Source organism: Tychonema sp. LEGE 07196 (assembly GCF_963890365.1).
Lineage (GTDB): Bacteria > Cyanobacteriota > Cyanobacteriia > Cyanobacteriales > Microcoleaceae > Microcoleus.
The window spans coordinates 1-115,343 of record NZ_CAWPRX010000168.1; the positions used below are offsets into that span (position 1 = coordinate 1).

At 45.3% G+C, this 115,343-nt stretch carries 94 protein-coding genes and 2 pseudogenes (1 of these 96 running past the window's edge); 57 read left to right on the forward strand and 39 right to left on the reverse strand.

What is annotated here, in order from left to right; all coding sequences use genetic code 11:
• Positions 1–558 precede the first annotated feature (558 nt).
• The 3 genes from AACV78_RS19385 to AACV78_RS19395 form a co-directional block, all read right to left on the reverse strand.
• Positions 559–1,692: an adenylate/guanylate cyclase domain-containing protein gene (locus AACV78_RS19385; protein ID WP_194012043.1), complete on the reverse strand. Its 1,134-nt coding sequence runs from the start codon at positions 1,690–1,692 to the stop codon at positions 559–561.
• A gap of 36 nt (positions 1,693–1,728) precedes the next feature.
• Positions 1,729–4,800, reverse strand: a complete 3,072-nt coding sequence (locus tag AACV78_RS19390; RefSeq protein ID WP_194012042.1) for an ATP-binding protein — start codon at positions 4,798–4,800, stop codon at positions 1,729–1,731.
• A 145-nt stretch (positions 4,801–4,945) separates the two neighbouring features.
• A complete protein-coding gene (locus tag AACV78_RS19395; RefSeq protein WP_228041966.1) occupies positions 4,946–6,475 on the reverse strand; it encodes a sensor histidine kinase in 1,530 nt (509 codons plus the stop codon).
• 722 nt (positions 6,476–7,197) lie between these two features.
• On the opposite strand from AACV78_RS19395, the gene AACV78_RS19400 reads away from it, so the two are divergent.
• The 6 genes and pseudogenes from AACV78_RS19400 to AACV78_RS19425 all read left to right on the forward strand — a co-directional run bounded on the left by AACV78_RS19400 (position 7,198) and on the right by AACV78_RS19425 (position 19,474).
• Entirely contained in the window at positions 7,198–8,520 is a 1,323-nt protein-coding gene (locus tag AACV78_RS19400; RefSeq protein WP_194012040.1) for an AAA-like domain-containing protein, read from the forward strand.
• A gap of 1,011 nt (positions 8,521–9,531) precedes the next feature.
• Positions 9,532–13,068 (forward strand): WD40 domain-containing protein, encoded by a 3,537-nt coding sequence (locus tag AACV78_RS19405; RefSeq protein ID WP_194012038.1) that lies wholly within the window; start codon positions 9,532–9,534, stop codon positions 13,066–13,068.
• A 27-nt stretch (positions 13,069–13,095) separates the two neighbouring features.
• On the forward strand, positions 13,096–16,692 hold the full coding sequence (locus AACV78_RS19410) for an AAA-like domain-containing protein (RefSeq protein WP_194012037.1): 3,597 nt from the start codon (positions 13,096–13,098) through the stop codon (positions 16,690–16,692).
• 2 nt (positions 16,693–16,694) lie between these two features.
• Positions 16,695–17,663: pseudogene (locus tag AACV78_RS19415) on the forward strand (AAA-like domain-containing protein); the annotation flags it as partial.
• 84 nt (positions 17,664–17,747) lie between these two features.
• The gene (locus AACV78_RS19420; RefSeq protein ID WP_339383737.1) at positions 17,748–18,377 is read left to right on the forward strand and encodes an aminotransferase class V-fold PLP-dependent enzyme; all 630 of its coding nucleotides are present in this window, start codon (positions 17,748–17,750) and stop codon (positions 18,375–18,377) included.
• Between the two features lie 524 nt (positions 18,378–18,901).
• Entirely contained in the window at positions 18,902–19,474 is a 573-nt protein-coding gene (locus AACV78_RS19425; protein WP_194012667.1) for a hypothetical protein, read from the forward strand.
• Here AACV78_RS19425 and AACV78_RS19430 read toward each other — a convergent pair.
• From AACV78_RS19430 to AACV78_RS19445, 4 genes are all read right to left on the reverse strand, one after another.
• Positions 19,423–19,809, reverse strand: coding sequence for a DUF433 domain-containing protein (locus AACV78_RS19430; protein WP_228041967.1), 387 nt, complete (start codon positions 19,807–19,809; stop codon positions 19,423–19,425). The two genes, AACV78_RS19425 and AACV78_RS19430, sit on opposite strands and share 52 nt — an antisense overlap.
• 4 nt (positions 19,810–19,813) lie before the next feature.
• Positions 19,814–20,158 (reverse strand): endoribonuclease MazF, encoded by a 345-nt coding sequence (gene mazF / locus AACV78_RS19435; RefSeq protein ID WP_339383726.1) that lies wholly within the window; start codon positions 20,156–20,158, stop codon positions 19,814–19,816.
• Positions 20,155–20,397, reverse strand: coding sequence for an AbrB/MazE/SpoVT family DNA-binding domain-containing protein (locus tag AACV78_RS19440; RefSeq protein ID WP_194012669.1), 243 nt, complete (start codon positions 20,395–20,397; stop codon positions 20,155–20,157). The genes mazF and AACV78_RS19440 overlap by 4 nt, the downstream gene beginning before the upstream one ends.
• A 282-nt stretch (positions 20,398–20,679) precedes the next feature.
• Positions 20,680–21,873, reverse strand: coding sequence for a ferrochelatase (locus AACV78_RS19445; protein WP_194012670.1), 1,194 nt, complete (start codon positions 21,871–21,873; stop codon positions 20,680–20,682).
• Between the two features lie 338 nt (positions 21,874–22,211).
• Between AACV78_RS19445 and AACV78_RS19450 the strand changes: the two genes are divergently transcribed.
• The 4 genes from AACV78_RS19450 (at position 22,212) to AACV78_RS19465 (ending at position 26,095) form a co-directional block, all read left to right on the forward strand.
• Entirely contained in the window at positions 22,212–22,817 is a 606-nt protein-coding gene (locus AACV78_RS19450) for a hypothetical protein (protein ID WP_194012671.1), read from the forward strand.
• Positions 22,810–23,535 carry a DUF3120 domain-containing protein gene (locus AACV78_RS19455; protein ID WP_194012672.1) on the forward strand — a complete coding sequence of 242 codons (726 nt, stop codon included), beginning with the start codon at positions 22,810–22,812 and terminating at the stop codon, positions 23,533–23,535. The genes AACV78_RS19450 and AACV78_RS19455 overlap by 8 nt, the downstream gene beginning before the upstream one ends.
• Positions 23,536–24,025: 490 nt before the next feature.
• Positions 24,026–24,874, forward strand: coding sequence for an alpha/beta fold hydrolase (locus AACV78_RS19460; RefSeq protein WP_194012673.1), 849 nt, complete (start codon positions 24,026–24,028; stop codon positions 24,872–24,874).
• Positions 24,875–24,982: 108 nt separating this feature from the next.
• A complete protein-coding gene (locus AACV78_RS19465; protein ID WP_194012674.1) occupies positions 24,983–26,095 on the forward strand; it encodes a pentapeptide repeat-containing protein in 1,113 nt (370 codons plus the stop codon).
• A 227-nt stretch (positions 26,096–26,322) separates the two neighbouring features.
• Here the strand turns inward: AACV78_RS19465 and AACV78_RS19470 are convergent, their stop codons facing one another.
• Both AACV78_RS19470 and ggt read right to left on the reverse strand, forming a co-directional pair.
• On the reverse strand, positions 26,323–27,180 hold the full coding sequence (locus tag AACV78_RS19470; protein WP_194012675.1) for a choice-of-anchor L family PEP-CTERM protein: 858 nt from the start codon (positions 27,178–27,180) through the stop codon (positions 26,323–26,325).
• Between the two features lie 406 nt (positions 27,181–27,586).
• Positions 27,587–29,314, reverse strand: a complete 1,728-nt coding sequence (ggt, locus tag AACV78_RS19475; RefSeq protein WP_194011017.1) for a gamma-glutamyltransferase — start codon at positions 29,312–29,314, stop codon at positions 27,587–27,589.
• 848 nt (positions 29,315–30,162) lie between these two features.
• Between ggt and AACV78_RS19480 the strand changes: the two genes are divergently transcribed.
• The 7 genes from AACV78_RS19480 to AACV78_RS19510 all read left to right on the forward strand — a co-directional run bounded on the left by AACV78_RS19480 (position 30,163) and on the right by AACV78_RS19510 (position 41,681).
• Positions 30,163–31,194, forward strand: a complete 1,032-nt coding sequence (locus tag AACV78_RS19480; protein WP_228041968.1) for a glycosyltransferase family 2 protein — start codon at positions 30,163–30,165, stop codon at positions 31,192–31,194.
• 249 nt (positions 31,195–31,443) lie between these two features.
• The gene (locus AACV78_RS19485; protein WP_194011022.1) at positions 31,444–32,220 is read left to right on the forward strand and encodes a DUF1350 family protein; all 777 of its coding nucleotides are present in this window, start codon (positions 31,444–31,446) and stop codon (positions 32,218–32,220) included.
• A gap of 327 nt (positions 32,221–32,547) precedes the next feature.
• Complete coding sequence (locus tag AACV78_RS19490) at positions 32,548–33,738, forward strand: RNA polymerase sigma factor (RefSeq protein ID WP_194011016.1); 1,191 nt, start codon at positions 32,548–32,550, stop codon at positions 33,736–33,738.
• A gap of 529 nt (positions 33,739–34,267) precedes the next feature.
• Complete coding sequence (locus tag AACV78_RS19495; protein ID WP_228041969.1) at positions 34,268–34,684, forward strand: hypothetical protein; 417 nt, start codon at positions 34,268–34,270, stop codon at positions 34,682–34,684.
• Between the two features lie 184 nt (positions 34,685–34,868).
• Positions 34,869–37,076 (forward strand): DUF4347 domain-containing protein, encoded by a 2,208-nt coding sequence (locus tag AACV78_RS19500; protein WP_194074263.1) that lies wholly within the window; start codon positions 34,869–34,871, stop codon positions 37,074–37,076.
• Positions 37,077–37,213: 137 nt separating this feature from the next.
• Positions 37,214–38,812: a calcium-binding protein gene (locus AACV78_RS19505; RefSeq protein ID WP_194011014.1), complete on the forward strand. Its 1,599-nt coding sequence runs from the start codon at positions 37,214–37,216 to the stop codon at positions 38,810–38,812.
• Between the two features lie 370 nt (positions 38,813–39,182).
• Entirely contained in the window at positions 39,183–41,681 is a 2,499-nt protein-coding gene (locus tag AACV78_RS19510) for a hypothetical protein (protein ID WP_194011013.1), read from the forward strand.
• 337 nt (positions 41,682–42,018) lie between these two features.
• Here the strand turns inward: AACV78_RS19510 and AACV78_RS19515 are convergent, their stop codons facing one another.
• Positions 42,019–42,489, reverse strand: a complete 471-nt coding sequence (locus AACV78_RS19515; protein ID WP_194011012.1) for an ATP-binding protein — start codon at positions 42,487–42,489, stop codon at positions 42,019–42,021.
• A gap of 528 nt (positions 42,490–43,017) precedes the next feature.
• Between AACV78_RS19515 and AACV78_RS19520 the strand changes: the two genes are divergently transcribed.
• The gene (locus AACV78_RS19520) at positions 43,018–44,154 is read left to right on the forward strand and encodes a PP2C family protein-serine/threonine phosphatase (RefSeq protein ID WP_194011011.1); all 1,137 of its coding nucleotides are present in this window, start codon (positions 43,018–43,020) and stop codon (positions 44,152–44,154) included.
• A 56-nt stretch (positions 44,155–44,210) separates the two neighbouring features.
• Here AACV78_RS19520 and AACV78_RS19525 read toward each other — a convergent pair whose 3' ends face one another.
• Positions 44,211–44,537: an STAS domain-containing protein gene (locus AACV78_RS19525; RefSeq protein ID WP_194011010.1), complete on the reverse strand. Its 327-nt coding sequence runs from the start codon at positions 44,535–44,537 to the stop codon at positions 44,211–44,213.
• 119 nt (positions 44,538–44,656) lie between these two features.
• Between AACV78_RS19525 and AACV78_RS19530 the strand changes: the two genes are divergently transcribed.
• Positions 44,657–44,782: a hypothetical protein gene (locus tag AACV78_RS19530; RefSeq protein WP_255512984.1), complete on the forward strand. Its 126-nt coding sequence runs from the start codon at positions 44,657–44,659 to the stop codon at positions 44,780–44,782.
• Here the strand turns inward: AACV78_RS19530 and AACV78_RS19535 are convergent.
• From AACV78_RS19535 to AACV78_RS19555, 5 genes are all read right to left on the reverse strand, one after another.
• Positions 44,755–45,342: a helix-turn-helix domain-containing protein gene (locus AACV78_RS19535; protein WP_194011020.1), complete on the reverse strand. Its 588-nt coding sequence runs from the start codon at positions 45,340–45,342 to the stop codon at positions 44,755–44,757. The genes AACV78_RS19530 and AACV78_RS19535 overlap by 28 nt on opposite strands.
• 164 nt (positions 45,343–45,506) lie before the next feature.
• On the reverse strand, positions 45,507–46,058 hold the full coding sequence (dps, locus tag AACV78_RS19540; RefSeq protein ID WP_194011009.1) for a DNA starvation/stationary phase protection protein Dps: 552 nt from the start codon (positions 46,056–46,058) through the stop codon (positions 45,507–45,509).
• A gap of 95 nt (positions 46,059–46,153) precedes the next feature.
• Complete coding sequence (locus AACV78_RS19545; RefSeq protein WP_194011008.1) at positions 46,154–46,414, reverse strand: ParB N-terminal domain-containing protein; 261 nt, start codon at positions 46,412–46,414, stop codon at positions 46,154–46,156.
• A gap of 152 nt (positions 46,415–46,566) precedes the next feature.
• The gene (locus AACV78_RS19550; RefSeq protein ID WP_228041970.1) at positions 46,567–47,865 is read right to left on the reverse strand and encodes a glycosyltransferase family 1 protein; all 1,299 of its coding nucleotides are present in this window, start codon (positions 47,863–47,865) and stop codon (positions 46,567–46,569) included.
• Positions 47,866–48,749: 884 nt separating this feature from the next.
• Positions 48,750–49,787, reverse strand: coding sequence for an aldo/keto reductase (locus AACV78_RS19555; protein ID WP_194011007.1), 1,038 nt, complete (start codon positions 49,785–49,787; stop codon positions 48,750–48,752).
• A gap of 493 nt (positions 49,788–50,280) precedes the next feature.
• Between AACV78_RS19555 and AACV78_RS19560 the strand changes: the two genes are divergently transcribed.
• On the forward strand, positions 50,281–50,682 hold the full coding sequence (locus AACV78_RS19560) for a fasciclin domain-containing protein (protein ID WP_194011006.1): 402 nt from the start codon (positions 50,281–50,283) through the stop codon (positions 50,680–50,682).
• Between the two features lie 176 nt (positions 50,683–50,858).
• Here the strand turns inward: AACV78_RS19560 and AACV78_RS19565 are convergent, their stop codons facing one another.
• The gene (locus AACV78_RS19565) at positions 50,859–51,041 is read right to left on the reverse strand and encodes a hypothetical protein (protein WP_194011005.1); all 183 of its coding nucleotides are present in this window, start codon (positions 51,039–51,041) and stop codon (positions 50,859–50,861) included.
• 125 nt (positions 51,042–51,166) lie between these two features.
• Here AACV78_RS19565 and AACV78_RS19570 point away from each other — a divergent pair, with 125 nt between their 5' ends.
• From AACV78_RS19570 to AACV78_RS19600, 7 genes are all read left to right on the forward strand, one after another.
• Positions 51,167–52,300, forward strand: coding sequence for a glycosyltransferase (locus AACV78_RS19570; protein ID WP_228041971.1), 1,134 nt, complete (start codon positions 51,167–51,169; stop codon positions 52,298–52,300).
• 124 nt (positions 52,301–52,424) lie between these two features.
• Complete coding sequence (locus AACV78_RS19575; protein WP_194011004.1) at positions 52,425–53,558, forward strand: CobW family GTP-binding protein; 1,134 nt, start codon at positions 52,425–52,427, stop codon at positions 53,556–53,558.
• Positions 53,559–53,740: 182 nt separating this feature from the next.
• Entirely contained in the window at positions 53,741–54,205 is a 465-nt protein-coding gene (gene dtd, locus AACV78_RS19580) for a D-aminoacyl-tRNA deacylase (protein WP_194011003.1), read from the forward strand.
• 535 nt (positions 54,206–54,740) lie between these two features.
• A complete protein-coding gene (locus tag AACV78_RS19585) occupies positions 54,741–55,979 on the forward strand; it encodes a HetZ-related protein (protein WP_194011002.1) in 1,239 nt (412 codons plus the stop codon).
• A 1,054-nt stretch (positions 55,980–57,033) separates the two neighbouring features.
• Entirely contained in the window at positions 57,034–59,427 is a 2,394-nt protein-coding gene (locus AACV78_RS19590; protein ID WP_194010239.1) for a bifunctional serine/threonine-protein kinase/ABC transporter substrate-binding protein, read from the forward strand.
• Between the two features lie 894 nt (positions 59,428–60,321).
• The gene (locus AACV78_RS19595; RefSeq protein WP_194010238.1) at positions 60,322–61,044 is read left to right on the forward strand and encodes a PHP domain-containing protein; all 723 of its coding nucleotides are present in this window, start codon (positions 60,322–60,324) and stop codon (positions 61,042–61,044) included.
• Between the two features lie 19 nt (positions 61,045–61,063).
• Positions 61,064–61,195, forward strand: coding sequence for a hypothetical protein (locus tag AACV78_RS19600; protein WP_255512960.1), 132 nt, complete (start codon positions 61,064–61,066; stop codon positions 61,193–61,195).
• Between the two features lie 94 nt (positions 61,196–61,289).
• Here AACV78_RS19600 and AACV78_RS19605 read toward each other — a convergent pair whose 3' ends face one another.
• From AACV78_RS19605 to AACV78_RS19615, 3 genes are all read right to left on the reverse strand, one after another.
• Positions 61,290–62,456: a CO2 hydration protein gene (locus AACV78_RS19605; protein WP_194010237.1), complete on the reverse strand. Its 1,167-nt coding sequence runs from the start codon at positions 62,454–62,456 to the stop codon at positions 61,290–61,292.
• 135 nt (positions 62,457–62,591) lie between these two features.
• Entirely contained in the window at positions 62,592–64,106 is a 1,515-nt protein-coding gene (locus tag AACV78_RS19610; protein WP_194010236.1) for an NADH-quinone oxidoreductase subunit M, read from the reverse strand.
• 419 nt (positions 64,107–64,525) lie between these two features.
• A complete protein-coding gene (locus AACV78_RS19615; RefSeq protein WP_194010234.1) occupies positions 64,526–66,400 on the reverse strand; it encodes an NAD(P)H-quinone oxidoreductase subunit F in 1,875 nt (624 codons plus the stop codon).
• A gap of 625 nt (positions 66,401–67,025) precedes the next feature.
• On the opposite strand from AACV78_RS19615, the gene AACV78_RS19620 reads away from it, so the two are divergent.
• The 7 genes from AACV78_RS19620 (at position 67,026) to AACV78_RS19650 (ending at position 74,147) form a co-directional block, all read left to right on the forward strand.
• Positions 67,026–67,337 carry a carbon dioxide-concentrating mechanism protein CcmK gene (locus tag AACV78_RS19620; protein ID WP_006635059.1) on the forward strand — a complete coding sequence of 104 codons (312 nt, stop codon included), beginning with the start codon at positions 67,026–67,028 and terminating at the stop codon, positions 67,335–67,337.
• A gap of 108 nt (positions 67,338–67,445) precedes the next feature.
• Positions 67,446–67,787, forward strand: coding sequence for a carbon dioxide-concentrating mechanism protein CcmK (locus tag AACV78_RS19625; RefSeq protein ID WP_006635058.1), 342 nt, complete (start codon positions 67,446–67,448; stop codon positions 67,785–67,787).
• Between the two features lie 426 nt (positions 67,788–68,213).
• Positions 68,214–68,516 (forward strand): beta-carboxysome shell vertex protein CcmL, encoded by a 303-nt coding sequence (locus AACV78_RS19630; protein ID WP_194010233.1) that lies wholly within the window; start codon positions 68,214–68,216, stop codon positions 68,514–68,516.
• Positions 68,517–68,645: 129 nt separating this feature from the next.
• Positions 68,646–70,301 (forward strand): beta-carboxysome scaffolding protein CcmM, encoded by a 1,656-nt coding sequence (locus AACV78_RS19635; RefSeq protein WP_194010232.1) that lies wholly within the window; start codon positions 68,646–68,648, stop codon positions 70,299–70,301.
• Positions 70,302–70,689: 388 nt separating this feature from the next.
• Complete coding sequence (locus tag AACV78_RS19640; RefSeq protein WP_194010231.1) at positions 70,690–71,361, forward strand: beta-carboxysome scaffolding protein CcmN; 672 nt, start codon at positions 70,690–70,692, stop codon at positions 71,359–71,361.
• A gap of 333 nt (positions 71,362–71,694) precedes the next feature.
• Complete coding sequence (locus AACV78_RS19645; protein ID WP_194010230.1) at positions 71,695–72,468, forward strand: beta-carboxysome assembly protein CcmO; 774 nt, start codon at positions 71,695–71,697, stop codon at positions 72,466–72,468.
• A gap of 638 nt (positions 72,469–73,106) precedes the next feature.
• Complete coding sequence (locus AACV78_RS19650; protein ID WP_194010229.1) at positions 73,107–74,147, forward strand: tetratricopeptide repeat protein; 1,041 nt, start codon at positions 73,107–73,109, stop codon at positions 74,145–74,147.
• Positions 74,148–74,550: 403 nt separating this feature from the next.
• Here AACV78_RS19650 and hemL read toward each other — a convergent pair whose 3' ends face one another.
• A complete protein-coding gene (gene hemL / locus AACV78_RS19655) occupies positions 74,551–75,852 on the reverse strand; it encodes a glutamate-1-semialdehyde 2,1-aminomutase (protein ID WP_194010228.1) in 1,302 nt (433 codons plus the stop codon).
• Positions 75,853–76,255: 403 nt separating this feature from the next.
• On the opposite strand from hemL, the gene hisIE reads away from it, so the two are divergent.
• Positions 76,256–76,906 carry a bifunctional phosphoribosyl-AMP cyclohydrolase/phosphoribosyl-ATP diphosphatase HisIE gene (hisIE, locus tag AACV78_RS19660; RefSeq protein ID WP_194010227.1) on the forward strand — a complete coding sequence of 217 codons (651 nt, stop codon included), beginning with the start codon at positions 76,256–76,258 and terminating at the stop codon, positions 76,904–76,906.
• Positions 76,907–77,000: 94 nt separating this feature from the next.
• On the opposite strand, the gene AACV78_RS19665 is transcribed toward hisIE, so the two are convergent.
• A complete protein-coding gene (locus AACV78_RS19665; RefSeq protein WP_194010226.1) occupies positions 77,001–79,160 on the reverse strand; it encodes an iron uptake porin in 2,160 nt (719 codons plus the stop codon).
• A 422-nt stretch (positions 79,161–79,582) separates the two neighbouring features.
• Positions 79,583–80,869, reverse strand: coding sequence for an MFS transporter (locus AACV78_RS19670; RefSeq protein ID WP_194010225.1), 1,287 nt, complete (start codon positions 80,867–80,869; stop codon positions 79,583–79,585).
• A gap of 358 nt (positions 80,870–81,227) precedes the next feature.
• Here AACV78_RS19670 and AACV78_RS19675 point away from each other — a divergent pair, with 358 nt between their 5' ends.
• Positions 81,228–81,734 (forward strand): DUF4149 domain-containing protein, encoded by a 507-nt coding sequence (locus tag AACV78_RS19675; protein ID WP_194010224.1) that lies wholly within the window; start codon positions 81,228–81,230, stop codon positions 81,732–81,734.
• 325 nt (positions 81,735–82,059) lie between these two features.
• On the opposite strand, the gene AACV78_RS19680 is transcribed toward AACV78_RS19675, so the two are convergent.
• The 4 genes from AACV78_RS19680 to upp all read right to left on the reverse strand — a co-directional run bounded on the left by AACV78_RS19680 (position 82,060) and on the right by upp (position 84,349).
• Complete coding sequence (locus AACV78_RS19680; RefSeq protein WP_194010222.1) at positions 82,060–82,353, reverse strand: TMEM165/GDT1 family protein; 294 nt, start codon at positions 82,351–82,353, stop codon at positions 82,060–82,062.
• A 13-nt stretch (positions 82,354–82,366) separates the two neighbouring features.
• Complete coding sequence (locus AACV78_RS19685; RefSeq protein ID WP_194010221.1) at positions 82,367–82,681, reverse strand: hypothetical protein; 315 nt, start codon at positions 82,679–82,681, stop codon at positions 82,367–82,369.
• 78 nt (positions 82,682–82,759) lie between these two features.
• Positions 82,760–83,227 carry a TMEM165/GDT1 family protein gene (locus AACV78_RS19690; RefSeq protein ID WP_339383732.1) on the reverse strand — a complete coding sequence of 156 codons (468 nt, stop codon included), beginning with the start codon at positions 83,225–83,227 and terminating at the stop codon, positions 82,760–82,762.
• 471 nt (positions 83,228–83,698) lie between these two features.
• A complete protein-coding gene (gene upp, locus AACV78_RS19695) occupies positions 83,699–84,349 on the reverse strand; it encodes a uracil phosphoribosyltransferase (RefSeq protein WP_194010240.1) in 651 nt (216 codons plus the stop codon).
• Between the two features lie 298 nt (positions 84,350–84,647).
• Between upp and AACV78_RS19700 the strand changes: the two genes are divergently transcribed.
• Positions 84,648–84,950 carry a hypothetical protein gene (locus tag AACV78_RS19700; RefSeq protein WP_228041972.1) on the forward strand — a complete coding sequence of 101 codons (303 nt, stop codon included), beginning with the start codon at positions 84,648–84,650 and terminating at the stop codon, positions 84,948–84,950.
• 115 nt (positions 84,951–85,065) lie between these two features.
• A complete protein-coding gene (gene crtH / locus AACV78_RS19705; protein WP_194010220.1) occupies positions 85,066–86,610 on the forward strand; it encodes a carotenoid isomerase in 1,545 nt (514 codons plus the stop codon).
• 182 nt (positions 86,611–86,792) lie between these two features.
• Here crtH and AACV78_RS19710 read toward each other — a convergent pair whose 3' ends face one another.
• The 3 genes from AACV78_RS19710 to AACV78_RS19720 all read right to left on the reverse strand — a co-directional run bounded on the left by AACV78_RS19710 (position 86,793) and on the right by AACV78_RS19720 (position 88,126).
• Positions 86,793–87,095, reverse strand: coding sequence for a type II toxin-antitoxin system RelE family toxin (locus tag AACV78_RS19710; protein WP_194010219.1), 303 nt, complete (start codon positions 87,093–87,095; stop codon positions 86,793–86,795).
• Positions 87,096–87,254: 159 nt separating this feature from the next.
• Positions 87,255–87,518, reverse strand: coding sequence for a type II toxin-antitoxin system Phd/YefM family antitoxin (locus AACV78_RS19715; RefSeq protein ID WP_194010218.1), 264 nt, complete (start codon positions 87,516–87,518; stop codon positions 87,255–87,257).
• Between the two features lie 167 nt (positions 87,519–87,685).
• A complete protein-coding gene (locus AACV78_RS19720) occupies positions 87,686–88,126 on the reverse strand; it encodes a pentapeptide repeat-containing protein (RefSeq protein WP_194010217.1) in 441 nt (146 codons plus the stop codon).
• A gap of 530 nt (positions 88,127–88,656) precedes the next feature.
• Between AACV78_RS19720 and AACV78_RS19725 the strand changes: the two genes are divergently transcribed.
• Entirely contained in the window at positions 88,657–92,022 is a 3,366-nt protein-coding gene (locus tag AACV78_RS19725; protein WP_194010216.1) for an EAL domain-containing protein, read from the forward strand.
• Positions 92,023–92,232: 210 nt separating this feature from the next.
• Here AACV78_RS19725 and AACV78_RS19730 read toward each other — a convergent pair whose 3' ends face one another.
• From AACV78_RS19730 to AACV78_RS19740, 3 genes are all read right to left on the reverse strand, one after another.
• On the reverse strand, positions 92,233–92,517 hold the full coding sequence (locus tag AACV78_RS19730) for a hypothetical protein (RefSeq protein WP_194010215.1): 285 nt from the start codon (positions 92,515–92,517) through the stop codon (positions 92,233–92,235).
• Between the two features lie 3 nt (positions 92,518–92,520).
• The gene (gene sipA / locus AACV78_RS19735) at positions 92,521–92,742 is read right to left on the reverse strand and encodes a regulatory protein SipA (protein ID WP_194010214.1); all 222 of its coding nucleotides are present in this window, start codon (positions 92,740–92,742) and stop codon (positions 92,521–92,523) included.
• A gap of 135 nt (positions 92,743–92,877) precedes the next feature.
• A complete protein-coding gene (locus tag AACV78_RS19740; protein ID WP_194010213.1) occupies positions 92,878–93,303 on the reverse strand; it encodes an NUDIX domain-containing protein in 426 nt (141 codons plus the stop codon).
• A 200-nt stretch (positions 93,304–93,503) separates the two neighbouring features.
• Here AACV78_RS19740 and rbfA point away from each other — a divergent pair, with 200 nt between their 5' ends.
• The 3 genes from rbfA (at position 93,504) to AACV78_RS19755 (ending at position 96,281) form a co-directional block, all read left to right on the forward strand.
• On the forward strand, positions 93,504–93,944 hold the full coding sequence (gene rbfA / locus AACV78_RS19745) for a 30S ribosome-binding factor RbfA (RefSeq protein WP_194010212.1): 441 nt from the start codon (positions 93,504–93,506) through the stop codon (positions 93,942–93,944).
• Positions 93,945–94,014: 70 nt separating this feature from the next.
• A complete protein-coding gene (locus AACV78_RS19750; protein ID WP_194074264.1) occupies positions 94,015–95,691 on the forward strand; it encodes a glycoside hydrolase family 3 protein in 1,677 nt (558 codons plus the stop codon).
• 356 nt (positions 95,692–96,047) lie between these two features.
• Entirely contained in the window at positions 96,048–96,281 is a 234-nt protein-coding gene (locus AACV78_RS19755; RefSeq protein WP_228041973.1) for a DUF4327 family protein, read from the forward strand.
• A gap of 72 nt (positions 96,282–96,353) precedes the next feature.
• Here AACV78_RS19755 and AACV78_RS19760 read toward each other — a convergent pair whose 3' ends face one another.
• Complete coding sequence (locus AACV78_RS19760; protein WP_194013038.1) at positions 96,354–96,758, reverse strand: hypothetical protein; 405 nt, start codon at positions 96,756–96,758, stop codon at positions 96,354–96,356.
• A 5-nt stretch (positions 96,759–96,763) separates the two neighbouring features.
• Between AACV78_RS19760 and AACV78_RS19765 the strand changes: the two genes are divergently transcribed.
• Positions 96,764–96,943, forward strand: coding sequence for a hypothetical protein (locus tag AACV78_RS19765; RefSeq protein WP_194013039.1), 180 nt, complete (start codon positions 96,764–96,766; stop codon positions 96,941–96,943).
• A gap of 305 nt (positions 96,944–97,248) precedes the next feature.
• Here the strand turns inward: AACV78_RS19765 and AACV78_RS19770 are convergent, their stop codons facing one another.
• Together AACV78_RS19770 and AACV78_RS19775 are read right to left on the reverse strand one after the other, a co-directional pair.
• Complete coding sequence (locus AACV78_RS19770; protein ID WP_194013040.1) at positions 97,249–98,382, reverse strand: ABC transporter ATP-binding protein; 1,134 nt, start codon at positions 98,380–98,382, stop codon at positions 97,249–97,251.
• A gap of 41 nt (positions 98,383–98,423) precedes the next feature.
• A complete protein-coding gene (locus AACV78_RS19775) occupies positions 98,424–98,999 on the reverse strand; it encodes an HD domain-containing protein (RefSeq protein WP_194013041.1) in 576 nt (191 codons plus the stop codon).
• Between the two features lie 182 nt (positions 99,000–99,181).
• Here AACV78_RS19775 and AACV78_RS19780 point away from each other — a divergent pair, with 182 nt between their 5' ends.
• The 8 genes and pseudogenes from AACV78_RS19780 (at position 99,182) to AACV78_RS19815 (ending at position 109,986) form a co-directional block, all read left to right on the forward strand.
• Complete coding sequence (locus tag AACV78_RS19780; protein ID WP_339383738.1) at positions 99,182–99,652, forward strand: Uma2 family endonuclease; 471 nt, start codon at positions 99,182–99,184, stop codon at positions 99,650–99,652.
• Between the two features lie 191 nt (positions 99,653–99,843).
• Positions 99,844–102,648, forward strand: a complete 2,805-nt coding sequence (locus AACV78_RS19785) for a hybrid sensor histidine kinase/response regulator (protein ID WP_194010332.1) — start codon at positions 99,844–99,846, stop codon at positions 102,646–102,648.
• Positions 102,641–103,978, forward strand: coding sequence for a sensor histidine kinase (locus tag AACV78_RS19790; protein WP_194010333.1), 1,338 nt, complete (start codon positions 102,641–102,643; stop codon positions 103,976–103,978). The genes AACV78_RS19785 and AACV78_RS19790 overlap by 8 nt, the downstream gene beginning before the upstream one ends.
• A gap of 80 nt (positions 103,979–104,058) precedes the next feature.
• On the forward strand, positions 104,059–106,299 hold the full coding sequence (locus AACV78_RS19795) for an ATP-binding protein (RefSeq protein WP_194010334.1): 2,241 nt from the start codon (positions 104,059–104,061) through the stop codon (positions 106,297–106,299).
• A gap of 403 nt (positions 106,300–106,702) precedes the next feature.
• A pseudogene (locus AACV78_RS19800) lies at positions 106,703–106,978 on the forward strand (FAD-dependent thymidylate synthase); the annotation flags it as partial.
• Positions 106,979–106,984: 6 nt separating this feature from the next.
• Positions 106,985–108,787, forward strand: a complete 1,803-nt coding sequence (locus AACV78_RS19805) for an FAD-dependent thymidylate synthase (RefSeq protein ID WP_339383739.1) — start codon at positions 106,985–106,987, stop codon at positions 108,785–108,787.
• 156 nt (positions 108,788–108,943) lie between these two features.
• The gene (gene dut / locus AACV78_RS19810) at positions 108,944–109,372 is read left to right on the forward strand and encodes a dUTP diphosphatase (RefSeq protein WP_194010336.1); all 429 of its coding nucleotides are present in this window, start codon (positions 108,944–108,946) and stop codon (positions 109,370–109,372) included.
• 44 nt (positions 109,373–109,416) lie between these two features.
• Entirely contained in the window at positions 109,417–109,986 is a 570-nt protein-coding gene (locus AACV78_RS19815) for a deoxycytidylate deaminase (RefSeq protein WP_194010337.1), read from the forward strand.
• A gap of 108 nt (positions 109,987–110,094) precedes the next feature.
• On the opposite strand, the gene AACV78_RS19820 is transcribed toward AACV78_RS19815, so the two are convergent.
• From AACV78_RS19820 to AACV78_RS19830, 3 genes are all read right to left on the reverse strand, one after another.
• Positions 110,095–110,613: a salt stress protein, Slr1339 family gene (locus tag AACV78_RS19820; protein WP_194010338.1), complete on the reverse strand. Its 519-nt coding sequence runs from the start codon at positions 110,611–110,613 to the stop codon at positions 110,095–110,097.
• A gap of 73 nt (positions 110,614–110,686) precedes the next feature.
• On the reverse strand, positions 110,687–111,292 hold the full coding sequence (locus AACV78_RS19825; RefSeq protein WP_194010339.1) for a vWA domain-containing protein: 606 nt from the start codon (positions 111,290–111,292) through the stop codon (positions 110,687–110,689).
• A gap of 118 nt (positions 111,293–111,410) precedes the next feature.
• On the reverse strand, positions 111,411–111,887 hold the full coding sequence (locus AACV78_RS19830) for an NAD(P)H-quinone oxidoreductase subunit N (protein ID WP_194010340.1): 477 nt from the start codon (positions 111,885–111,887) through the stop codon (positions 111,411–111,413).
• 9 nt (positions 111,888–111,896) lie between these two features.
• Here AACV78_RS19830 and AACV78_RS19835 point away from each other — a divergent pair, with 9 nt between their 5' ends.
• The 6 genes from AACV78_RS19835 to rpsS form a co-directional block, all read left to right on the forward strand.
• Positions 111,897–112,142, forward strand: coding sequence for a hypothetical protein (locus AACV78_RS19835; protein WP_194010341.1), 246 nt, complete (start codon positions 111,897–111,899; stop codon positions 112,140–112,142).
• A 297-nt stretch (positions 112,143–112,439) separates the two neighbouring features.
• Complete coding sequence (gene rplC / locus AACV78_RS19840) at positions 112,440–113,075, forward strand: 50S ribosomal protein L3 (protein WP_194010342.1); 636 nt, start codon at positions 112,440–112,442, stop codon at positions 113,073–113,075.
• A gap of 175 nt (positions 113,076–113,250) precedes the next feature.
• Entirely contained in the window at positions 113,251–113,883 is a 633-nt protein-coding gene (gene rplD, locus AACV78_RS19845; RefSeq protein WP_194010343.1) for a 50S ribosomal protein L4, read from the forward strand.
• Positions 113,876–114,184 carry a 50S ribosomal protein L23 gene (locus tag AACV78_RS19850; RefSeq protein WP_194010344.1) on the forward strand — a complete coding sequence of 103 codons (309 nt, stop codon included), beginning with the start codon at positions 113,876–113,878 and terminating at the stop codon, positions 114,182–114,184. Before rplD ends, AACV78_RS19850 begins: the two co-directional genes overlap by 8 nt.
• Before the next feature lie 163 nt (positions 114,185–114,347).
• The gene (gene rplB / locus AACV78_RS19855; RefSeq protein ID WP_194010345.1) at positions 114,348–115,211 is read left to right on the forward strand and encodes a 50S ribosomal protein L2; all 864 of its coding nucleotides are present in this window, start codon (positions 114,348–114,350) and stop codon (positions 115,209–115,211) included.
• A gap of 131 nt (positions 115,212–115,342) precedes the next feature.
• On the forward strand, position 115,343 holds a 1-nt sliver of the coding sequence (gene rpsS / locus AACV78_RS19860) for a 30S ribosomal protein S19 (RefSeq protein WP_194010346.1). Its footprint extends 272 nt past the window's final position; just 1 of its 273 coding nucleotides falls inside the window; only part of the start codon is in view: it crosses the right edge, with 1 base visible at position 115,343; its stop codon lies off the right edge, out of view.

The following is a 115,343-nucleotide window of genomic DNA, read 5'->3' on the forward strand; positions in this document are numbered from 1 at the left end:
GAAGTCCCGAACAATTTTTTTTCAATAATAAAGGAACAAATGGAGTCATATTTTAATTGGGTCAACAGGTAAAAAATGAGTAAAATTACTCATTGACAATAGTGCTTTTAGCTTAACTTGTGAGTAATGACCTTATACCATTTTTCTAAAGATATGGTATAGATGAAGTTTTAGCCCCCCCAAAGCATCGGGGGGGGTTGGGGGGGTAATGTCTAGCGCTACTTTATGAAATTGGTATTACTTATTGTGGTAAATCGATCCGACACTATCTGAGAATTCAGTCGATTTTAGATTGAATAATTTTAGTCAACGTAGGGTGCGTCGCCAAGAACAACTCTCGCCCCGCAACTAAAATTAAACGAGTGACGCACCCTACAACTGATAACTTAAGTAAATCGTATTGTGCTATAACGGTTTTCAAGCGTGGTGAGGTATGCCCAATGCCCTGCGCGGGCCAATGCCCAATGCCCTGCGCGGGCCAATGCCCAATGCCCAATCCCGGATAGTACCTCATATGAGAGCTCGAAAGACTATATAACTTAGCAATGAGTTTTAACTCTATTTTTTAGCCTTTAGCCAATAAACAATTAACTCTCCTTTACCTTTAACCGCGATCGCGCCTCTTTCCTCCAATACATACCGCTCTTTTAACTGCTCGCAAACAGCAGAAGTCACTTGAATATATCCCGGTAATCCTTGACATTCCATGCGAGAAGCAACATTAACAGTATCTCCCCACAAGTCATAAATAAATTTTTTAGTGCCAATCACCCCAGCAACTACTGGGCCTGTATTAATGCCAATCCGAATTTGGATGGGTTCGCCCGTGTCGGTTTTAAAATCTGCGATCGCATCCTGCATATCCAACGCCATATTTGCGATCGCCCCTACATGATCTGCCATCGGCACAGGTAAACCCCCCGCCACCATATAAGCATCCCCAATTGTTTTAATTTTTTCCAAACCGTGTTTTTCAGTTAGTTCGTCAAACTTTGAAAAAATTTTATTGAGAAACCTTACCAATTCTAGCGGTGAAATGCTGGCAGCAAGAGACGTAAAATCGACAATATCTGCAAAAAGAACTGTTGCTGACTCAAACCTTTCAGCAGCAGAACCCTCGCCTTTTTTTAAATTTTCAACAATCGCAGCCGGTAAAATATTCAGCAATAAATGATCCGATTTGTTTTGAGCCAGCCGTAAAGCTAGCTCAACATTCTGCCGGTCTTTAATTTCCTTTTGCAATCGATCGACCAACTCTTGTAGTTGTTTAGTTTGGTGTTGGAGTAGTCGTTGCTGATTTTGAATTATTAATTGATTTGCCACACGTGCTAATACTTCTTTACCTTGAAAAGGTTTAGTAATATAATCAACAGCTCCCACATCAAAGGCTTTCACCTTATCTGAAGCGTCATCTAAGGCGCTTAAAAAAATCACGGGAATCGAACTGGTTTTTGGTGAAGCTTTCAAGTTTGCACACACCTCATATCCATTCATTTCTGGCATCATCACATCCAGCAGAACTAGAGTCGGCGGAAACTCCTGCACCGTCGCCAGAGCTCTTTTTCCGTTCAACGCTTTGCGAACCTGATAGCCTTGCTCCGTTAGGATTGTAGATAAAAGCCGCACGTTATCTGGTTTATCATCAACTACTAAAATGGTGGCTGGAATTGTAGGAGACTGATTGCTGTTCATGCGATCGCTAACCGTATTTTTTCAAAATCCAATATATTAAGAGTCACAGGCCTTAATGGCAGACTTCGCTAACTCAATAATATCATCAAACAGGAAATCACGTGCTAAATCAGTTAAAACCTTTGCAGAGGCAGCAAACTCTACAGGCATCCCCTCAATCAACCGAAGAATCTTATCATCGTAGCATTCATGAGCAGCATCATAGATATTATCCAGCCACTCACTAGGCATTTGAGCGAGTTGTAATCCTACGGATTCATTGCTGCCAACCCCACTCAATTCGCTTTCGTTTTCAAGATTATTATCAACAGATTCATCGTAAATATAGCGAAGTTCTAAGTATTTCTCTATGATAGCAAACAAGATTTTAGCCTCAAACGGTTTACGCATAAAATCGTCGCATCCCGCTGCTAAAATAGTTTTTCTTTCCTCTTCAAAAGCGCTAGCTGTGAGAGCGACAATCACCGTTTCTTTTCCGAGAGGATGAGATTTAATTTGTCTGGTTGCTTCATAACCATTCATTACAGGCATCTGCATATCCATCCAAATCAGGTGCGGTTGCCAATCTTCCCATACCTTAATAGCTTCTTGACCATTTTTAGCTTCTCGCACGAGGAAGCCTAGCGGTGACAATAATCTATCTATCACTAGACAATTATCCGCACGATCGTCAACCACCAAAATCCGGTACTCTGGTTGATCTGGTGCTAAACCAATGACTTTTTTATGCGGTTTAAGCATTTGAATTTCGGTGGCATCGGCAAGACCCAGTTGAATATCAAATGAAAACGTACTTCCAAAATCAGGTGTACTGCTGACAACAATATCCCCTCCCATCATTTGGACAAATTTGCGACTAATTGGTAAGCCTAGTCCGCTTCCCTGTTCGGATTTATAACCTGCTTTTGTTTGCTCGAATGGTAGAAATAACTTATTCATTTCTTCTGCAGCAATGCCGGGGCCAGTATCTTGAATTTCAAACTGAAGGTGTAAAGATACCGGGCGAATAGAATTCGCCTTTGCACAATCACAAATCGCAGGGGCAGACTTTTCACATCCCCTGTCGGCGGCTTTTCTTTCCGTGTTTTTTAACTCTACATTTTCAGTAGCCAAATTTTCTTCTACCTTGTTTTTCATTCGCAAGGTAACGCTACCCGTCTCTGTAAACTTAATGGCATTTCCGACAAGATTAATCAAAATCTGGCGCAATTTACCCTCATCTCCATTAACAAAGTACGGTACATTTTGGGCTATTTCAAATTTTAGCTGCAATCTCTTAGATTTAGCTTTCAGTCGAAACATTTCTTCTAGGGTTTCTAGCAGGCGAATTAAATTAAAACTGCTTTCATTAAGTTGAATTCTGCCTGCTTCAATTTTGGACATTTCCAAAATATCATTAATTAGCGAAAGCAAATGTTCCCCGGCGCGATTAATAATTCCTAAGTGTTGTTGGTGTTCGTTGTTTAGGGATGAATCGCGTACCATCACCTGACTAAATCCCAGAATAGCATTCAGGGGAGTACGCAATTCGTGACTCATAGAAGAAAGAAATTCACTTTTGGCGACGTTGGCGGCATCAGCCACTCTGACAGCTTTTTGCAGCGCTGCTTCTGCCAACTTGCGATCGGCAATTTCTGTTTTCGCTTGTTCAAATAGCGTACATTGCTGGATGGCAATTGCTAGCTGTACGGAAATTTGTTTGAGAGATTCTATCTCAGAAGAGTTCCACTGTTTTTGACTGCGGCAGTGATGAGCAATTAGTAAGCCCCATAAATTTTGTCCTTGCAAAATGGGAACTACGAGGTTAGCTTTAATTTGAAACTGGCTGAGTAAATTAATGTGGCACTCTGAAATAGCAGCCGTATAAATATTGTCGATCGCGCGAATGTGTCCCTGTTCGTAAACAGCAACGTAGTCTGTCCGAAAACAAGGATCGTTAATGTCAATTCCTTGAATCGGCATCACACCCATCGCTACCGATTCGACAGCTATAAATCCGCTCCAATCTGGGTTGAATCGGTAAATAACCGTCCGATCAGTTGACAAGAACTCGCGAACTTCTTCAACAGCCACTGTCAGAACTTCTTCTAGGTTAAGAGAAGAGCGAATCCGCTCTTGAATGGAATTCACCAGCCGCTCTCTTTTTAGTTGCTGTAGCAAAGCTGCTTCTGCCTGTTTGCGGTCGGTAATATCTACTCCATAACCAACACACTCCACAGGTATGCCAGCAGCATCTTTGACCAACTTAACCTCATCGTGAATCCAGCGATAACTACCATCTTTGTGCAGTTCGCGGTATTCGTAGGAAATCAATTCTTTTTGCAATATCTGAGCGAAGGCAGTATCTATAATCTCTCGATCCTCGGGGTGAACGAGGCTGTGCCAATCCAGGGAACCATCCACAAATTGTCGCGCTTCGTAGCCCATCATTGAAACAATGTTCTCGCTGACAAATGTTACGTCATAATTCCCCCCTAATTTGCAGCTAAAAATAACTGCCGGAGTAGTAGCCAACAAATATTGCAAGCGTTCGGTAACAGAGCGCAATTTTAACTCTGCTTGCTGGCGATCGCGAGCTTCCCTTTCCAAGGAAGTGTTGGTTTCTGTCAACTGTGCGGTACGCTCTTGCACTTTAATTTCTAAATCTTCATAGGCGCAGCGCAGAGCTAATTCTGCATTTTCACGCACCGCGATTTCCCGCTGTAATTTGATATTAATCTCTTCTAATTCTTGAGGACTTTTTAATGATAAAAACTGCGGAATTAGCCCGAACAGTGTTCCGGCAGTGTAGCAGGAAACGAGGCCAGTCACTCCTTTTTCAATCCCGGACAGCCAATAAGCGGAATGCCACAGCGTCCAAATGTCTATCAAGTGACCCGTACCGCAAAGAACAATAAATGTACTAAATAAAGCAAATATTCCTGAGAACGGAATGTCGCGTCGCTTCAGAATAAAATAAATCAGCATCGCCGGAATTGAATAGTAGGCGATCGCGATTAAAAAGTCGCCGGTTACGTGCAGCCACACCAAAGGCGTTTGCCACAGATAGCAGTGACCGTGCGGCATATACTGAGTTGGAGAAAAGATGTTTTTGACTATTTCCCACATGATTTTTACAGGCAAATTATATTAAGTGCAACACTCTTCTGGTTCTTGTGAGGTGGGTTTTTATAGCCAGCCCTGTCTCTAGGTTGGGGCTGGTTATAATCAACCGCCCTACAAGTTGATTTACAAAAACGGGATGAATCAACATTTACAGCTTTACCAAAACTTTTTCAGCAAAAGTTGCTGGCTGAGGTTGGGATCTTAAGGGAATTTTAATAATAAACTCAGTACCCATCCCAACCTCGGAAGTGCAGCGCAAATAACCTTCATGGCTTTGAATAATTTGATAAGAAATTGCCAAACCCAGACCTGTACCATAACCGATAGGTTTAGTCGTATAAAATGGATCGTAAATTTTAGCGATCGCCTCAGCATCTATGCCGCTGCCATTATCAGCAATGTGAATCTGCACCCACTTGCCGTCAACTACAAGCGTGCGGATGCGAATTGTTAGCCGTTTGCAATGGGCATATTGCAAGCGATCGGGTAAATTTTTCCCCCAACAGTCTTTTTTGACCGAATGCTTCTGCACCGCCATCTGTTCTAAAGCATCAATCGCATTAGAACAAATATTCATAAATACTTGGTTGAGCTGTCCGGCGTAGCATTCCAAATCTGGCAAATTTCCATAGTCTTTAATCACTTGGATAGCCGGACGGTATGGCTGTTCTTTCAGGCGGTGCTGCAAAAGCATTAAAGTGCTGTCGATACCTTCATGAATATTTACCTTTTTCATATCGGCTTCGTCTAAGCGGGAGAAGGTGCGTAAAGATTTAACGATATCTTTGATGCGCTCAGCTCCAACTTTAATCGAACTAAAAATTTTTTGCAAGTCTTCTAAAATAAAGTCGAGTTCGATGCTGTTAATCTTGTCTGCAATTTCCGGTGGAGGAGTAGGGTAATAAGCTTGATAAAACTTAATCAATCCCAAAAGCTCTTGAATGTATTCCCGGGCAGGAATCAGATTACCATAGATGAAGTTAACAGGGTTGTTGATTTCGTGAGCAATGCCAGCTACCATTTGCCCCAAAGAAGACATTTTTTCAGTTTGCACGAGTTGGGTTTGGGCATTTGTGAGTTGTTGTAGAGTGTTTTCGAGCTGCTGAGTTTGTTTTAACAGTTGAGCTTCAGAATGTCGCAATGAAGTTTCAGCCAAGGAGCGATCGCGATTTTCCTGTTGCAAAAGCTCGTTAGCAACCTTTAAAGCTTGCGTCCTTTCAATAACTCGCTTTTCCAACTCCAGCATTAATTGAGAGAGTTCTTCCTGAGCTTGCTTGCGATCGCCAATCTCATTTTGTAAAGCCAAATTTGCCGCCGCCAATCGATCGGGACTGGGGATAGCCAAGATTTTTGGGATTAGTTCCACCAGCACTGCTGCTGTGGATAGCGAAACTAGCGCCGTAATCGCTTTCAGAAAACCAGAGAACCAATAATTAGGATGCCACAGCGTCCATATTTCCATAACGTGGGTAATGCCGCAGCAGACAATAAAAGAGCCAAACAACATGAAAATCCAGTCAAAAGGCACATCTTTTCGCTTCTTGACAATATAAATCAGCGTGATGGGTATCGCAAAATAAGCGCAAGCAATCAAAGCATCAGACAAAATGTGCAGCCCCACCAATCCAGGCTTCCACAAATAGCAATGACCGTGAGGAATAAAATAGTTAGAAAACATTTTATGAACCATTTGTGTGAAATAAACTAGGTTATTTGCTAGCCAATTTTGGGAAAAGGATATTGCCGGACGATTTCCCAACCATCCTGCAACCAAAAGTAAAATTAGACTTTTGGACTGAACACTTGTGATGAGTCGATGCAGCGATTTGAAACTACTTTTAATTAAATTAACATCAATCTATTAATATAGAGCGATGTCAACTGTCACATTCTTACTTTTAGCTTCACGACGAACTGTGACACCTACATGACATTTTGGCCAATTGCTTTGGAAAAACTCAGCGCTGCTACCTGAAAGCTAACCCCGCCAGCGCCTCTTGAAATTGGGTTGCGGCACTCAGCCACCACTCATTCGATTTTAGATTTTAGATTTTAGATTTTGGATTGACCCCGCGGATCGAGGATCGGGCTTGAGGATTTGAGATTCCAGATGCTCCCGATTGATTCCACGGATCGAGCACTTGGCGGGTACCACCTTTGAAATTCGCTTGTCATACAACGGGGCTAGCACAAAATTTAACGGATGTCACGGATTTAACTCGCCAAAAATAACCCTTCTCAAAAACCTGTAGATTCGGGTTGACTCTTCATTAGTGTCACATTTAGCCGCCAGGGACTTAAGTCGCTGCTGAAGGTTTAACTTTAAATTGATGCCAACTCAGCTTTAAATTACATCACAAGTGATAATATCAACTATAAACTTACCGGCAATTGCCAATTATGACCATAGATGAGGTACTACAGCTAACTCGTGCGCGATCGCAAAAAGATTTACATCCCGTACAAGAAATCCTACTCCGCCAAGTTTGGGAAGGAAAGACTTATACAAGCATCGCATCTGCCTCTCATTACGGAGAGCATTACCTGAGAAACATCGCCTCTGGCTTGTGGCAATCTCTCTCTGAAATCTTCCACATACCTATTAGTAAATCCAATTTTCGCTCCTCTATAGAATCGCGTTCCTTAACCGCAGAGGAAGCAGAATTAATTGAAAAATTCACCCGCAGCCAATGCCTAGCAACACCTTTAGAATATCCCGGCTCTCCCGTACCCCTCGGTTCGCCATTTTATATCAATCACCCGCTAATTGAAGAACTAGCCTATCAAGAAATTGCCAAGCCAGGGAGTGTTCTGCGGATAAAAGCTCCCAGGAAGATGGGTAAAAGTTCACTTTTGCTGCGAATTTTAGACCGCGCTAATTCTCTTGGCTACCGAACTGTAAGTTTGGATTTTCAGCAAGCTGAGGAAGCGGTTTTAGACAACCTCGATAAATTTTTACGGTGGTTTTGTGCCAACATCAGCAGGCATCTAGATTTGCCACCTTTATTAGATGATTTTTGGGATGAAGATATGGGCAGCAAAGTAAGCTGTACCATTTATTTGCAGCAATATATATTAACTGAAATAAATCGCCCTTTAGTCTTAGCTTTAAATGAAGTCAATAGAATTTTTGAGTATCCCAAAATTGCCAGAGAATTCTTGCCGCTGCTGCGAAGCTGGCATGAAGAAGCAAAACGGAATAAAACCTTGGAAAAACTGCGGTTGATTGTCCTTCATTCCACAGAAATTTATATTCCTTTAAAGCTCACTGAATCACCTTTTAATGTCGGTTTGCCGCTGCAATTGCCCTATTTTACAGAAGAGCAGATACTTGCTTTAGCGCAGCGTTACGGACTCGATTGGACAGATAGCCCCGATGCCGAGCGGCTGATGGCAATGGTGGGGGGACATCCTTATCTAGTCCGGCTCGCTTTTTACCATCTCTATCAAAAGGCTGTAACGCTAGATATGCTTTTGCAAGAAGCTCCCACCATAGGAGGAATTTATAAAGATTACTTGCGGAATTTTTGGGTAACATTGCAAGCAGATACCGAACTCGCAATTGCCCTGAAACAAGTGGTAAAATCTGAGCGCGGTCTGGAATTAGAGCCAGTAGTAGCTTGCAAATTAGTGAGTATGGGGCTAATTCATATCGATAACAACCGCTGTACGCTGAGCTGCGAGTTGTACCGCCTGTATTTTGGTTCGCCAAACTTTATTTAGTGATTGCCTACCGTAAAAACCTGTGCTGCTGTTAAGTTTAAATCGGGGAACGCGAGGGATTGCACCACATCATCACCTCTATAAAACCCATTTGATATCTATTCTGCGTAAATCTCAGAAACCGGGTTTCTCTCTATATTTCTCGTCACCCAAAAACTCCAAGAATACCCGGTTTCTCGCCCCTTGCGTAAATCTCAGAAACCGGGTTTCTCTCTATATTTCTCGTCACCCAAAAACTCGTAGAAACCCGGTTTCTCGCCCCTTGCGTAAATCTCAGAAACCGGGTTTCTCTCTATATTTCTCGTCACCCAACCCAAAACTCCAAGAATACCCGGTTTCTCGCCCCTTGCGTAAATCTCAGAAACCGGGTTTCTCTCTATATTTCTCGTCACCCAAAAACTCGTAGAAACCCGGTTTCGATATCTATTCTGCGTAAATCTCAGAAACCGGGTTTCTCTCTATATTTCTCGTCACCCAAAAACTCGTAGAAACCCGGTTTCGATATCTATTCTGCGTAAATCTCAGAAACCGGGTTTCTCTCTATATTTCTCGTCACCCAACCAAAAACTCCAAGAATACCCGGTTTCTCGCCATGAGCGTAAATCTCAGAAACCAGTTTTTCTCTATATTTCTCGTCACCCAACCCAAAAACTCCAAGAATACCCGGTTTCTCGCCATGAGCGTAAATCTCAGAAACCGGGTTTCTCTCTATGTTTCTCGTCACCCAACCAAAAACTCAAAGATGTCAAATGGCTTCTATAGCAATCCTCGCATCAGTTGTGTAATTGTTGTAGGGGGAATCCCCCCGTGGTTTCGCCGATAGATAAGGGGTAGGCACGGGGGTACTACCCCTACATATTTTTCTTGAGATTGCTATATTATCAAAGCAAATGCTGTAGAAATCTGAATGTTACCGAGGGATTATAATCAAGTAGGAATGCTGACAAAAACCACACTCAAACTGCCTTTTTTTTTAGTAAATTTTCACCTTTTAACTAACTAATAGATGACATGACCGAGGTAACATACCAAATCGGCGGCAGTCTTGCCAGTGATGCCCCTACATACGTAGTGCGGCAAGCAGATGACCAACTCTATCAAGCCTTGAAAAACGGCGAGTTTTGTTACGTCCTCAACTCCCGTCAAATGGGCAAATCTTCGCTGCTGGTACGCACCTTCCATCGACTGCAAGCAGAAGGATTTCAATGCAGTACGATCGACATGACGCGCATCGGTACCGAAAATATCACGCCTTTACAGTGGTATAAAGGAATCGTTGGCGATTTGTGGCGCAGCTTCAATCTCTTAGGAAAAGTGAATTTAAAAACTTGGTGGAAAGAAGAAGAAGTTTCCTTTTTGCAAAGATTGAGCTATTTTATTGAAGACATTTTGTTAGCTAAGTTTCCTGAAGACAAAATTTTTATATTTGTCGATGAAATTGATAGCATTCTGGGATTGGATTTTGCCGTCGATGATTTTTTTGCTTTAATTAGGTATTGTTACAACCAAAGAGCCATCAATCCCGAATACAACCGGATTACCTTCGCCATTTTCGGAGTAGCCACACCCAGCGATTTAATCGCCGATAAAAATCGAACTCCTTTTAATATCGGACGAGCGATCGATTTGCAGGGATTTCAATTGGAGGAAGCACAGCCACTAGCGAAAGGATTAAAAAATGTAATAACCAATCCGCCAGCAGTTATCAAAGAAATCATAGCTTGGACTGGAGGACAGCCATTTTTAACTCAAAAAATATGTGAATTGGTGGTAAGAACTGCTAGAGAATCCCGCAGCGGCGATTTAAAAATACCACCGGGAACAGAGGGATTTTTTGTGGAATCGTTGGTGCGGGATAAAATCATCGATAAATGGGAATCGCAAGACGAGCCGGAGCATTTCAAAACTATACGCGATCGCCTCCTCCGTGACGAACAACGCGCCGGCAGATTGCTCGGCATTTACCAGCAAATATTGCAAAGCGCAGGGGCGGTGGATGGTGCGTGCGGGCCCGTCGCCTCCGATGATAGTCGCGAACAAATCGAACTTATTTTAAGTGGATTGGTAGAAAAAAAGCACAATTTTCTGCAAGTTAAAAACCGAATTTATCAAGAAGTATTCGATTTCAATTGGGTAGAAAAAAAATTAATATCTCTGCGTCCTTACTCGCAAAACTTCGATGCGTGGTTGGCGGCAAAACAACAAGATAAATCGCGGCTATTGCGCGGAAAAGCATTGATTGACGCTCAAAATTGGGCGCGAGGCAAAAGTTTAAGCGACCTAGATTATCAGTTTTTATCCCAAAGTGAAAAATTAGACCGAATCGAGGTGCAACAATCACTAGAATCAGCACGACTAACAGAAGTTGAAGCGCGACTGCTCGAACAGAAAAAAAATGCCAGACGACAAAAATACTTTATAGTGACACTGAGTATGGCATTAATCTTAGCTGTAGCATTGGGAGCGATCGCCTTTTCACAATATCATCAAGCCACTCAAAGCCAACGCAACGAAAAAATTGGTAAAATTCAAAGCATAACACGGTATTCCGAAGCCCTATTTGCCTTAGATAAGCGGTTAGATGCCTTAATAGAAGCCCTCAAAGCCCGAAAAGAACTACAACTATTAAACGGCACAGATCGCCCGACAAATGGCATGGTTGAATCGGCGCTACGTCGGGCAATTTATGGAGCAATTGAATACAACCGTTTTTCAGGCAATAGTGGTTGGATCAATGCCTTAGCCATTAGTCCTGACGATGAGATTATCGCTGTGGGGACAAGCGACGGAGACGTGCAAATTTGGCATCAAGATGGCAGATTAATTCGCACCTTCAAAGCACATATAGCACCCGTTATCGGAGTTGCCATCAGTCCCGATCGCCAGCTTATCGTTTCGGGGAGTGGAGACTTAACAATCAAACTCTGGCAGCTTAACAGTAGCACAGATAAAGCAGCACTACCTCTACACACTCTCACAGGACATAAAGCTCCAATTTACAGCGTCAAGTTTAGCCCAGATGGAGAATTAATTGTCTCAGCTTCCCAAGACAGTACGGTGAAACTTTGGCGGCGCAATGGCACGTTGTTCAAGACACTAACAGGGCATCTTGGCGTAGTCAGAAAAGCAGTTTTTAGCCCAGATGGAGAGTTAATTGCCTCCGCTTCTGAAGATAGCACGGTGAAAATCTGGCGGCGCGATGGCACTTTGTACAAAACGCTTTCACAAAATCAATCTCCAGTCTTATCCATTGCCTTTAGTCCTAATAGTAATACCATTGCTGCCGGCACTGGAGACGGTACTATTAAACTCTGGCACCGTGACGGCACTTTGTTAAGGACAATTGCCGCCCATGACGCGGGAATTCAGGCATTAGCTTTTAGCCCCGATGGAGAAACGATCGCCTCTGGTTCTGATAACCAAATACTCAAACTCTGGAACATTGACGGCACCTTACTCACCACAATCAAAGCACATAACAGCGCAATTAGCGATCTTTCATTTAGTCACAATGGCGAATATCTCGCATCGACTTCTTTTGATGGCACTGTTAAACTCTGGAAATTTAGTAACTCCTTGCTGACAATTCTGCGGAGACATACTGCTGGCATTTGGGGAGTCGCTTTAAGCAAGAATCAACAGTTAGTTGTTTCATCAAGCGGAAACGAGGTTCTTCTTTGGCACAGAGACGGTAAGTTACTGAGGCGATTTGAGGGGCCTAACTCTGCGTTTAGTGGTGTTGCCATCAGCCCCGATAGTAAAATTATTGCTGTAGCTAGTGCGGACAAAGCCGTTAAACTTTGGAGTGCTGATGGTACTTTATTGAAAACTCTCCCAGGAGGAGTGGATATGAGGAGAATCGTTTTTAGTCCTGACGGCAAAATCATTGCTTCTTCCAGTGGTGATAGAACAGTCAAACTTTGGCGGTTAGACGGAACCGAATTGACTGCTCTGAGAGGACACAAAGCTGGGGTGTGGGGGGTAGCTTTTAATCCTGACGGGGAGATTATTGCCTCAACAAGTGGAGACAAGACCGTTAAGCTTTGGCGGCTGAATGGTAAGTTAATTAAGACCCTTCAAGGTCACAGCAGTTTAGTTTTTGGTGTAGCTTTCAGCCCGGACGGAGAGGTAATTGTTTCGGCGAGTGATGACAAAACGGCTAAACTTTGGAGTCGTGATGGTAAGTTGCTACACACTCTCAAGGGACATACCTCTGGAATTTGGAGTGTGGCTTTTAGTCCTGACAATAAAACGATCGCGACAGGGGGTAGTGACGGTACGATCAAACTCTGGCAACGTGACGGTACTGAGATTACAACCCTGATGGGACATAGCGCACGGGTGGGGTCTTTAGCTTTTAGTTCTGACGGCAAAACTCTTGCTTCTGGTTCTGAGGACAAAACGGTAATTCTGTGGAATTTAGAGCGGAGTGTAGAGTTAGATCGGGTACTAGCGTCTGGTTGCGATCGCGTGCGGGATTATCTGCGAACAAATGTTGATGCGAAGGAGGAGGACAGACATTTGTGCGATCGAGTGGGCGATCGCTAAAGTCTCAAAAACCATGAACTCAAAACCATGAACAATTACCAATATCAAATCGGTGGCAGTCTCGCCAGTGATTCACCCACTTATGCCAAACGAAAAGCAGATGACCAACTCTATCAAGCCTTAAAAAACGGCGAGTTTTGTTACGTCCTCAACTCCCGTCAAATGGGCAAATCTTCGCTGCTGGTACGCACCTTCCATCGACTGCAAGCAGAAGGATTTCAATGCAGTACGATCGACATGACGCGCATCGGCACCGAAAATATCACGCCTTTACAGTGGTATAAAGGAATCGTTGGCGATTTGTGGCGCAGCTTCAATCTCTTAGGAAAAGTGAATTTAAAAACTTGGTGGCAAGAAGAAGAAGTTTCCTTTTTGCAAAGATTGAGCTATTTTATTGAAGACATTTTGTTAGCTAAGTTTCCTGAAGACAAAATTTTTATATTTGTCGATGAAATTGATAGCATTCTGGGATTGGATTTTGCCGTCGATGATTTTTTTGCTTTAATTAGGTATTGTTACAACCAAAGAGCCATCAATCCCGAATACAACCGGATTACCTTCGCCATTTTCGGAGTAGCCACACCCAGCGATTTAATCGCCGATAAAAATCGAACTCCTTTTAATATCGGACGAGCGATCGATTTGCAGGGATTTCAATTGGAGGAAGCACAGCCACTAGCGAAAGGATTAAAAAATGTAATAACCAATCCGCCAGCAGTTATCAAAGAAATCATAGCTTGGACTGGAGGACAGCCATTTTTAACTCAAAAAATATGTGAATTGGTGGTAAGAAGTGCTAGAGAATCCCGCAGCGGCGATTTAAAAATACCACCGGGAACAGAGGGATTTTTTGTGGAATCGTTGGTGCGGGATAAAATCATTGATAAATGGGAATCGCAAGACGAGCCGGAGCATTTCAAAACTATACGCGATCGCATTTTGCGAAACGAACAACGCGCAGGCAGATTGCTCGGCATTTACCAGCAAATCTTACAAGGTGTGGAAGTGCCAACAGATGACAGCCGAGAGCAAATCGAACTGCTACTATCGGGATTAGTCGAAAAAAAAGCAGGATTGCTGATAGTTAAAAACCGGATTTATCAAGAAGTATTCAACTTCTACTGGCTAGAAAAAAAATTAATATCGCTGCGTCCTTACTCCCAAGCATTCGATGCTTGGATCGCTGCCAAACAAACAGATTACTCCCGACTGTTGCGCGGACAAGCTTTGAAAGATGCTCAAAGTTGGGCGCAGGGAAAAAGTTTGAGCGATTTGGATTATCACTTTTTAGCTGCTAGCGAAGAAATAGACAGGCGAGAAGTTCAACAAGCTTTAGAAGCCGAACGCAGCAAGGAAGTGGAAGCGCGACTCAGCGTCGAGAAAAAAAATGCCAGACGGCAAAAGTGGTTTATTGCTGCACTCTCTTTGGCATTAGCGATCGCCCTCTTTCTCGGAACAGCAGCATTCTGGCAATATCGAAGAGCTACCATAAGTGAAATAGAAGCGATCGCCACATCCTCCGAAGCCCTCTTCACCTTAGAGCAAAAATTAGACAGCCTCATTGCCGCCATCAAAGCCAAGCGCAAACTGCAACAACTCGGTGGGGCAAATCCCGAACTAGAAAATCGCGTGCAATTATTACTAGAGCAGGCCGTTTATGGAGCGTCGGAGTTCAACCGCTTGTCAGGACATCAGGCGACACTGTATAGATTAGCAATCAGTCCCGACGCTGGAACCATTGCCTCTGCAAGTACAGATAACGAGGTCAAACTCTGGCAGCGAGATGGCACCCTGATTACGACTCTTCCCCACAACGGTATAGTGTGGAGGATGGCTTTTAGCCCCGACAGCAAACTCCTCGCTTGCGCCAGTGGAGAGGGCAAAGTTAAAGTTTGGCAGCAACAGGGAACGTCTTGGCAGAGCCCGAAACTCCTGCACAGCCTTGAGGGACACAGCACCGAGTTTAACGGTGTGGCGTTCAGTCCAGATGGCGAGACTTTAGCTGCATCCGGTGAGAATAACACCGTTAAACTCTGGAACAAAAACGGCAATTTATTAACCATTCTCGATCGCACCGATGCGGTGAGGAGCCTGAGCTTTAGCCCCGACGGGGAAATGCTCGTTAGCGGAAGTGCGGAGGGGACGATTCGATTGTGGAAAAAAGACGGCTTATTCTGGGACACAGTAAAGTTACTGCGAACGTTTCAAGGGCACAGCGCTGCCATTTGGGAGGTCGAGTTCAGTCCTGACGGCGAGATATTTGCCTCCGCCAGCATGGATAAGACTGTTAAACTTTGGCGCTCCCATACCCCGTCAGACGAAGAGTTACAGCCCCTGCGAATCCTTAAGGGTCACGCATCGGGCGTTGAGAGTGTAGATTTCAGTCCTGACGGTGAGATTGTCGCCACAGCCAGCGGCGATCGCACAATCAAATTTTGGAGCAAAGACGGCAAAGATATCAGAACTTTTGCAGGACATCGCGGTGCCGTATGGAATATCGATTTCAGTCGTGACGGCAAATCAATTGCTTCGCTGGGTATAGGAAATGCTGTCAAACTTTGGCAGCCAAAAAACATTTTTTTCTGGCCCCTGCTAGGTCACGACGCTGCTGTTTATAGAGCTGCTTTCGCTCCTGACGGTAAAATCGTCGCCACTGCCAGTACAGACGGCACGGTGAAACTTTGGCGCGTCGATGGGGCAGGCACGGGGGCACTGCCCCTACGGACGCTTAAGGAGGGTACAGGGGGGCTTTGGGATGTGGCATTCAGTCCTGACGGTAAACTCATTGCTTCAGGGGGCGAAAAAACAGTTAAACTCTGGCACAAGGATGGCAGATTTCTGAGAGAAATCAACGCCCACAAAGGTGTAGTTTACGGAATTGCTTGGAGTCCTGACGGTAAAATTATTGCCTCCGCAAGCTCAGACGGCACGGTAAAACTCTGGCAGCCAGACGGCGTGTTAGTGCGAGTTCTGAAGCTAGATGGCAGCGGCTTCTGGAGTGTGGCCTTTAGCCCTGATGGAAAAGCTTTAGCCGCCGTCGGTAGCAGCGGTACTCTCGCTATCTGGAAGCCCGATGGCACTTTGTTGCAGGCGATTGATGCCCATCAGGCTATGATTATGGGGGTCAGTTTCAGTCCCGATGGCAAGACAATCGCCTCAGCCAGTACAGATGGCACCGCCAAACTTTGGAAATTAGAGTCCTCAGACACCTCAGTTCCTCACAAAACAATGCTCCTGCGAACGCTTAAAGGTCACACACAGGCAGTGCAGGGAGTTTCCTTTAGCCCGGATGGTGAAATCGTTGCTACGGCAAGTCTGGATAACACGGTGAAACTCTGGAATAAAAACGGCAGGGCAGGCACGGGGGCACTGCCCCTACGGACGCTCACGGGACATAGAGGTTTGGTGACAAAAGTTTCCTTTAGTTCCGACGGCACTTTCCTTGCCTCCGCCAGCCACGACCAAACGGCGATTTTGTGGAATGTGAAGCGAATTCTCAATACAGATCCGCTGGCTTTTGGTTGCGACTGGGTGCGGGATTATTTGCGAACAAATGCTGATGTGAAGGAAGAGGACAGACATTTGTGCGACTATTTCTCCCCAGGAGTTCATAGGAGGGAATAATTATGAGTAAACTCGAATATCAAGTCGGCGGAAGTCTTGCCACCAATGCCGGAACCTATGTGATGCGAAAAGCAGATTCGCAACTCTACGAAGCTTTAATAGCCGGTGAGTTTTGTTACGTCCTAAACTCCAGACAAATGGGAAAATCTTCCCTATTAGTCCGCACCCTACACCGACTAAAATCGCAAGGCTATCAATGCACTACCCTCGATTTAACCCGCACTGGCAGCGAAAATATTACCCCTTTGCAGTGGTATAAAGGAGTCGCCGCCGAACTGTGGCGCGGCTTCAATCTTTTAGGGAAAATCAATTTAAAAACTTGGTGGCGAGATGAAGAAGAAGTTTCCCTGCTGCAAAGATTGAGTCATTTTATAGAAAATATCCTGCTCGTTCAATTCCCCCAAGATAAAATTTTTATCTTTGTCGATGAAATAGATAGTATTTTAGGCTTAGATTTTCCCGTTGATGACTTTTTTGCCTTAATTCGGTTTTGCTACAACCAACGCGCCCTTAATCCAGAGTATAATCGCCTTACCTTTGCCATTTTTGGAGTCGCTACCCCTAGCGACTTAATTGCTGACAAAAATCGGACTCCATTTAATATTGGAACGGCAATTGATTTGCCAGGATTTACCTTTGAGGAAGCGCAGCCTTTACTGGCGGGATTAGAAACAAGTGTAAACAATGCAGTGCCTGTTTTAAAAGAAATCTTAAATTGGACTGGCGGGCAACCTTTTCTTACGCAAAAGCTTTGCAACATAGTAGCGAATATTAGTCAAGAGAATGATAGCCAAATTTTAACTATTCCCCCAGGAACGGAGGCATTTTGGGTGGAAAATTTAGTGCGATCGCGCATCATCGACCACTGGCCAGCCTGCGACGAACCAGAGCATTTGAAAACAATCCGCGATCGCATCCTTCGCAACGAACAAAAAACCAGTAGATTGCTCGGAATTTACCAGCAAATCTTACAATCAGAACCCCCCCTAACCCCCCCTTGGCAAGGGGGGGGACAAGAGGATTTATCCCTAATTCAAGGGGGGTTACAAGAGGAATTGCCTGCCAAGAATAAAAAAGTTAGAGTATTAGTTGATGCGGCTCAATCTGTGGGGGTTTTGCCTTTGAATTTGATTGACTCTGGGGTTGACTTTTATGCTTTTACTGGTCACAAATGGTGGGGCGGCCCGGAAGGTTTGGGGGGACTTTATGTGAGTGCTGAAGCTTTGGCAGATTTGCATCCGGTGTTTATCGGTTGGCGGGGAATTGTGACGGATGCTAATGCTAAAGTCCTTGGGTGGAAGTCTGGATCGCAGCGCTATGAAATTGCGACTTCGGCTTATCCTTTGTATGCGGGTTTGCGGAGTGCGATCGCCCTGCAACATGAATGGGGTACGATCGAGAAAAGGTATGCAGAAATTTGCCGTTTGAGTAAGTATCTCTGGGAATGTTTGTCGGAACTTCCCGATGTAGAATGTTTGCGAAAATCTGCGCCGGAAGCTGGTTTGGTTTCGTTTAGATTAACTAACGGGATGCCGCACAAGCAGTTAGTTGATTTGTTGGAGAAACAGGGAATTATGGTGCGGACAATTCTTTCTCCTGATTGCGTGCGGGCTTGCGTTCACTATTTTACCACGGAGGTGGAGATTGATACGTTGGTTGGGGCGATCGCAACTCAAGTAGTATAGGCCGGGCGAGTTTATTTATAGTCTTGGACGCACGGGTAGTCAGAAACCGGATTTTTGCAAGAATACTTGGTTACAGCTACAGAAACGGCCAAAAACCCGGTTTCTTTGGTTTGGATGTGTAAGTCGCGTTAAATTTAGTTAAACAAGGAGAAAGTTCTGTCAACAAACAGCGAGTATTACATACCAGAATTCTCTCTGACACAACAAACAATAAAGGGAGAGGATATCCCCTTACCAGATCCGCTAGCAGAAGGAAGACCCCATACAACACTTGGAAGAAGAGATGGAAGTAATAATATTTGTTACCGCCAGTCAGCAACCTTTCCTTCATCAACTTGGCCGAAAGCTAATGGCTATGATGTGCCTTGGGGTAGAGTCGATTGGACGGATCACGATCGCCCATCCGATCATCCCAACCCCCATATCCACGAATTCCGCTACAATTGGGAACAGAAAAGATGGGAATCTGGATTGCAACAATTTTGGTGGTATCGCAGAGATGTTGATTAACTAAAGGAGAAATTATGGATGCCTGTTTTGAAATATTACTTTCGACAAGACAGACTCTTGAGTATTTAGAATGTCATCAGGAAACTTTTACTTGGGGTGATGTAGAATATCCCCAAGGTGAAAAATATTACCTTTGGGGCAAATATATAAAATTAGTAGAGCGGGAAATTCCGCCCCATATAATCAAGCGCTTACCCCCCGCTTATGGAAGTATGCAATGGCTGAATTTTTCCGTGCAAGGGAAAGCATTAGACTTGTTAGAATCCGAGGTGAATGGTTCAGAGATAGATTGGGAAGGCAAAAGTTTTGATGATTTTCTCAAGTTTATTTTGACTGAGCAATCTCAATGGGTTGTGGTATTTGAATGGCACTGCGATCGCATAGATAGTCTATATCAGCAGAATGTTAGTGAGTGTATTGGTCAGATTAAAAATAACTTGAAATGGGACAATAATAGAGAGGGATTTATTGTACTATCTGTACCGGAAAATGAGGTTGACTCATCTGCGATCGCGGGCGAACTTTCTGAACAAGATCAATTTGTTACTTCATTCCCCACAGCAACTCCACTATCAATCTCATTATGAAGATTCTCAGGCGCGATCGCTTCAACCAACTCCTCAAGGGAATACCGCCGACGAGTTACGGGTTCGATAATTTTCTTAGCGTCAATACAGGCATCTATTTCCTGAGAGTGGGCTGCATAAAAAGCGAGAACATCGTTCACTTGAGCTTCACTTAAATCATACTCAGCGGCAATTTGGTTTGGCGAAAAACCCCATTTCTGGGCTGCAATAACTACTGTTTGCACGCGCAAGCGAGTGCCGCGCAAAACGGGGACGAATTCGTCGCTAGCGCCCCGCACATAGGTAATTTCAGGAAAAGCGCGATCGTCTGATTTATCCAGCCCCGTTAACTTCATGCTTTTACAATAACAACGGGTCTATTTTAGCTTGTACCTCTTCAATTACATCTTGAGATACAGACTCAACCAATCGAATACCGCGAGCTTTCCAGTCTAAACACTTAATTTGATCTGCAAGAATTACCCCCTGAACTTTCAATCCAGCCGGTAGGATAACTTCAAAAGGATATCTTTTTTGTTGTTTTGTAATAGGCATGAATAGAGCTAAGGAGCTTTTCTCGTTGTATGAACGAGGCGACAGCACAAAAGCAGGTCTAAGTCCTTTTTGCTCGTGTCCCTTAGTTGGATCAAAGTCTAAATAAACGATATCGCCTCGACTCGGAACGTAGGGATTTGATTGTGTCACCAAACTTCGTTCCCCACAGCAACTCCAGTATCAACCTCAGTATGAACATTCTCTGGCGTAATTGCCTCAATTAGCTCCTCAAGCGAATACCGCCGACGAGTAATAGGCTCGATCGTCAGTTTGCCATCTATCAAGACAAGCTGCACTTGGGAACCCTCAGCCAAATTAATCTCTTTAGCTAAATTCTGTGGAATCCGAATAGCAAGACTGTTTCCCCACTTTGCGATCGTCGCAACCATAGCCTGAACCTCTAGCTAGTGATAGAACTCTGAGTAATTTACCCTTTTTAAAGAAATGTATATACAGCGTATCTACAGTGTAGCGACTAAGCGGACGTTTGACAAGCAAAATTTGATAAATCAAGTAAATCGCCCTTTCAGCCAAAAACACCAAAGGTCGATCGCCCTTTTCACCTAAATCAATCTCGATTTACCCACTCAAACAAAAAAAAACCGGGTTTTTACTTAATCTGTCGTCTTCAACGCAGTATTCTCGCAAAAACCCGGTTTCTCAGATCCTAATTAATGAGAATGGCCGTGATCGTGAGAATGTCCGTGCCCGTGAGAATGGCCGCCATGAGAATGGCCGCGATCTCCATGAGAATGACTGTGCTCGCCGCGTGCAACCAAACTCGGATTAACAGCAACCGCAGTCTCACTCAACAACGCTTCAATCTGCGGATTTGCCCACTCCGCCGCCATTTTCAAGAACTCAGGACGATCGTTCACGCAAGGCAATTTGCGGTAAGTTACTCCTTGACGCTGTTTCTGCAAAGACTCAATAACATGGTCAACATCTAACAAAGTTTCGTGATTTTCTGTCGCAAATCCGATCGGCATAAACACGATCGCAGTTGCACCCAAATCAATCAAATTCTTCGCAGCCAACGTCGCATCCGGCTGAGTCCACTCAATCAGCGGCGTGTCATGGTTCAGCCAACCCACCGAAATCAAAGGATAGCGATACATCAAACGTTCCCGCACGCGATCGTACAAAGCCTGACTTTCCACAATACCCGAAGTAAAACCCTTCGCCTTGTGCGGACAACCGTGATTCATCAGCACAATCCCAATCTGAGAAGGCAAATGCGCCACAGCCAAATCGTTCTTAATTTCCTCTTCCACCATATCAGCCATTAGCTGAATGTAAGCCGGTTCATCGTAAAAAGAAGGAATGTAGCGCTGTCCTTTTACCCAATGTTCGCCGCCATCAGTGGTTTTGACTAAAGCATTATTCACCTGTTCCACTGCAATGCCGCTAGTGAAAATAGAATCAACTACCAACAGCGGATAAATCAGGATTTTATCAAATCCTTCCGATTTAATTTCGGCAATTACTTGTTCCGGCAAAAACGGCGCGCAAAAGTTAAAAGCTTTGAAAACTTTTACTTTATCGCCCCATTTTTCCTGCAAATTCTTTTCAATTCCGGCGCGCTGCTGTTCAAAAATAGCATTGTGCGGCGAAACAAATTGACCGTGTTGGTGACTCCACTCGTGCAAGTCAAAAATTGCTAAAATCTTCGCCAGCGGCGGATAAATCCAAGTCGGTACCGGCGCGAATTTGGCGGTAAGTAAATTTAAAGCTTGTTCGTTGTAGTTGGCAAAATCGTCGTAGCTTTCGACTTCGCCGTAACCCATCAGCAAGACTGCAACGCGATCGTTACTTGCGGGTGCAGCAGATGTTTTTAACTCAATTTTTTCGGGAGAAGCAACCACTTTGTATTCCTCAATTTGAATTTTTTTAAGAGTCGCAGCAAGGATGAACCAGAATTGCGAAAAAAATCTGGTTTCTCGGCTGCCCGGATATCCCCATTATCCCGTAGTCCGCCAGGGGTTTCGGCTAGCGTTAAGTTTTATGTTTTCTTAAGACTTCCTCACCTTGCCTCCAGTTTCGGTGTTTCGGAGCGTTCCCAGCGTTTATTGTGGGGGGATACTCTTCAAACTCGACTCTGTTATTAGTTTAACATCCTATCCCCCTGGATAGCATATAATTAGTTAGGGTGTACAATTAAGTAAAGTTATGTTAAGCTGATAATTAATATTATTGAAGCAAGATGAGACTGGTAATTTGTCCGGGAGTTCACGACCCAAAACTAACCGATCGCTTCCTAGCGGGACTTTCGGAGGTGTGGGAACCAGACAATCTTCGGCAAAATACCCAAACATCTTACCCTGTCAAGATTTTTCCCGCTCATAAACACCCGCCTTTTTCAGCGCTTGACATATTTCACTTTTTATGCAGTCAAGAGTTGACCGGAGAAAGTTTAGTATTTGTGAGCTTTTCGGCAGGAGTAGCCGGGGCGATCGGGGCCGCATGGATGTGGCAGCAACTAGGCGGCCAAGTCGGGGCATTTTTTGCCCTAGACGGCTGGGGAGTACCCCTAGGGGGCAATTTTCCCATCCACAGGCTCAGCCACGATCGCTTCACGCACTGGAGTTCAGCCATTCTCGGCAGCGGTGGAGACAGCTTTTATGCAGATCCAGCGTTAGCGAAGCCCTCAAAGAGGATCGCACATTTAGATTTATGGCAAGATCCCCAAACCGCCAAAGGCTGGCACATCAGCCACACAGCCGCCGGCACTGAGACAGCCGCACCCACAACTGCAGCAAAATTTTTAGTCCACCTATTGAAACAGTACGGAGTCCAATCAGTTGTTTAATTTTAATTTAGTATCATCGGCGATCGCACCTATTGTCACGGTTTCTAGTCTAGAAAATCCTCTTTCTTCAGACAGAAAAAACAGCATCAAACAGTGGCTAATATTTTGTGCCTCAGCATTTTTAGTCTCAATTCCCGTCTTCGTGCAAGCACCCTTAGTTCGCTTGTATCCCACCATCAGCTTGCTTTCCACAATTCCCTGGTTCGTCCTCAGTTTAGTGCTAATTTTTCGCCCCAAAACCCAACTCTGGGGAGATTTATTATTAGGATTTGCCGGATGTTGGCTGGCTGGTTCCATCTATTGGGGCTGGTTTAGATGGGAACCTATTTTACATCTACCTATAGAAGCAATTGGGTTGCCTTTTGCTATTTGGTGCTTGAACAAATCTTGGGGAAAAGTTGGCAGCTATTTTTACTTGGGTTCGCTATTTGGTACTGCAATTACTGATTTATATTTTTATTTGACTGGGTTGATGCCTTACTGGCGGAAAGTTATGTACGCAGAACCGGAATTCGCTATGCCGATTTTTCAAAGTGCGATCGGGCAAATTGACACTCCTTGGGGCATAGGCTGCGCTCTACTTTTAATTGCTGTATTGCTAACCGTGGGTTTGTTGAGTTTGCGCGACGCACAATTGCACTGGCGCGCCTTCAGCGGTGCTGTTTTGAGCACGCTTTTGGTAGATGGTTTGTTTTGGCTGGCTGCTTCTGCTGTTTGAGATTTTTGACCGCAGATTTGGGCGGATTGACGCTGATTTTTTGATAGTTCGTTTGTCTGGTTTGTCTATTAATTTTGACTTGAGATTTTTGGGGATTTTTGACCGCAGATGTTGGTGGATCGATATCGTGTCCGGTCGATTCACAACAAACCGATGTTGACTGTTCGCTCGATCTAAGTCACAGTTTGATCGGGATTGCTTGGATTCCCGATTAACCGCTGATTTTTACAGTCCACCAGCCAATCTAACTGCTTCTAATTTATTGATTTTTTTGACAGTAAATTTTCTTTTAATCTTTTCCTGCTTGCATGATATGAGTTATGCTCGCCTCAGAGGCGATCGCCCGATCGCTCCTAAAGCAATCTTTAAGTGATTTGTAGGACTACTCGCTACCAGGCAAAAAGGTCGGCAGAACGTCTGGATATGCCCTGTCAGGCAGAACGATGAGTTAAAATCTAAAATCTAAAATCTAAAATCTAAAATTAAGCTCATGGCTTTCATTTCAATTGGCGGTGTAGAACATTATTACGAGTGGATAACCGCAGACAACAGCGCCCAACCCAGCGGCAAACCAGTAATGGTATTTCTCCACGGTTGGGCCGGCTCGGCGCGCTACTGGGAAAGCACGGCGCGGGCTATGGCTGATGATTTTGATTGTTTGCTGTACGATATGAGAGGTTTTGGTCGATCGCCCTTGCCGCCATCACCACCTGAGTCTAGCTACGAACTCGAAACCTACGCCCGCGACTTAGCCGAATTATTAGAAGCTTTGAATTTACCCCGCGTCTTTCTCAACGCTCACTCTACAGGTGCATCGGTTGCGACTTTATTTCTCAACCTTTATCCCGAAAAAGTAGAAAAAGCAATTCTTACTTGCAGCGGGATTTTTGAATACGACGAGAAAGCCTTTACAACTTTTCATAAATTCGGCGGTTATGTCGTGAAATTTCGGCCGTCTTGGCTGGCTTCTATCCCGTTTGCCGATCGCATCTTTATGGCCCGGTTTTTGCGCCAATCTCTCCCTACAGAGGTCAGTCTGGCGTTTCTCAAGGATTTTTTAATGGCAGACGAAGAAGCTGCTATTGGTACAATGGTGACGGCCGTCAGCAAAAGAGCTGCCGAGGAAATGCCCGAAGAATTCGCACGGTTGAGCGTTCCCACGCTGCTTGTAGCCGGAGAATTCGATCAAATTATTCCCGCCGTCATGGGAGAACAAGCAGCCTCCCTCAGCAAAAAAGTAGAATTTGTTATAATTCCCAATACGGCTCATTTTCCGATGTTGGAGGATGCCGCAACATATTTGCAGCGAATCCGAGACTTTTTGCCTGCAGCGGTTTAGTTTAGTTGTTGTTGGTTTAATGTACGATCGGAAAAGCCAGCTTTTAACGCTGTCTTTATTCCGATCTTAATTTTTAATTCGTAATTTCTTAAAGCGAAAGGTGGTAATATGAGCGACCTCGACCAATACTATAAAGTCCTGGATCTGCTGCCGGGAGCTTCCCGAGAAGAAATTACGCAAGCCTACAAGGATTTAGCGTTCATTTGGCATCCAGATCGCATCCCCAAAGACAATCCCAGATTATTGCAGAAAGCGGAAGAAAAGATTAAGCAAATTAATCAAGCTCGCGAACAATTGCGATCGATTCAGGTAAGAGGTCAGAATCAGAACGCTCAGCACAAAAATACTCAGTACAAACAACCTCAGCAACAAAATACCCAATACAAACAAACTCAGCAGCAATACACCCAGCAGCCATACACCCAGCAGCCATACACCCAGCAAAAACAAACTCAGCAACAAAATACCCAGCAGCAATACACCCAGCAAAAACAAGCTCAGCAACAAAACACCCAGCGAAAACAAACTCAGCAACAAAGCACCCAGCAACAAAACACCCAGCAACAAAACACTCAGTATCAAAACACTCAGTACAGAAATACTCAGCAACAAAACACTCAGTATCAAAACACTCAGTATCAAAACACTCAGCCACAAAATACTCAGCCGTCACAAGCAAAGCCAAAAGAATCCCGCTACTATCCCGAACCCTCTTCAGGAAATTATGCTGGCAATTATGCTGAAAAATATGCTGAAAAATATGCTCCCAATCCTACAGGGCCCTATTCTGAGGCTTCCCGCTACCAATCGCCACCGCCACAGCCATCTCAACCTTACCGCCCTGCTGCGCCGCAAGCTCCCGATTTGAGCGGTTCTAACTTTAAAGGAGCTTCCTTGAAAGAAAAAGATTTTTCAGGGAGAAACTTGAGCAATGCAAACCTGAGCGAAGCTGACTTAAGCGATACTTTTCTGCACAATATCAACCTTACAGGTGCGAATTTGCAAAAAGCTAACTTGTTTAGAGCAAACTTGTTAGGGGCTTGTTTGATCAATGCTAATTTGAGAGAAACTAATTTAATCGGAGCAGATTTGAGCGGTGCAGACTTGAGCGGTGCGGATTTAACGGGTGCTAAAATCGGTTATGGCGATCGGGTAATGGTCAAACTTACGGGAGCTAGATTAACAGGTGCAATATTACCCGACGGTAGTGTTCATAGCTGAATGATTGAGTTTTGCAAAAATCTTAATTTTAGCAAATTTCCGCTCCAAACTTATATTATGCTCCTTAGAACAACAGCAATAAAATGAGTTAGTAGCGCGGACTTCAGTCCGTTCTTAAATTGCGGACTTTAGTACGCAACTAAGCGATATTTACTTATCGCAGTCAATCCACCGGACATCAGATAAAACCCCGTTACTGGCTCCATCGAGGTCGATCGAATTTAATACTAATTCTTCCGCCCGCGCAACTTTCGTCCAGCCGCCAGCATCGCGCCTCCCGCCATCAAACCCGCCACAGTCATCGGTTCGGGAACTGGCTGCGCTGGAACCGTCCCCACAGAACCGCCTTTAATAAATACAGCAGAATCTAAATTACCGTCACCCACATCTTTAATGCGGATACTCAAAACATTCGTCTGATTTTGCTTGAGCAAACCCTCAAAACCTAAAACTTTAGTAAAACCATCCAGCCTAACAATATTAGCAGCAACACCTGTCAAACTTGGGTTGTCAATATAGTCTGGGTGATCTTGAGAGCGATTATACGGATCGGGAACAAGATTATTAATTGTCACTATTTGCCCGTCGCTCAATTTGGCTAAATTAGTGCCGTTTAGCAGCAGTTCAAAATCGTCATTAAATTCAGAGCCGCCAAACTCAGGAAACTCCTCAGAAGCAAATACATATTGAAAAACCAACTTTTCAACAGTGCTATTAGCAAAAAAACTGAGGTTGAGCTGAGTCAAATCTCCCTCTTCGCCCTTTGGCCCAAAGTCCGTGTTTAAATCGCTGCTGTTGGTGATTACGTTATCTTTCTGATTCTGACCCGGTATATTTGTGACTTTACCGGTGCTGAGAACAACACCTGATGTCAAACCAAAGGGGTCATTCATAAAAGTACCAAAAGCAGCAGAATTCCCGCTAATTGAAACTGAAAAATCACTCAGTCCGGCTGTATTATTTCCCAATAATTTGTTTTTCAAAGTCTCAGTGTTGTTAGTTGCTCCTACCGAAAATGCCATTGCTGGGGCGGCCAACAAGCTCAGAGCAGCAGTTAATGTAGCCAGTTTGTTAAGATTTATCATAGTTTTTGTGTGATAATTGTTAAGCTGATTCATTACGTAACTTCATTTTCACATTATATAAGTATCAATGTCTAGGGCCTTTACAATGACTTCACATCTCCGTATATTTACGGTTTTTGTGGAAAATTATATGGATATTTTTTGGTGGTTAGTCAGTCAATAAACCTCATACCAATGGAATAAAGTAGTGCTAGATATTACCCCCCCAACCCCCCCGAACTCGCGGGGGGGCTAAGACTTCATCTATAGCACATAGGTCAGAAAAATGGTATCAGTGCAAAAATATTGAGTCCGAAATACACGCAGACAAACGAATAATGTCTAGACTTACACACTGGATACCAATTAAAACGAGTTTTTATACGGTTGGCGATCGCCACAATTACTAATGACAGATCGTGGATGACTAAAACCCTTTTGCTTCTCCTTCCCCGCGCGGATCGGCAGCCCCTTCCAACCAACCATCAGGCGTAAGGACGATCGCATTAGCATTTCCCCAGCCGTCACGTTCCACAATCTGGTGTCCCCGGCGGCGCAACTCCGATAGCGTCGCAGCATCAAAACCTCCGCGTTCCACCATCAGGCGATCGGGCAGCCACTGGTGGTGAATTCTCGGTGCAGATACAGCCTCGCCGACATTCATATCGTAAACCAACACGTTCAGCACAATTTGCAAAACCGTGGTGATAATCGTGCTACCTCCGGGGGCACCGGCAGCGAGGCGAAATTTGCCATTTTCTGTGACAATCACCGGTGTCATGCTGGATAAAGGAGTTTTTCCAGGGGCGATCGAATTTGCCTCACCGCCCACCAAACCAGACGACAAATTCGGCACTCCCGGCGCAGCGGCAAAATCGTCCATCTCGTTGTTGAGCAAAATTCCCGTACCCGCCGCCACCACCGCAGCCCCAAAACCGCCATTCACCGTAAACGTCAAACTCACCACATTCCGATCCGAGTCAACTACCGTCAGGTGAGTAGTTTCCGGCGACTCGCGCACAAAACGGCTCAAAGTTTTAGCATCAACAGCTTTTACCTCCGTCGAGGGTTTGGCTGTTGTCATGTCGATTTGCGATCGGCGAAATTTGCCATAATTCTTGCTAGTCAAAGCTTTAACCGGTACGCTGACAAAATCCGGATCGCCCAAATACTCAGCCCTGTCAGCATAAGCAATTCGCATCGACTCCGCCAGTAAATGTAGCGTATCTGGACTTTTCCTCCCCAACCTTTTGAGATCGGTATCTCCGAGGATATTTAAGATTTGCAACAAATGAACGCCGCCGGAAGAAGGAGGCGACATCGCACAAATTTGGTAAGCGCGAAAGTTACCGCAAACCGGATTGCGCCAAATCGGCGTATAGTTTTTCAAATCTTCGAGAGTCATGATGCCGCCGTTTTTAGCCATGTCGCTGGCGATCGCCCGCGCAATATCCCCGCGATAAAAACTTTGCGGGTTTTGAGAAATTTGCCGCAAAGTCCGCGCCAAATCCCGCTGCACCAAAAGTTCTCCCGGTTGGTATAAAATGCCGCCGCGAGTAAAAACATCCCGTGCCGCCCGGTTTTTTTCGATCGCATCCACTCGCCCCCCAACAGCCTTTGTGAAGCGCGAACTCACCGGAAAGCCATTTTCCGCAAGGGCGATCGCCGGAGCCACCACCCGCGCCCAAGGCAACTTCCCGTACTCGCGGTGCACCGTATAAAGTCCAGCCACCGTACCCGGAATACCCGCAGCCAAATGCCCGTCCCGACTCGCCCTAGGGCGCACCTTGCCTTGCTTGTCGAGGTACATATCCCGCCCCGCCCGTTTCGGAGCTCGTTCCCGGAAATCCAGCGCTTGCACAGTCCCCGTTTCTGCCCGCCGCAGCAGCAAAAAACCCCCGCCCCCGATACCCGCCGAAAAAGGTTCCACCACCGAAATCGCCAAAGCCGTAGCAGCCGCCGCATCCACCGCATTGCCTCCCTCTTGCAACACCCTCAACCCCGCAGCACTCGCCAGAGGGTGAGCCGAAACAGCCATACCCTGTTTGCTGCGCTGCTGCAACTTTGGCTGTAGTTGCTGCTGGCAACCGCCGAACAGCAAAACCGTTAGGAAACAAGTATAAATTCGCACTTTACCGCTTAACTTAAAAAACATTCGCCCCCCCCATTCTTCAGTTGATTTTACAGCATAATTTGAATAACATCATCCTAAAGATATAGATTAAATCTCAATTAAAATACAATAATTAATAGCTACAAAGTTACTATTTCAATTAGTCCAATAGTTTAATTACAATACTCCCGACACTTTTTGATGGGGCGACCAAAACCCGCATTCTACCGTTAATATTTCACAGAATGGAGAATATCCCACCCTAATTATGCCGATTGTCGTTACCTAAATCTCCTAAAAACCCTCACCGCGATACCGCTCTTAGAATAAATTCCCTGACTGAGAGCGGTATCGCGCGCGTGAGGGTTTCACCAGAAACGGGCAATAACAATAATTCTACCGTTGGCGATTAAAAGCTGTCCCGACTATTATGATATCAAAAGTTAATTCAATGAATTTAATCTAAAAGAATTAACAAGGTTATATAATGGTGGAACTAGAGTCTTGTTAACAGTGCGTACAAAATACGATAGCACAAAAATAGCATGGGAGCATTTCCGACTTTAAAAAAGCATTTTTTTAAGACTTACGAGCGTTAAAGTAAAACACAGATACTCCTAATAGCATCCTATTTCTGTGCCTCCCTAAACGCGAGGCGGTGGAAAGAAGCTGGAACGATCGAAACTATAACAACAGTCTGGCTGGAAAGTCAACAGCTCAAATAAAGCCTTGGAAATCGCACTCGATCGCACTTCCTGGCTTTCAAAGCCTGCAATTTGCAGTTTACGTATAAAACTCCTACTTTCTAAGTATTTTCATGGAATCTTCATTCCTAAGTTGCGAAAACCATACTTAAGAAAATAACTACCAAACTCTAGCTAATTAAGTTTATGAACAACGAAAAAGTCAGTATAATTATTCCTGCATTTAATGCAGCAGACACTCTAACCGAAACAGTTGTTTCCGCAGTCAACGGTACTCACAAGCATTTAGAAATTTTAATTATTGATGACTTCTCTACTGACGCTACTGCCCAAATTGCTGCTAAACTGGCAGAACAAGATTCGAGAATTCAATTTTTCCAAAATTCCGAAAATTACGGGGTTTCTAAGGCTAGAAATTTAATGATACATCGAGCAACGGGCAAGTATGTAGCGTTTCTCGACAGCGACGATACCTGGGAAGCAAACAAGCTAGAAGTTTGTTTAAAAATGCTCGAAGACAATCCCGAAGTCAAAGCTGTGGCTCATGCTTTGCGATATTTAGACAAGCACGGCAACAAGTTGGGCTATATTGCCACCTATCCTACAACTAAAGCAGAAATGCAGGCGATTAAGGAGACAGGTGAAAGTCCTTGGGTTTTTCCGTCTTCTGTGGTAGTCGATCGCTCTATTCTACTCCAAGAAGGTGGCTTTGCAGAAGATTGGCAGGTAGGAGAAGATACAGAATTATTTACCAAAATTGCTCAAAAGCACGGCTTGTTAGCAACCAAGACACCTTTAGGAAATTATCGAATTAGAGGGAACTCTCTGACAGACAAACACTGGCTGAAAAAGCGCATAGCTGCTGATTGTGTCAAGGAAAACCAACTGCGACGCTTGCGGGGAGAACAAGAGTTATCGCTCAACGAGTACGAACAGGTATGTTTTGATAATTTGCCACGGTTGAAAAAATTTAACAAATTTCGAGAACTTTTAGCACTGCACTACATGAGAAAGCTGGGACAAAGCTGGTTAAATCGGGAAGTGTTGCAGACTCTAATGTACGGCATTGCTACCACAGTGTTGTCTCCGAAAGGTGCTGTGAACAAATGGAAATGGATAAAGGCTCACGATCCGTTGGGCGATTTAACTGTAGAAGACACAAGTGATTCGGTAGAATTGAACTCTCAGCAATCGTCCCAAATCGGCGGGAAATCCTAGAGGAGATTGTGTCCGGTCAATTGACCGCAATAAGATTGGTTCGCGCCGGCCTAATGCGAGTCCGCTTTGATTCTGCAGACGGTCGTCCGCACTACGAACCTTTTTTTTTGTTACGATCGTAGACCGGACATGATATCAAACCCCTTTTTTAGGCAGAAAGTTAAAAGCAAAGATTTAGAAAAAATTCTGTTTTGTACTTTCTGCTTTTCAGAGGACGATCGCCTTTTTAGTTTAAACTTGATGAAATTTATGGACTGGCAAGAAGTTTCCGGCAACTGGGTATTAATTCCTTCTAAACCGATCGCGATCGTGCACTTTCTCGGCGGTGCATTTGTGGCGAGTGCGCCGCAACTAACCTATCGCTGGCTGTTAGAGGCTTTGGGAAATCAGGGATATGTTGTAGTAGCAACGCCGTTTGTCAATACTTTGGATCATATTGCGATCGCCCGCGATGTCCTCAACAAATTTGAAAATGCCCTCGATCGCCTGCGGGCCACTAAATTGCTCAAATCGTCCTATCTCCCCATCTACGGGATAGGGCACAGCATGGGATGCAAACTGCACTTGCTGATCGGTTCCGTGTTTGATGTAGAAAGGGCCGGCAATATTCTGATTTCTTTCAACAATTATGCAGCCTCCGAAGCCATTCCCATCGTCGAGCAAATTTCCCCCGTCTTTAAAGTAGAGTTTACCCCTTCCCCGCAAGACACCAATCGCCTCGTCCAAGATAGCTATCAAATCCGGCGCAATCTTTTAGTCAAATTTAACGGCGACAACATCGACCAAACCCTGCTGTTAACAAATCTGCTCAAACCCAGATTTCCCGACATGATTACAGTTCAAACCCTCGCCGGCAACCATCAAACGCCCTTGGGTCAAGATGTTAGCTGGCCTGTGGGTCAAATTTTTACACCCTTCGACGCGATCGGACAATGGGTCAAACAAGAAGTGTATCGGGAATTAAATCAATTAAAACGGACAATTCTGCTGTGGCTTAATCCTTTGTCAAAGGATTTTAAATCTTAAAGTTCCGATTTTAGCTGCGTGAAATTAAATTTATAAATTACCAATAAACTCTATCTGTAGTGCTTGGGTTTCCTATTGCCGCTACCAATAGCGTTAAAAATCCCTTTGCGTAAGTCCTAACACTGCCGGAGGGATGTTTGATCTGTGCACTGGTAGCGAAAAAGATCCTACTTTTCCGACTTTTCCGACTTTAAAGATCCGACTTTTCCGACTTTACTTCAGCCTGAGTGGTGAGTCAACATAGCGATAGGTGCATCTGAGACTAGGTAAATTACCGCCTAAATTAATCGCAAGTTGTTTGTCCACCTAGAGTTTCAGGCTCCACAGATGTTAAGTTGTAGTTCTGCACCAATCCCTTGCTCATGCACTCCAGATATAGATTCAGCTTTTTGGAAATTGTGGCAAGATAATCAAGATTACCTTTACCGTTGCTGTCGCAAGTGGATGGGAAATCCAACCGATGCCGAAGATGCCCTCAGTCGGGCGATGCTCAAAGCTTGGGAGAAAGCAAGAGATGGTAAAGGTGATATCAAAAACTTCAAGGCTTGGTTAACCAAACTGACTTATAACCTGTGCGCCGATATCCATCGAGAGCGCAACAGAAGTGCAGTAGGAGTTGACAGTTTAGACACCATTGCTCTAGGAAACGAAACCGAATTAATTAGCCAAGAAGAAACACCAGTTCGCGCTGCTATGGAGCGCGAACTCGAATTATTTTTTAGCGCCGCAATAGATGAGTTGCCAGATAGATTGCGCGAGACTTTTATTCTCCATTTTGAATCAGGGCTATCTTATCAAGATATTGCCGAACAGCTTGGTATATCCTACGATAACGTCCGCAAGCGGATTTCCCAGGCGCGGGGAATTTTGCGCCAGCGGTTCAATGAAAATTTCGGGGAAGATGGGACTGACTCTGATTTTTCTAATCCTAAGTCGAGGGTTTCTCCTCAGTCTGCAAAAGGGAAAAAGTCTCAGAATATTGTTGAAAAAAAAATTGTTAAAGAGGAGATAGAAACAAGAGAAATTCTTGGTGACGGAGTTCAAGAGCCGGTTTTAGTGAATGCTCAATCTGATGGGGAGATAGGAGAAATAGAAATTGTTGCTGGTGACGGAGTTCCACAAGCGGCGGCGTGTGTTTTGCATCTAGGCGCGAAAGATTATTCGCCCCTGCAGATATTGGCAAATAGTCTGGGGAATGACAGCGAAAAAGCGATCGCGCCTAACGCCAACAGCCGATTGCTTTCTGAGTCTTGGGAAAGCCAAAAAGCTCTTGCTGTGGGGGCAGCATTAATGGTGCCCCCACGCCAAGCTGTTGTACTACCAGCGAGTGCAATCCGCTGTATTCCCAGTTTCTCAACGCCAGAAAACCCATACTTGCCCGAAATGCGATCGCGCCAAATGCGATCGCGCCAGGGTGCCCGAGGCATATCGCGCAACGGTGCGTCTTGTGTATCGCCTTTTCTACTGTACAGGAGGATGTGGGCAGACAGTGGCGGTGGCTTGCTTTCTTCCATCTGAAAAATAGGCAGGCAGAAAATCGCTTTAAATCAGTTTTTACAGCCGATTGCTTTCTGAGTCTTGGGAAGCCAAAAGCTATTGGCGTGCAGGTGGCATTAATGCTGGCGCGAGCTGCAATCCCCTATATTCCCGCTTTCTCTATGACCCAGCCCAAAAACGGATACCGTGCCACGTACTCCTGTCGTGGAAAAATAAAAATTTTAGACCCTAGTTCAAGCTCCCAGATTTATCTGTGGGGTAAATCTAAAATCTAAAATCTAAAATCTAAAATCGATTGACTGGCGCTGGGCGCGATATGGCCCTAGGCGAAATTTGGCATGGAAAAAATTCGGCATCCTTTGTTTCGTCAATCTAGATTTTCAGGAAGAGATCGACTGCGTAGCAGGAATTGGTCAAATCCTCCCTCGAACCCCGTCATCCCCCAAAGGGTATAGATGTTATCTATCTAAAGACTGAATTATTCACAAATCGCCTTCGGGAAACGTCTAACTAATAGAAGAAAAAAAACCAACCCTGGAGTTGAAAAATTATGATTCGTCGTATTGCTTTCGTTAGTGGTCTCGTTATTCTCAATGCTTTTGGTTTCGCTACCGTAGCCCGTGCCGGTGAAGGTGGTATAGCAGGTTCCGCGGCTTTCACCGTTAACAACAGTCTGGTTACAGGTGTCGCTGTCTCGGCTGCTGTCGGTAAAGAAAACGCTTCTGCTGCTGCTTTCAACTACAATGCTGCTGGAGTGGGCAATGCTTTACAGAACTCAGCTTGGGCTCTGGGTAGTGCAGGGATACAGGCTTTTCAGACTGTCGGCAATCCGACTGGTTTCGACGTTACGCCCGTTGCTGACGCCGGAAAAACTGTCGGACAAATCAATACCTTTAGTGCTGGAACTGTCACCGTGCAGCTTGGTACCGGTACTGGCAATGCTGTTGTTAAGTCTCCCACTCCCTAGAACGGTTGTGAAAGGTTAGCTAGCTAGCTAACCTCGCCCATCAATCAATTTTATGTGCGTTCAAATATCAGATCGGGATCTCAGCGACCCTCCAGCCAGTTAGTCAGCCGAGATCCTTATTAATAGGGTGCTTTTATCCGCAATACCTTCTGATGAATAACAGGACATTCCCCAGATGAAACCCATGCTAAATACTTCAAAAACTCTCTATCCAGCCACCTCAATTGTTTTTATCGATGCCGGAGTCGAAAACGCCGAGCTGCTCATTGAGGGTGTCATTCCCACTACTGAAGTCTTTGTCCTAGATGGGACGGCCGATGGCATCGAACAAATTAGCCTGGTTTTACAACACCGTCAGAATATCGATACAGTTCATATTATTTCTCACGGTTCCCCAGGTTGCTTGTATTTGGGAAATAGCCAACTAAGTTTAGATACCCTAATCCACTACGCCCCGCAACTGCAACAGTGGGATGTTGCTAACCTCGTCCTCTATGGTTGCAACGTTGCAGCCGGAGATGCAGGAGAAGAATTTATTACTAAGTTACACACTCTGACGGGGGCAGAAATTGGCGCTTCTAAGACTCTGACAGGGAGTGCTGCCAAGGGTGGAAACTGGGAGTTAGAGGTAACAACAAATAAAGCAGTTGCTACCTTAGCCTTTAAAGCAGCAGCACTAGAGAACTATCCGGGAATTTTGGTGTCCTTTGTTCCAGGAGAAACCTTTGGAGATCCGTCTAATGGTGTAAGTTTAGGGGATGTAAATGGAGATGGACGCCTCGATGCTGTTACTGTTGGTGGTCAGGAAAGAGATCAAGTTTGGTTAAGACAAGTTGATGGTACTTTCTCCCGAGGAAATTCCTTTGAATCTAGGTCTCTGGGTGTAAGTTTAGGGGATGTAAATGGAGATGGACGCCTCGATGCTGTTACTGTTGGTTGGGAGGGGAATCAAGTTTGGTTAGGAAAAGGTGATGGTACTTTCTCCCCAGGAAATCCATTTGGATATGCGTCTCAGGGTGTAAGTTTAGGGGATGTAAATGGAGATGGAGTCCTTGATGCTGTTACTGCTGGTGGGTGGGGGGATCGAGTTTGGTTAGGAAAAGGTGATGGTACTTTCTCCCCAGGAAATCCATTGGAATCGGGGTCTCAGGGTGTAAGTTTAGGGGATGTAAATGGAGATAAATTCCTCGATGCTTTTACTGTTGGTGGTGAGGGGAATCAAGTTTGGTTAGGAAAAGGTGATGGTACTTTCTCCCCAGGAAATCCATTTGGAGATCGGTCTCAGGGTGTAAGTTTAGGGGATGTAAATGGAGATGGACGCCTCGATGCTGTTACTGTTGGTGGTGAGGAAAGAGATCAAGTTTGGTTAGGAAAAGGTGATGGTACTTTCTCCCTAGAAAATTCATTGGGATCGGTGTCTAATGGTGTAAGTTTAGGGGATGTAAATGGAGATGGACGCCTCGATGCTGTTACTGTTAAGCGTTGGTACATGAATCAAGTTTGGTTAAATGTTCCTTCTAATAGCGCTCCTACCGATATCAGTCTCGACAAGACCAGCATCCCTGAAAACGTACTCCCTAACACCCCTGTTGGAACTTTCAGCACCACCGACCCCGATGAGGGCGATAAATTTACTTACAGCTTGGTAGAAGGCTACAAAGATAACAATGCCTTTATCATTGACGGCGACCAACTGAAAATCACGGCTTCCCCCGACTATGAAACGAAGTCCAGTTACAGTATCCGTGTTCGTACTACCGATGCTGGAAAACTGCCTTACGAGAAGGACTTGGTGGTCAACATTAATGATATCGATGAGACGATCGACAAGACGATCTCCGGTACACCCAATAACGACATTCTGCGCGGTACTGCGGCTGGTGACAAAATAGACGGTTTAGCAGGTAGCGATCGCCTTTACGGTGATGCCGGAAACGATACCATCAATGGCGGCGACGGCGACGATATTGCCTACGGTGGCAATGATAACGATTTGTTGCGGGGTGGTAATGGTAGCGATCGGCTTTACGGTGATGCGGGTAATGACGAACTCCTCGGTGGTGACGGTGATGACATTCTCTATGGGGGTGATGGAAATGATATCCTCAATGGCGGTGCAGGGAGCGATCGGCTTTACGGTGATGCAGGGATTGATACCTTTGTCCTGGCATCGGGAATGGGTCTGGATTCCATCTACAATTTCCAAGATGGCATAGACATAATGAAATTAGATGGAGGTTTAACTTTCGGCGATTTAAACATTGTCTCAAGTGGCACTAATACCCTAATTAAAGTATTAGCGACGGGAGTCCCCCTCGCTTCTTTACAGAATATAAATTCAGGGTTAATTGGGGCGGCTGATTTTGTTTCTGGTGTGCCTGTGGATAGTTAATTGTATCAATTCTGAACCGATGGCTTTACCCTCGATTTAGTAGAAGAAAGCGCCACTGCACCCAGCAATCGCTGCACAGGAGGGTAAACCATTTCTTGAAAAAACTATCAATTCCTATTATTATATAGGATAAAAAAATGCCAGCAATTAATTTAACTGCAACTACTTATACTCAAAACTTTAACACCTTAGCGAATAGCGGTTCTACTAGCAATAGTATGCCCACGGGGTGGGAGTTTTTGGAATCTGGACTCAGTGCCAATACAACCTATGGTATTAATGATGGAACATCAGGTACAGGAAATACCTACAGCTATGGAACGGGAATTAATACCGAAAGATCCTTGGGTGGGTTACGAAGTAATGCCCTAACACCCACATTTGGAGTCGGTTTTACTAACAATACAGGAAGTACAATTGCTTCATTAAGCCTAAATTATTTTGGCGAACAATGGCGATTAGGTAATGCAAATCGAACGGATCGGTTGGATTTTCAATACAGTTTGGATGCAACTTCTGTACCAACTGGGAATTGGACAGATTTTGATTCCCTGGACTTTAGTTCCTTGGTGACCACTGGGTCAGTCCGATCTCTGGACGGCAATGCCGCAGCCAACCGTACCAACCTTACAGGAACAATCTCTGGACTTAATATTGCCAATGGCCAAACATTCTATTTGCGCTGGCAAGATTTTGATGCTAGTGGTGCAGATGATGGTCTAGCCATCGATGATTTTTCACTCACCCCTAATATTGCCCCCACCAACCTCAGCCTCAGCACTAGCAGCATTAATGAAAATGTTGCAGCTAACAGCACTGTCGGAAATTTCAGTAGCACTGATGCCAACACAGGTGATACCTTTACTTACAGTTTAGTGGCAGGCACGGGAGATACCGATAATAGTGCTTTCTCTATTGTCAGCAACCAACTGCAAATCAATGCTTCCCCCGACTTTGAAACTAAGTCCAGTTACAGTATCCGGGTTCGGACTACTGATTCCACAGGACTGACTTATGAGAAGCCGTTGACGGTTAATATTAATGATATCGATGAGACGATCGACAAGACGATCTCCGGTACACCCAATAACGACATTCTGCGGGGTACTGCGGCTGATGACCAAATCGACGGTTTAGCAGGTAGCGATCGCCTTTACGGTGATGCTGGAAACGATACCATCAATGGTCGTGACGGCGACGATATTGTCTACGGTGGCAATGATAACGATTTGTTGCGGGGAGGCAAGGGCAGCGATCGCCTTTACGGTGATGCGGGTAATGACGAACTCCTCGGCGATGCGGGTGATGACATTCTCTATGGGGGTGATGGAAATGATATCCTCAATGGCGGTGCAGGGAGCGATCGCCTTTACGGTGATGCCGGTAACGACGAACTCCTCGGTGGTGACGGTGATGACATTCTCTATGGGGGTGATGGAAATGATATCCTCAATGGCGGTGCAGGGAGCGATCGGCTTTACGGTGATGCAGGGATTGATACCTTTGTCCTGGCATCGGGAATGGGTCTGGATTCCATCTACAATTTCCAAGATGGCATAGACATAATTAAATTAGATGGAGGTTTAACTTTCGGCGCTTTACAGATTGCCCAAAGTGGCACTTCCACCTTAATTAAAATTGCATCAACCGGAGAAACCCTCGCTTCTTTAATTAACACGAATTCCTCCTTAATTGGGGCGGCTGATTTTAGCGGTAGCCCGATTGATGTCACATAGTCTCAACTCTGAAATTCTCAGGTGCGTTAACTTCCGTTAGCGCACCTGTGATTTTAATTTTATAATTATATGAATTCTAAAAAGTCATGCAACAGTATCTGTAGGTGCGTCGCCATCAAAAATCTTAAATAATATCCACAATCTTTGAGCGACGCACCTTACAAAATAGTTCAGTCATGCTTAGGTTGGGTTGAGAAACGAACCCTCCGTTTCACTCCGCCCAACATTTTCGCTACAATTTTTGTTAACAGAATCTTATTAATGTATAAAGTATTAAAGCCAGAGATTTAATTGTTATTAAATCATCAGGATTTCAGGGTTTAATTACCGTATTAAATGATATATTTAATCCCTAATTTCCGCGCTTCTAATGATAATTAACTTACTCAAATTTCTCGCCAACCCTACTGCGATACTCTCCACAGCTTACAATTATAGTATTGTCGGTTTGACTCTCCTGAGCATCGCTTGCTCAACCCCAGCCACAGCACAAACTCGCTCCGATTTACTCGACCCATCCAATCAACTCGATTCTGCTGCTGCGAGTGTTTCCGACCTTCCAGAAACCAGCCCTTTATCAGAAACACCAAACTCGTCTACTTATCCTACAAACCTCGAACCCTCATCCCCAAATTTAGCCTCTGAACCTGAACCAACAAAACCCCCATCAACTAATACTCCTAACGGATTGCCCGAAGCTTCTGCGCCATCTACTAACCCCGATTATATTATTCCACCTCCAAGCGCTCCAAGTGTTTCCAACCTTCCAGAAGCCAGCCCTTTATCAGAAACACCAAACTGGTCTACTTATGCTACAGACTTGGAACCCTCATCCCCAAACTTAGCCTCTGAACCTGAACCCACAAAACCTCCATCAACTAATACTCCTAACGGATTACCCCAGCCTTCTGCGCCATCTACTGACCCCGATTACATTATTCCACCTCGCATCGCTCCCGACGAAAAAATTAGCCCATTCACGACAAATTTACCTCTCAATGACATTCCCATCAGCCATCTAACTGAATGGGAGTTTAGTGGTTTCAAGACTTTTGCTGACACCACAAACAGCGATATTTTTTTAAATGGCACTCTCAAACTTAAAAGTCGAGTAACGGAAAGCTTAAGCCGAACTAATATTTATAGAGTGGATCAAAAAGCCACTTATTTGCAACTGCGGACTGTTCCCCTGGAACGAACAATTACAACCACAACTACCGCACCCCAAACCATGACGGGGTTAGAAATTCAAATGAGTTTAACGGGGGCTTGTATTTTTCCCAATACTCCCAGTGACCAACAATGTACTTATACCCCAGGTTTAGTTATCGATCGCAATAGTATAGATCCAGAGTTTTTCGTACCTACCCGCGTCTTTCAAACGTCTCAAGTTGGGGAGGTTCTCAAACCGGAAACTTTGGCTTTTATGCAGCTTCCCGGCTTTCAAGGAGGAACCAGCAGTCAACCGATTGGTGTCGATTTTTATTTTCCCAATTCGGGTGCTTATCCGGGAAACAGCCAATCCCAAAAAACAAAAGTTGATAGAAAGGAAGAAGTTGACTATACGATTGCAGGTACTGTTTCCCGAGTTCGTCAAGTTGTTAAAGCCAACGATCGAGAAGCCGTTTTAGGGCGGACTATTCGAGGATTTACTCTCTTTGTTGATGATGAAAATCGCTGGCTCAATACGGCAATTCAAGCGGGGGCGCAATTTTTACCCGATGTCATTCCCGACCTAGAAGGCAGTAAAAATCCCGTTAATACTAATATCAACCGCAACTTATTTTTAGCCGCCAATAATACTCGTTTACCCAGCAGTAGTTTTACGATATATTCTGCCGGACTCGGACGGGCAGCAAGTTTAACGCCTAATGTCACCAGCATAAATCAAGTTCCTAAAGCGAATTATAACAGCCTTTGGCTCGGTCTTTCTCCCGTGATCGATCGCAATATTGAAGAGGGTCGAACCTTTTACGATCCAACAGGCCCACAAATCACCCTTGTGGATGCTGGTGGAGAAGGTGGAGCAAATACCAATGTAGAGTTATTTTCTGCGATCAATCAAAATCAGTATTCTACTGCCAATTTGCAGAATTTTTATGCTCAAGTTTATTTAGGTTTTTTACAGCAAGATGTCAACTTTGTTAGAGAAAGTATCTATCGGGAAAAAAGCTCTTACTATCCTCATCTCAGCTTTACCGGAAACTGGACGGGAGGCGAAGATATCCTGCGATACTATACTGGTGCGATTGCTTCGGAAAAGCCCAAACTCTACGTCGGTGCTGATTACACGAGAAATACGCTAAACAATTGGAGTTTTCGCGGCGGTGCGATTGGTTATCTCAACCCCGATCGCGATTATTACAGCCAAATTTGGGGTAGTGCAGCCAAAACCTTTCGATTCAGCAGGCGGGCAAATTTAACCTTATCAACCGGCTTCAATTATGCTCTCGATCGAGAAACCAGAATAGGTGATTTAGTTAGTATTTCACCAGCTAGTGAAGTTGTCCTTAGCGCTCGCGTAAATTGGGGAATTGTTTCTCTTGGTTTGACCAACTATTTTGGTAATATCCTGCCCAATTCCTACGACGAGCGCTTACTGGCTGAGTTAACCATCCGTCCTCTAAGCACTCTCACTCTGTCTGGTTATATCGCCCCCATCGATAAAAACTCCACTCGCTCTCTCTACGGTGCGAGTGTAAGTTGGCAACTGGAAAATAAGTATAACAGTCCCACCCTATCCCTCAATTGGCAAAATAACCAATATGATTATGGTGATGATGTTTTCGGGAATCGTTTATTATTGAATGATAATGTTTTTACGATTCTTTTTCGCATTGGTTCTCCAGCTAATCCGCTCTCTCGTTAATGTTACCCAGATTAGAAGCAAACTAATCTGGGTAAGATAAAAAATCAGACTTCTGACTCATCCCCGCGTGCGCCGCGTTTGAGAAAATCTAAGCCAATAGACATTCTCACCGAGATTACCTCCTTTGCCAATTAACGGGCTTCCGACGGCAGTGCGATAATGTTTTAAATAAGTACGGAAGAACCAGAAATACTGATGCTATGGGAATTGCCAGTATCTAGGGCGGTGCAGTCACATCAAAACATCATAAGCTGCTACGCCACTTAACAGTCACGCACGGTTCTTAAGGAAGGGTTGAGGGCTACCCTCAACCCCTTACCGGCTAAAAATATCAGTGTTATTTTCGATCGTCGATACAGGGCGAATAATTTTTGACGATCGACAAACAGTTCCGTCCATCAGCCATTCTCTTGTAACTGAGACTGTCTGCGATGTCTTTCATCAACTTTAGGCCCCGCCCCCCCGAAGCTTCACAATCGATTTTATCCGACATATCTTTAATTTTTTGCTCTAAATCAAACGCAGCGCCCGAATCCCAAATCTCGATCTCTAAAGATTCACTGCACACCGCCACCTGAATCTCCACCGGCAAATCCGGCGGTTTACCCTCGTGGGCGTGACGCACCGCATTTGTAAAACCCTCAGCCAAAGCTAATTGACAGCGTATCCACACACTTGTGGGAATTCGCGGGTCATATAATTGTGCAAACCACGATAAAACTTTTTCTAAAGCACTCAGACCAGTATTGACTTGAAGATCCGCTTTCTTTAGGACTTGCAACTGTTCGGAACCTTTGAATTCAATCACGCTCTGCCACTGAAATTATAGTTCCATAAAATATAGACAAATATGGTATTGCCTGTACTTTACGTTTTTAACTTTTTTCCCAAAAGGCGGACAACTGCTAGCGCCACGATCGCCCATCGCAGTAATTCACCAGCCCAGTCATTTTCCACGTTGTCAACTCTTTTGCCCTGTAAAATTAGGCAAATTTGAATGGGAGTTCGATCGTACTAGCTTTTGCTGCTAGGAAAATAAATGTCAAATCGAGTAATTAGCTCTTCATTATACCAGAAGTGTCACCCGGATGTCAATTCACGCCCGCCGCCCAAAAAAGTCTATAAAAGTTTATATTTTGAGTATAAACTGGGTAAGTTCGACTTCGCCAAAATTTTGCTCAAATTTAAAGGTAAATTGAACTTGATGGCTGGCAGGCAAAAGCATTTACCTGGAAAGCGATGTTATTAGACTATACTCAATCTCAGACTACCGCGCTGACAGAATATATTTTTAATGACCCCCAGACCTTGAAAGACTTGTAGTACCTGAGTGCCCATGTTTCAAATTCTGGTTATTGACGATGATACTGCTGTTCAAGAACTGCTGAGGAGAACCCTGAAAAAACAGGGTTACGAAGTGACAGTAGCAAGTAATGGCGAAGACGGTGTAGCCCAAGCGCAAAAAATACGTCCGGCGCTGATCATTTGCGATTGGATCATGCCGCGCTTGACCGGCATTGATGTTTGCCTTCGAGTTAAGGCAGATCCGGATCTGTCAACTACACAATTCTTTTTGTTGACTTCTTTGGGTTCGATCGCTGATCGAGTCAAAGGGCTCGACGCAGGTGCCGACGATTTTATCTCCAAGCCGATCGAACTTAACGAGTTGCAGGCGAGAGTACGCGCCGGATTGCGGCTGCACCAACTCGGCCGAGACTTGAAAATTGCGATGCAAAACCTGGAAGCCGAGTTAGCCGAGGCAGCCGAGTACGTGCAATCGCTGCTGCCAGATCCGATGACGGAACCTGTCAGCATCGAGGCAAAATTCATTCCCTCCCGGCAGTTGGGGGGAGATTGCTTCGACTACAACTGGCTGGATGCCGATTCTTTGGCGATTTACTTGCTAGACGTAGCCGGTCACGGTTTGCGGGCGGCGCTGCCTTCTGTCGCCGTGCTGAATTTGTTGCGATCGCGCGCGCTGCCCAACATTGACTACTACAAACCCAGCGACGTTTTGCGCGCCCTCAACACCACCTTCCAGATGAGCTACCAAAATGACAAGTATTTCACCATCTGGTACGGCGTTTACAACCGCATTTCTCGCCAGCTAGTTTACGCCAGCGCCGGCCATCCCCCGGCAGTGTTGATTTCCCAGTCACCGACAAGCACGGCTAAAATCCAGCGATTAAAAACCCCCGGAATGCCCGTCGGGATGTTCCCCGATGCCCCCTATGTCGATAATTGTTGCGATGTGGAGGCTTTTAGCACTCTGTACATCTTTAGCGACGGGGTATACGAGATCCACCAACCTGACGGCAATATCTGGGGGCTTGACCCATTCATCGACCTGCTAGCAGCTTACAACGATGCAAGTGCCGACCAGTTAGAGCAAGTCTTGAAATACACTCAAAAGTTGAACGCTAAAGCAGTTTTTGATGATGATTGGTCTTTACTCAAGGTAAACTTTGGCTAGCTGAGTTATGGCATCACATCTGCGACCAAATAGCCAGAATACAGCAGCCACTGGATTTAGTTAGTTGAGAGAATTTTGCTATTAAAAGCATCGCGGGTGGAAAATATCTCGAAAACTCGATCCATGCTGGTGAGTTCAAATAAGATGCGGATTTGCTCGTTGATAGAACAGACAACTAATTGACTTCCAGCGGCCCGGACTGTTTTGAGCGCCAAGACTAAAGCGCCCAAACCAGAACTATCCATAAATGTCACATCTTGGAAGTCGATCAATACCACATCGGCTCCCGCTTCCACTAGGTCACTAATCTCTTGGCGGAATTGACTTGCCTTGGTGCCGTCTAAAATGCCAGAGGGTTGAATAATTTTAACTACAGGACTCATATTTTGCGGTGGGAATGTCAGAATTTCTAGCCAGACTAGGGTTAGTATAGCTGCGAGATGGACTCCGATCCAAATAACAGAGGGAAAAAGCGCCAGAACCCCGCAGCGCCCCAAGGGTTTTGAGTGCCAGAGATGGCGATCGGACTATCGGCGCACAGGGGGCGAGTTATTTTTGGACTGGAAAATCTTTATTGTACCGAATGCCTTGGGCGATCGCTCAAACCAAGCTAACTTTGGCGCGGTAGAGGAGTTTGTCGCCTTGTTTGTAGCCTGTGTAGCGAACTTTAACTAATTCTCCCGGCTCGGCTTTTCCTTCGATGAGCTGGTGCTGTTGCGGGTTGTAGGGAAGTTCGGCTCCGACTGGGGCGATCGACTCTATGCCCCAATGCTTCAATAACTGCTCGACTGGCCGCAACAACGGCAGCAGTTTCTGGGCCCGCAAGTTGTGATTTTCCTCAGCCTTGCTCGCCGCAGTCGGCCACTGCAACATCCAAGATTCTAAAATTTGCACGCTAGAGAGCTGAAATTCCTGCAGCAAAGATTCTCGCTGCTGTTCGATGGTAGCTTGCAGGCGCTGATATTCTTGCTCTAGGGCACTCGGCGGCGCAGGTTCTAACTCTACAAGCTCGGGGGCAAAGGTTGCGAGCAGTTCATTTAAGGAAATTTCCAAAGCTTGACTGATTTTGAGCAGGATGTCGGCTCGGGTTTTGAAAGCTAAGCCGCGACGCAGGCGGCTTAGCTGAATTTCGGGAACTCCTGCTTTTTGGCTGAGTTCTCGATCGCTCGAAAGCCCCGCTTCTTGCATCAGACGCTGCAGTTGAGGAGCATAATCAGGAATATTAGCTGCCACGAAAAAGTCATCCAAATTGATAAATGGACATATTCTCGATCGTAAACTGTCGCGAGTCTTAAGGACAATACATCTTTGGGGCCTACTGGTAAAAGTGCCGGCCCCACAACGCCAATTGGCTATCTTGCGGCCACTTTTTCGGGTGCGACTGTTGTTCCTGTTGTCGCAGATCCTTGCAAGTGGGCTTCTAGGAACCACAAGCGCTTGTCAATTACTCGGGAAATTTCGGTGTACAAGTCGGAGGTGTCAGCATCGCCGAGTTCCGCTGTGAAGTCGATCGCCGCGCGTAGGTGTTTGGCGTAGGGTGCATAGCGATCGGCCAAAGCAGTCACGAACTGTTTGCCCTCTACAATGTCGAAAGGAAATTCTGGCAGGATCGAATCGGCGGCGGCGCTGCGGGCTGTTCCTACAGCCAAACCGCCCAAAGCTGTGATTCGTTCGGCCACCATATCAATATATTCTTCAAGTTCTCCCGCCATTTCATCGAAGAGCAAGTGCAACTGATAGAAGTCCATGCCTTTGACGTTCCAGTGAGCTTGCTTGACTTGAGTTTTTAAGTCCAGAGTCGTAGCCAGCGTCCCGTTGAGCTGCCCGACTACTTGAGTGCGGGTGCCGGCTGACATATCGATCCGCGTCGGGTAAAGATGTTGTTTGTGGTTGTTGGCAGTCATAAATTTGTACCTTGTTATTAGTGATTGTCGATCGAATATCTGAGAAAGGTTTGGGCGATCGAACCAAAGCCTGTCGTCAATTGCTGTTGAGAGGCTCAGGCCAAGTGCATCTGCAACACGGTACGGGGAGCTCGGCGGACTTTGCAGCGGATGGTTTCTAAACCGAGACGCTGGCAAGCTTCGTACCGGTGGCAGCCGGAAAATCCGTAATACTGACCCTCTACTTCTAGCACATCGATGGGTTCGTTTAAACCTACCTCGCGGATAGATTCCATCAGGGCGGCTACTTTCGTTTGGTCGTTGACTCGCGGCAAGGGGCGGCGAATCTGGTTGAGGGGTATTTCTGCAATCCTCATGGCGGCTGTCTGTTTTACTCTTATTTAAATCATACTCGTAATGACTTCGACTTGGCAAGCAAATGTCAGGGAATATTTAGATTGGGGGAGGTGCGATCGATCTTGCGACTGCACTAAGAGTTTGATTTATGGTTTTTGATATTTCAATTTTCCTAATTTAAAACTTTTATCCAGCCTTCGGATGTCTGCTTTTTGCCTGCGATCGCACTTTCGAGCAACCCTAGCATTTCGCCCCAGGTATTGTCCCAATAACTATCTGCCAGAAAAGCATCTACTTCGCTCAGCCACTTAGTGCGATCGGCCAAACTTTCGCTCATGATTTCTTCCGCAGCAGCAACAAATTCTGCAACATTGCTCGCAATCCGAACCAAACCTTTTTCTCCGTAGGGCTGCACCACGTCGCGAATCGAAGTAGAAATCACAGGTTTGCCGGCTGCCAGGTATTCTGAAGTTTTAGTGTGACTAATAAATTTAGTCGATTCGTTAATCGCAAACGGCAGTATTGCTATATCCCATCCTGCAATGTAGGCTGGCAGTTCTTGATAGGATTTGCCGCCGAGATAGTGTATATTTGGGTTGGTTGGTAAAGTTGTCTGGTCGATTTTTACCACTGGCCCAATTATCACTAAATGCCAGTCAGGCCTCGCTTCAGCAATCCCGCCCAGCAGTTCGATATCCATGCGCTCGTCTATAGGGCCAAAAAAACCCAAACGCGGGTGAGGAATGTCTTTTTGATCCGCAGGTGTTTCCGAAAGATTCCGGGCGTTAGTAAAGTGTTCTTTTTCAATGCTGCTGGGGAAAGGATGAATGTTTGCGTGCTGGTGCTGTTTCGCTTTGTAGAGGCTGTGTCCGCCTGTAAATACGATGCTGGCGCGCTTTAAGAGTTGAGTTTCATTTGCTTTGAAATCGGGGTGCGCGCCGTGAAATGCTGACAGTTCGTCGATGCAGTCGTAGACTACAGCTAGCGGCTTTAAGTGGTTTGTGAAAGAGACAGCCATTGGTGTGTAATACCAGAGGATGTAGTTGTTAATTTCTGCTGCTTGAAAGAAATCATCTAGCATGGCTTGCTGAGCAGTTTGTGCTGTTTCTTTGCTAATTTCTTCGTTCAGGTGCGGTACTATTACCCAGACTCCGCTGGCGTGGATGCTGACATCAAGCCGCCAATCTCCTGTCGCGTTCAAAATCGGTTCTTCTACAAAGAATACGCGACGATTTTTGGCGCAGCGACTTAAAAGATGTTGCGGAGATTGATAGACGGAATTCCACCGTAAATGAGACAGACAAACTATATCCGGTACATCTAAAACAGCAGCTTTTGATAAGTTGGCGCGCCAGGCGCTGGATGGAGCGAATTGAGAGGGCGATTTTGCGGGATCTATAGAGGTAAATCGAATCTCCCACCCTCGACCTTTATGATTATAATTATTCTTTACTGAGTTTTCTGGGGACATAATTAGCCTCAAAAATTTTTTAATTAAAATTGGCACCTAAAATATCCTTCTCAGCATTGTATTACTGAAAGTTGTCAGCGTTAATCTGAGAATTTTTATTGATGAGGAGCCAGCCTCACATTCACAGTCGATCTAGCAACTGCTATAGCGCAAAAAAGACACGCTTATCTACTTTTTTCCGAAGTGAAACTTGGAGATAAGTTAATATTGTTAGACTTGCTATTATTGCTCAATCTAGCTCAGTTTTTATGCCATTACTTCTATCTGAAGGATGACTTCGTTCTCAGGAGACGCTTTGTTTGGATGCTTGGTTCAAAAGCCGTTAAAATGCCGATCGACCTTTTAAAAAGACTTAACTGGCAGGTAGGGGGTTACACCATTTGAGATTTTAGATGGCAGAATTGAAGATTTGGGAATGGCTGATGAATTAAGGGTTTGAAGCTTGTCTATTATATATTTTTTGGAGATCGGTATTAAGACCGATCGACTTTTAGTCTTTTATTTTGTATGATAGAAAAAAAATGCGATCTAATTTTTGTTGCCATTTGATTTTCCAAAGTTCACCTCTTTTAAACTTATTCGATCACTGCTAAGTAATATTTGTATCCTCATCTATATAAAGATAGACCTAAATTTCTAACTTGCGATAGATTCATAAATAACAGTTTATGAAGCCGGGTTTAACCGACATCTTATACCCGATCGACAATATCGCGGAAACCAGGTAAGAGCGATGAGAAGCCTAGGATTTTATGGTGATGATATTGGTGCTGGGGTACGAGGTTAAAGTCACGCGAGGCGAGAAAGTACCAATCTCAATTATTCTTCTGAGGGCGGGTTCGCACATATCCGCGTTAACCCGCCACTAGAAGATAGCAGCAACTTTAAAGTCGGCGGCTGTCTATTTTCGCGATTCCCCCTCCAAATCCAAAATCTTGCACCATCGAACTCTTTAAGAAATCGTGGGGAAAACCCAATTCAATTGCACTTGCTTTGTCTAACTGCTGCATTTGTTCGGGAGTTAATTGAAACTCTAAACAAGCGAGATTTTCCTGAAGTTGCGAGAGTTTGCGGGAACCCACAATCGGAATAACTTTGACTGACTGTTGCCGCAGCCAATTCAGGGCTACTTGAGAGGCTGGTTTGCCAATTTCGGCTGCTATGGAGCTAACTTCGCGAGCAATATTGAGGTTTCGTTCGCTAATTTTTCCCGATTCAGGTGAATCAAGCCGTTTAGTTTCGCTGGCGGTTTCTGAAGTGTTGTATTTTCCTGTTAGCAAGCCGCCTGCTAGGGGACTCCAAGCTGTCACGCCAATGTTTAAGGCTTTTGCCATCGGGAGCAAATCCCGTTCTGGTGTTCGCTCTTTTAAAGAATACTCGATTTGTAGGCCGATAAATGGTGTCCAACCGCGCAGTTGGGCGATCGTATTTGCTTGAGAAACAATCCAAGCGGGTGTATCGGAAATACCGATATAAAGAACTTTGCCGGCGCGAACCAAATCGTCAAAGGCGCGCATTACTTCTTCGACTGGTGTGGTAAAATCCCAAGCGTGCAGCCACAGCAAATCTATATATTCAATTTGCAGTCGCTTCAAACTTGCTTCTACTGCTTGCACCATATTTTTGCGGTGGTTGCCGAAACCGTTGATTTCGCCATTTTTCATGTTGAGGCTGTACTTAGTGGCAACTACCCATTTTTCGCGATCGGCTGCGATGAAATCGCCGACATATTTTTCGCTTGTACCGTTGGTGTAGAAATTCGCCGTATCAATGAAATTGCCGCCTGCTGCTGCAAATGCGTCGAACATTTTGCGGCTTTCTTCGTAGGAACCGCCCGAACCCCACTCTTCGCCAAAAGTCATGGTTCCGAGGCAGATTTCTGAAACGCGAAGTCCGCTGTTACCTAGTAATTTGTATCTCATGTCGGCTTTTTTTAGCTAGCTAATTGCTTTTAACAGTTTAGATCGGGATTTGCTCAACTGTTGCCATTAGTCTGCGGTGGCTGGCTTTGAGGGTGGGTTAGGGCTGTGCTGGATATTGAATGTTTTGTTAAGTCAAAATGCCGATCGGCAGGATCTTAGTTTTGCTTTTGTAGTGCTGTCCCCGCTTGCTAAATATTTAACTTGCGCGCTCTACGTTAGTTCGCACTATCACAAAAAAAGTGCTTTTGACTTTCAACACGGCGCTGGGGCGAGCCTCTTACCTATGTATTTATAATCACATCGCTAATTTAAAATACAGTAAATTACTAAAAATATTATCTACCTTTAGATAGGTATTTTGCGAAAATATTTAAATAAAAAAAATGCTATATTAATCATCAGCAAATCTGATTGAGATCGAGAAAAATTAGGTAGCTAAATTAACTTTTTAGCGCTATATTGATATACAGAATACAAAACCTAGGTGACTCACTTGGCTGATATCGTTGATACCGCCGTTGCGGCCGGCTCTTTTACAACTCTAGTTGCTGCCGTTAAAGCTGCTGGTTTAGTAGATACTCTCAAAGGCCCTGGCCCTTTCACAGTTTTCGCTCCTACAGACGAAGCTTTTGCTAAGCTTCCTGCAGGTACTGTAGATTCATTGCTTAAGGACATTCCTAAGCTCAAAAAAATCTTGACTTATCATGTCGTTTCTGGAAAAGTTATGGCTGCTGATGCGGCTAAGCTGAAATCTGCGAAGACAGTTGAAGGCTCAGAAATTAAAATTGATGCTTCCAATGGTGTCAAAATCAATGATTCTACCGTTACCAAAGCAGACGTTGCTGCTGATAATGGTGTCATTCACATCATCGATGCAGTGTTGCTTCCTGCGTAAGCACAGATTTAGATAACTCGATATTATCTTGAGGGCGGTGGCTAAAAACAGCCACCGCCCTATTTTAGTTGAAGTTTAAATATTTTACGCAGATTAATAATTAAAACTATTGTAGAGCAGGGGGAATGGACCGATCGCACTGGCGAAAGTCTGCCCCAATTTTTTCGCGGCTGGGTTTACTGGGAAAACAGGTGACAAGCCAACAAGTGCCGTTGTACTCTGGAGTTGATTGCGGGCTCGCGGGTAGGTGCGGTGCCGCCGCACCCAAAAATTCTCCCATAAACCGGGTCGATCGGGGCTTGTCCTAAATAAGATACAATAAGAAACACAATAAAAGTGCGATCGACATTATTTGACATTCAAGCTATGCAATCTACAACTCAGTCCGAACAATCGCTTACATGGTTGCGTTTTGCAGCGTTTAATTAATTAAGAACTAACAAGTAACAAATAAAGGCGTATAATTGTTGAAGGCTGGCGCTTTTTGCCACACTCCTACGCGATCGCCAATCAATTTCAGCTACTAGAAATGCTGAAATATCCCAACTTAGAAATTTTCCACAAAGATATCCCCTATCTAGACGAAAACTGGCAGCCAGCAACCGGTTTGTTAGACGCAACTGCTGAAGCAGCAATAAAAAATATTCCTCACCCTTCCCTGTCTCTAGAAGCAGACGCTACGTTACGGATATCAGTACCTTACAATTTTGCACCCTCAAATACAAAACGGACGTGCTTGTTTGCCACAACAGAATGGGGAATTCTGCACAACGAAAACTTTAGAATAACGGGCGCAGCTTCCCTCTCCGAAGGACACAGCAACTCCGATCTAATTATTATTACGCCTTCCCATTGGTCGAAAACCGGATTTATCCGCAGCGGTGCGAATCCCGATCGCACAATTGTCATACCTTGCGGCATCGATCCGAATATATACAAACCTTTAACAAAATCGGAACGCGAAGCTTTGCGAAAACAGCTAGGATGGGAGGGATTTGTATTTTTGAATGTCGGTGCAGGATCTCCAAATAAAGGCATCGATTTATTGTTAAAAGCTTTCTCCGTTGTAGTTGAAAGTCATCCCGAAGCTAGATTAGTATTGAAAGGAGAAGAATCAATATATGAGTCGGATTCTCTGATTGCTCAAAACATAGACGAACTGACATTTGACGAAGCAGAAAAAGTTTTACCGCGCATGGCTTACATAGGAGAAACACTGTCTTTTGAAAAAATGGCTCAACTTTATCAAGCCGCCGATGCCTACGTATCTCTTTATTTAGCAGAAGGGTTCAATTTACCAGCACTAGAAGCAATTGCTTGTGGCTTGCCGCTAATCTGCACTAAAGGCGGCCCGACGGATGATTTTACAACTCCAGATTTTGCTTGGCACGTCGAAAGCACGTTTCAAGAAGGTACTTCTAATGGTATGCCGATATTTCGCCTGATGCCAGATTTAGAACATTCGATCGCCTTAATGAAAAATATTATAGAACAGCCGGATTTGTGCGATCGCTCTCGCGAAGCAGGCCCCAATTTTGTAGCGGCTGGGTTTACCTGGAAACACGTTGCCGACCAACTCCTAGAGGTACTTTTGCCAAGTATTCGATCGCCAAATTAAACAGGGTGCGATCGAACACTTAGCAATTTCCGATAATTAGCGCTTGCAGGGCGCTGTTCGGAATTAATATAAGATACAATAGGACAACAAGTTTAAGCTTCAGACGTTATTTGACATTCAAGCTATGCAATCTACAACTCAGTCCGAGACAGAGCAAGCGATGGACGCTCCCAAACACGGCTTGCCCGTTACCATCATTACAGGATTTCTCGGTAGCGGCAAAACAACCCTGCTCAACCACATCCTGACCAACCAGCAAGGTTTGAAAACAGCAGTTTTAGTCAATGAATTTGGCGAAATCGGCATCGACAACGAACTGATTGTCACCACCGACGACAACATGGTTGAGCTGAACAACGGCTGCATTTGCTGCACAATTAATGAAGACTTGGTAAATGCAGTTTACAAAGTTTTAGAACGTCAAGAAAACCTCGATTATCTAGTAGTAGAAACAACCGGACTCGCCGACCCCCTGCCAGTTGCTCTAACTTTTTTAAGCACAGAACTGCGCGACCTGACCCGTCTAGATTCGATAGTGACAGTAGTAGACGCAGCTAACTACAGCTTAGATTTGTTTAACTCAGAAGCAGCTTACAGTCAAATAGCTTACGGCGATATAATTATCCTCAACAAAACAGATTTGGTTGAAGAAGCAGATTTAGATTTGTTGGAAGTTAAGATTCGCGATATCAAAGAAGGTGCTCGAATTTTGCGAACAGTAAAATCGCAAGTTCCCCTACCGCTAGTCCTCAGCGTCGGGTTGTTTGAGTCGGACAAATATTTCCAATCTGAGGAAACTGCTAGCAGTCACGAACATCACGACCACGGCCATCACGACCACGGCCATCACGACCATCACGACCATCACGACCATCACGACCACGGCCACGAACATCACGACCACGACCATCACGACCACTCCGACCATTTAGAAAATGACGGATTTACCTCAATTTCTTTCCAAAGCGACAAGCCGTTTTCTCTGAGAAAATTTCAATATTTCTTAGACAACCAACTGCCAACAAACGTGTTTCGCGCCAAAGGGATTATGTGGTTTGAAGAAAGTCCCAAACGGCATATTTTCCATTTGAGTGGCAAGCGATTTTCGATGGACGACGACGAGTGGAAAGGCGACGATCGCAAAAACCAGCTTGTTTTGATCGGTCAGGGTTTGGATACCGAGACTTTGCGATCGCAAATCGAAAACTGTCTATGTATGCCTGCACCCAATCGCGGCAAAGGTTTTGGGAAAAACTAAAGCTTGAAAATTAACCAGGGAGACTTGGCTGCGATCGCCAATGTCTAACAGTTCGATCGTTCGGACTTTAGTCCTCAGAATTGTGCGGACTAAAGTCCGAACGATCGAACCAATGTTAATTCGCTTGTACTCAAGAAACGTTTTGATTTTTACACTTAATTGTCAACTGTCGGCTGCTATAAATGCGAGTAATCATCCAGCGAGTCAAATCGTCTCAAGTCCAAATTAACGGTGAAATTGTCGGCAAAATAGGCTGCGGACTCAACTTGCTTGTAGCTATTGCAGACACCGACACCGAAGCAGAACTCGACTGGATGGCTCGCAAATGCCTGGAACTGCGTTTGTTTCCCGACTCGGCCAGCGAGGGCGGCCGCTGGGACAAGTCCGTACAAGACATCGGCGGCGAGTTGCTGGTGGTCAGTCAGTTTACACTGTACGGGGACTGCCGCAAAGGTCGGCGACCTTCCTTTGACCGATCTGCCGCTCCTGAACGAGCCGAAATTTTTTATGATAAATTTGTCGAAAAATTGCGCCAGAGCGGCTTAAAAGTCGAAAAAGGCGTGTTTGGAGCCATGATGCAAGTCTTAATAGAGAATGACGGGCCTGTGACTTTGGTATTAGAGAGAGAATCGGCGTCAATAGTTTGACAGGCCTCTCTGTACTTCTCTTCCTTCGTGTCCTTTGCGTCTTCGCGGTTCGTTCCCAAAAATCCCTTGCGCCTTTTTCAACCAAATTTCTAAATTCACCGGGTTTCCTAGCTTCTGTGGCGTAGGTTTTGAAGATAGTGAAGTTCGCTACACTCTGCCAACTCTCGATTCCACAATCTCCAACGCCGAAAACCCCCTCAAAAGGCCAGTTGGTAAATTGTCCACTCAGAGGCCCCAGAACACCGTTCATCTTTGTCGCGATCGCCCTACCGGAATTACAGCTCAGAATGCTTGTACAGTAAGGCTTTAAGGACAAAAAAAACAATCTTTCACAGCCAGCGCTTAGAATCAGATTCAGCAGCCAAAAACTGTTGCATCAGAGAGTGGAACACTGGCATCACTGCGATTATCTCTACTTCCCTATATTCAATGTATAGAGAGTTGAATCAGCACAGCAAGCGAAACCGCCAGCAACTGCCGCCTTGCTCTCTGACAAATGTCCTCGCACGCTGTGCGCTACCACGAGATAAACGCCATGACTGTCAAAACTGCCACCAACGCCGTCAACTGCAACACCGCTTCTGGCCTCAACTTCATTCCTGCAGCAGCAGGCGCACAAACCGCCGAAATCAATACTGCTCCCAGCATCGATGTTCTGGCTTTGGCTGAATTCGCCCTGAAAGAATTGCAAGCCTCCATGAAAGCTCCCAGCCGCAGCGCTCAAGCAGTGGCGATGCGGATTGCTAAGGAAGTTGAACGGATTTGCCAAAAAAGCGATCGCATCCAAGTTTCCGGCGAAGTTGAAGCTTGGCAAATCACCTTGGCCGAACACCGCTTGCAAAAAACTCTGCAATTCTACCGCCTCGGTTCCAAACAAGGCCGCGTCGAACTGCACTCTCACCTGGCGGCGATGATTTACCGCCATGTTGCATCTTTCCGCTCGAACTTGAACTTCCAAGCTCGTTACAACATGATTGAAGACTTTTTGCAAGGCTTTTACATCGAAGCTTTGCGAGCTTTCCGCCGCGAACACCAACTCGATCTCAACTACACTCCCCGCACGCAAATTGAATTGGCTGAGTACATGGCTTTTACCGAACACTACGCCAAACGCCAAATCGGTTTGCCCGGCCGCAACCGCCAACGCCTGATCGTGCTTCGCGCTCAAGGATTTGCCAAGGGCCAGCCTCCCGAAACTGCGATCGACATTGAAATGGCTGTAGAGTCTGGCAAGGGAGAAGATGCCGAAATGTACAGCCGCTCTCCGGCGCTGCAACAAGTACGCGAACAAATGGTTTCGGAAACTGTCGATCCGGCTGATGCTGTGCTGCGCGATCGAGTAGTCGCTGAATTGATCGCTTATCTGGAAGCTCAAAATCAGCCCGAATGCGTGAACTACTTAATGTTGAAATTGCAAGACCTTTCGGCTTCGGAAATCGATCGCGTTCTCGGTTTGTCTTCCCGCCAGCGCGACTACTTGCAACAGCGGTTTAAGTACCACGTCGAAAAATTTGCCCGCACTCAAAACTGGAAACTCGTACACGAATGGCTGGGTGCTGATGTGGATCAAAAGCTGGGAATGACTTCCGACAAATGGGAAGCATTTCGCGCAGGGCTGTCTCCCCAAATGCAGGAATTGTTGGAAATGAAGCAGAATCAAGAAAGCGACAAGGCGATCGCCACAGCACTCAACTGCACTCCCAAACAAGTCCAAAAACGCTGGGCACAACTGTTGGAGCTGGCAAGCCAGACTCGCAACAGCAACCAAGCTTAACGGGTGATGCAAAATGAATGCAACTGTTTTCTGGAGACTGGAAAATGCGATCGGGTGCGGCATCTGCACGGGAACGCCCGCCCCGCTTTCCGCTCTCAAAACTCCAACTGGGAATGCTGGATTATAACAGCTTTTGAGCTAATTAAATATATTAAAAAAGCACTAATTTTTCTTAATATTTATGATTCCCAGGAATAACCTGGGATTTTTTTTATTAGGAATTGGTAAGATGCTCGTTATTAAAAACGACATTAAATCCTCTCTTCATGGAATAGTAAATTAACTGTTATACCATTTTTTTAAAGATGTGGTATAGATGAAGTTTTAGCTCCCCCCCGAAATCGCGGGGGGGTTGGGGGGGGTGATATCTAGCGCTACTTTATGAAATTGGTATTAACAGCCAACAGCCAACAGCCAACAGTCAACAGTCAACAGTCAACATCATTCCAATGCTACCGCATTTGATATCATATCCTGTCGATTGACCGCAACCAGCAAGGTTAATGCGAACTTGCATACGCTCCAATTTGCGAACCAATTCGACAACGGTCAATTTATCGGACACGATATCAATTATCTAAATATTTGCTACAAATGGCAGAAACTCCCCGATTTATTGCTTTCTATGACCTATTAAAAAGCTTGTAATTTTCGAGTTTTTAAACTTTTCATTTACCTGAGACTCCTGCTTTTTTTCCAGCCTAGGTAAGCGAGTTTCCATTCACTTAACAAATAACTAAACAAACCAAGAAATTAGTCATTTTTAACCGACTTAAGCTATTAGTCATGGAATACATTCCTTGGCGGTATCGTGCGTCACGCGAGGGCTTTTAGGAGATGCGGGTAATCACAAGCTTTCAAAAGGGAGGGGGAACAACACTTGATTTTAAGTCCCCCTTGTTAAAGGCGATTTAGGGGACTATCCAATATCTAGGATTATTTTTTATATTTGAGATAAGTTGCAACCGCTAAATCCCATCCATGAAGTAGTGAATCCAGATTTTGTATTATAATCAACATCAACGGTCGAAGCCCAAGAGGAACTATAAAATTTATGTGTCTCAATCCCGGAGATATACTGGCTGAACGCTACAGAATTATTGCTCAATTAGGACAGGGAGGATTTGCTAGAACCTACAAGGCTCAAGATATAGAAAAATCCGAAAATCCTCCCTGCGCGATTAAGGAAATTCCTTTTCCTGAAGGCGACGAGCTCCGGGTATTGGAAAAATGCCGGGAGCGATTTCAAAGGGAAGTTAGGGCTTTGCAGACTCTCGGAAATCACTCGCGCATTCCCAAATTGTTCGATCGCTTTGAAGAAAAAAAACATTTTTATATCGTTCAAGAATATATTGAAGGAACACCCCTAAGTCAGGAATTTTTGCCTGCAGGTCAGCAGTGGACGGAATCACAGACGATCGCCTTTTTACGAGAAATTCTAGAAATTTTAAATTTTGTACACCAAGCAAATGTTATTCACCGCGATCTTACACCGGCTAACTTAATTCGGCGCTCCAAGGATGGTAAAATTGTTTTGATAGATTTTGGGGCTGTTAAAGAAATCAGCACCTTTACGGCTAACTCTACGGGTGAAATATTAACATCGCAGGCGATCGGTACAATCGGTTATATGCCGGCGGAACAATACAATCCGAGGTCTGTCCCGCAACCTTATAACGATATTTACGCCCTAGGAATCATTGTGATTCAAGCCCTCACCGGTAAGCTTCCTACGAATCTCCCGCAAGACCCCCAAACTTGTGAAATTGTCTGGGATTACTCGACGCACAATAAACAGATTTTACAAGTTAGCGACAGTCTAAAAAATATTGTTAGTAAGATGGTGCGTTTCCATTTTATTGAACGCTACCAATCTGTTACTGAGGTGTTAGAAGACTTGGATGCGATCGCACCGCCGCCTGTACGCAAAATTGCTCCTCAAAAGCGATCGCGCTTTCCCTGGCCGCTGTTAGGCTTTGCTGGAATTGCGATCGGATTGGCGATCGTACTTTTCATCCCCAAAATTTTGCCGCGACAAACGCTTCCAGCAGATGGTGTAAGTTCTGGCGAAAAACTCCTAGTCCAAACCTCCGCCCTGTGGTCAAAACAAAGGGGAATTAATGAATTTGCCGACTCAAATTATCCCGAAGCTTTAAAATTGCTCAAACAGTCCTGGCGAGATGACCGCAGAGACCCCGAAACTTTAATTTACATCAACAATGCTCTGCTAAAAGCCATCAATGCAGAATATTACACGATCGCGATCGTTGTCCCCATCCGCAGAAATCTAGATGGCAGCATTCAGAACGCCAACTTAGCAGAAGAACTGCTGCGAGGTATCGCTCAAGCTCAAACCGAAGTGAATTTAGGTATCCTCCCTGCAACTGACACCAATCGAGATTTTCCAGGTCAAAGCTTTCTGCAACCACAAGCTATTAGAAAAAAAGGTCTAAAAGTCATCATTGCTGATGACGGAAATATCAAATCCTACGCCAAACAAACGGCAAATTACCTAGTCGCTCAGCCAGATATTCTCGCAGTCATCGGACACTACACCAGCGACATGACCGTAGAAACAGTAGATATTTACAATCGAAATAAACTCGTCGCAATTTCTCCGGGAAGCACCACAGAAGAACTGACGCGCAAACCTCGAAAATATTTCTTTCGGACGGCTCCGACAACTAGCATCGAAGCTGAAGCTTTGGTCAATCAACTATTGAAAGTAGGGCAAAAACGAGTTGCCGCTTTTTACAATCCCAACAGTCCCTTCAGCGCTTCTTTGTGGGAAGAATTTAAAAAGCAATTTGAATCCCGAGGAGGAACGACTTTTAGGAGCAGTAATTATTACGATTTATCTAAAGAGAATTTTAACGCCAAAGCTGCGCTCGCAGAAGTTGAAAAATTTCCCAAAACCGCCTTACTTCTAGTTCCCGACGGTCAAGTCACTAATTCGCTGGAAAATGCGATCGAAATGATTAAAGCTAACGGCGATCGCAATTGGATTGTCGGGCCTTGGACGCTGTACGAGGAGAGAACGCTAAAACTAGCAACACAACTAAAGTCTGTTAAAAAACTCGGTGTATCTGTATTTTGGCATCCCTTAATCAGTTTTGATAAAAAATTTCCGGTAAACGCACAAAAATTGTGGGGAGGCCCGATCAATACTCGCTCTGCCTTAACCTACGATGCGGCTAAAACGCTGATTAAAGCCATAGAAATGCAGCCGGAACCCAGCCGCGAAGGAATGCAAAAAACTATGGCCGATCCTAACTTTAAAGCCGAGGGAGCTACGGGTATAATTGAATTTGACTCGAAGACTGGAAATCGGAAAAACTCTCCTAAAGCATTGGCGCATATTGTACCCTGTGCTAAAAAACAATTTGGCCTTACCTTTGTACCGATCGAATTTCCCACAGCCGCAGCAGCAGGTTTAAAGTGCGATTGAATTGATTGATAAACAAGAATTCATGAGTCATCTGTCATTAGTCAGATCATTTCCGGTCGATTATTATAACAAAAATGGTTCGTTCATTAGTAGTGCGGACTTTAGTCTGCGCTACGAACTAATCTGCCATCGGTCAATCTACCGAACATGATATTATTAGTATTCCTAGGGTGTACCGTCATTGTTTTATCCGAATTTAAATCTACATTTTTACAGATTTGCACCTTATATATAGCCTTTTTAAAGTTGATTGAGCGAGCCTAAAAAAGCCGGATGGCTCGAGGGCGATCGCTCTTGAGCAGCGACCCTACAGTCCGCATTTTTATTGTACTTGTTTTACCTAAAATTTGCTTTATACCAAGTGCAAACATTCCTCCGTTTCACTGCGGCGAATACTTGTTTGTTAAGCGATTTTCGCTTGCGAATCTGTCAGAGTGTTGCTTTTTATGCTGCGTAGTTTTCTTTGTGCGACGCGCCCTAGGAATAATGTTGCTCTGATATAATAGTTGGGGAATGGTTAAATAAAAAGTTGTTTATTAAACTGGCGATGGTACAGGTGCGTCGTTCATATCGTTTGCGGTTGCATCGTCAGGTGATTTAACCGCAGAGAACACAGAGGACACAGAGAGAGAGAATAGAGATATGAATACAGGACGATGTTACCGGATTTGATATCACTCGAAACAGTCGATTTTTATTGATGAATTTTCCATCGCGACGCACCCTAGGGTTACTAATTTATTTCTGCTTTACCCTAATTTATTCGTGCTTTTCGCACAAAAGTTCTCAGCCATCAAGGTCAAGCCCCCTTAGCCAAGCACAAATTTTTAAGCCCGCAAATTTTCAATAAATTAGATATATTAAACAAAGCTAGTCTTTTTTATACTAACGCTTATGACGGTCAATCTCGCTTCCTCACCAAGTTCTAGTCTCAAACCAGAAGCCCAGAATATCTCGGCCCTCAAACAAGTCTTGCAGACAATAAATGCCGATAGCTGTCCGGGTTCCTACAACTTCCACCTCCACACAGTTAACTCCGACGGGCGATCGCAGTCAGAGAAAGTGATGGAACAAGCAATAGCCATAGGCCTCAAAGGCTTAGCTATTACTGACCACCACAGCACCAAAGGCTACGCTCAAGCTCAAATATGGCTGGATAATTGGAAATTAAAGCATCCCGACAAAATTAGCGCTGCGCCGACTCTTTGGACAGGGGCTGAAATTAATGCTGAATTGCTCAACAACGACGTACACATTCTCGCTTACGCCTTCGATCCAGAACATCCCAGTCTCACACCTTACTTGCGAGGGGATAGAGGTACGGTCGGCCACGCTTGTTATTCCGCAGCCAGGGTAATTGAAGCTATTCAGGAAGCAGGAGGTTTAGCAGTTCTAGCACATCCTTGCCGGTATCGATCGACCGCCGATCAACTCATCCCAGAAGCAGCCCGTTTCGGCATTGACGGCGTAGAAACTTACTATGCTTACGGGAATCCCTGTCCTTGGAAACCGAGTCCCAAACAAACTGCTTTAGTCAAAGATTTAGCAGAAACTTACGGTTTGTTGGGAACTTGCGGCACCGACTCTCATGGTCTGAGTCTTTTAGTCCGAATCTAGTAGTTGGGGGAATTGGGAATTGGGAATTGGGAATTGGGAATTGGGAATTGGGATTGGGAATTGGGATTGGGAATTGGGATTGGAATTGGGAATTGGGATTGGGAATTGGGAATTGGGAATTGGGAATTGGGAATTGGGAATTGTTAACTAATGATTAATGACTAATGACTGATGACTAATGACTGATGACTAATGACTAATGACTAATGACTAATGACTAATGACTGATGACTGATGACTAATGACTAACGTTCTGGGAACAACTGACAGGATCTGTTAGTTGGCTGATTTGCCCAATCCAAACGAGAATTGCCAAATCGATCCATCCAAGCTTCCAAATAAGCCCGATTAGCCTTTTTTTCCTCTGGATCTGAGGTATTCATGGGATGAGGTGCTAAACCCAAAATAGTCGAAGTCGTCACGCAAAACATCGACTTCTGAAAACTTTGGCAAATTTGCACGCGCACATCATCTTCGCCGCGACAACTACTGCGGTAAATTTCTTGCAAATAATCCGGCAGAAAATGCCGCATATCTTGCATCAATTGAGTGGGCGGAATGCCTGCGCCTCCAATCGGCAAAGGATCAGCAAATAAGGCCCCGTAGCCAAAATCTTTTTGTTCTTCGGGGATTTGATGTGCTTGGGCGTTGTATGAAACTACTCCAAAAAATGCAGTACCTCGAAAGAAAATTGCCTCTACATAAGGGACTGCTACATCTGCTAAAAATGTCAAACCTGCCGAGGCTGGAATGATATCGTAGTCTCGATCGCCAATCTTGACGCTGTAGGTGATTGGTAGACTGGCGGCACCGACCAAGCCTGCTAAGATAAAATCAACTACGTCAGCGATCGACTTAATTTCACCTGCTTCGTAGCGATCGGACAAATCGATAAATAAATCGCTCATTACCCGCCAAAACTGACCCAGCCCGGTGTAGTAAGCCAGCATCCGCACTTGTTCCGGCAAAAAATTAGGGAAGACTTTGTGCAGTCCCTGCATGAAAAAATTGCCTTTTAACTTAGCTGCGATCGCCTTTTCGACCAAACTGCTAAATTCCGGGGAATCCAAATAACTGTCCAAACCCCCGCCGCCGTGCCAAAGCATGGTTCTCATCACATACTCAGCATACTCAAAATTAATGCGGTCGTGCCACAAATAGCGGATTAATTTCGGTCGAGTCACTTCTCCGTTAAAATATTTAAAAAACGGAAAAAGCACTAAGAATTGTTTTTCAGCGATGTAGTTAAGATTGAGGGAGTAGGCATCTAGAACCACACCGTAACTTTTGAGAATGCCGACTACTTCTACTACATTTTCCGTTGATTCTGGAAGCAAAGCTTTGCCTGATTCCAAGATGTCAATGTAGGCGGATAGAGGATGGGCAGAGGGTTTTAATACGGTAGTTGTCATTAGATTTCAACCTTCATTGAATAACTGTTTTATGACCGATAAATTCAAAATCCATAGAAAGGTTTGATTGTTTGGACTTCAGTCTTCAGAATTTGAATAGGACTGAAGTCCAAACAATCAAACCTATGGAAGTTTTCACTCCAAGTTGTGAGCAACTTGTTGAACTTGTGCGGGCACAGCCGATACTAAGCCGATCGCAGTTTTCTCGCTTAAAGCTACTAAAACTCCAGGCTGTACTCCCATAATGGCGATAATTACTGCTAAAACCAGCGAAGGAATGCGATCGCGCCAGCGGACTTGTGGCAAATTCACCACTAAATCGGAAAGGCGGCCGAAAAAGGCGCGGTTGACCATAATTAAAAAGTAAACTGAAGTCAAACCAGTGCCGATCATGCAGAGCACAGTTTGCACTGGAAACACTGGTAAACTACCCCGAAAAATCAAAAATTCAGCAATAAATCCCGATAACCCCGGAATGCCGGCACTTCCCATCACGCCGAGGATCATTAAACTACCAATCATCGGTAAACCGCGATCGGGATTGAACAAACCTTTGAGCACGTCGATGTTGCGGCTTCCAGATTTTTTGTAAACAATACCGACACTCAAAAATAGCAGCCCTGAAATTAAACCGTGGCTAACCATTTGCAAAACAGTTCCGATCGTACTAATCTCTGTAGCTGCGGCGCTAGCTAACAAAATGTAGCCCATATGAGCGATAGAACTGTAAGCTACAATTTTTTTCATATCTTTTTGGGCGATCGCGCAACTCGCCCCGTAAATCACGCTTACCACCGCCCAACTCGCCAACCAAGGCGCAGCCACCGCCCACGCATCGGGGAACAAACCCAAACCAAAGCGCAGCATCCCGTAGGTGCCCAACTTCAACAGCACCCCCGCTAACAGCACAGAAACAGGAGTCGAAGCCTCTACGTGAGCATCCGGCAGCCAAGTATGAAAAGGTACTAAAGGAATCTTAATTCCAAAAGCTAGCAACACCCCAGACAGCAACACAAGTTGCCTCACCAAAGGTAAAGGCAATCCACCTTGTAAATGCGATGCACCCGCTGCACCAACCATATCGAAACTAGAAGCACCGCTGAGCCAAACTACTCCCAAGAAAGAAGCCAGCAACACCATGCCAGAAAATGCAGTATAGATTAAAAACTTAGTAGCAGCATAACCCCGGCGCTCGCCGCCCCAAATCGCAATCAACAAGTAAAGCGGAATCAATTCTACCTCAAAAAACAGGAAAAATAGCAGCAAGTTTTGAGATAAAAAAGCTCCCGTGACTCCCCCACTAATTAACAGCATCAAAGAATAATAAAGTCGAGGTCTGCGAATCGAATCATCCGTAGCGTAAATAGCGACCCCTGTCAGTAGAGTATTTAAAATCACCAAAGGCAGAGACAAACCATCAACGCCGAGATTGTAATTCAATCCCAAAGTATCTAGCCAAGGAACAAATTCCGAAAACTGCAACTGACTCGTACTGATATCAAACTGAGCAGCTACAATCACCGAGAGAATAAAAGTCACGCCCGCAATGACGAGAGAGGCATTCCGAACTACTTTAGAACTCACCGCACTGGGCCAGAACCCAATCAGAGCGGCGGTCAACATTGGTATCCAGATTAAAGCACTGAGCATCAATTCAAACTTCCCTTGTTACGCAGCTTTAGAGAACTATATTTAACATTAACGCAAAGACACTGAAAAAAAAACTATCGGTCAATTTTCTTGTTAACATAGATGCCAATGACTCTGGAATCGTCCTCTAACCTGAAGTATTAGCGATCGATAAGATTTGCCAATTAAATGGGATCATCTCATTTTTGCAAAAAATATCTTTTCTTGGAGTGCGAGCCTCTCCGAAGAGCGAGGTGTATAATACTCGCTCTTCGGGGACGATCGCACTACGACACAATTTCAATACCCAAACTTTTACCCGATGGGAAAATTCCGCTTGCACAATTGTGATTGACATTAAATAAAATTAGAAAAAAAGCAGACAAACTCAAAACAATTCATCTGCATTTATCCTCGTAAATTCCCCTTTCATTTGCGGTTCAAAAAAGCCAAATAATTAGCCCTATCAACACAGCAACCCCACTCGCAATAGTCAACACATAAAACTGCGACTGACCTGTTCCGCTGTACTTCAACCCTTCGCCGCTGAAAATTGTGGCAAAACCGAACAAATTCACCACCCCGTCTACTACGTACTTGTCAGTCCAAGCACTGATTTGAGCAATAGAAGCCACGGCCCAAACCACAGTCAAGCGGTAAACTCGATCGATATAAAAGTCGTAAGCAAACAAATCCTGCACCTCCGGCAACGGCAGCCGTACTGGTCTAGGTAAAACTCCGTACCAATAAATCGCCACCCCAATCGCAACGCCAATAAAGCCAGATAACATCAAAAGCGGAACATTTAGAGTCTTCAACAGCAAATTTAAAGTATCAAAATCCCCGGTTTTCGCCCAAGGCCCAGTCCAACTAATTAACAGTTGCCACCGCTGCAAAATCCAAGGTACCAACAGCCCGATCACGGTCAAAATTACCATCGGTAATGCCATAGTCCAACCGACTTCCGGAGCTCTGCGAGTTTTCGGCTGCGGTTTTCCTGCAAACACTAAACCGAATACGCGAGTTAAATTTAGGGCTGTTAAACAATTAACCAAAAGCAATACAACTACCAACCACAAGGGCACTGTCCAAAAACCGTTGAGCCAGCGCCGCATCGCCCAAAAGTTACCCATTGGTAATAGCGCTACCATCCCTGAAGCGCCTACTAAATAAGCCATTGTTGTGGCAGGCATCTTTGACCACAACCCACCCATTTCTGTTAAATCTTGAGTGTTGGTTGTCAGAATCACTGACCCTACGCTCATGAATAATAGTCCTTTGGCGATCGAGTGCGTGAACAGCAGCAGCAAAGCAATGTCAACTTCATTGAGCCCCACCGCGATAAACACTAAACCCAAAGAAGCGCTGGTGGAATGCGATAAGGCTCTTTTGAGGTCGATTTGGGCGATCGCCACCAAAGAAGCACCAACCGCCGTCACCGCACCCAAAACCACCAACACCACACCAGTCACCGGCGATAGCGCTAAAACAGGCTGAAGTTTAATCAAAATATAAGCGCCAGCACCTACAACAACCGTATTCCGCATAATCGAAGCCGGGTTGGGCCCTTCCATCGCCTCGTCTAGCCACAAATGGAACGGAAACTGAGCGCACTTGGCTGTAGGTGCAGCGATTAAAGCCAAACCTAAAAGAGTCGCTACCAAAGGAGACAAAGTTGCAGTTTCCGCCCATGTTTCTAAATCGGAAAAATTCAAACTTCCCGCTAAAGTAGAAAGCGTCACTACTCCCATCAGCAGCGGTACATCTCCTACACGCTTTGTTAAAAACGCATCTCTAGCCGCCGTTACTACCAGGGGTTGAGCGTACCAAAACCCGACTAGCAAATAAGTTGAAAGCGTCAGCAATTCCAACAAAGCGTAAGTTAGCAGCAGCGAGTCGCTAATCGCAATCCCGCTAATTGCTCCTTCAAAAAAACCCAGCAGCCCAAAAAATCGAGCTAGCGCCCAGTCTTTTTCCATGTAGCCAATAGCGTAAATTTGTGCTAGCAGACTCAGAACTGTAACTAACTCCATTGCTCCGACGCTGATGGTCGAGATTTCTATGGCAAAAGACAAATTTAAATCTGCTGCTTGCACCCAGTGTACGAGCAACTGTTGGGGGGGTCGATCCCACGTGGCTCTAAAAATCACCGTTCCGTGGATGAAAGCCAATACAGTCATCAACAAATTGAAGTAAGCTGCAGGTCTCGGCCCTGTGGTGCGAACGGTTCCTGTAGACCACGGCAAAGTTAAAATTGCGCCAATTAAGCCATATAAAGGAACCCACCAACAGGCTTGGAGGAGAAATTCAGTCATTTAATTTATCCTTGAAACTTTAAATTACTGGCTGCCTCGATCCAAAGGCAGTTCCGGGCGATCGCCCGACACCCTAAAACTTTGACTGAACCCGATCGTATAGTTCTGGCAAAATAATTTGCACCCAAAATTAACTATACATTAAAGCATCAAAAATGATAATTATGTGACTACAAAATTACTGCCTTCTCAGAATCGGCAATCAAAGAAAAAAAAGACCGCAGATTGGTAAACACTGCCTTTTGTGTCTGTTTCCTCGCGATCCCCCTTTGGAAATCCCCAAATTTCTCAACGTCGATCGACCCTGCCTTCACCTACCGAACTCTACTTTTCAGGTATTTTTACTCACTCGACTCCCCGATCGCCACCCACATCTACTCCTCGGAATCTTAAGATTATTAAATAAATATTAAATTATTTTAAGTAACATAAAAATTTTTAATTTTTGTTATTAAACATTATGATGTTAGATTATATTGTCAAGGTGGACAGATTCCCCTATTCTATAAGGATAGGAAGCTTTACACTGCATTCCTAAATAATGTGGCCTTCCCCGTCCAAATTTTTAGATTTATCAAAGATTTGTAACGGTAATTCCGCTCATGCTTAAATTGGAGATTCAAAAATGTCAATAGCCGTGGGAATGATTGAGACAAAAGGTTTTCCCGCCGTTGTGGAAGCTGCCGACGCTATGGTCAAAGCTGCTCGCGTTACCCTTGTGGGTTATGAAAAAATCGGCAGCGCCCGCGTCACAGTGATTGTGCGCGGCAACGTGTCGGAAGTCCAAGCCTCAGTCGCAGCCGGAGTGGAATCCGTCAAGCGGGTGAACGGCGGAGAAGTAGTCTCTACCCACATCATCGCTCGCCCCCACGAAAACCTAGAATACGTTCTGCCCATTCGTTACACAGAAGCAGTAGAACAGTTCCGAGGCTACTAAGTTCTTAGCCCACAGAAAATTAATTTGACGAAAAGTTGGACTAAAATCAGTACGTTCGTCAAAAATTAACAGTTTAGTTCCCCAAATATTCAATCAGGAGTAAAACCAATGGCAATTGCAGTTGGCATGATCGAAACCCTAGGCTTCCCCGCAGTCGTGGAAGCAGCAGACGCAATGGTCAAAGCAGCCCGCGTCACCTTGGTAGGGTACGAAAAAATCGGTAGCGCTCGCGTTACAGTCATTGTAAGAGGAGATGTCTCGGAAGTGCAAGCTTCCGTAGCCGCTGGAGTAGAGTCGGTGAAGCGCGTTAACGGCGGACAAGTGATGTCCACCCACATTATCGCCCGCCCTCACGAAAACTTGGAGTACGTGCTACCCATTCGCTATACCGAAGCTGTAGAACAGTTCCGTGAAGGCGTCAGCGGTATTCGTCCCCTCAACAGATCTTAAGACGGGCGATCGGCTGTTCGGGGCATTTGGTAATTAAAACTTGAAAATTAAAAATTAAAAAGCGCGAAATTTTTGATTTAGCATTTTTAATTTTTAATTGATGCGGGCATGGGATATTGGTTATTAGTCATCAGTCATTCGATTTTAGATTTTAGATTTTAGATTTTAGATTTTAGAATTGACTCCAAAGATGCAATCTGGGAGCTTTAATTCAAGTCTAAAATTTTGGATTCGACTATCGGTATCGTCTAGAAATTGTATTCATTTTTTAGCCGGTCGCGAGTCATCAGTCATCAGCTATCGGTCATTAGTTATTAGACGCAAAACTCTAAAATGAAGACATGAGACTGAATAAAGCTAATTGAAAAAAGACAAGTGACGGCAAAAGAATGACAATTACCAATTACCAATTACCGATTACCTAAAATGCAAATGGCCAAAGTTCTCGGCACAGTTGTCAGTACCCAAAAAGAGCCGACGCTGAGAGGATCGAAATTTCTACTCCTGCAATTCATCAATGAAGAAGGTTTGCCAGTTCCCGGATATGAAGTAGCGGCTGACTGTGTGGGTGCTGGTATAGATGAATGGGTTTTAGTGACCAGAGGTAGCGCAGCCCGGATCGCGCCCGGAAGCGAAAACCGTCCGATCGATGCTCTGGTAGTAGGCATTATAGATACTGTCAATGTAGAAAACCGCCTCATTTACAGTAAAAAAGACGACCCATATTAGTTGCCACCGTTAGCAGTTAGCAGTTAGTGGCAAAATAACTAACAACTAACAACTAACCCTTCGACTCCGCTCAGGGCGAGGCAACTAACAACTAACAAAAAGATTTTTCAGCTTAGGAGAACTTAATTTATGGCAGTCCGCAACGTTGCGGCTCCCCCGACGCCTTGGTCGAAAAACTTGGCTGAGCCCAAAATTCACGATACCGCCTACGTACATTCCTTTTCTAACATTATTGGGGATGTGCATATCGGTTCAAATGTGATGATTGCCCCCGGGACATCTATCCGCGCCGATGAAGGCACTCCGTTTTATATCGGAGATGGAAGCAATATTCAAGACGGAGTAGTGATTCACGGCCTAGAACAAGGCCGAGTCACAGGAGAGGATGACAAATCCTATTCCGTGTGGGTGGGGAAAAATACTTCCCTCACCCACATGGCTTTAATTCACGGCCCTGCCTACGTAGGCGACGAGTGCTTTATCGGCTTTCGCTCTACGGTGTTCAATGCCAGGGTGGGAAACGGGTGCATTGTGATGATGCACGTATTAATTAAAGATGTGGAGATTCCCCCCGGTAAGTACGTACCTTCGGGAGCCATCATCACCAATCAGAAGCAAGCCGATCGCCTGCCAGATGTTCTTGATTCAGATGTAAAATTTGCGACCCACGTTATCGGCATCAATGACGCCCTGAGAACGGGTTATCGCTGCGCTGACAACATAGCCTGTCTAGCACCAATTCGCAACGAGAAAACTAAAAACTCAAATATCACTCAAATGAATTATTCTACTCAAACCGGCAGCCAATTGAGTTCTTCTATAGCTGATAGCATCCGCAATTTACTAGCCCAAGGATACAGCGTGGGAGCAGAACACGCCGACGCGCGCCGCTTCCGTACCGGTTCTTGGCGCACTTGCGGCCCAATTTCTTCAACCCGCCACTCAGATGTAGTCGCGGCTTTGTCAGCTTGCATGGCTGACCACCAAGGAGAATACGTCCGCTTGATCGGGATTGACACCAAAGCCAAGCGCCGCGTACTCGAAGAAATCGTCCAAAGACCGGGAGAAAACGGCTCTAACGGTTCTAACGGCGCAAAAACTCACCAATCTAACGGTCAATTTGCACAAGCTTCCCACCGCAATACCGGTTCTGTCTCCAGCAGCGGCAAATTGAGCGCGGAAACAGTGGGGACTGTTCGCAGCTTGCTAAGTCAAGGTTACAAAGTGGGGACGGAACACGCCGACGCGCGCCGCTTCCGTACCAGTTCCTGGCAAAGCGGGGCTTCGCTGCAAACGAGAAATGAATCTGAGGCGATCGCCGCTTTAGAATCTGTGATGAACCAATATCCTGGCGAATACGTGCGCTTGATCGGGATTGACCCGAAAGCTAAACGCCGCGTGGTTGAAGAAATTATTCAGCGTCCCGACGGCCCAGTTGCTCAATCGGCTCAGTCTGGTGCAACATCGGGATTCAAACCAGCAAAAGGTAAAGAAGCTTACACAGGTGCGGTCGCCAGCAGCGGCATCTTGACCGGCAAGGCGATCGAGCAAATCCGCAACCTGCTCTCCCAAGGCTACAAAATTGGCACCGAACACGCCGACGCGCGCCGTTTCCGCACCGGTTCTTGGAGCAGTTGCGCGCCGATCGACTCCAACCGCGAATCCGAAGTAATTTCGGCTCTCGAAAGCTGTCTCAACGAACACAGCGGCGAGTACGTCCGCTTGCTCGGTATCGACTCCAAGGCCAAACGCCGCGTACTCGAAGAAATCATCCAGCGCCCTTAAGAACGCCTGGTAATTAGCTTGTTTCTCCCGTTAAGTGCTCGCGTTGGGCTAATGGGAGAACCAACCCTAGGATTCAAGTTTGGTTTGAGAGAGTTAAACAGTTCGATTGAGAATTTTTGGGAAAAATTTAAGATTTTCTCAAACTTTATAAAAAATCTTAAAGCCCGAACAAAATTTAGGCAAAAAAGGTTTGATGCGTTACTTACATGGGTAAGGTACGCAAGTTTAAGCCTGCGTAATTTAGGTTTAAATTCAGTCTCGATCGAGCTTTTCAATATTAGTAAGTTCTCGTTTATTGGATGGATGCGGTTAATTTTTTTGAGTCAATAAAACCCATAAATTAAAGTCCTTTTATCTAAAAAAATAGCTCATTTCATGGTAAAGTTGAATGTATTTATCGCCACTGCAATTAAGTAGCAACTCTCAGATTTTGATGAGTGGCGATGTGGTTGTGAATGAGAGGGCGGCGATCGCCCCAGGAGTCATCCTGCAAGCAGATCCGGGAAGTCGGATCTCGATCGCCGCCGGTGCGTGTATCGGTATGGGAACTATCCTTCACGCCCGTGAAGGCGATCTGGACATCGGGGCGGGCGCGATTCTGGGTGCAGGGGTGCTGGTAGTAGGTGCGGGGACGATCGGCGAAAATGCCTGTATAGGCGCGGCGACAACCCTGATTAATCCTTCTATCGACAAACTGCAAATTTTGCCAGCCGGTTCTCTGCTCGGAGATACCAGCCGCCAAATACCAGCAGAAGTAACCGCAGAAGCAGAAGCAGCCCCGGAACCGGAACCGGAACCTCCCTCCGTTAGTACGCCAGCCGTCGATCGACCGATCGATGAGCCAACCGCCGCCGCCCCTACACAGCCTCAAACACCGCCGGAGACAGCCCCACAACCGCTGCAAGACGCTGCCTCAGACCAGCCCCAACCAGCAGATACCCCAACTATTCTGTACGGCCAAGCTCACATCAATCGGCTGCTGGGGACGCTGTTTCCGCACCGACAAGCTTTTAATCGATCGGAGGAAAACGGTCAAACTCTCTCGGGCGGTTCCGGGTAGCGCTAAGTCGATTTTAGATTTTAGATTTTAGATTTATTTCGCAGATCGATCTGAGAAATTGAAATTTTGTCTAAATTTTGGGCTTGACCCTCAAAACTGTCAAGGGCTTGTATTGACAATGTTGGGGCGTGGTCATTTCAGCAAAAGGCAGCTATGCTGAAGGCAGAATCAAAAAATATAAATAGGTAATATTATATTATTGGTAGCTCAGCAATTTTTAAGGCTTTGCAGCAGAAATCTGTGTCTTGCAGCTCGTGCAGTCTGTCTGGTCATCTGAGAAACTACAATTATCCACAAATTTTAATTTTGAGAAGTTTCTGAAGGTAATTGAAGATGGACGGACAAATAGATCGTAAAATTGACCCCGATAGCTCGCAGCGCCAAGAATATTTCAAAGATACTGCTTTGGGTTTGGTATCTACCAAAAGTTTTCCGGCGATTGTCGGGACTGCTGACATGATGCTGAAGTCGGCGGGGGTGATTTTAGTAGGATACGAAAAAATTGGTTCCGGTCACTGTACGGCGATCGTCCGCGGCAGAATTTCGGACGTGCGTTTGGCTGTGGAAGCAGGAGCTCAGACAGCAGAACAGTTCGGACAGTTTGTTTCTAAATTGGTGATTCCCAGACCTTTGGCTAATTTGGAAGTGGTTTTGCCGATCGGCTTCCGGCTGACTGAACTCTCCGAAAGCGGCAATTATTCGCGGCTGAGCAATCAGGCGATCGGTTTGCTCGAAACGCGGGGATTTCCGGCAATGGTCGGTGCTTGCGATGCTATGCTCAAATCCGCAGACGTACACTTGGCCGCCTACGAGAAAATTGGCGCAGGTTTGTGTACGGCAATTATTCGCGGTGCAGTTGCAGATGTCGCAGTCGCCGTAGAAGCCGGGATGTACGAAGCTGAACGCATTGGCGAGTTGAACGCGGTGATGGTAATTCCGAGGCCTTTGGAAGATTTGGAACAAACTTTGCCGCTGGCGAGTTGCTGGATAGAACACCGCAAACCTGTGATGATGCCAATCTCTGTTCAGGAAAAGGAAAAAGAATTGGTCGAACTTCCAGATTTGGAGAAATTGAGAGTTTATGTGGAAGAGGAAGTCGAGCGGTAATTGGTAATTTTTATCTAATTAGCCAGCAAAATTTTGTCAATATCTGCTGCGAGAAATACTGAGTTGAAATTGCTAAACAGGATATAAATTTTACTCAAGAGAAATGCGTGCAACAATTTATACCGAGGGGCGGGTCAAGCTTAATTTTGCTACCCGTGCCGATCGCACCTACATAGAGACACACAGAGCGCCAGCGCCAACTAAAATGTTGAGCAAAAGTCGTAGCGTAGCGGGGCGTAAGCCATCGGGTAAACAATCGAACTCATAAATTAAATCCAGCCGAGGATCGTGCTCTTTCAAGATGATTTAACTGCTGTTAAAATCGACCTAAATCCTGTTTTGGGTAGATTTCCTGGAATAACTCAAGAGTTACTCTAGGTGTAAATGGATGCTGTTTCAACAGATTAACGTCTGTCGAACTCAACACAGAGTACAAAGGAATCTCTCCCCAGAATCAAGCAATCCAGAAAGTTAACCCCAGCCAATAACCGACACCGTGCCGCCGACATTATACTCCGGTGATTCACCCAGCAGCAAGTCAATCTAAAATCTAAAACTTGTTCGCTCGCGAAGTCGAAGTATCTAAAACTTGTTCGCTCGCGAAGCCTAAGAATCTAAAATCTCAAATCAACTCACCTATGAACCTCAAACAATTTTACAAGCGCGGTTTGCATAGCGCCAAGAAAGGAAACTACGAAGCGGCGATCGAAGACTTCGATCAGATACTGCAGGAAAATCCCGCTGATGCCAAAGCATATAACAATCGCGGCTTAGTCTACTATTACATGAAAGATTACCAAAGGGCGATCGAAGACCTCAGCCAAGCACTAGATATCAATCCTAATTTGTTCGAGGCTTATCTGAATCGAGGTAATGCTTGGCGACATCTCGGAGAAAACGACAAAGCCATTGAGGATCTCAACTGCGCTTTAGCAAACAAACCTGACAGTCACGCTATTTACAACAACCGGGGACTCGTACTTGCTAATTTAGGACATTACGAAGAAGCAATAGAAGACTACAATCAAGCTCTCTCTATCAATTCCCACAATTATAAAACCTATTACAACCGGGGGCGGGCTTACTACCTTTTGGGAGAAAAAGAGGCAGCAATAGAGAACTTTAACGAAACGCTGCGGTTGAATCCTAGATATATCAAAGCTTACATCAATCGCGGCCTCTGTTACCACCAACTAAAAGACAATACGCAGGCGATCGCCGATTACAACACTGCACTAGGAATCGATCCAAAAAATATTTATGCGTATTACAACCGAGGATGCGTGCGCTATAAATTAAAACAAATGCAGCTAGCAATAGAAGACTTTGACAAAGCAGTGGAACTAGATCCAAATTATGTCAAAGCTTATCTCAACCGAGGTTTAGCGCTGTACAAACTCGGAGAGATCGCAGCAGCAAACAAGGATTTTTACCACGTCATGTGCATTAATGCTGAAGCTTATTTATACTACCAAGCTCAGCGCTGCACGCCGGATATTAATTCCTACTTTAAGGAAGCGCCGCAGATGGAACAGAATAATGCTGTCGAATACTACAACACAACATTAAATACAATGTCAACTTCTCTAAGTTCGGCAGCATTAAACTCGATTTGGAATCAAGAAGATTTGGAAAGCAGAGACTCGATTATCTGTGAAGGTGAATTTCTCAATGAGTGAATTGGTCATTAGTCATTAGTCATTAGTCATTAGTCATTAGTCATTAGTCATTAAGTGGGTAATCGGAAAAAACACAAGTTCAGAAACCCGGTTTCTTGCGTGGTTTCTCGTTACCAAACACAAAACCACGCAAGAAACCGGGTTTCTCGCCCCGATGCGTAAGCCGTGAAACCTTTGCTACCTGTTGATAAATAGTTCGCTGACATCAGAAACCCGGTTTCTGGCGTGGTTTCTCGTTACCAAACACAAAACCACGCAAGAAACCGGGTTTCTCGCCCCCGTGAGAGGTTTTTAACGCCGATTCGGTAGCCGTTAAAACTTAAAGCCCTTACTGCAAAAAACAGCAAGGACTTTAATCGTTTATCCCTGAGTTTTAAGGACTTGCATTCGCAACCATCGCACTTTAAATACTAGCCATCACTTCGCGCGCGGCCGCCAAAGTGCGATCGATATCCTCATCAGTATGAGCCAAAGAAGTAAATCCAGCCTCAAACTGCGAAGGAGCCAGATAAATACCGTGCTCCAACATTCCGCGATGAAAGCGGCCAAACTTTGCTACATCCGACTTTTTCGCATCATCGTAATTGTGCACTGGGCCCGCCGCAAAAAACAAGCCAAACATCCCGCTAATTTGCCCGCCACAAGTCGCGTGTCCGGCTTCCTTAGCAATTTTTAGCAATCCGTCGGACAGTTTTTTCGTAATTCTATCCAACTGTTCGTAAGTGCCAGGTTTTTGCAGCAATTCCAAAGTTTTAATCCCAGCAGTCATCGCCAAAGGATTTCCCGAAAGCGTACCAGCTTGATACACCGGGCCCGCTGGAGCCACCATCCCCATAATATCGCGCCGTCCGCCGTAAGCTCCCACCGGCAAACCGCCGCCGATAACTTTACCCAATGTCGTCAAATCCGGGGTGACACCGAATTTTTCCTGAGCTCCGCCGTAGGCGATGCGGAAACCGGTCATTACTTCATCAAAAACTAACAAAGCGCCGTTATCTTTGGTAATTTCCCGCAAACCTTCGAGAAAACCCGCATCCGGTACAATAAATCCGGCATTCCCTACAACAGGTTCGAGAATTACCCCTGCGATTTCGCCGGGATTTTCGGCAAATAAAGCCTTAACTGCTTCCAAGTCGTTGTAGGGAGCGTTGAGGGTGTTGGCGGTAGCAGATTTTGGCACGCCCGGAGAGTCGGGAAGCCCGAGAGTTGCGACACCGGAACCGGCTTTTACCAAAAACATATCGGCGTGCCCGTGATAGCAGCCTTCAAATTTAATCAATTTATCGCGTCCGGTGAAGGCTCGCATCAGCCGCAAAACGGCCATGCAGGCTTCGGTGCCGGAATTGACAAATCGCACCATTTCAATGCTGGGAACGGCATCGATGACCATTTCGGCCAGCACGTTTTCCAGTAGCGAGGGTGCTCCGAAACTTGTACCTTTTTCTAAAGATTCGTGAAGGGCTTTGATGACTTCTGGGTGGGCGTGGCCGCAGATGGCTGGGCCCCAAGTGCCTACGTAGTCAATGTATTGGTTGCTGTCAACATCCCAAATGTAGGCTCCTTTTACCCTGTCAAAGACTATTGGCCCTCCACCTACGGATTTGAAGGCGCGCACGGGGGAACTGACGCCACCTGGCATCAATTTCTGGGCTGCGGCAAAGATTTCTTCTGATTTGGTGGTTTTCAAGTGTGTTGTGGAAACCAATGTTTTCTCCTTAGTGAAGGTCTGTTGTTGCTAGGATACTTTTATAGCGACTTCAGGATAATGGTTAGGTCGATTTAAAGAAACTATGTTAATTGATTTTAGGATACAAACCAATCCGTAGCAATACTAGGTTGGGTTTTTCAGGCTTTGTACTGCTGACACCGATCGCACTCAATTGTAATTTTTTGTAAAATTGTTGTTGACAATTTGTCCCTAACTTGCTATGTTGCCACAGGTGTCGATCGCCAAAAAGCTGTGTCTTCAGTAACTCGCTTCTGGCTTAAAGATTAGCTATCTCTTCTTTTCTTTTGTTTCTCTGTCTCAAGAGCGTCCTCTGCGGTTAATGAAAAGAATTGTCGGACAAAAAAGCGTAAATCTCTACTATCAAAGTTGAAATAAAATTATGTCTGCTACGGATTTGTCTAGTTTAAGCCGATCGATTCCCATTGAAAAGATTCGTTACGACGATCGCGGTTTAGTGCCGGCGATCGTCCAAGATTACTTAGACGGCACGGTATTGATGATGGCGTGGATGAATCGCGAGTCGCTGCAAAAAACCCTCGCAACCGGACAAACTTGGTTTTGGAGTCGTTCTCGCGCCGAATTGTGGCCCAAAGGCGCGACTTCGGGACACTTTCAAAATGTCAAAGGGCTGCGTTACGACTGCGATAGCGATGCTTTGCTAGTGACAGTGGAACAAGTCGGAGATATTGCTTGTCACACGGGAGAAAGAAGTTGTTTTCACCAAGTTGATGGGGAAATTGTACCGCCGCCTGGAGATATGTTATCTCAATTATTTGCCGTAATTTGCGATCGGCGAGACAATCCTAACGAAACATCTTACACTTGCAAGTTGTTTGAAGGAGGCGACAATAAGATTCTCAAGAAGATTGGCGAAGAGTCGGCGGAAGTTGTGATGGCTTGCAAAGATGACGACAAAGACGGGATTGCTGGGGAAGTTGCGGATTTATTTTATCACGCTTTGGTTGCTTTGGCTCACCATCAAGTTGATTTGAGAGAAGTATATCGCAAATTGGGCGATCGCAGAAAATAATCATTTGTAGTAAGGACTTTAATCCTTAAGTTGCCTAAATTTATGACAAAAAATTGAAGTCCTTACTACAAACAGATAATAGTTTCGGCACTTTTTAGAAAGTAAAAGTAGTGCGAAGAACGCCCACCCCTACAGTGTCATTATCCTTAGTACCTTCAGGATTGAACAACACAAAAGCCCCCGGTGTAATGCTGATATTATCGTTAACTTTGAAACGATAATAAGCCTCCAAATGGTAAGGAGTGGCTTTGTTGGCCTGAAAACGAGCACCGCCCCTTACCGAGTCGCGATCCAAAGGCTGTCCAAACAGAATACCTGCATTATTTCCTGATTTGAACAAATCGCGGAAATGTAAACCAACCATCCAACTGTTGAAAGTTGTAGAAGCATTGCTTCTTTCAGCATCAGCAATTATCCAAGCTCCATAGGTAGAAACAGCAACTTTTGGAGAAAGCCGCCAGGTTGCAGTACCGCCAAACGAATTGAGCCTCACCCCGCCGTTAACAGGTTCTCTATCTCTTCCCAAAATTGAACCCAAATCCGCATCAGATAATCCTGTAGCCAGAATATTCAATTGGTGGCGGCTGTAAGCGTAATTTAAACCAATGTCAATACTGCTAGTGGGTTTAATCGTTAATTGCGCCGCAGCAACCGTACTTCCCTCAAATAAACCAGCGCCCAACGGAGTAGCTGGAAAGCCTAAATCGTTAGGCAAAGCAGCATTTACACTGCCGTACAAAGCTGTGAGATTGAGCTTTTTAGAAATGTTCCAAATAAACCCGCCAGCCGATGCCAAACCGCTGCCAGAAGTGCCGCCCGATACGCGCACTACAGGGTTGTAACCTCCAAATCTAGAAATAGATTCTTGCCCTTCTCCTGCAAAAGGAGTGATTGCTTGAAAAGCATCGGAAGTTTCCGCCTTCGGGCCAGCAAATAAAGTGATGCTGTTAGAAACTGGAAAGACGTAAAGCAGTTTGTAAAGTTCAACTGTGTTAGCGCCGCTGCTAGATAAATTCTGAGGGTTGATTCCTGGAAATTGCGGCTCAAAACTCAGCCTTGCCTGACTGTCAGATAAACCGCTAAATGCTCCCGTTGACAAACCCAAATCTGGCCCGAAGCTGCGAATGTTGTAAGCTTGCAAACCTGTGATTAATGTGTCTTTGCCTGTGAAACTGGTAAGGAGATTCAGCCGCACTCGGTAATTGAAGACTGTCTCAGTATCCCTGTTATTGTTTTTGGTTGTGTCGGCAACACTAAAAATGGCTTCGCCGCTGAGTTTAGTTGTTGTCGAAAATTGATTTGCTTCTAATTCGGCGGTGCGGGATTCTAAAGCATCGACTCTACCGCGCAAAGTTGCCAATTCTGCTGCAAATTCTTCTTGCAATCTTTGGAGAGAAGCTAAATCTTCTTTGGTTGCTAAATTTCCCGTACCGCTTTTAATTAACTCTGTTACCTTATCCAAGCAAGCATTTAAACCGGCGGCGAATTCGTAGCGAGTCATTGCCCGATTGCCTCGGAATGTGCCGTCTGGATATCCCGCTATGCAGCCGTATCTTTCTACGAGAGATTGCAGGGCTTGAAATGCCCAGTCTGTCGGGCGCACGTCGGAGAGTTGCGAGACAGATGTTACTTGTTCGAGTTGGGTAGATTCGGGAGTTTGGCTGTTGGTTGGTGCGGGCTCTAAGGAAGCGCTGTTTTCGATTTCAGCTAACTTTTCTGAAGTAGGTGTTTGTGTTTGAGCAATGGCTGGTGCCGGGCTTGGGGCGGGAATCGCCGATGTTGTTTCTGTGACTTCGGCTGGTGCCGGGTTTTGGGCGGGAATCTCAGATGTGGTTTCTGTGACTTCGGCTGGTGTCTGCGGGTTTGGGGCGGAAATCGCAGATGTTGTTTCTGCGATTTCGGCGGGGGCTTGGTTGGCTGGTGTTTCGGCTGAGTTTAATGAATCTTTTGGGGGATTTGCTGCGGTTAATGCTGCTGTTTCTGGCTGATTGAGGTTGGCTAGCCGATCGTCTGTTGATGTTGTGGTACGGTCAACTGGTGGCTCCTCGATTTGTTTGAATTCTGATGTTTCAGGGATTTTGAGCGGATTTTCAACAGTTGTATTCAGGCTAATTTTATCATCTGACTCTTTGAAGTCTTGAGTGCTTAATGTTTCTCTATCTGCAATCGGTGGCATGGCTGCCAATGGTAAAGAACCAACAAGTAGATACAGTAAACCTACTCCGCCGGCACTAAATAGTAAATGTGTTTTCATTGCGACTCCTCACCAATAAATTCTAAAATCGCTAGTAGCTTTCTAGCGATTGTAAATCTATTTGGTAGCCAAATCCACAAGTTTTAAATTCATGAGTTTTAGATTTTTTATATCTTTAATAAGAAATGTGAGGAATTGCCACAAAATGATGTCCCTCTACGATTGGTAGGGGTCAAGTGTGCCGAAGTAACATACAGATAGAGTGTGTACGGAGGCGACTTTGTATAAAATAATTGCCTCCGTTCGCGGACGCATGGGCGAGGATCGATCTACTGGGTTTTTAAGCACAATATTTGCTTAAAACTTTCTATTTCGGTTCCAAAATCCGGTTTCTTGGTTCGGGTGTGTGTGCGAACTATACCGATCGCAGTTTGAGGGCGATCGGCATTTTTGGAAATTTATTTATTTGTCTAGTTTATATATCACAAGAGTTGTTTTTTTGCAATGATTTTTTCTTTCAACATGGGATCGAGCTTTCGCAAAATCGCGATCGCCAATATCACGCTAACAGCCAAACCCAACCAAAAATTATCCGCCCCCCATTTACCCCGATCCAAGGCGAAACCGCCCAGGGGCGGCCCGATTAAATAGCCGATCGCCCAACACTGAGAATTAAGCGCCAAATACACGCCTCGCAAAGACTCCGGCGCTAAATCCACCACCAAAGCCGAAGCAAAAGGCGTATAAGCAACTGTCGCTAAGGATAAAAAGCTCAATCCTAAAACAGCTAAAAATAGATTGCCAGTTGCTGCCATTCCCGTCAAGCCGATCGCGATAAATCCCATTCCCCACAGCAGCGCCGAAATCATCAAAGCTTTTGGATGGGAAAACCCCCTCAAAGCTTTCACAATCGGCAGTTGCAAAGCTACCGTTAAAAATGTACTAAAAGCAAACAAAACGGTAATTGTACCTGTAGAAAAGCCTGTTCCCGATGTCCCCACCTGCACAAACTTACTAAAATACAGCGGCATCGTGGTTTGAATTTGGGAAATGTAGAGAGTGAACAAAATATTTACCGAGGCATATACTAGCAAAGTGCGATCGTTCAACGCCACCATCCAGCCATTTTTGAGATTTTTTGGGCTTGCATCTGTTGCAGTAGAAGGTTTGTAGGTTTCTGAAATCGCGATCGCCACCACCGCAAACAGCACTATAAACGAGATACCGTCGATAATAAAGAGCGATCGATAATTCCCCGTTACCGCAATCAAAACACCGCCAAAAATAATCCCAACTTGCAAACCCAAATTATCAGCAAGCCGCGTCAAAGCAAAAGCCTCCTGTCGCTGCGTGCCCTCCGTTAAATCCGCCACCATTGTCTCCGTTGGAGGCCAATACAAACCCACGCCAAAACCCATCAGTATATTTCCTGCAACTAAGCCGGCGAAATTATTAGTTGCCGCCAGTACAAAAGAAGCGACAGCCGCAATCATTGTCGCCAGCAATAAAGTTCGCCGCCTTCCCCAAAATTTAGAATCGCAAAAAGAACCGCCCAAAACGCGGCCGAATATTCCCGCAATTGAACCGATACCCAAACCGATACCAACAGCAGTTGCAGATAAACCGACGCGATCGACAAAAAAGATCGGCGCGTAAAATAAAGTAAAACCGGTGCCGCTTTGGGAGAGGAATCTGCCTGCGGCGAGAATCCAGACTTGAGTGGGGAGACGGGGAAGCCAAGATGATAGTTGAAATTTAAATTTAGGCATATACAGCAGATTGTAGGTCGATGGAGTTAGCAATTAGTGGTAAATTAATAGGGTGTCTCAGCTTTTAGCGGTCAATATATCGATCGAACAATCCGCCGCTGACGCACCACCCTACAACCGACTAAATTAGTAGCGTGCGTCAGCTTTTAGCCGTTAATTATCTATAAAACAATCCGCTGCGGTTGCGCCTAAAATTACAAATGTTCGATCGCGCGATCGAACATTTTCCCGCCAGCTTAACAATTCTTCTAAGTCAGTTAAAAAAGTTACCATTCATTTAAAAATACTTAACACGATTTTCTTGAAAAGTTAGTTAAACTCTAGAAAAGGCAGAAAAAAATTTAGTGGGTTTAATTATATGACAGCTATTACAACATCAAGAGTGGAATCAATCAAACCGCGCTGGCAAGCAATTGTCATGGTAGCCCTAATTTTCTGGCTCAGCGCTAGCCTGATTATGGATTTAGTAATTATGCCCAGCCTGTTTGTATCGGGAATGATGACATCTCCTGAGTTTGCAACAGCCGGAAATATGATGTTCTGGGGATTCAACCGCGTTGAGTTGATCTGTTCGGGCGTGGTAGCAACGGGTTTGATGGTTTTGAGCAATTTATTCGGTGACTTCGGCAAGCGCAGTCGCACAGCAATCATATTATCATTGGTACTTCTGGCGATCGCCCTAATTGACACCTACAGCCTCACACCTCAAATGAGCGCCTTGGGAATGCAGCTAAATCTGTTCGATTCAGCAGCAGAAATCCCCGCCGGGATGAATTTACTGCACCAAGGATATTTTGTCTTGGAAGCTGTGAAGTTGACCCTCGGCGCTACCTTGGTGGGCTGGTGCTACCAAAACCAAGTTTAACCGACACAATCCTCAGAGGTTGAGTTGATCGAAAACTCAAAAATTAGCGGCGGGCGTGAATTCACACCCGCCGTTAATTTTTGGAAATTTTAGCCATCTTGATATATAGCGATTCTCAAGCGTGGTGAGGTATGCCCAATGCCCAATCCCTCTGCTTCGCGCTCGCCCAATGCCCAATCCCTCCGCTTCGCTCCGCCCAATGCCCGATGCCCAATGCCCAATCCCTCCGCTTCGCGCTCGCCCAATGCCCAATCCCTCCGCTTCGCGCTCGCCCAATGCCGCACAGTACCTCATCTTTCTGAAAAAGGCTATATTTCAGTCAATCCTACTCGGAAGCTTCCGCCTCATCAGATTTTGGCCACAGCAACCGCAAGCCCATCACCGCAAATCCGATCGCCGCGATCGTCTTTACCAATTGTTCCGGTAACACCTCCGCCGTACCTTGTCCAACCAAAACACCGATTAAACTAGCCAGCAACAGCGCCGACGCAGTGCCGAAAAATACAGCCCTGGGCGAGTTAGAACTGCTACCGAGGGCGATCGTAGCTAATTGACTTTTGTCACCCAATTCTGACAAAAACACCGTAATAAAAGTTATTCCTAAAAGTTGCCAATCCATGTTTATTTTTCAGTTATGAATTTGTAGGGCGCACAACGCGCACCGATGGAATTTGTAGACTTACCCACAGGCTCCCAGAAACCAGGTTTCTCTCCAAAATCTTCGGTTTCACCCAAAGATGCAGCCAGAAATCCGGTTTCTTGCAACTTACCTCCACCCAATCAGTAATATCAAATCCTCTCTTCATCCGAATAGTAAATTCACTGTTGAGTGTTGACTGTTGAGTGTTGACTGTTGAGTGTTGACTGTTGAGTGTTGACTGTTGAGTGTTGACTGCTGAGTGTTGACTGTTGACTGTTGACTGTTGACTGTTAACAGTTAACATCATGTATGAGTGCAACTGGACATGATATAATTACCAATTCTTCAATTCTTCAATTCTTCAATTCTTCAATTCTTCAATCGTTTATCCCAGCACTTCCCACAGCAAAGCCGCCGCAATCACCAGCAAAATCACCCCAGCAGCTCTCTCCAAAGTTTTCGGAGCAATCCGACTAGCCATCCACCTTCCCAGCAAAACCCCCAGCAAACTGGTTGCTATCAAAGCCGAACCCGCACCCGCAAAAACAATCCAAGGATTCCGAGATTCAGCCGTCATCAGCAAAATCGCGAGCTGAGTTTTGTCTCCAATTTCAGCAAAAAAAATAGTTGCAAACGTCGAAGCAAAAATTGCCCAGTGGTTGGGCTTCAGTCCTTTTTCTTCCTGACAAATATCGGCATTTGTACTCACTGAGAGTTCATCCTGCTCCGGGGTTAAAGCAGCACAACTCTTAGAAGCCTCTATTATTTGTGTTTGTAGGTGTTGCGGCAAGTCGGAATTGGGGGTGGGTGAGTCAGAACCAGACAAGCTTGGCGGTAAAGAATCAAGTTTCACGGGCAATGAGTGCTAAACGCTATTTATTTTTGACTTATAGTTTTAATCTTAACTTTCTCTGTGCCTGATTTTACTGGCGTCCGGGTAATCTTTTTTACCGGAGTTTCCAGAAACTGATTCCAGAAACCACTCACCGCGCCTAAATACGGAGAAATCGAACCAGACAATTTTAGATTTTAGATTTTAGATTGGGGATGATTCACTGGATATGAGTTTGATATCATGTCCGGTTGATTGACCGCAATCAGTAAGGTTCGTATTACGTCAGTCAGTGTCCGCTCTTGCGTTGCGGACTCGCATTCGGCACGCGCGATCCGTTTTTGTTATGGTAATCGATCGCACATGATATGACACTTCCCTACAGTTGCACGATTTGGGAAAAATGATACAACCGCGATATTTATCTGTGGAATCAATTTTTCAATCAAAAATCCACAATCAAAAATCCACAATCCAAAATCTAAAATTGTATTAGGTGCCGTAAGTTCGATCGCCCGCATCACCCAAACCAGGTACAATAAAACCCTGTTCGTTGACTGTTTCGTCGATCGTCGCCGTGTAAATAATCAAATTCGGGTACTCTGCACTCAGCATCTTCAAAGCTGGAGGAGCAACCACCACAGAAATAATCCGAATCAAGCTCGGATCAATTCCCCGCGAAGTCAACTCCCGCATAGTCGCCCCAATCGTACCACCAGTCGCCAGCATCGGCTCGCTAATTATCACCCGCGTTTGGGGGTTAAACTGCGCCGGCAATTTATTCAGATAACAACTCGGTTCCAGCGTCTCCTCATTCCTCACCATCCCCAGATGGTAAACCGAAGCCAGCGGCACCACCGTCTGAATTCCTTCCAGCAGCGACAAACCCGCCCGCAAAATCGGTACCACAACTAACGGAGCTTCCGGGTTAATAAACGTCGCCGGACATTGTGCCAAAGGTGTCTGCACCGTTGTCTCCACAGTCGGGAGCCACTCTCGAATTGCCTCGTAGGCCAGCCACCTTCCCAATTCTGTCATCGCAGAACGAAAAAGTACCGATGGGGTGGCCGCGTCGCGGGCGACAGCCAGCCAGTGTTTAATTAACGGATGTGGAGGAACGTAAACGCGCAGTTGCAGGGACATGAGGAAATTGCCGAGATTGCTAGGTTTCAGGGATTTTATGCACAGAGCGATCGTTTTCGTTGTAGCCCCCGTAGGGGCGGGCTTCGCTAACGATCGCTCTGTGCAACTTATCACAATCTTTAATCGAAAATCTCAAATCGAAAATCGAAAATGGAAAATCCTACAACTGGCTTGGTTTGCCGACCGCCGCCAACTTATTGAAATATTTTTTTAATAGTGTTGACATTAATTAGCAACAAGGCTATAGTAATTTTTAGTGTTCTCCTCTCAAAGGATCGGCAGACGGGGGCAGTCGGCAATGGTAGACTGTTCCCGCATTTTTTTTTGGAAGTCCGAGGGAAGAAGGAAGAAGTCCGAGGGAAGAAGGAAGAAGTCCGAGGGAAGTTCGGCAACGAGCAATGTACGGGATGTAACGGATGTAACGGATTATGTAACGGATGTAAGTCCGTCGGAAGAAGTCCGAGGGAAGAAGGCATCCGAAGTCCGAGGGAAGAGGGAAGAGGGAAGAAGGAAGAAGTCCGAGGGAAGAGGGAAGAAGTCCGAGGGAAGAAGAAAGAAGGAAGACACAAGAAGGCATCCGAAGCTAGAAGCTAGAAGCTAGAAGCTAGAAGCTAGAACAGGCTGACACACCAGAGGTAGAGGGAAAATCGCAGAGGCAAGAGTTCAGGAAGGGCGATCGACTGTAAAATTATCTCAATATTAAGATTTTTAACCCAATGTCAGCTCCTACTCAATCCCAGTTATTCTCTCCCAACTCCGGCCCTACAGAGCAAGAGTTTGATGTGATAGTCATCGGTTCCGGCATTGGCGGACTCGTGACAGCCACCCAGCTAGCAGCCAAGAAAGCCAAAGTTTTGGTGCTCGAAAGCTACACAATTCCCGGCGGTAGTGCTGGATATTTCGATCGAGAAGGCTACAGATTTGATGTCGGAGCCTCCATGATATTTGGATTCGGACAGCGCGGCACCACCAACCTCCTCACCCGCGCCCTCAAAGCAGTCAACGTCACCCTAGAAACAATTCCCGACCCCGTACAGCTTCACTATCACCTACCCGACGGCTTGGATTTGGAAGTTCCCCAGCCTTATGAGAAATACTTGCAAGAATTAATCGACAGATTCCCCCACGAACGCCAAGGAATCCAGAAATTTTATGGCGAATGCTGGAACGTCTTCAACTGCCTCAACGGCATGGAATTGCTATCCCTAGAAGAACCGGGATATCTGGTGCGAGTCTTCTTTCAAAATCCTTTAGCCTGTTTGGGATTAGTAAAATATTTGCCTCAAAATACTGGCGACATTGCGCGGCGCTACATAAAAGACCCGACTTTACTAAAATTTATCGACATGGAATGCTACTACTGGTCTGTAGTACCCGCAGACTTAACACCGATGATTAACGCCGGAATGGTATTTTCCGACAGACATTACGGCGGCATAAATTATCCCAAAGGCGGAGTAGGTCAAATTGCCCAAAAATTGGTCGAAGGATTAGAAAAATGCGGCGGGAAAATTCAATACAAAGCTAAAGCAAAAAAAATTATCACAGAAAACGGCCGCGCTGTCGGAGTCGAACTCGCAACCGGCGAAGTTTACCGCGCCAAGCGAATAGTTTCTAACGCCACGCGCTGGGATACTTTTGAAAAATTGCTGCCTGCAGAAGAGATGCCAGCTAGCGAGAAGAAATGGCAGCAGCGCTATCAAAAAGCACCGAGTTTCCTGAGTTTACATTTGGGAGTGGAAGCAAGCGCCATCCCTGCCGGTACTGCCTGCCACCACATTTTGTTAGAAGCTTGGGACAAAATGGAAGCGCCGGAAGGAACTATTTTAGTCTCAATTCCGACCGTGCTAGACCCGGATTTAGCTCCGGCAGGATATCACATCGTTCACGCTTTTACTTCGAGTTGGATGGAAGAGTGGGAAGGACTGGCGGCGCAGGAATACGAGGAGAAAAAAGAAGAGGCTGCGGGGAGAATTATTGACAGATTAGAAACAATTTTCCCCGGTTTAGATGCTGGTTTGGATTATATGGAAGTGGGGACTGCGCGTTCTCACCGCCGCTTTTTGGGCCGCGAAGACGGAACTTACGGGCCGATTCCGCGACAGAAGTTAATGGGTTTGTTGGGAATGCCGTTTAATCGAACTTCTATGCCTGGTTTGTATTGTGTGGGCGACAGTACGTTTCCGGGACAGGGTTTAAATGCGGTGGCGTTTTCTGGCTTTGCTTGCGCGCACCGAATTGCTGTGGATTTGGGGTTCTAGGAGAAATGTGGCAACACAGGTTGCCCCATTTCTAACTCAGGACTTATGGATTGGGAGGTAATTCTGTTATATAGCGGTTCTCAGAAAGATGAGGTATGCCCACGGTGGCCTATGCTCTATGCCCACGGAGGCCTATGCCCACGGAGTCCTATGTCGGACATACCTCACCTTTACGAGAAAGGCTATATATCTGAAAGTTTTTCTAGGATAGAGTAAATGTCTTTTTTGTCACCATCTTTACGTCTCCCCAGTCCTACAACAACAACCATAACTCGCTCTTGCTCGACTTTGTAAACAATGCGATAGCGCTGTCCAACGGCTCGGATACTGCGAAATCCAGATAAGTTATCAACAAGCGCTTTGCCTTGCTTCTCTGGTTCAATTTTGAGTTTATCGATGCGATCGCGCAGTTTCTCCTGTTCTCGTCTATCTTTGACCAAGAATTTATTGATGGTACAAGCCCCCGGATTTATCCGTGGAATCAATCCAAAATCTAAAATCTAAAATCCTCAAGACCCCGCATTTATCCGTGGGGTCAATCTAAAATCTAAAATCTAAAATCTAAAATCGATTGACTTCCGCCAACATTTCCAGGGCCAACGGCGTAAGTTGGATTTCGTATTCGATTGAATTTGCTTCGCCTTTCATAGTCCCAGTTTTGCCTTAGCATTTTCCCAGGAAACAGTTTTGCCTTCGTCTGCTTGGGTGATGCTTTGGCGAAGTTTGGTAACGAATTCAATATCGGTGAGAATATCCAAGGTTTCGAGGAGTTCAGTCAAATAGTTGTAGCTGATTGCCGCCATAACGGGAACACCATCTTGAGTGATCACGATCGGCTGATCGGTGAGTTCTTGAAGTAGGTTGGGAAGCTGCTGCTGTGCTTGGGCAATGGTGAGTCGTTTGGACATGGCTGTATTTGACAACTTGAATTAAGATTATGAGCATTAAAGCAATACTAATTTTAATTTAGCACCTGGGTTCAAATAGGACGTATCAATTAAAAACCCGGTTTCTGGGGAGAAACCGGGTTTTTTAACTGGAAAAGGGTGCTTTGCATTCTTTCTTTAAAAAGAGTTTACTGGTCGTAGCTGCCGCCGACACCGATTTTGGTATTGTAGATTTTGGCATCAGTAATGGTCATATCTTCCATTGATGCACCGGATACGTCGGCGGTGTTGATGATGGCTGCGGTCAGATTTGCCCGATCGAGGTCTGCATCATTTAAACTGGCGTTAGTCAAGAAAACTGCGGTTAAGTTAGCACCAGTCAAGTTAGCCGCCGTCAAGTCAGCACCTTCGAGGTTAGCGCGATAGAGGTTAGCACCTTGCAAATTTGCTTCTCTCAAATCTGCACCAATTAAATGAGCCCCGGTCAAATCTGCTCCCGACAAGTCGCACTGAAAACATTGGCCGGTTGACAGTAACTGTTTTACTTGAGCCGGATTTTCGGCACGGGTTGGGCCGGCGAACAGTAAGGGAGCAATTAAAAGAGTTGCGGTTAATAGATGGCGTTTCATATTTTTTTCCTCTGCCTATTATGTGTTTAAGTTCTACTGTTTATATCTACAATTTTACCACGGTTGTTTTCGCAACTTGCAATCTATATCACATATCTACTGTGATATCGATTGCCTCTGACAGCGCACAGATGGTTTCCTAAAGCTCGCAAAATTTAATGTCGCAAAACTTAACAATGCCAAACTTTAAGACAATGCTTTTTTGTAGTAACATCTTCTATAGTAGCCAAAACAGTGCGTAAATGTGTCTTTCTAAAGAAGGATATGATTGATAACGCGATCGATAGTTGTAGCAGGTAACTCGATCGCCAAAAAATCAAAACCAACACACTATTTTTAATAAAAGTGTCACGAGACTCAAAATTTAACTTAAAATAAAGATCGGCTTATAACTTTGTAGGTAGAGCTAGAGCCGTCACCGGCCAGCTACCGGGCCAAATAACAGGTGCATTTTTTACAAGAACTTTTTATGCTGTCTCAGCAGCGCTGTAAAACTCCAGCTAGTGCTTGGAAAGCAGGGCTTTTTTGGAATGTCGCAGAGCCAGCGCGATCGCAAAAATCTATTAAATATGTTCAAAAACGATTCCTCCAAGTATCTGCCGACTTTAGATCGAGTAATTGACCGCTCCCCCTTGACAGTTGGGCCAGATACCCCATTAGTAGAAGTAATTACGCTCATGGGCCAAAAGCGCCCGACTTGTCCTCTAAACGCAGATATTCCAACAACCCATCTCTACCAGCAGCTCACAGAAATTGCCGATCCGCACACCTCAAACGTCCTCAGAGATGCCAGAGGGATCTGCGTCTTTGTGGTAGAAACATCTCTAGAACAATCAAACTGGCAATCTGCTCAAAATTGTCAATTACAAGGAATTTTTACCGAGAGAGATCTCGTCGATTTGATTGCTTCCGGCAAAAATTTAAAAAATGTTACGATCGCAGAAGTGATGCGACAGCCGACGGCAACGCTGACAAATGATGAAGATCGAGACATTTTTAGCGCCCTAATTCTGCTTAGCCAACATAAAATTCACCACCTGCCAGTATTAGATCGCAGCGGTCAACTCCTAGGAGTAATTACCCCAGAAAGTATTCGCCAAGCAATGGTGCAACCGGCAAATATCTTGAAAATGCACAGCGTCAAAGAAGTAATGACCGCAGAAGTCATTCAAGCGCCTCGCTCAGCGTCTGTTCTGAGTTTAGCTGAGTTGATGGCGCAGCACCGCGTTAGCTGCGTGGTAATTACAGAATCCAGAGAGTTATCGATGAATTTGCCGTTCCCAATTCCCGTAGGTATCGTCACAGAACGGGATATTGTGGAATTTCAAGCTTTAGATATAGATTTGTCGCAAACGATCGCCCTGACAGTGATGAGTAGCCCCTTATTTAGTCTCAAGCCAGAAGACTCGCTGTGGGTAGCTCATCAGGAAATGCAGCAGCGTTTAGTCCGCAGGTTGCTAGTAAGGGGCGAACGCGGAGAACTGTTGGGAATAGTTACTCAAAGTAGCTTGCTGCGCGTGCTCGATCCGATGGAAATGTCCGGGGCGATCGATCTGCTGCACGATTTAGTCGCACAACAAACTAGCGAATTGCAAAAAGCGATTGTCTCCCTCAGCTTGACTAACAGCCGGCTGGAAACGGAAATCGCTACCCGCCAGCAGGCCGAGGTGCGGCTGCAACTCCTAGAATCGGCCGTAGTTAACGCTAACGATGCGATCGTGATTATGGATGCGGGAAACAGCGATATCTCCGATCCGGCCATCATATACGTCAACGAAGCTTTTACCCAAATGACTGGTTATCAGCCCGAAGAAATTATCGGCCAAACACCCAGTTGTCTGCGCGGGCCCGACAGCGACGGCGCTCAAGTTGCCAAAATTCGCCGCGCTTTCTCTCGCCTTGAACCGCTGCGCTTGGAATTGATCAACTACCGCAAAGACGGTTCTACTTATTGGGTGGAACTTAACAGCGTACCCGTTGCTGGCGAGTTGGGGAAAGTCACTCACTGGATATCCGTGCAGCGGGATATTAGCGATCGCAAGCGCATGGAACAAGCATTTTTTGAGGAAAAAGAACTCGCTCAAGTTACTCTACAATCGATCGGCGATGCCGTAATCGCTACTGACAGCAACGGCTGCATTTCTACCCTCAATCCAGTTGCTGAACAACTCACCGGTTGGTCAACCTCGGAAGCAAGAGGTTTGCCCCTCGCCAGCGTGCTGAGAATAGTTGACGAAACTACCCGGATGCCGATCGAAAATATCGCCGAAATAGCTTTGTACGAAGGTCGAATAGTTGACCAAGGAAACAACAGCTTGCTGATTGCTCGCCACAACCGCGAATTTGCGATCGACCACTGCGTCGCCCCCATCCACGCCAGCAACGGCCAAATTATCGGTGCCGTCGTTGTGTTCCGAGATGTCACCCAAGTGCGAACTCAAGCGCGGCAGTTAACCTGGCAGGCAACTCACGACCCCTTGACGCAATTGGTCAACCGCCGCGAATTTGAATATCAGCTAGAACACGCCCTGCACAGCGCTCAAGGTTACGGCGAAGAACACGTAATGCTTTACCTCGATCTCGATCGCTTCAAAATAGTTAACGACACAGCAGGTCACGTTGCAGGCGACGAACTGCTCCGCCAAGTCAGCCAGCTATTTAAAAGCAATATCCGCAAAACCGATATTTTGGCGCGTCTCGGCGGCGATGAGTTTGCTGTACTCCTGTACAATTGCCCCCCAGAACAGGGCTTAGATGTTGCAAAATTGCTGCTGCAAAGCATTCAAAAATTCCGGTTTGGGTGGCAGGACAAAACTTTTTCGATCGGCGTTAGTATCGGTTTGGTGGCAATTAATCGCAAAACAGCATCGACATCTGCGGTGTTGAGCGCGGTCGATCTAGCCTGCTATGCTGCTAAAAATAAAGGCCGCAACCGGGTGCAGATTTATCGATCGGGCGATCGGGAATTAATCAAACAGCACGGCGAAACCCAGTGGGTAGTGCAAATTAATCAAGCTTTAGAAGAGAATCGCTTGCGCTTGTACTCTCAGCCGATCGTACATTTGCTCAACCCGTCAGCCACCGGCATCCACTGCGAAATCTTGCTGCGCCTCCAGCTTGCAAACGGTCAGTTAGTGTCGCCGATGGCGTTTATTCCCGCCGCCGAACGCTACAACTTGATGCAGGCGATCGATCGCTGGGTAATTCGCACTTTATTTAGCAACTTATCTCAATTATTTACAGCCAATTTATTAGTCCAAAACCCAGAAGCAGAAAGCGCTCGAATAGTTACCTTACCTGCTGGATCTCCCCAATCTAATTTACAATCCTCCTTTGGCAAATATCCCAGCCTTTATGCAATCAACCTTTCTGGCGACAGCATCAACCAAGAAAAGTTGATCGAGTTTATTCAGGAGCAGTTTTCTATCCATCAAATACCGCCACAAATAATTTGCTTTGAGATTACCGAAACCGTGGCGATCGCCAATCTCAGCAAAGCAGCAAGCTTAATTTGGAAACTCAAAGAACTCGGCTGCAAGTTTGCCTTAGACGACTTCGGCAGCGGGATGTCTTCCTTTGCTTACCTGAAAAGCTTGCCCGTTGATTATATCAAAATTGATGGTAATTTTATTAAAAATATTACAGATAATCCTATTGATATCGCAATGGTGGAAGCTATTACCAAAATTGCTCACGTCATGGGAATTAAAACTATTGCCGAGTATGTCGAAAATCAAGCGATTATGGATAAGATCAAGGAACTTGGGGTAGATTACGCTCAAGGTTATTTTTTAGGAAAACCCCAACCCTGTAACTTTACATCTCCCCATATAGAGGAAGTATTGGAAGATTTTCAGGTTAATCCTCTAACTTTGGAAGCAAAGTTAGCTTCTTAAAAATGGATGTTTGGCAACAAATTTTTTAGCAAATTTAACGGATGTAATGAACACCTATTATAGCCTTTCAAGCGAAAGATGAGGGAATGTCGGGAATAGGGCATAGGGCATAGGACATAGGGCATAGGGCATGAGGCTCTCCTCACTTTTTTGAGAAAGGCTATACATTCATTCGAGATCATTTTTTTAAATTATCTGCGTCTATCAGTTTTAATTTGCCTTGCATCTGCAGTTGACATATCCATTAAATAAAGATTTATGCAATAAGTCTAGAAAAGAAGCAAAAGGCAAAAAGGAAAAGGCAGATTTTAATTGTGATATCAATTCCCAATTCCCAATGACAACTGCCAACTGCCAACTAACAACTGCCAACTGCCAAATAATAACTAAGAGGGCGGGCACGCACCATCCACCGCCCCTACCAACTAACAACTGCCAACTGCCAACTGCCAACTGCCAACTGCCAACTACCAACTGCCAACTACCAACTGCCAACTATCAACTGTCAACTGCTTCTATGTACTGACTGTCTAACAGAAAAGCACCTTTTTCAAAGCGAATGCCCCAATAATTGCCGGGACGCCGATCGAGTACAACACCCTCAGCGCCGATCGCAATTAAATTTGCAGGCCGCAGCATCGGCATCGGTTCGGCAGTTTTCACGTAGGGCGGCATCGCCACAACTCGGACTTTTTGACCAATGGTAAATTCTTTATCCATAGTTTTTATGTTTTTTGACAATCTACTGAGCTTAGCGGTGACTTTAGTATTAGACATCTCCCATAATTATTGTGGAACAGGCATCCTGCCTGTTCTTGAGTATCTTTTTAGGAGAGGTCTATTGTATGTAATTTTTTATATTAAATACTCCTGCAACAATTTCCAAGCCATTTGAGTACCTTCCCCTGCGTTTACTTTCCCAAAATCTACATCTTTTCTCAAAACCACAAAACCCACACCTTCTTTGATTTCTATGTCCTCAAAATTGCTAACTCTCGCCAAAAATAAGTGATTTTCCTGTATGATTTCGGGATTATTTTGCGTCTTTGGGTGAATAAAAGTTGTGATAAATTCCATTGTGTAATTGGTTTGGAGGCAAGTTTCTTCCTCCAGTTCTCGGACTGCCGCTTGCTTTGGACTTTCTCCAATGTCCACGGCGCCTCCAAAAGTAGACAGCATCCCTTGACTTGCAATATCTGGAATATTATCTCGCAGTTGTGCCACAATCTGACCCTTCGGGAGGATGAGAAAAATGCGAACAATTGACTTAGGAATATTCATATTCGATGTATTTGAGGTTGAGAGTGAGTCCTGGACTAGGTTTGCACAATTGACTAACTGCGCTCGATCGTCCTGCTTCTCCATCCCTGTCATAACTAATCCTAATTTTGGGGCCGATCGCCCGTAAAACCCCTGACCGATCGCGCTACAATTGTCGATCGGGATGAAAACGGCCGATCTAAAAGTAGGGGATAGTTGCTATGGCTACAAGTCGTCGCATTGAGCGCGTAGCTTCAATGATTAAGCGGGAAGTTAGCCTGATGCTGCTGAACGGCATTAAGGACGATCGCGTCGGTGCGGGTATGGTTAGCGTTACCGATGTAATTGTTTCGGGAGACCTTCAGCATACCAAAATCTTTGTCAGCATTTACGGTACTGATGAGGCAAAGGCCGAGACTATGGAAGGTTTGAAATCGGCAACTAGCTATGTCCGCAACCAGTTAGGCCAACGGGTGCAACTGCGCCGGACGCCGGAAGTGATATTTCTCGAAGACCGTTCCCTAGAACGCGGGGATAAAATGCTGATACTGCTAAATCAGCTTTCTGCCGATCGCAAACCCGGTATGTTTGATGACGAAGAATTGGCCGATGGCAATGAAAATGATGATGATGAGGATGATTTAAAAACAGACGAGGATTAGTATCTGAAGCTAGTCAACCGCCAACTGACAACTGACAACTGACAACTGACAACTGACAACTGACAAATTCATGATAGACAATCTTTCCTTGCCCGAATTGGTAGCCCAGATGTTCGTAGTGCGGGCTTCCGGCTGCTTGTTCGACCACCAAATTCGCTATCCCGAATGGGAACCAACAGCCGACAAACTCCGCTATTATCTGGAAAAGTTGGGCGCGGGCGGGGTGATTTTGGTCGGGGGAAGTGCTGCTGAGTTGGCGGTTCGATCGCACCAATTGCAGTCTTGGGCAAAATTTCCGCTGCTGCTGGCGGCTGATATTGAGGAAGGTGTCGGCCAGCGCTTCGCCGGGGCGACTTGGTTCGGGCCACCGATGGCTATTGCTGAAATTGCGCGGCACGATGCAGCGGCGGCCGATCGCTATGCTGAACAAATGGGCGCTGTGACTGCGATCGAAGCTAGGGCGATGGGTCTAAATTGGATTCTCGCGCCAGTCGTTGATGTGAACAACAATCCCGACAATCCCGTGATTAACGTCCGCGCTTTTGGCGAAACGCCGGAAATTGTTGGCAAATTAGCCAGTGCTTTTATTCGCGGCGCAGGCGAACACCCGGTTTTGACAACAGCTAAGCATTTTCCCGGCCACGGAGATACGGCGGTTGATTCTCACTTGGAATTGCCGGTTTTGCCGCATTCGCCAGCGAGATTGACCGAGGTTGAGTTGCCTCCTTTTGTCCGGGCGATCGCCAGCGGAGTCGATGCTGTGATGAGCGCTCATTTGCTGATTCCGGCTTGGGATTCCGAGTTTCCTGCTACTCTTTCTCGCAAAATTTTGATCGGGAAGCTGCGAGAAGAGTTGGGATTTGAAGGTTTGATCGTGACTGATGCTTTGGTGATGGGCGCGATCGCCAATAAGTACGGCCATAACGAGGCTGCTGTTTTGGCGGCTGAGGCTGGTGCTGATGTTTTGCTGATGCCGCTTGACCCGGAAGGGGCGATTTTGGCTGTCTGCGAAGCTGTCACTCAAGGACGGATTTCGATAGCACAAATCAAGGAATCTGTCAAGCGAATTTGGCAGGCGAAAATTAAGGTGGGTTTGTCGATTTTTGACCCCCCCCAACCCCCCCTTGCTAAGGGGGGGAGTAAGAATCAAACTGCTGTTGTTGATATAGAAAGCAAGAATTCAAAATCGATCGAGTCGATCGACTTAGGTTTGCTGGCAAATCCCGAAGCAAGGGCAACGGCTGCCGATATTTTGCGAGATTCTTTAAAGTTTGGGGGAAATCTACCTTTAATAGCGAAAAAACCCTCAGAAAACCAGTTTTTGCGGAATTTGATTATTGTAGATGATGTTTTGGGTTGCGAGTTTTTGGGAAAACACACTCCGGCGATCGCCCGGCCCGAAGAGTTGGGTTACGAATTGCAACTAATTGACGATCGCACAGGTGCGATCGCCCATAATGCAAGTTCAGAGCATTTTTCTCCGACACTGCTACAAATTTTTATTCGCGGTAATTGTTTCCGAGGCAGTGCCGATTTAACCCAAGCAGCGAGAGATTGGTTTAAGAAATTATTAAGCACCGGAGAACTGCAAGCTGTGCTAATTTACGGCAGTCCCTACGTTTTAGAGCAATTTTTACCACATTTGCCTCCCAGTATTCCTTATGTATTTTGTTTCGGGCAAATGCCGGCCGCGCAATCCCTCGCCTTAGAATTGCTGTTCGGTACTGACAAAACGAGCCATGCTTAAACAGTCAAACTCCTGAATATTTCCTTTGCAGGCTCAGCAATTGAATCGATATACCCGGTTTCTCGCCAGAAATTTTGCTGGCGGCCAACCATTCAGCATTCACGAATCGGACACTGATGTCTGATTCGTGAATGCAGCTTTTTAGCAAACCCGCCGCCTGTTAGCCTCGAACATCTGCTGCGTTTCAAAATCCGAAAACAGATCCGATCGCTTACTCAGGATTCCTATAATCCTTTTTAATCAATCGGTCAAGAGTATATGTGTATACAGAAAAAAAATAACTTACATATTCGGAAGTTTGGATTATATTATTACCAGGGACATAATTTTTTTTAGTAAAACCTTGAGGGCGCATCATGATTAACTCAACTATTAACCAACTTCACTACTCTTTAGATGTTATCCAAGATGAAGCACGCCATCTCGTGCGTGAGGGCGTACTTAGCCGACAACAACCAATCTACACGCTTTGTCAGTTCATCCCGCCCAGAGAGTGGTCTTGCGTCGAGGGAGAACTAGAAAAATGCGACTTCTTGCTGCGCGATCGCATCGGCGACCTGATCGGTTCTGAAAAATGGGACAATGACTAAAGTTTAGTTCCGTTACATAAACTTGCAAGTAAGTTTGGAACTAAACTCCGGCGGTGTTAAAGAATTTTGACTTTAATCCTGGGAATTTTCGGCGCGCAAGTTTTCCAATTCAACCCTCAGCGCTGCCATCTTTGCCGTTAATTCTTGAATCTGTTTTACATCAGCCTGTCCAACCGACTCCGAAAAAGTGTCAGTTGCTGTATCGGACTGCTGGTGGGAGACGGATTCGTCGCTGCTTGCATTATCCTTCTCGCCCGGTGGGGAGAAAATTGTATCGACAAAATTCCGCGCTTCTTTCTCGGTCATTTCCCCTTTTTCCAGCAACTCATCCGCGAGAAGGCTCAAATCTGACTGGAGTTTGTCCAGATTTTCTTCTCGCTTTAAGGGATCTTGCAAGGTCTCAATGAAAAAAGAAGTTGCACCTAAAGTCAGGTGAAATCCTGTTTGCAGGATTTGAGGCAGGTTGTCGGGATTCATCTACAATGCCGCTAGAAGGCGGTTGGGAGTTTTTGGTTCGCGAGTTACTCCCAATGGGGCGGGTTTGCCGCTTTTTTGGGGGAATATCCGAAGTTATCGATCGCGATCGCCCGGAATCAGGAAACATCAGTTTCTCGGGGACGCTTTTTCCTTGCGAACATACTAACTTTACCATTACTCTGTAACTTGAGAAACGTCAAGTGTAAAGTTTTGTAATGAGCGATCTATAGCCTTTTTCAGGATGAGGTACTATGTGGCATTGGGAATAGGGCATTGGGAATAGGGCATGGGGCTCTAGCGTTGCGGAGGGATTGGTCCGCGCAGGGCTATCCTCACCACGCTTGATAACCGCTATAGAACCCATTTGACATCTTTGATTTTTTGGGTTGGGTGACGAGAAATATAGAGAGAAACCGGGTTTCTGAACTCAGCGTGATTCCGAGACAATCTATGGAAGATTTGAGATTGTGAGATTTGAGGTTGAATCCAGTTAAGGATATAGCGCCTCGCCCGTGGAGGGGTCAAAGATAAATAGTCGATCGAAGTCAAGCTGTACCTTCAGCCGATCGCCCGGACGCAAGCGAACACTCGCAGGTACTTGCACCTGTATAGTAGTTTCAGCGTTCAACAAAGGTAAACTCGCCCGGACTAAAGTTTCTCGCCCCAGAGGTTCCACTACTTTTACCTCTACCTCCAGAGGGACTTTTTCTAAAGCCCAAAGATCGATTTTCAAATCATCTTTTTCTGTTGTTTGCGGCTTAAAAATTTCTATATTTTCAGGACGGATGCCTAAATCAAATCCTTGTCCTTCTCTAGGGTGCAATCTTTGTTCCAGTGAGGGCGGACAGGCTAAAGATTGATCTCCCAAAATAAAGGATTCGTTAGCATAAATTGCCGGCAAAATGTTCATAGCCGGATTGCCTAAAAATGCGGCAACCATGCGGTTAGCGGGTTTAGCATAAATGCTTTGCGGGGAGCCGATTTGTTGAATTTTTCCCTTATTTAAGACTACAATCTTATCAGCTAAAGTCATCGCTTCCACTTGGTCGTGGGTTACGTAAACCGTGGTAATTCCCAGCCGTTGATGCAGTTGTTTGAGTTCGGCCCTAGTATCGTCTCGCAGTTGCGCGTCGAGGTTAGAAAGCGGTTCGTCTAAGAGAAATACTTGCGGTTCGCGGGCGATCGCCCTTCCGAGTGCTACCCGCTGTTGCTGTCCGCCCGATAGCTGTTTCGGCTTGCGGTTGAGGAGATGGTCGATCGAGAGCGATCGGGCTACAGTTTCGACACGTTCTTGAATTTTAGTCGAGTCAACATTCCGCATCCGCAATCCAAAAGCCAAGTTTTCGGCCACAGTCATGTGCGGATAAAGCGCGTAGTTTTGAAACACCATTGCGACATCTCGCTGTCTAGCCGGAATGTTGTTAACTAAATTATCTCCAATATAAAGATTACCAGAAGTTGCAGTTTCTAAACCTGCGATCGTCCGCATAATTGTCGATTTCCCGCAGCCGGAGGGCCCGACTAATACCCAAAATTCCCCATCCGGGATTTTGAAGCTGATGTTCTCGATCGCGGTGACGTTTTGGTAGCGTCGGGTAATATTTTCTAAGCGAACATTGGCCATTTGTTAGTAGTTATTGGTTATTAGTTATTGGTTGTTGATTTTTACTTTTTGTCTTCAGAAAGCTTGGTTAATTCTAAAACTGTGCGGTCTAATTCTTCAACGATCGGCGTTAACTCAGCTTGGCGGAATGCTTCTACTAACGAACGATAATACCAGAGAGAACCTTCTTTTTTGCCTTGGAAGCGTTCCCAAACAGTATCGCCTAATTGACGGTAATCTTTCAGGATCGATCGAGCATTATAAAGTTTATCAGCAGCCGAGACTAATCTGACCGAGCTAGAAGCTGTGAGAATGTGGGCGATGTAGGCTTCTTTTCGCTGCCGCCAAGGGGGTTTCGGCGTTGCGTCGCTGTCGGTACAGCCGTCTACAATAGCTGTGACGTTATCGCCAAAGCGGGCGCGGATGGCTTCGCGGGTGGTGGGGCCGCCTCGATCTTCGATCGCATCGTGAAGCAAAGCTGCGATCGCCTCATCTTCAGAAGCCCCATATTCTAAAGCTATACTAGCAGTGCCCAACAAATGGGCAATGTAGGGAACGCCCGAACCTTTGCGGATTTGAGTTGCGTGCAATTCGGCGGCATAGGTGAGGGCTTCAGAAAAACTGTTTGAGAGTATCATTGCAATAGAGTATTTGTTTAGTCAAAGTATTGACGTGAATGTTTGAGTAAAGCGAGGCAATCACGATGACAACTACTTTAATCTTATCAAAAAAACCTCAAAATGACTTGGCAAATCTTACCAAAATACAATCGCAAAACATTATATCTTTAGAATAATTTTTCGTCAAGCCGCCGGAGAGAATAAAGTGGATTGACGGTAATTTAGTGGAGAAAACAGGCATGAAATTTAAACATGGTTTGGCTCAATCTAAATTAGCCCGTTACTGGGGAATTAACAAAGACTCCAGCGGACAGGGAGGAGAAGTTTTTACCGAAACACTTTGCCGAACTGCCAAACAAAACCGCCGTCTCAATGTCGCTTACATCACTCCAGAACTGTTCCCACCATCAGGCAATTTGACAGCATTTTTCCAAAGTTTTCCCCTGATAGCAGAAGTTGCTTCGCCGGAAGACAGCGGCGAAGACTTATTTAGGAAAGCTCAGGAATATTTGGAATGTGGCTGTCAGAAAGTCTGGCTGCTATTTGCTGAAGCGAGATTAGTATTTGTGAATGCAGGTCAAGGCTGGCGTTTGTTTAATGCGAATGAAGTTGTTAATACCCAGATTATACTTCCAGGTTTTAGCATCGCAGTTAGCGAATTATTGGCTTGAAGAATTTGTTAGAATAAATTATTATTGCCCTCAAAAAAAAATACAAAATTTCTACTAACGGAGCGGAGCCAATGACCATCTCTGGGCCACTATAACGGTTCTCAAGCGTGGTGAGGATAGCCCCATGCCCCATGCCGGATAGTAGCTCATCTTTCTGACAAAGGCTATATATATTTATTCTTTGGAAAATTATGCTCTCTAAATCCCCAATTGCTACTCTAGCCTTTAGAAAAATTTCCCTGCGAAGCTGTCTGGTTGTTCCCTTCGTCCTGCAAATCTTCGCGGTGGTAGGCTTGACAGGGTATCTGTCGCTGCGAAACGGACAAACAGCAGTGAATGAACTAGCGACTAAGTTGCAAAGGGAGGTGAGTAACCGTGTTGATCGACACCTCGACAGCTATGCGGCTGCAACCCGCAATTTGACTAAAATTAACGGCGAGCAAATTGACTTGGGATTGTTGAACTTACAGGATGCCGATCGCCTCGCTCAATTCTTTGCAAAGCAGGTAAAAACCTACAACGTTGGCTATATCCTCTACGGCTCTAAAACAGGAGACTTTATCGCATCGGGATATTACCGCGAGTCAACCATTCTCAACCACGGCAATCCTGAGATTAGCCTGGTTTTACCTAAGCGCTACGGCAATCCCGATCTGTACAACTACATGACGAATGACCGAAGCCAGCCAACTAAAATGTTTGAAACCACCAAAGCGTATCAGTTCCAGAAGGAAGGCTGGTACGCTAAAGGTGCCGGGACTGGCAAGCCGGGGTGGAGCGAAATCTATCAATGGGAGACTAATAACTACCCGCTGTCGATCGCCACGAGTCGCCCCATTTATGACAAGAATAATCAGTTGATCGGCAGTGTGGGAGTGGAACAGCGCCTTTCACAAATTAGTGACTTTTTACGTGAAGTTAAGGTTAGTAAATCCAGCAAAGTGTTCATTCTCGAACGCAACGGATTACTCGTTGCCACTTCTAGCGATGCCCCCGTATTTTCGGTGACAAACGGCACACCTCAGCGACTGCGAGGTTTTGAGAGTCAGGACGCTTTAATTCAAGCTACTTCCAAGCATTTAGGCGATCGCTTCGGCGATCTCAAAAGCATTAAAACTGTTCAGCAGCTAGACTTTCGACTCCAGAATCAGCGGGAGTTTGTTCAAGTAACTCCCTGGCAGGATGAATGGGGATTGGACTGGCTGGTAGTCGTCGCCATGCCCGAATCAGATTTTATGGGACGAATTAATGCCAACACAGCCAACACGATTTGGCTGTGCTTGGGCGCCTTAGGATTAGCAACGGTTTTGGGTATCTACACCTCGCGCTGGATTGCTAGACCAATTTTGCAGATCGGTAAGGCATCGTCGGCGATCGCCGAAGGAAAACTCGACCAAAACGTCGCCGCCTCTGGTGTTAAAGAACTGGATGTGCTTGCTCAATCCTTTAACCGCATGGCGCAGCAATTGCGCGATTCCTTCACCGCCCTAGAGCAAACTAACCAACAGCTAGAACAGCGAGTTGAACAACGCACCGCCGAACTCCAGTCTGCAAAACAAGTAGCAGATAATGCCAACAAAGCAAAGAGTGAATTTCTTGCCAACATGAGCCACGAACTCCGCACTCCCCTCAACGGTATTTTGGGCTACGCTCAAATCCTCCAACGCAGTACCGCGTTGCCAGCGAAAGAACGTCATGGGGTAGAAATCATGCACCAGTGCGGAAATCATTTGCTGGGGCTGATCGAAGATGTGTTGGACTTGTCCAAAATTGAAGCGGGCAAACTAGAACTTACACCTAAAGCGATTCACTTTCCCTCATTCCTCCAAGGTGTCGCTGAAATCTGTCGCATTCGTGCTGACCAAAAAAACATTAATTTCGTTTACGATCCCGATCCCCAGTTGCCTGAAGGGATGTTTGTTGATGCAAAACGGCTGCGCCAAGTATTGCTCAATTTGCTAGGAAATGCGATTAAATTCACCGACCAAGGTTATGCTAAGCTTAAGGTTAACGTCATTGATAATCATAGCAATCCGTCCGCTCCCAGAATCGGATTTCAAGTCGAAGATACCGGTTTTGGAATTGCACCTGAGCAATTGGATAAAATTTTTCAGGCTTTTGAACAAGTTGGCGATCGCCAGCGCCAATCCGAGGGTACCGGTTTAGGACTGGCGATCGCTCAAAGAATTGTCCAACTCATGAACGGACAAATCCAAGTTAAAAGCCAGCCCAAAGTTGGTAGTAATTTCTTTTTTGAGCTGGAACTGGCGATCGCTACCGATTGGGCACAGCAAAACTCGATCGCAACTGGAAAACAAATTATTGGTTATGAAGGAGAACGACGCAGTATTCTGGTAGTAGACGATCGTTGGGAAAACCGAGCCGTTCTCGTCAACTTGCTAGAGCCACTCGGATTCCTGCTGACTGAGGCCGAAAATGGACTTGAAGCCTTGAAAAAAATCCGACAGTCTCCACCAGATTTAGCGATTACAGACTTGATGATGCCAGTCATGAACGGCTTTGAACTGCTCGAACAAATTCGCAGCGAACATAATTTGCGACACCAGAAGATTATTGTCTCTTCTGCATCGGTGACACAAGCCGACCGACAGATGAGTTTAGATGCAGGGGGAAATGATTTCCTAGATAAACCAGTGAATGTCAGTGAATTATTTAACCTTTTAGCCACTCATTTAGAATTAAAGTGGAAATATGAAGTTCAAGCATCCAACGAGTCTCAACCATCCACTTTGACGACTACTTCAGAAGAGCCAGAAATAATAATTCCTGACATTTTGGAGATAAATGAATTACTCAATCTGGCAAACAAAGGCAACTTAAAACGGCTGCGAGAACACACAGAGCATCTTGCTCTATGTAACCCTCATTACGCTGGTTTTGCCTCAAAAATTATGAATCTCGCCAAACAATTTAAAGCCGAAGAAATTGAAGAATTGCTGAAACAATACCTGACAGAGGAGAAAACAGATGTCTAGTCCAGAATTAATTCTGGTGGTGGATGATACCCCTGCGAACTTAGAAGTAGTTTGTGAAACCTTAAGTGATGCGGGATATGAAGTAGCAACCGCCATCGACGGCGATCGCGCTCTGAAGCGAGTCCGAGCTTATCCTCCCGATTTGATCTTGCTTGATGTTCAAATGCCAGGAATTGACGGCTTTGAAACCTGCCAGCGTCTGAAGGCAGATCCCGCAACAGCGCGCATTCCTATCATTTTTATGACCGCTCTCTCCGATGCTGAGAGTAAGTTGAAAGGATTTGCATTAGGTGCTGTGGACTACATCACCAAACCCTTTCAAGAAATTGAGGTGCTAGCACGGGTGAAAACTCATTTGCAGCTACGGCAGTTAACCAAAAATCTAGAACAGCGTGTAGCTGAAAAAACCGCTGATTTAGAAGCCGCACTCACACAACTCCAACAATCTCAAATTCAGTTAATCAACAGCGAAAAAATGTCTGTTTTGGGTAATTTAGTGGCGGGTGTCGCACACGAAATTAATAACCCCCTCGGCTTTCTGGTTGGCAATCTCAAACCTGCTAAAGATTATATTAAAGATTTATTTCAACTTATCGATTTATACCAGCAAGAACTATCCGATCCGAGCGCCCAACTACAGGAAGTAGTGGAGGAAATAGACTTGGAATACTTGCGAGAAGATTTACCTAAGTTGATGGATTCGATGGAACAAGGAGTGGCTCGTATTTGTACGATCAGCACCAGTTTAAGAACCTTCTCGCGTTCTGATTGCGATCGCCCTATTTTTTTCGATATCCACGAGGGCATTGACAGCACGCTCTTGATTCTCAAGCATCGCCTCAAAGCCAATGAATCTCGCCCGGAAATTAAAGTCATCACAGACTATGGTGATTTACCAAAAGTAGAATGCTTTGCGGGACAGTTGAATCAGGTATTTATGAATCTGTTGGCAAATGCGATCGATGCCGTTGAGGAATCAAATCAAGGATGTACTTTTGCTCAGATCGAAGCCAACCGCAACCAGATTACTGTCAAAACCCAATTGTCGGAAGATCGGGTGGCGATCCGAATTCAAGATAATGGGATTGGCATGACTCCTGATGTGAAGCAAAAAATTTTCGATCATCTTTTTACAACTAAAGCCGTGGGCCAAGGAACAGGGCTAGGATTGGCGATCGCCCGTCAAATCGTAGTCCAGAAACACTCTGGAACTTTAGAAGTCAACTCAAATTTAGGTGAAGGTACAGAGTTTGTGATTTCAATTCCGGTGAAGGATCTCGCTGTAAAAGACTTTCAGCAAACAAGCTGTGTTGGGGCAGCATACAGATGATTGGTGATGTCCCAAAGGCGATCGCCCCCCCGCACAAACTCAACTTTTATTATCGATAGCACTAACCGAAACCTCTCAGTATGGCAAGTCAATCACCGGCTTTTTTCTTCCCCAAGCTTTTTAAAGAAGTGCCATTACAGGCGATCCTAGTTGTCCCGTTCGTTGTTCAAACGGTGGGGGCAGTGGGTATTATCGGTTATCTTTCCTTCAAGAATGGACAGAAGGCTGTCAACGATGTAGCTGCTCAGTTGCGCCACGAGACGAGCGATCGCATTGAACAAAATCTAACTCAGTTGGTTGCCACTCCTTTTCAAGCATTTGAAAGTTATGAAGCTGCACTCAGCCAAAACCGTATTAACCTTAATAACGGAAGGGATATAGAGAAGTTCCTGTGGCGACAACTTCCTGCCTTTGGAAATCTCAGCCTTACAGCCTTCGTTACAACCAACCAAGAGTTTTTTGGGGCTGAGCGACAAGATGGTGCGATCGCAATCCGCACTTCTGAAGTAGAAAATAACCGCGCGCTGACAACTTACCGTACTAACTCAAATGGCGATCGGCTCGAAGTCATCAACGCAGGCAAGCCGAACTTTGACCCGCGCCAACGATCGTACTACATGATTCCAACCCAACGCAAGCAAGCAACCTGGGGAAAAGTGTTTCCGCACATCACAGGCAAAACGATGTATATTGCACCCGGTCAACCTATATATAACTCGGCACGTGAGCTGCAAGGGGTGTGGATAGCGAGCTTAAATTTGTCAATGATTGGGGATTTTCTCAGAAGCCTCAAAATAGGAACAACCGGACAAAGTTTTATTCTGGAACGCTCTGGGGAACTGATTGCCACATCTACAGGCGAAAAACCTTTCCGATATTATCCAGACAAAGTTGTGCAACTGCCAGAACAGCGAGTTGAACGACTCAATGCGATCGACAGCCAAAATTTCATCACTCAGAAAACAAGCCAGTTTTTGCTAGAGCGTTTTCAAGATTTCCACCACATCCAGACATTTCAGCAGCTTGAGTTTTCCATTAACAATCGACGCCAGTTCGTGCAAGTTTCTCCTTTTCAAGATGGCAGAGGCATTGACTGGGTAGTGGTTGTCACCGTTCCAGAAGCCGACTTTATGGATCGCATTAATGCCACTACTCAAAGTACAATTGTATTAAGTCTACTGGCGCTATTTATCTCTCTGGGAATTGGCATACTAGCCAGTCGCTGGATTACTCAACCAATTTTGCGGCTCAATCAAGCATCTTCGGCAATGGCTGCCGGTTCTCTGAGCCAAGCCGTAAAAGAATCATCTGTGTATGAGTTGCAAGAACTCACGCAGTCGTTTAACCGCATGGCTCAACAGTTACAGGAATCATTTAATAGTCTGGAACAAGCCAACGAACAATTAGAATATCGAGTCGAAGAACGCACGGCAGAGCTAAAAGCGGCAAAGGATGAAGTTGAAACTGCCCTCAGAGAATTACAACTGGCCCAGACTCAACTGATTCAAAGCGAGAAAATGTCGAGTTTGGGGCAGCTAGTTGCTGGAGTGGCCCATGAAATCAATAACCCAGTTAACTTCATCTATGGCAATCTAGATCATGCCGATGAATACACTCAAGAACTATTAAAACTCCTACAAGCTTACCAAACTCATTACCCCGAACCGATCGCAGCGATCGCAGAGCAGTCAGAAGCGATGGATTTAGATTTTATTGTTAACGATCTATCTAAGGTGATCGAATCAATGAAAGAGGGGGCGCGGCGAATTCGAGAAATTGTCTTAGCATTACGAACATTCTCTCGACTGGATGAAGCAGAACTTAAATCAATCAATATCCATGATGGCATTGATAGCACGCTGGTTATTCTGGGAAACCGTCTCAAGCCCAAGCTGAATCATCCAAGAATGGCAATCCTGCGAAACTATGGTTCCCTTCCCTTGGTGGAGTGCTATCCCGGCCCGCTCAATCAAGTTTTTATGAACATCTTATCTAACGCCATTGATGCCATTGAAAGTGCGATCGCTCGTGGAAAACAAATTACTCCCGCAATCTCCATTTATACCGCCCTCATCGACAATCGCTGGGCAGAGATCCGAATTGGGGACAACGGTAACGGCATTCCAGAAGCTATCCAACAGCAAATCTTTGACCCCTTCTTTACCACCAAGCCGATTGGAAGCGGTACTGGTATGGGGCTAGCAATCAGTTATCAGATCGTCGCCGATCGGCATCAGGGTAGTTTAAGTTGCAACTCACAATCTGGAGAAGGCACGGAGTTTGTAATTAAAATTCCGCTCAAACAAAATTTGAGACATTAGAACCTATCTACAGCACTATTACTGTAACTATCACCCAAAAAATGCTTTTTGTTTTGTTAGAGAACCCATTTGACATCTTTGAGATTTACGAAAGGGGCGAGAAACCGGGTTTCTATGAGTTTTTGGTTCGGTGATGAGAAATATAGAGAGAAACCCGGTTTCGTTTCTGAGATTTACGAATAGATATCAAATGGGTTCTATAGTGCGATGCACCCTTGTCACCTGCTAGGGCGATCGGCACATCTTCCCAAGCTCCCTATTCCCAAGCTATACTCGGAACCACCAAAAATCAGCTACATTAACGAATTATTAGCATAAAAATAACTTGCCATAAATGCTATTATATGAAACAATCTAGGATGTTGCAAATTCAAACTACTGTTGGAAACACAAATAAAATATCATGGAGAGATTCAGAGTAGAAGTTATTTCTCAAACACCAAATCCTCAGCAAGTAGTTTATGCTGCACTCCATCAAGACTATACTGAGAACTTCGTATTTGACGAGCGGGATTCCTGGCCGTCTGAGGCAGAATGTGGCGAAATAATTGTTAAGCGACTCCTAGCGGGCGATCGTGGGCATTACGGCCCCCTAGAGCATCCCCAAATTATCTTCAATTGCGGGTACTTTCCCCACAGTGTCATGCAGCAGGCGAGGACACATCGTGTCGGAGTATCATTCGATGTGCAATGTCTTGCTGCTGATACCTTAATCACTTTTGTTGATTGCAAGGGAAGTGCTGGCCATAAAAATTTGAGCAAAACAATAGGAGAACTGTATGACCTTTGGACTAATGGGGAAAAAGCGATTCGTTCTCGGTCTATTCTAGGTCGAAATGGTGAGCCACCAGGCGAATATCGTCGTGACTGTAAACAAAGAATTCGTAAAATGCGCCTACGAGTCTTAAATGAACAAACAGGCTTGTTTGAAGTAGGTCATATCAAAGAGGTAATGTGCAGCGGTATTCAGCCGGTTTATAAGGTAACATTGGAAGACGGCAAAACTTTAGAATGTACCGCTAATCACCGTTTATTTACCCCCGACGGTTGGCAAACCATGAAAGATGCGGTTGGGTTAATAACCCACCCAGATGGAACAGTGGTTCGTATTAACCAAAATTCCCATGTTATGTGTAATGGCCTGTCGGTGAGAGATGATAGGATTTACACAGACAAGTCATGGCTTGAAACCAAAATTTCGCAAGGATTGACAATCAAAGAAATTGCTGACTTATCTAACTGCTCTCCCAATACGATTAAAGCATGGACTAACAAACATGGGCTATCTTTAGCCTATTCAGGTTCGCGCTTCCCTGAAGGTCATAAGCCCTGGAATTACAACCCTAACGCTCTCTATCGCGACCAAAATTGGTTAGTGGATCAACTTGAGAAAGGATTGCACGCTGATGAAATGGCGACTTTAGCTAACTGCTCAATTGAAGTCGTTAAAAAATGGGTCTATGCTTATGGACTGTCTCTAAATAAGCGAAAACCGGGGAGCCATGAACCTTGGAATAAAGGCAAAGGAGGTTATGAACTAAACCTCTCTGAAGACAGTCGCCAAAAACGGATAGAAAATGCAAAGATTTACACACAAAGAGGTGCTGAGTCTCATTTTTGGAAAGGTGGCACTTCTACCGAGCGACAATTGATTGGCGCTTGGACACGTCAAATTGCACCCCAAGTCCACAAAAAGTTTGATTATATTTGTCAAAAATGTGCCGTGAGGGGTGGTAGTCTTCACGCTCATCACTTAATACCAGTTTTTGCAAATCAATCTCTCGCTTATGATTTTGATAATTTAGTGACTTTCTGTAAAGAATGTCACGAACATATCCATCAAAATAATTTAGAGATTGAATTTTATCAAGCTTATTCACCAATTTTAGATCCTCAAGATTGGGAAGTTAAGCCAAAGCCCAAGGGAAGAAAATTGCAGTCTCACGCCGTAAAAGTCAAGAGTGTTGAATATGTTGGTCAACAAATGACTTACGACTTAGAAGTCGATGGTGACTGGCATAACTTTGTTGCTAATGGTTTAGTAGTACATAATTCTCTTCGCTACACGGGAAATCAATTTCTGGATGCAGCAGCCGGTAAAAAAGATATCGAAGATATTTTTTACCTGCGTCCAGTAGATTATTATACCGATCGCGAAGGCAAAAAATATTACTATTCTCCCGAACAAAGAGAAAAAGATTTAGAGTGGTGTCTAGAAGCCGCTAAACGTTACAAAATTGACTTCGACGGCGGAATGTCCGAGGAACACGCCAGAGGCAAATTACCCTTTGACTACCGCCAGCATTTTGTAGTCAGCTTCAATCTCAGGTCTTTTCTGCATTTTTCCGACTTAAGAAACAAGAAAAATGCTCAACTAGAAATTCAAAAACTCTGCGAAATGATGTGGCCTCACTTTGAGAATTGGGCACCGGACATTGCCAAGTGGTACACAGCTACTCGTCTAGGAAAAGCCAGACTAGCGCCGTAATAATTGCCATCATAGAAATTATTCATCTCTCTCTTCTCCTCCTCTGTGTCCTCTGCGCCAAGAGCGGTTAAATCATTCCGATACAACTGAAGTTGGGATAGCTAAAAACTTTTCTGTGTTATTATTCTTCCTTCTTCCTTCCACTCACAAAACAAGATGAAACTAAAAATTCTGCAACTCCATGAATTAGCGATAATCCCCCAATATGCCCATGATACTGATGCTGGAATGGACTTATTTTCTCTAGATGAATTAGAAATTAATCCGGGAGAAAGCCAATTAATTCATACAGGAATATCAATAGAATTACCCGAAAAAACAGAAGCCCAAATTCGTCCCAGAAGTGGTTTAGCTCTCAAGCACCAAATCACCGTACTCAATGCACCAGGAACCATAGATGAAGGCTATCGAGGCGAAATCAAAGTCATCTTAATCAATCACGGTCAAACTTCCTTTCAAGTGACAAGAGGCATGAAAATTGCTCAAATGGTAATAGCGCCAGTAATTCGTGTGGAAATTGAAGAGATTAAAATGTTAAGTTCGAGTTCGAGGGGAGATAAGGGATTTGGCTCAACTGGACTATGACAATAAATTCCTCGTTTCAATACAGTTCTCATTCTAGATTTTAAATGAACAATACACCAGACAATTACGAACCCCCTCACAGACCAAATTGGGACGAATACTTTTTAATGTTAGCAAAATTAGCTGCTACTCGATCGACTTGTCTGGCTTTTCCCGTCGGCGCAGTAATTGCTAAAGACAGGCAAGTTTTAGCCACGGGTTACAACGGTTCGCCGTCAGGTTCGGTACACTGTACGACTCAAGGCTTTTGCTATCCGGGTTTAAGCAGTTGCGACGCCAGCAAAACTTTGCCGTCGCGGGCGGTGCACGCTGAAGCAAATGCGATCGCCAAAGCGGCCAAACACGGGATATCTACCGCTGGATCTAGCATTTACGTGACTTTAGAACCCTGCATTTATTGTTTGAAATTAATCATTTCTGCAGGGATTCGCGAAGTTTTTTATGAAACTGTTTTTAACAGCGGAGAAAAAGCTGAGTTGAGAGATTCTTTTATAGCTGAAGGTATTGTTGAGTTTACACAAATTCAGCTATCTGAAATCACAGCAAAAACAGCAGCTTCATTTCTGCTGAATCCTACGTCTGTTCCAAAGGGCGATCGACCATTTGGTTTGTAGCGGGGACTTTAGTCCGCATCAAAAAAACTAAAGTCCTCACTACAAACCTTTTTTGATTTGGTTCCTAATGAGGACTTGAGTTCGCATCAAAAAAAACTAAAGTCCTCACTACAAACCTTTTTGATCGAACTCGTCCACAACTTGTAAATAGTCGATCGCCGCATCTATCCTCGAAGAATACTTAAAAGCAAACTGATCGAACCAATATCTCTCATCGGAATTTTTATCCAACTTTTTCAGCCAAACCTGAGCTTGCCTAACCTTCTGTCTGCGGGTTTGGATGTCTAACTCTGACTGCACAATCTTTTCTGGGGGTTGCGGTGCGATTGCAGTCACTTCCTGAGCTTTATTTTCTGCTTTTTGCGGAGACTTAAGCGGTTTTTGTGCAGCAACTTCCTGATTTTTATTTTGTGCTTCGCATTCAGCTTTAATTTCAGCTAAATCCTTCTCTAAAGCACCAGGATACAAATTGATATTTGTTGTTTTTGATGTTTTATTTGACGGCACTGCTGCTGGTTGCGAAAGCGGTTGTGCTTCCACTGACGGCTGACTTTGTACCTCGCGAAGTTTTTGAGATGCTTGATATTCTGCCTTAAGTTCAGCTAACAGGCGATCGATCGATTCCATAACTTAAAACCCTCTAAAAAATGCTGCCCAGCAACCAGCCACAAATATAATCGCGCGAAATTTCCCCGATTCTTCAATCAGTGATTGCATTTAACAATACTTCCGTCAGTGTCATGTCTTCAAGATCGTCCATCGTCACAGTATCAACGATATCAAATTTAGCCCCAGCGCTTTGCAGTTCGTCATCTAATATTTTGAGAAATTTAGTAGCTTCCGGCGCATTCCCTACTTGAATGAAAGAAATTGCTAACTCTTCATCTCGATCGATCTTCCGCGAAGCCTCTATAATCGTTTTCATCACTTCTTTGCGATCGTCGGGTTCACCGTCCGTTACCACTAATATTGTTTCCCCATTTTGCTTGGTCTTACCGGATGCTTTGCGCTGAAAATAACTGTTTAGAGCGTCTAGCAGTACCGCAGCTAAATTTGTATTCCCCGAAGGTTCGTTTTCTTGGAATATTTGCAAGACTTTAGCTGATGTTACGTTGTCGTAGCGCTTGAAACGACCGGAAAACACATAAACGGTGATGCCGTCTGGGTCAAGTTCTTCGCATTTATTCGCTAGGGCGAGCGTCGATTCTTGGATCAGCGCCCACCGACTTTTACCGCCCGTCCGATCTTTGGTGTACATACTGCCGCTTTTGTCAATGATGATTGTATAATCGCGGTTCTGAAGCATAAGATTTTCCTGTTAATTAAATTTTTTCCAAAAAAGAAGAAAACCAGCGAGCCGAAGCTGTTGAGCTTTCGTTGCTCGCTGCGTTTTTTAGTTGATTTGCGATCGCAAATAGCAGAATTTAAGCTGTAACTAAAGCTTCTTTAAGCGGCTTCCAGCTAAAAACTCGATCGCCCCCCATCTCCACTGCTATTTTAACTCGCGGTTCTAACGTCGGCAAAACAGTCAAATACTCAACTTCCTGACTCGACAAAACCTGCCCTTCAATAATCCACAGCACCAGTCCTTTTGCTTTCGGCGGCAAATTGTCTAATTGAGTTTTCAACATCGGCGGCAGGTAGTAGGTATAACCGACAGCCCCTTCATTGCCAGTAGTTTTTTTGCCCAAATGCGGCGGCCGCACTCCGTGAACCCCCGTCAAATACATCGCCAAATCGCCCAAGCCCCGCGCCGTAATCGTATTGGCACCGTAGCCCGCAGCCCTCAGCCGCCGCAGGTAACGGCCCTCAAATCCTCCCTCTAAAGGAACGTACAGGGCGAGCGACCCCGACTTTTCCAAATCCCGAATCATATCCGAACCAGTCGTAATCAGTCCCATAAATTTGTCTTGCCTGCTGTTTTAAATGTGGTCGATCGCCAATTGCGAGCTTGGAGTATTATAAATCCTCAAGCTGAGGCGAAAAGTTTAGTCCGGGACGATCCGAATCAAAAAACCGGCTTTTTCAATCAGATTGACGGTTTGACCAAAGTATTGTCGTTAAAAAAATCCGGTTTCCGGCCACCGGTGGTTAATTCATCAACAGTTTATGCTCGCGGCCTTGACAAACGGCAAACACTTCATATACTATTGTGAATTGTCGCCGTCAAGGATACTGAGTAGCTTGCCGCTCAAGTCCTGGCGCAAACAAGCAAGACCGAGATAAGACTCGGAGAGCGATCGGGTAAAAAGCCGCGCATCTCAACCCTTGCAAGACTTCCACAAGCTCGCTCCCAAATTTAAAACTCAAATTTTAAACACCGAGGAAAGCTGTTGGTTGATAACAGTTAATTGCAGGAACACTGAAATAAATGTTTCTGCACAAGAGCAAGCGGATTGACGTAAAAAAATTCTCAATCCGAAACCTCTTGCGTAAATAAAAGGAAAAAATCCGTGTCTGTAGGCATTCTTGGTACAAAACTAGGCATGACTCAAGTGTTTGACGAAGAAGGGAGAGCAATCCCCGTCACCGTCATTCAAGCAGGGCCTTGTACAGTAACTCAAATCAAAACAAAACAAACTGACGGCTACGGTGCCGTTCAAGTTGGATACAGCGACGTTAAGCCGAAGGCTCTCAACCAGCCAAAATTGGGACACCTTGCCAAGTCGGGGGCGACTCCATTGCGCCACTTGCACGAATACCGATTGGAAGACACCAGTTCCTTTGAATTAGGTCAACAACTAAAAGCAGATAGCTTTACACCGGGACAAATAGTAGATGTCATCGGTACAAGCATCGGTAAAGGTTTTGCAGGCTTTCAAAAGCGCCACAACTTCAAACGAGGCCCTATGTCTCACGGTTCCAAAAATCACCGCGAACCAGGATCGATCGGACCTGGAACAACTCCCGGCCGCGTCTATCCCGGTAAAAGAATGGCGGGACGTATGGGCAACGTTCAAGTAACCGTCCGCAAACTCACAATTGTCCGGGTGGATGCAGAGCAGAATTTGTTGCTAATTAAGGGAGCAGTTCCCGGCAAACCTGGCGCCTTAGTCAATGTTGTGCCTGAGAAAAAAGTAGGACGTTAGTCAGCAGTCAGCAGTCAGCAGTCAGCAGTCAGTAGATAGTGGTTGGCAGGCGAGTAGCAAGAAAAACTAAGAGCCAAAAACTTAAAGCTGACAAAGCGACAAAGCGACAAAGCGACAAAGCGACAAAGCGAAAACTAAAAAACAGACAACTAACAACAGACAAAGGACAAAAGATATGGTTAATTGTGTAGTGCGAAATTGGCAAGGCGAAGAAGTTGGGGAAACAACTTTAGAACTGCGCGTAGCCAAAGAAGAAAATGCGTCTCACATCGTTCACAGAGCATTGACGCGGCAACTGAATAACGCCCGTCAAGGAAATGCTTGCACCAAAACTCGATCGGAAGTTAGAGGTGGCGGCCGCAAACCTTGGCGTCAAAAAGGCACCGGTCGAGCCAGAGCCGGTTCGATCCGTTCTCCGCTGTGGCGGGGCGGCGGTGTCATATTTGGGCCAAAACCCAGAGACTTTGAAGTCAAAATGAACAAAAAGGAACGCCGTCTCGCTTTGCGGACAGCATTCTTCAGTCGTACCGAAGACCTGATTGTGGTTGAAGAATTTGCAGAGCAATTTCCGAGACCGAAAAGCAAAGAATTGCTGAGCGCGATCGCCCGTTGGGGCATCGACCCAAATAAAAAAGTTCTGTTAATCTTGCCAGAACCGCAACTAAACGTCTATTTGTCAGGACGCAACATCGAATTAGTCAACGTCATCTTGGCAACTTCCCTGAACGTTTACGACGTTCTCGCGGCTGACAAAATCATTGTCACCTCTACCGCCATCACAAAAATTCAGGAGATTTACGGTGAGTAAAATCGACCCCCGCGACTACGCAGATTTGATCCAGCGTCCGATTCTCACCGAGAAAGCTACCAGAATGATGGAATTAAATCAATTTACATTCGACGTAGCCCCCAAAGCGACCAAGCCTCAAATCAAAGCAGCCATCGAAGAGCTATTTAAGGTGAAAGTCATCGGCGTAAACACCCAAAACCCGCCGCGCAAAAAGCGTCGAGTTGGTAAATTCGTCGGCTTTAAACCTTGTTACAAGCGAGCAACCGTCACTTTGCTAGACGGAGAGTCGATCCGCAAACTGCTATTCCCAGAAGTTTAGCCAATTTTGGATTTTAGATTTTAGATTTTAGATTTTAGATTGCAGTTAGCTCGTGCAAATTCCCAATTCAGGAAACAGCAAAGTTAACAGCTCATCCCAAATCTAAAATCCAAAATCTAAAATCTAAAATCCCAAGTCTAAAATCTAAAATCTAAAATCGATTATGGGCATTCGTTCTTACCGACCTTATACATCCAGCACCCGAGAAAAAACTGTCTCGGACTTTGCTGAAATTACCACGTCAGAACCCGAAAAGTCTCTAACCAGCAACAAGCACACCAAACAAGGCCGCAACAACCGAGGCGTCATCACCTGTCGCCACCGGGGAGGCGGTCATAAACGGCTTTATAGAGACATCGACTTCCGGCGCGACAAACACAGCATTCCTGCTACCGTCAAGTCGATCGAATACGACCCCAACCGCAACGCCCGCATCGCCCTAGTCTTCTACAAAGACGGCGAAAAACGGTACATCCTGCACCCGCTCAACTTAACCGTCGGTACAGTAATAGTCTCAGGCCCAGACGCGCCGATCGAAATCGGCAACGCCCTACCCCTGAAAAACATCCCCCTCGGTACCAGCATCCACAACGTAGAGCTAGTACCCGGAAAAGGCGGACAAATCGTCCGTTCCGCAGGCTCCAGCGCTCAGCTAATGGCAAAAGAAGGTACCTACGTCACCCTCAAACTGCCCTCCGGCGAACAGCGCAAAGTCCGCGCCGACTGCTACGCCACCATCGGTCAAGTTGGCAACACAGACGCTAGAAACATCAGCCTCGGTAAAGCAGGCCGCACCCGCTGGAAAGGCCGCAGACCAACCGTTCGCGGTAGCGTCATGAACCCGGTAGATCACCCGCACGGCGGTGGCGAAGGCAGAGCGCCCATCGGACGCTCTGGGCCCGTCACACCTTGGGGTAAACCAGCATTGGGTGCCAAAACTCGAAAAAAGAAAAAGCGCAGCGACTCTTTAATCGTCCGTCGCCGCCGCAAATCTTCCAAGCGCGGCAAGGGCGGCAGACAAAGTTAAGGAAGAAGGAAGAAGGAAGAAGGGAGAAGGAAGAAGGAAGAAGGAACAACGAAAAAGTTTTCCGTGCTCTTTTATTCCTGCAACTTTCTTCCCAATTCAATTCCAACTACTAATTACTAATTACCAAAACCA

What these genes read in the sequence shown, in the direction of transcription:
- AACV78_RS19385 (WP_194012043.1), bottom strand. Translation starts at nt 1,692, where the DNA reads ATGAACAGCAATCAGTCTCCTACAATTCCAGCCACCATTTTAGTAGTT.
- AACV78_RS19390 (WP_194012042.1), bottom strand. Translation starts at nt 4,800, where the DNA reads ATGTGGGAAATAGTCAAAAACATCTTTTCTCCAACTCAGTATATGCCG.
- AACV78_RS19395 (WP_228041966.1), bottom strand. Translation starts at nt 6,475, where the DNA reads ATGTTTTCTAACTATTTTATTCCTCACGGTCATTGCTATTTGTGGAAG.
- AACV78_RS19400 (WP_194012040.1), top strand. Translation starts at nt 7,198, where the DNA reads ATGACCATAGATGAGGTACTACAGCTAACTCGTGCGCGATCGCAAAAA.
- AACV78_RS19405 (WP_194012038.1), top strand. Translation starts at nt 9,532, where the DNA reads ATGACCGAGGTAACATACCAAATCGGCGGCAGTCTTGCCAGTGATGCC.
- AACV78_RS19410 (WP_194012037.1), top strand. Translation starts at nt 13,096, where the DNA reads ATGAACAATTACCAATATCAAATCGGTGGCAGTCTCGCCAGTGATTCA.
- AACV78_RS19425 (WP_194012667.1), top strand. Translation starts at nt 18,902, where the DNA reads ATGGATGCCTGTTTTGAAATATTACTTTCGACAAGACAGACTCTTGAG.
- AACV78_RS19430 (WP_228041967.1), bottom strand. Translation starts at nt 19,809, where the DNA reads ATGAAGTTAACGGGGCTGGATAAATCAGACGATCGCGCTTTTCCTGAA.
- AACV78_RS19440 (WP_194012669.1), bottom strand. Translation starts at nt 20,397, where the DNA reads ATGGTTGCGACGATCGCAAAGTGGGGAAACAGTCTTGCTATTCGGATT.
- AACV78_RS19450 (WP_194012671.1), top strand. Translation starts at nt 22,212, where the DNA reads ATGAGACTGGTAATTTGTCCGGGAGTTCACGACCCAAAACTAACCGAT.
- AACV78_RS19460 (WP_194012673.1), top strand. Translation starts at nt 24,026, where the DNA reads ATGGCTTTCATTTCAATTGGCGGTGTAGAACATTATTACGAGTGGATA.
- AACV78_RS19465 (WP_194012674.1), top strand. Translation starts at nt 24,983, where the DNA reads ATGAGCGACCTCGACCAATACTATAAAGTCCTGGATCTGCTGCCGGGA.
- AACV78_RS19470 (WP_194012675.1), bottom strand. Translation starts at nt 27,180, where the DNA reads ATGATAAATCTTAACAAACTGGCTACATTAACTGCTGCTCTGAGCTTG.
- ggt (WP_194011017.1), bottom strand. Translation starts at nt 29,314, where the DNA reads ATGTTTTTTAAGTTAAGCGGTAAAGTGCGAATTTATACTTGTTTCCTA.
- AACV78_RS19480 (WP_228041968.1), top strand. Translation starts at nt 30,163, where the DNA reads ATGAACAACGAAAAAGTCAGTATAATTATTCCTGCATTTAATGCAGCA.
- AACV78_RS19485 (WP_194011022.1), top strand. Translation starts at nt 31,444, where the DNA reads ATGGACTGGCAAGAAGTTTCCGGCAACTGGGTATTAATTCCTTCTAAA.
- AACV78_RS19490 (WP_194011016.1), top strand. Translation starts at nt 32,548, where the DNA reads ATGTTAAGTTGTAGTTCTGCACCAATCCCTTGCTCATGCACTCCAGAT.
- AACV78_RS19495 (WP_228041969.1), top strand. Translation starts at nt 34,268, where the DNA reads ATGATTCGTCGTATTGCTTTCGTTAGTGGTCTCGTTATTCTCAATGCT.
- AACV78_RS19500 (WP_194074263.1), top strand. Translation starts at nt 34,869, where the DNA reads ATGCTAAATACTTCAAAAACTCTCTATCCAGCCACCTCAATTGTTTTT.
- AACV78_RS19505 (WP_194011014.1), top strand. Translation starts at nt 37,214, where the DNA reads ATGCCAGCAATTAATTTAACTGCAACTACTTATACTCAAAACTTTAAC.
- AACV78_RS19510 (WP_194011013.1), top strand. Translation starts at nt 39,183, where the DNA reads ATGATAATTAACTTACTCAAATTTCTCGCCAACCCTACTGCGATACTC.
- AACV78_RS19520 (WP_194011011.1), top strand. Translation starts at nt 43,018, where the DNA reads ATGTTTCAAATTCTGGTTATTGACGATGATACTGCTGTTCAAGAACTG.
- AACV78_RS19525 (WP_194011010.1), bottom strand. Translation starts at nt 44,537, where the DNA reads ATGAGTCCTGTAGTTAAAATTATTCAACCCTCTGGCATTTTAGACGGC.
- AACV78_RS19535 (WP_194011020.1), bottom strand. Translation starts at nt 45,342, where the DNA reads ATGCAAGAAGCGGGGCTTTCGAGCGATCGAGAACTCAGCCAAAAAGCA.
- dps (WP_194011009.1), bottom strand. Translation starts at nt 46,058, where the DNA reads ATGACTGCCAACAACCACAAACAACATCTTTACCCGACGCGGATCGAT.
- AACV78_RS19545 (WP_194011008.1), bottom strand. Translation starts at nt 46,414, where the DNA reads ATGAGGATTGCAGAAATACCCCTCAACCAGATTCGCCGCCCCTTGCCG.
- AACV78_RS19550 (WP_228041970.1), bottom strand. Translation starts at nt 47,865, where the DNA reads ATGTCCCCAGAAAACTCAGTAAAGAATAATTATAATCATAAAGGTCGA.
- AACV78_RS19555 (WP_194011007.1), bottom strand. Translation starts at nt 49,787, where the DNA reads ATGAGATACAAATTACTAGGTAACAGCGGACTTCGCGTTTCAGAAATC.
- AACV78_RS19565 (WP_194011005.1), bottom strand. Translation starts at nt 51,041, where the DNA reads ATGTCAAATAATGTCGATCGCACTTTTATTGTGTTTCTTATTGTATCT.
- AACV78_RS19575 (WP_194011004.1), top strand. Translation starts at nt 52,425, where the DNA reads ATGCAATCTACAACTCAGTCCGAGACAGAGCAAGCGATGGACGCTCCC.
- dtd (WP_194011003.1), top strand. Translation starts at nt 53,741, where the DNA reads ATGCGAGTAATCATCCAGCGAGTCAAATCGTCTCAAGTCCAAATTAAC.
- AACV78_RS19585 (WP_194011002.1), top strand. Translation starts at nt 54,741, where the DNA reads ATGACTGTCAAAACTGCCACCAACGCCGTCAACTGCAACACCGCTTCT.
- AACV78_RS19590 (WP_194010239.1), top strand. Translation starts at nt 57,034, where the DNA reads ATGTGTCTCAATCCCGGAGATATACTGGCTGAACGCTACAGAATTATT.
- AACV78_RS19595 (WP_194010238.1), top strand. Translation starts at nt 60,322, where the DNA reads ATGACGGTCAATCTCGCTTCCTCACCAAGTTCTAGTCTCAAACCAGAA.
- AACV78_RS19605 (WP_194010237.1), bottom strand. Translation starts at nt 62,456, where the DNA reads ATGACAACTACCGTATTAAAACCCTCTGCCCATCCTCTATCCGCCTAC.
- AACV78_RS19610 (WP_194010236.1), bottom strand. Translation starts at nt 64,106, where the DNA reads ATGCTCAGTGCTTTAATCTGGATACCAATGTTGACCGCCGCTCTGATT.
- AACV78_RS19615 (WP_194010234.1), bottom strand. Translation starts at nt 66,400, where the DNA reads ATGACTGAATTTCTCCTCCAAGCCTGTTGGTGGGTTCCTTTATATGGC.
- AACV78_RS19620 (WP_006635059.1), top strand. Translation starts at nt 67,026, where the DNA reads ATGTCAATAGCCGTGGGAATGATTGAGACAAAAGGTTTTCCCGCCGTT.
- AACV78_RS19625 (WP_006635058.1), top strand. Translation starts at nt 67,446, where the DNA reads ATGGCAATTGCAGTTGGCATGATCGAAACCCTAGGCTTCCCCGCAGTC.
- AACV78_RS19630 (WP_194010233.1), top strand. Translation starts at nt 68,214, where the DNA reads ATGCAAATGGCCAAAGTTCTCGGCACAGTTGTCAGTACCCAAAAAGAG.
- AACV78_RS19635 (WP_194010232.1), top strand. Translation starts at nt 68,646, where the DNA reads ATGGCAGTCCGCAACGTTGCGGCTCCCCCGACGCCTTGGTCGAAAAAC.
- AACV78_RS19640 (WP_194010231.1), top strand. Translation starts at nt 70,690, where the DNA reads ATGTATTTATCGCCACTGCAATTAAGTAGCAACTCTCAGATTTTGATG.
- AACV78_RS19645 (WP_194010230.1), top strand. Translation starts at nt 71,695, where the DNA reads ATGGACGGACAAATAGATCGTAAAATTGACCCCGATAGCTCGCAGCGC.
- AACV78_RS19650 (WP_194010229.1), top strand. Translation starts at nt 73,107, where the DNA reads ATGAACCTCAAACAATTTTACAAGCGCGGTTTGCATAGCGCCAAGAAA.
- hisIE (WP_194010227.1), top strand. Translation starts at nt 76,256, where the DNA reads ATGTCTGCTACGGATTTGTCTAGTTTAAGCCGATCGATTCCCATTGAA.
- AACV78_RS19665 (WP_194010226.1), bottom strand. Translation starts at nt 79,160, where the DNA reads ATGAAAACACATTTACTATTTAGTGCCGGCGGAGTAGGTTTACTGTAT.
- AACV78_RS19670 (WP_194010225.1), bottom strand. Translation starts at nt 80,869, where the DNA reads ATGCCTAAATTTAAATTTCAACTATCATCTTGGCTTCCCCGTCTCCCC.
- AACV78_RS19675 (WP_194010224.1), top strand. Translation starts at nt 81,228, where the DNA reads ATGACAGCTATTACAACATCAAGAGTGGAATCAATCAAACCGCGCTGG.
- AACV78_RS19680 (WP_194010222.1), bottom strand. Translation starts at nt 82,353, where the DNA reads ATGGATTGGCAACTTTTAGGAATAACTTTTATTACGGTGTTTTTGTCA.
- AACV78_RS19685 (WP_194010221.1), bottom strand. Translation starts at nt 82,681, where the DNA reads ATGATGTTAACTGTTAACAGTCAACAGTCAACAGTCAACAGTCAACAC.
- upp (WP_194010240.1), bottom strand. Translation starts at nt 84,349, where the DNA reads ATGTCCCTGCAACTGCGCGTTTACGTTCCTCCACATCCGTTAATTAAA.
- AACV78_RS19700 (WP_228041972.1), top strand. Translation starts at nt 84,648, where the DNA reads ATGGTAGACTGTTCCCGCATTTTTTTTTGGAAGTCCGAGGGAAGAAGG.
- crtH (WP_194010220.1), top strand. Translation starts at nt 85,066, where the DNA reads ATGTCAGCTCCTACTCAATCCCAGTTATTCTCTCCCAACTCCGGCCCT.
- AACV78_RS19715 (WP_194010218.1), bottom strand. Translation starts at nt 87,518, where the DNA reads ATGTCCAAACGACTCACCATTGCCCAAGCACAGCAGCAGCTTCCCAAC.
- AACV78_RS19720 (WP_194010217.1), bottom strand. Translation starts at nt 88,126, where the DNA reads ATGAAACGCCATCTATTAACCGCAACTCTTTTAATTGCTCCCTTACTG.
- AACV78_RS19725 (WP_194010216.1), top strand. Translation starts at nt 88,657, where the DNA reads ATGTCGCAGAGCCAGCGCGATCGCAAAAATCTATTAAATATGTTCAAA.
- sipA (WP_194010214.1), bottom strand. Translation starts at nt 92,742, where the DNA reads ATGGATAAAGAATTTACCATTGGTCAAAAAGTCCGAGTTGTGGCGATG.
- AACV78_RS19740 (WP_194010213.1), bottom strand. Translation starts at nt 93,303, where the DNA reads ATGAATATTCCTAAGTCAATTGTTCGCATTTTTCTCATCCTCCCGAAG.
- rbfA (WP_194010212.1), top strand. Translation starts at nt 93,504, where the DNA reads ATGGCTACAAGTCGTCGCATTGAGCGCGTAGCTTCAATGATTAAGCGG.
- AACV78_RS19750 (WP_194074264.1), top strand. Translation starts at nt 94,015, where the DNA reads ATGATAGACAATCTTTCCTTGCCCGAATTGGTAGCCCAGATGTTCGTA.
- AACV78_RS19755 (WP_228041973.1), top strand. Translation starts at nt 96,048, where the DNA reads ATGATTAACTCAACTATTAACCAACTTCACTACTCTTTAGATGTTATC.
- AACV78_RS19760 (WP_194013038.1), bottom strand. Translation starts at nt 96,758, where the DNA reads ATGAATCCCGACAACCTGCCTCAAATCCTGCAAACAGGATTTCACCTG.
- AACV78_RS19765 (WP_194013039.1), top strand. Translation starts at nt 96,764, where the DNA reads ATGCCGCTAGAAGGCGGTTGGGAGTTTTTGGTTCGCGAGTTACTCCCA.
- AACV78_RS19770 (WP_194013040.1), bottom strand. Translation starts at nt 98,382, where the DNA reads ATGGCCAATGTTCGCTTAGAAAATATTACCCGACGCTACCAAAACGTC.
- AACV78_RS19775 (WP_194013041.1), bottom strand. Translation starts at nt 98,999, where the DNA reads ATGATACTCTCAAACAGTTTTTCTGAAGCCCTCACCTATGCCGCCGAA.
- AACV78_RS19785 (WP_194010332.1), top strand. Translation starts at nt 99,844, where the DNA reads ATGCTCTCTAAATCCCCAATTGCTACTCTAGCCTTTAGAAAAATTTCC.
- AACV78_RS19790 (WP_194010333.1), top strand. Translation starts at nt 102,641, where the DNA reads ATGTCTAGTCCAGAATTAATTCTGGTGGTGGATGATACCCCTGCGAAC.
- AACV78_RS19795 (WP_194010334.1), top strand. Translation starts at nt 104,059, where the DNA reads ATGGCAAGTCAATCACCGGCTTTTTTCTTCCCCAAGCTTTTTAAAGAA.
- dut (WP_194010336.1), top strand. Translation starts at nt 108,944, where the DNA reads ATGAAACTAAAAATTCTGCAACTCCATGAATTAGCGATAATCCCCCAA.
- AACV78_RS19815 (WP_194010337.1), top strand. Translation starts at nt 109,417, where the DNA reads ATGAACAATACACCAGACAATTACGAACCCCCTCACAGACCAAATTGG.
- AACV78_RS19820 (WP_194010338.1), bottom strand. Translation starts at nt 110,613, where the DNA reads ATGGAATCGATCGATCGCCTGTTAGCTGAACTTAAGGCAGAATATCAA.
- AACV78_RS19825 (WP_194010339.1), bottom strand. Translation starts at nt 111,292, where the DNA reads ATGCTTCAGAACCGCGATTATACAATCATCATTGACAAAAGCGGCAGT.
- AACV78_RS19830 (WP_194010340.1), bottom strand. Translation starts at nt 111,887, where the DNA reads ATGGGACTGATTACGACTGGTTCGGATATGATTCGGGATTTGGAAAAG.
- rplD (WP_194010343.1), top strand. Translation starts at nt 113,251, where the DNA reads ATGGTTAATTGTGTAGTGCGAAATTGGCAAGGCGAAGAAGTTGGGGAA.
- rplB (WP_194010345.1), top strand. Translation starts at nt 114,348, where the DNA reads ATGGGCATTCGTTCTTACCGACCTTATACATCCAGCACCCGAGAAAAA.